We start from the raw sequence: 115,343 nt of genomic DNA, 5'->3' as shown, positions 1-115,343 counted from the left end.
CTGGAGGCCGACCACGGCCAGACCGGCGGCCGTGGGCTGCTGCTGGTGCGGGAGGTCACCAGGGAGTCGGGCGGGGTGTGCGACGTGGAGCACACGGCCAGTGGCGGCAAGGTGATCTGGGCCGCCCTGCCGCTCACACCGAGCATCGTCTAGCCGGTCACCGTGGGAGACGCGTGGGGGAGTCCCCGATGTGCGGACGGGGCCGTCACCAGTCGGCGGACGGGCCCGTCAGCTCCCTGATCGCCGGACGGGCCGCGTCCAGGACGGTCATGAACCATGCCGAGAAGGGGTCCTTCGCGTGCCGCTCCATGAGCTCGGCGGCGGTCACGAACGCCGTGTCCCCGACCTCCTCCGGGTCGGGGTGCGGCGAGGACTGCACCATGCCGACGAAGAGGTGGTTGTACTCCTGCTCCACCAGGCCCGACTCGGGATCCGGGTGGTTGTAGCGGACCGTGCCCGCCTCGGCGAGCAGTGAGGGGGAGACCCCGAGCTCCTCGTACGTGCGCCGGGCGGCCGCCGCGAAGGGCGCCTCGCCGGGGTAGGGGTGACCGCAGCAGGTGTTGGACCAGACCCCGGGGGAGTGGTACTTGCCCAGGGCGCGCCGCTGGAGCAGCAGCCGGCCGTGCTCGTCGAAGAGGAACACGGAGAAGGCCCGGTGCAGCTGCCCGGGTGGCTGATGGGCGGCGAGCTTCTCCGCCGTGCCGATCGTGTTGCCGTCCTCGTCGACCAGTTCGAGCAAGATCGCTTCAACGGTGCCGTTCGACGAACTGTGCGTCGCGGTGGCAGGTGTGATCGGCATACCCATCCTTCGCATCGGTCTTCGAGTCCCAAGTCTGCCGTACGAAACCGGCACTCCCGGCACTTCGTGGCTCCCCGCATGTCCCGCCCCGGGCCCCCGGAGCGGGACCCGCGGCCGACGTACGTCAGTCGCCGGAAGCGGCCGGACACCTGATCGTGCCCGGTGTCGCGGACGAGGAATCGTCCAGGGCAGGGGGCATCAGGTGTTCGGCCGCGCCACCGGATCGGGTGGCGCGGACGGGACCCGTCAGGTGTCGACGGCGACCGGACGCAGGACGTAGCCGACGTAGTCGTACTCCCTCCCGTGCTCGCGCCGCATGGCGATCTCCGCCCGGGCGCCCGCCACGGCCTCGGCCATACCGGGGAGGGTGACGTCGGCCACGTCCGCGTGGGCGGCGAGCGGCTCGTAGTACTCGTCCCAGTCGGACTCCGGCTGCGGATGGACGCCGAGTACCGCGTACCCGGCGTCGAGCGCGGCCCTGGTGTCCTGACCGGTCGTACGCAGCGGCTCGTCCGCCCAGAAGGCGCGGGCCCGGTCGGACGGTGTGTCGGTGGTCCATACACAGTGTGTGAGCACGAGCGCGCCGCCGGGGGCGAGCAGCCGCCGCCAGCCGCGCAGCGCGGTGTCGAAACCGATCAGATAGGCCGAGCCCTCGGCCCAGATCAGGTCGAACGAACCGTCCGGGCAGGGGAGCTCTCCCATGTCCGCGTTGACGGTGCGGATCGACGCGGCGAGGCCGCGGGCCCTGGCGGCCGTGCGCAGTTCGGCGAGGAACGGCTCGTGCAGATCGACGGCCGTCACCTCTGCCGCGGCCTCGGCGGCCAGCAGCAGCGCGGACCGGCCGGGACCGCAGCCCAGGTCGAGCACGCGCGGACGGGCGGGCAGCGGGCCCGCGAGGGAGAGCAGATGCCGGGTGGTCGCGTCGGAGCCGGGGCCCTGCCGGGGCAGCCGGTGACGCAGGGCGAAGAAAGCCTCGTGGAGGGCGTCGCGGTCGGACAACGTGAGAAACCAGACCTTCGGATGCGGGGGCCCGGTCGGGGCCCCGACGGAGAGGCGCTCATCCGAGCCTCTCAATGACACAGTTTCGCCTCGTGCTCAGCGTGCCCGCTCGGCTCCAGCTGGAAGGTGCAGTGCTCCACGTCGAAGTGGTGGCCCAGGCAGCCCTGGAGCTCGTGGAGCATCTTCTCGTGACCGATGGCGTTCAGGACCTCGGAGCTGACGACCACATGGGCCGAGAGGACCGGCATTCCGGATGTGATGGTCCAGGCGTGCAGATCATGGACGTCCTCGACACCGGGCAGCGCCACTATGTGGGCGCGGACCTCCGCCATGTCGACGTCCTTGGGCGCCGCCTCCAGGAGCACGTCGAGCGTCTCGTGGAGCAGTTTCCAGGTGCGCGGGACGATCATGATGCTGATGAGGATCGAGGCGATCGGGTCGGCGGCCTGCCAGCCCGTGGTCATGATCACCACCGCGGAGATGATCACCGCCACCGAACCCAGCGCGTCCGCCACCACCTCCAGGAAGGCGCCGCGCACATTGAGGCTGTCCTTCTGGCCGCGCATCAGCAGGGCGAGCGAGATCGTGTTCGCGACCAGGCCGATCAGGCCGAAGACGACGGTCAGACCGCCCTCGGTGGCGGCGGGTGTCACGAAGCGGTGGATCGCCTCGTACAGGACGTAGCCGCCGACGCCGAGCAGCAGCAGACAGTTGGCGAGCGCGGCGAGGATCTCGGCCCGCGCGTAGCCGAACGTCCGGTTGCCGCTGGGCGGGCGGTTGGCGAAGTGGATCGCGAGCAGTGCCATGCCCAGGCCCAGTGCGTCCGTCGCCATGTGCGCCGCGTCCGCGACGAGCGCGAGCGAGTCGGCCATGATGCCGCCGACGATCTCGACCACCATCACGGTGAGCGTGATCGACAGCGCGACCCGCAGGCTCCCGCGGTACGCGGCCGCCGCCGTGCCGGTCGTGGGCGCGCCGTGCGCGTGCCCGTGATCGTGTCCAGCCCCCATGGAAGCCGCCTCCTGTGCTCTGCCCGGATCACAGTGAACTACGGGCGGGGGGTATCCGGCAACGCGGCACTGAACACCGTTGTCATATGCTCTGACCTGCGGAAATGATCTGCAGGTCAGAGCATGGTCACGATCGTTAATCCCCTGTTGGGGGAGTCAGTGCCGTGTCGGCGGACGGTGCGACAGCCATCCCTGCCACGCCGACTCGACCATCTCGCGCACCCCGCGCCGCGCGCTCCAGTCGAGTTTCCGGGCGGCCAGCTCGGCCGAGGCGACCGCCCGGGGGGCGTCCCCGGGGCGGCGCGCCTCGACGACCGGCTCCCGGGACTCCCCGGTGACCTCCTTGATCAGCGCGAGGAGCTCTCGTACCGAAACCCCTTCCCCGCGGCCGATGTTCACGGTCAGGTCGCCCGTCGCGCCGCCCGTCAGCCGCCGGGCCGCCGCGAGGTGCGCCTCGGCGAGGTCGGCCACGTGGATGTAGTCACGGACGCAGGTGCCGTCCGGCGTCGGATAGTCGTCGCCGAAGATCCGCGGCGCCTCGCCCCGGGTGAGACGGTCGAAGACCATCGGGATCACGTTGAACACACCGGTGTCGGCCAGCTCGGGCGTGGCCGCGCCGGCCACGTTGAAGTAGCGCAGACATACGGTCGCGATGCCGTGCGCCCGGCCCGCCGCCCGCACCAGCCACTCGCCGGTGAGCTTCGTCTCGCCGTACGGGCTCATGGGGGCGCAGGGGGTGGCCTCCGTGATGAGGTCCACATCCGGGTTGCCGTAGACGGCCGCCGAGGAAGAGAAGAGGAACCGCTCGACGCCCGCCCCGGCGACCGCCTCCAGGAGCGTCGCGAGTCCGCCCACGTTCTCCTGGTAATAGCGCGTGGGCTGGGCCACGGACTCGCCCACCTGCTTGCGCGCGGCGAGATGGACCACACCCGTCACCGCGTGCTCCGCGAGGACCCGCTTGAGCAGATCCCCGTCCAGTGACGAGCCCTGCACCAGGGGAATGCTCTCCGGGAGCCGGCCCGGCACCCCGGCGGAGAGGTCGTCCAGGGCGACGACGCGCTCCCCGGCCTCCGCCATCGCCCGGGCCACGTGTGCGCCGATGTATCCGGCCCCGCCTGTGATCAGCCATGTCATGGACGACCACCCTATGCCGGATCTCCCGCCCTGCCCGCTGTGTGCCGCTTCCGGCCGGTCCACACTGGTACATCGTCAATATCGTGAATACCCCGCTCTGCGGGGTGCGGTTTGTGACCCGGCACCCGGATCACCGATGATGATCGCGGCGGAGGCCCTACACAGGTCTGGTTGACCAGCCGTGAACGGGCGGTGAACGCCTGCTTCTCATCATCCGATAGCCTCTGCCGACATGCCGCCCGGTCACCGTGTGGACCTGGGCCTTCCCATCACGCACATGTCCGGCGCGAGGCCGCGCCGGAACCCAGGGAGTGAGTTCGCTGTCGACCGCCATCCTCACCGGCCAGCCGGTCCCCGGATCGTCGCTCGAGGGCGATCTGCGGTCGCTGGGCTTCGACGTGCGGCTCGCCGCCGAGGCCGCTGACGCCGAGACACTGCTGGCCGCCGTACCGGCCGACCAGCGGGTCGCCGTCGTCGACGCCCGTTTCGTGGGGCACCAGCACGCACTGCGCCTGGGTCTCACGGACCCCCGCTTCGCGGCCTCCGCACTGCCCGGGGCCGTATCGGTGCAGCCCGAGGCCCGCCGGGCGCTGACCCGCGCCGTGGCCCGCGAGAGCTCCGCCTCCGGCCCTCTCGCGGTCGCCACCGACAACCTCGCCGAGCGGCTCACCGCCGCCCTCGACGCGGACGGCGTCGCCGTGTACCGCCCCGAGCTCGGCACACTCGTCGCCGTGGTCCCCACCGACCCGCAGCAGCGCAACGAGGCCCGGCAGGCCGTCCTGGCCGTGGACGACGAGGCCGTACGTCTGCGCAGCGCGGTCAAGGCCCGCGACGGCTTCTTCACGACGTACTGCATCAGCCCGTACTCGCGCTACCTCGCCCGCTGGTGCGCCCGCCGCGGCCTGACCCCGAACCAGGTCACCACCGCCTCGCTGCTCACCGCGCTGATCGCCGCGGGCTGCGCCGCCACCGGCACCCGCGCCGGCTACGTCGCAGCGGGCCTGCTGCTCCTGTTCTCCTTCGTCCTGGACTGCACGGACGGGCAGCTGGCCCGCTACTCCCTGCAGTACTCGACGCTCGGCGCCTGGCTGGACGCCACCTTCGACCGCGCCAAGGAGTACGCCTACTACGCGGGCCTCGCCCTGGGAGCCGCCCGCGGCGGCGACGACGTATGGGCGCTCGCGCTCGGCGCGATGATCCTGCAGACCTGCCGGCATGTCGTCGACTTCTCCTTCAACGAGGCGAACCACGACGCCACCGCCAACACCAGCCCCACCGCCGCCCTCTCGGACAAGCTCGACAGCGTCGGCTGGACGGTCTGGGTGCGCCGGATGATAGTTCTGCCCATCGGCGAACGATGGGCGATGATCGCCGTCCTCACGGCCCTGACGACCCCCCGCATCACCTTCTACGCGCTGCTCATCGGCTGCGCCCTCGCGGCGACGTACACCACGGCGGGCCGCGTACTGCGCTCGCTGACCCGCAAGGCACGGCGGACCGACCGCGCGGCGCAGGCGCTGGCGGACCTCGCCGACTCGGGCCCCATCGCCGAGGCTGTGGCCTCGGGACCGGTCCGCAGAGCGAAGGCCCGCGCTTGTTCCGCGCCGCTTTGGGCCGCGCTGGGCACCGTGATCCTGCTGGTCGACGTGTCGTTCCGGCAGTTCGGAAACTGGCAGATGATCGTCGGCGCCCTCGTCTACGCGGCCTGCGCGGGCCGCGCGGTCGCGCGCCCCCTCAAGGGCCCCCTCGACTGGCTCGTGCCACCGCTCTTCCGGGCAGCGGAATACCTCACCGTGCTGATACTTGCCGCTCGCTCGGAGGTGAACGGGGCCTTGCCTGCGGCTTTCGGCCTGGTGGCCGCTGTCGCCTACCATCACTACGACACGGTGTATCGCATCCGCGGCAACGCCGGAGCCCCCCCGCACTGGCTGGTGCGGGCGATCGGCGGGCACGAAGGCAGGACTCTGCTGGTCACCGTCCTGGCCGCGCTGCTCACCGCCGCACAGTTCAAGGCCGCGCTCACGGCGCTCGCCGTGGCCGTGGCACTGCTGGTGCTCGTGGAGAGCATCCGCTTCTGGGTGTCCTCAGGGGCTCCCGCCGTACACGATGAAGGAGAACCCGCATGATCGGCCTCGTGCTGGCGGCCGGCGCCGGACGGCGTCTGCGCCCCTACACCGACAGCCTTCCCAAGGCTCTCGTGCCGGTTGGTCCCGCGGGCATAGAGGACAGCATCACGGTCCTGGACCTGACCCTCGGCAACTTCGCCGAGATCGGTCTGACCGAGGTCGGCATCATCGTCGGCTACCGCAAGGAGGCCGTCTACGACCGCAAGGCCGCCCTTGAGGAGAAGTACGGCCTCAGAATCACCCTCATCGACAACGACAAGGCCGAGGAGTGGAACAACGCCTACTCCCTGTGGTGCGGCCGGGACGCCCTCAAGGACGGCGTGATCCTCGCCAACGGCGACACCGTGCACCCGGTCTGCGTCGAGAAGACGCTGCTGGCCGCCCGCGGCGACGGCAAGAAGATCATCCTCGCCCTCGACACGGTGAAGAAGCTCGCCGACGAGGAGATGAAGGTCGTCGCGCACCCCGACAAGGGCGTCCAGAAGATCACCAAGCTGATGGAGCCCTCCGAGGCCACCGGCGAGTACATCGGTGTCACCCTCATCGAGGGCGGTGCCGCCGCCGACCTGGCCGACGCCCTGAAGACCGTGTGGGAGACGGACCCGCAGCAGTTCTACGAGCACGGCTACCAGGAGCTCGTCAACCGCGGCTTCAAGATCGACGTGGCGCCGATCGGCGAGGTCGAGTGGGTCGAGATCGACAACCACGACGACCTCGCCAAGGGACGGGAGATCGCGTGCCAGTACTGACGAGGCTCATTCCCTCGCCGGTGGTCGTCGACATCCGCCCGGGTGCCCTGGACGACCTGGCGAGCGTGCTCTCCGACGAGCGGATCTCGCACTCCGGGAAGCTGGCCGTCGCGGTGAGCAACGGCTCCGGCGCCAAGCTGCGCGAACGGCTCGCCCCGGCCCTGCCCGGCGCCACCTGGTACGAGGTCGGCGGCGGCACCCTCGACGACGCGATCCGGCTGGCCGGTGCCATAAAGGCCGGGCACTACGACGCGGTCGTGGGCCTGGGCGGCGGCAAGATCATCGACTGCGCGAAGTTCGCCGCGGCGCGGGTCGGGCTGCCGCTGGTCGCGGTGCCCACCAACCTCGCGCACGACGGCCTGTGCTCGCCCGTCGCGACCCTCGACAACGACGCGGGCCGCGGCTCGTACGGTGTGCCGAACCCCATCGCGGTCGTCATCGACCTCGATGTGATCCACGAGGCTCCCGCGCGGTTCGTGCGCTCCGGCATCGGTGACGCCGTCTCCAACATCTCCGCGATCGCGGACTGGGAGCTGGCCCACCGCGTCAACGGCGAGAAGATCGACGGTCTCGCGGCCGCCATGGCACGGCAGGCCGGTGAGGCCGTGCTGCGCCACCCGGGCGGCATCGGCGACAACGGCTTCCTCCAGGTGCTGGCCGAGGCGCTGGTCCTCAGCGGTGTCGCCATGTCGGTGTCCGGCGACTCACGGCCCTCGTCCGGCGCCTGCCACGAGATCAACCACGCCTTCGACCTGCTCTTCCCCAAACGCGCGGCGAGCCACGGCGAGCAGTGCGGCCTGGGCGCGGCCTTCGCGATGTATCTGCGCGGGGCGCACGAGGAGTCGGTGTACATGGCCGAGGTGCTGCACCGGCACGGGCTGCCGGTACTGCCCGAGGAGATCGGCTTCACCGTGGACGAGTTCGTGCGGGTCGTGGAGTTCGCTCCGCAGACCCGGCCCGGGCGCTACACGATCCTCGAACACCTCGACCTGCAAACCCACCAGATCAAGGACATCTACTCCGACTATGCCAAGGCCATCGGTAGCTGAACTCCGCCCCGTCGTTCACCCCGCAGGGGTGAAGGACCGGCGCAGCGGTGAGCACTGGGCGGGACGCCTGTACATGCGAGAGATCTCGCTGCGCTGCGACCGCTACCTGGTGAACACCAGGATCACGCCCAACCAGCTCACGTACCTGATGACCGTCTTCGGCGTGCTCGCGGCCCCGGCCCTGCTGGTGCCGGGGATCGCGGGCGCCGTGCTCGGCGTGGTGATGGTCCAGCTGTACCTGCTGCTGGACTGCGTCGACGGCGAGATCGCGCGCTGGCGGCAGCAGTTCTCGCTCGGCGGGGTCTACCTGGACCGCGTCGGTGCCTATCTGACCGACGCGGCGGTCCTGGTCGGCCTCGGCCTGCGCGCCGCCGACCTGTGGGGCACCGGGCGGATCGACTGGCTGTGGGCCTTCCTCGGCACGCTGGCGGCCCTCGGCGCGATCCTGGTGAAGGCCGAGACCGACCTCGTCGGTGTCGCCCGCCACCAGGGCGGGCTGCCGCCGGTCAAGGAGGCGGCGTCCGAGCCGCGCTCCTCCGGTATGGCGCTGGCCCGCCGGGCCGCCGGGGCGCTCAAGTTCCACCGGCTGATCCTCGGTATCGAGGCATCCCTGCTGATCCTGGTCCTCGCGATCGCGGACCAGATCACGGGCGACCTGTTCTTCACCCGGCTCGGCACCGCCGTACTCGCCGGCATCGCGATTCTGCAGACCGTGCTGCACCTCGTGTCCATCCTCGCCTCCAGCAGGCTGAAGTGAGCGCCCCGATGAAGGTCGGCGCGGTCGTCATCACGATGGGCAACCGCCCCGACGAGCTCCGAGACCTGCTGGACTCCGTCGCCAAGCAGGACGGCGACCGGGTCGAGGTGGTCGTGGTCGGCAACGGCTCGCCCGTCCCGGACGTCCCCGAAGGCATACGCACCGTCGAGCTGCCCGAGAACCTCGGCATCCCCGGCGGCCGCAACGTCGGCATCGAGGCCTTCGGCCCCGGCGGCACCGACGTGGACATCCTGCTCTTCCTCGACGACGACGGTCTCCTCGCGACCCACGACACCGCCGCGCTGTGCCGCGAGGCGTTCGCCGCCGACCCCGAGCTGGGCATCATCAGCTTCCGGATCGCCGACCCGGAGACTGGCGAGACCCAGCGCCGTCACGTACCGCGGCTGCGCGCCTCCGACCCGATGCGCTCCTCCCGTGTCACCACCTTCCTCGGCGGCGCCAACGCGGTCCGTACGAAGGTCTTCGCCGAGGCCGGCGGGCTTCCGGACGCGTTCTTCTACGCCCATGAGGAAACCGACCTGGCATGGCGGGCCCTCGACGCGGGCTGGATGATCGACTACCGGTCCGACATGGTGCTGTACCACCCCACGACCGCCCCTTCGCGGCACGCGGTCTACCACCGCATGGTGGCCCGCAACCGTGTCTGGCTCGCCCGCCGAAATCTTCCCGCACCGCTCGTCCCCGTCTACCTGGGCGTCTGGATGCTCCTGACGCTGGCGCGGCGTCCCTCCGGACCCGCCCTGAAGGCGTGGTTCGGCGGCTTCAAGGAGGGCTGGACCAGTCCGTGCGGTACCCGGCGTCCGATGAGGTGGCGTACGGTGTGGCGGCTGACCCGTCTCGGCCGTCCTCCCGTCATCTGACAAGCACGTTCGTGATCTGACAAGCTCGTTCCCGAGGGCACACGGCCGCACTCCGGCCCGTGCTCCTTGCCCCTGTCCGACCAGGCCGTGCGCATTTCGAAGACGAAAGTTTCCCTTTGTGAGTGAGACAACGCATGACGGAACAGTCGCGGTGAGCGATCGTCCGTCGCCCGACGACGGGCTCTCCGCGACCGCGCTGGCCGCCAAGTACGGGCTGGCCGTCAGCGGTGCCCGGCCCGGACTCGCCGAATACGTTCGTCAGCTGTGGGGGCGGCGGCACTTCATCCTCGCCTTCTCGCAGGCGAAACTGACCGCGCAGTACAGCCAGGCCAAGCTGGGCCAGCTGTGGCAGGTGGCGACCCCGCTGCTGAACGCGGCCGTGTACTACTTCATCTTCGGTCTGATCCTCAAGGCCAGCCGGGGCATGTCGCACGACACCTACATCCCGTTCCTGGTGACCGGTGTCTTCGTCTTCACCTTCACACAGAGCTCGATCATGGCCGGCGTCCGCGCGATCTCCGGCAACCTGGGGCTGGTGCGCGCGCTGCACTTCCCGCGTGCCTCGCTGCCCATCTCCTTCGCGCTCCAGCAGTTGCAGCAGCTGCTCTTCTCGATGCTCGTGCTGTTCGTCGTGGCGATCGGCTTCGGCAGCTACCCGGGCCTGTCCTGGCTGCTGATCGTCCCGATCCTGGTGCTCCAGTTCCTGTTCAACACCGGTCTCGCGCTGATCGTGGCCAGGCTGGGCGCCAAGACGCCGGACCTCGCCCAGCTGATGCCGTTCATCCTGCGTACCTGGATGTACACCTCGGGCGTCATGTTCTCCATCCACACCATGCTCGAAGGCCGGCCGGAGTGGGTCGTCCGCGTGCTCCAGGTGAACCCGGCCGCGGTCTACATGGACCTGATGCGCTTCGCGCTCATCGACGGCTACAGCGCCTCCAACCTGCCACCGCACGTGTGGGCCATCGCCACCTTCTGGGCCGTGGTCTTCGCCGCCGGCGGGTTCGTGTACTTCTGGAAGGCGGAAGAGAGGTACGGCCGTGGCTGACCAGGTGTCCCACATCCCCACCGTCATCGCGGACGAGCTGCACATCGTCTACCGCGTCAACGGCGCGAAGACCGGCAGGGGCAGCGCCACCGCGGCTCTCAGCCGTATCGTCAAGCGGGGCTCCGACGAGACGGCACGCGGCGTGCGCAAGGTGCACGCGGTCAGGGGAGTGTCCTTCACCGCCTACCGCGGCGAGGCCATCGGCCTGATCGGCTCCAACGGCTCCGGCAAGTCCACCCTCCTGCGGGCCATCGCCGGTCTGCTGCCCGCCGAGAGCGGCAAGGTCTTCACCGACGGCCAGCCCTCGCTGCTCGGCGTGAACGCGGCCCTGATGAACGACCTGACGGGCGAGCGGAACGTCATATTGGGCGGGCTCGCGATGGGCATGTCCCGCGAGCAGGTCAAGGAGCGCTACCAGGAGATCGTCGACTTCTCGGGCATCAACGAGAAGGGCGACTTCATCACCCTGCCGATGCGCACCTACTCGTCCGGCATGGCGGCACGTCTGCGCTTCTCCATCGCGGCCGCCAAGGACCACGACGTGCTGATGATCGACGAGGCCCTCGCCACCGGCGACCGGTCCTTCCAGAAGCGCTCCGAGGCCCGCATCCGGGAGCTGCGCAAGAGCGCGGGCACGGTGTTTCTGGTCAGCCACAACAACAAGTCGATCCGCGACACCTGCGACCGCGTGCTCTGGCTGGAACGCGGCGAGCTGCGGATGGACGGTTCGACCGACGAGGTCCTCAAGGAGTACGAGAAGTTCACGGGAAAGTAGCCCGTTTCGCCCAGGGCCCCGCCGGAACGGTTCGGCGGGGCCCTGCGTCTGCAAAGGGAAAGCCAACTCTGGCTGACCTTAGGAATCTTGACACCAATCGGTGTGTTGTTGTGATGTGCAGGACACCCCGACGAACCTCGCTGCGTTGTACAACGTAAGCTGTACCGGTGCTGAATCGCGGCAAGTGGGGCGATAATGCGCGACACCCGGCACTGCGCGCTGCGTGGGCCTCCGGGCGGCGTGTCCGAAATGGGCAGTATTGGGTCGGCAGTGTAGAACGGGAGATGTGACGGCAATGGCTACGGAAACTCTCCAGCTCCGCGATGCGGGTGCCGTCGCCGCGCCGGGTGGCGAGCGGTGACCGAAGCCGGGACGGCCCGCACTGGTGATCCCGAGCGTGGCATCCTCGACAAGGCTGCGGACGAAAACTTCCCCGTGGCGCCCTTTTTCCTGCCCAGGGCCTGGCGCGACGACCTGATGGCCGTGTACGGCTTCGCCCGCCTCGTCGACGACATCGGTGACGGCGACCTCGCCCCCGGGGGTGCGGACGCCCGTCTGCTCGGCGTGTCGCCCGAGCAGGCCGAGGACCGGCTCGCGTTCCTCGACGCCTTCGAGGCCGACCTGCATCGGGTGTTCGACTCGACACCGCACCACCCGCTGCTGCGCCGCCTGCAGCCCACGGTCCGCCGCGCGAGCCTCACCCCCGAGCCCTTCCTCGGTCTGATCGCGGCCAATCGCCAGGACCAGCTGATCAAGCGGTACGAGACCTACGACGATCTGCTGGCCTACTGCGAGCTGTCCGCCAACCCCGTGGGCCGCCTCGTCCTCTCCGTCACCGGCACCTCGACGCCCGAGCGCATCCGCCGCTCCGACGCGGTGTGCACGGCGCTGCAGATCGTCGAGCACCTCCAGGACGTCGCCGAGGACCTCGGCCGCGACCGCATCTACCTGCCCGCCGAGGACATGAAACGCTTCCATGTCCAGGAGGCGGATCTCGCCACGGCCACAGCAGGCGCATCGGTGCGCGCGCTGGTTGCATACGAATCAGAACGCGCGCTCCACCTCCTGAATGAAGGCACCCCCCTCGTGGGTAGCGTCCACGGCAGGCTCAAGCTGCTGCTCGCGGGGTTCGTGGCAGGGGGAAGGGCGGCGATCCGAGCGATCGCCGCCGCCGAATACGACGTACTTCCCGGCCCACCCAAGCCCGGCAAGCTCCAGTTGCTGCGCGAGGTGGGAGTGACTCTGCGAGGAAAGGGGTGATCCGGACCGTGGAGTCGGAACAACACGTGTCCGCACCGGTACTCGCCGCTTACAGCTACTGCGAGGCAGTGACCGGTCAGCAGGCGCGTAATTTCGCGTACGGCATCAGACTTCTGCCGACGCCCAAGCGTCGCGCGATGTCGGCGCTCTACGCGTTCTCACGGCGTGTCGACGACATCGGCGACGGCACGCTGGCACCGGATGTGAAGGCGGCCCGACTTGAGGACACCCGGGCGCTGCTCGCCCGGGTCCGCGAGGGCCGGGTGGACGAGGACGACACCGACCCGGTCGCGGTCGCCCTCAGTCATACCGCCGCATACTTCCCGGTGCCGTTGGACGGTCTGGACGAACTCATCGACGGCGTCCTGATGGACGTACGCGGTGAGACGTACGAGACCTGGGACGACCTGAAGGTGTACTGCCGGTGTGTGGCCGGGGCGATCGGGCGGCTCTCGCTCGGCGTGTTCGGTACGGAACCGGGCGCGCGCGGCGCCGAACGCGCGCCGGAGTATGCCGACACGCTCGGGCTCGCGCTTCAACTCACCAACATCCTGCGGGACGTACGGGAGGACGCCGCGGGCGGACGTACCTATCTGCCCGCCGACGACCTCGCGAAGTTCGGCTGCTCGGCCGGGTTCAACGGGCCGACCCCGCCCGAGGGCTCCGACTTCGCGGGCCTCGTCCACTTCGAAGTGCGACGGGCCCGCACCCTTTTCGCGGAGGGCTACCGGCTGCTGCCCATGCTCGACCGGCGCAGCGGCGCCTGTGTCGCGGCCATGGCGGGCATCTACCGGCGCCTCCTCGACCGGATCGAACGCGAGCCGGAGGCCGTGCTGCGCGGCCGTGTCTCGCTGCCGGGGCGCGAGAAGGCGTACGTCGCGGTGCGGGGACTGTCCGGTCTGGACGCCCGGCACGTCTCGCGCCGTACCGTCAGGAGGCGTACTTGATGGACAATCTGGGCCAAGGTGATGCCGGCGGTGAAAAACGGCAGGCAACCCTCCGGAGCCGGGTGGCGTCCCTGACTGCGATGGCCTGCCGCGCACCGTTCGATCACCGCGGCACGGCCGTAGGGGAGGGTGCACGATGAGTGAGGACACGCAGCCCACGGGGACTTCGGGCCGCCCGGAAGGGGCAGCCGCCGTGGTGGTCGGTGGAGGGCTGGCAGGGATCACCGCCGCGCTCGCGCTGGCCGATGCCGGGGTGCGTGTCACCCTGCTCGAAGGGCGGCCGCGACTCGGTGGGCTCGCCTTCTCCTTCCAGCGCGGCGAGCTCACCGTGGACAACGGTCAGCATGTGTATCTGCGTTGCTGCACCGCCTACCGCTGGTTCCTCGACCGTATCGACGCCGCCTCGCTCGCGCCGCTGCAGGATCGTCTCGACGTGCCCGTTCTCGACGCCGAGGGCAGTCCGGGCCGGCGGCTCGGCAGAATCGGCCGCGACGCACTGCCCGTACCGCTGCATCTGGCGCGCAGCCTGGCGACGTATCAGCATCTGTCGCTGTCCGAGCGCGCCAAGGTCGGCCGTGCCGCGCTGGCGCTCAAGGCGCTCGATCTCCACGATCCGGCGCTCGACGACCAGAACTTCGGCCGTTGGCTCGCCGAGCACGGTCAGTCGGACCGTGCCATCGAGGCACTGTGGGACCTGGTGGGGGTCGCCACCCTCAACGCGGTGGCCGGCGATTCCTCGCTCGGGCTCGCCGCGATGGTGTTCAAGACCGGTCTGCTGTCCGACCCGGGCGCGGCCGACATCGGCTGGGCACGCGTCCCGCTGGGCGAACTGCACGACACCCTGGCCCGCAAGGCGCTCGACTCCGCGGGCGTGCGTACCGAAGTCCGTACACGCGTCACCTCCATCTCCCTTAACGAGAACGGGCGTTGGAGCGTTCAGGTTCCCGGTGAGAGCCTCGACGCCGACACCGTCGTGCTCGCCGTACCCCAGCGCGAGGCCCACGATCTGCTGCCCGAGGGAGCGCTCGACGCCCCCGAACGGCTGCTGGAGATCGGTACCGCGCCGATCCTCAACGTCCATGTCGTCTACGACCGGAAGGTGCTCGCGCGTCCGTTCTTCGCGGCGCTCGGCTCCCCGGTGCAGTGGGTCTTCGACCGCACCGAGGCGTCCGGGCTGCGGGAAGGGCAGTACCTCGCCCTCTCGCAGTCGGCCGCCCAGGACGAGATCGACGAACCCGTCGCCGTCCTGCGCGAGCGCTATCTGCCCGAGCTGGAGAGGCTGCTGCCCGCCGCGCGTGGCGCCGAGGTGAAGGACTTCTTCGTGACCCGGGAGCGCACGGCGACGTTCGCCCCCACCCCAGGCGTCGGGCGGCTGCGGCCCGGCGCCCGCACCAAAGCCCCCGGCCTCTGTCTGGCCGGCGCGTGGACCGCCACCGGGTGGCCCGCGACCATGGAGAGTGCGGTCCGCAGCGGCGTGGGTGCGGCGGGAGCCGCGCTGAGCGCCCTGGGCCGGCCCCGCGACCATCTCCTCGCGTTCGAGGAGGCGGCCTGATGCTCGACGAGCGCGCGGCAGACCCCCGCACCCCCGGTACCGCAACAAGAGGAGAGACTGTGCCCACTGTGCCCCCGGCCGACAAGGCTGCCGACGCGGTGGACGTGACCGCGCTCCTGGAGCGCGGCCGGACCCTGGCCACACCGGTGCTGAAGGCGGCCGTCGACCGCCTGGCGTCACCCATGGACACCGTCGCCGCCTACCACTTCGGCTGGATCGACGCCCAGGGCAACCCCGCGGACGGCGACGGCGGCAAGGCGGTGCGCCCCGCGCTGGCCGTACTGTCCGCGCAGGCCGCCGGTGCCGCACCGGAGGTCGGCGTGCCCGGCGCGGTCGCGGTCGAGCTGGTGCACAACTTCTCCCTGTTGCACGACGACCTGATGGACGGCGACGAACAGCGCCGCCACCGCGACACCGTCTGGAAGGTGCACGGGCCCGCCCAGGCCATCCTCGTCGGCGACGCCCTGTTCGCGCTGGCCAACGAGATCCTCCTCGAACTCGGCACCGCCGAGGCCGGCCGTGCCACCCGCCGCCTCACCACCGCCACCCGCGCCCTGATCGACGGTCAGGCGCAGGACATCTCCTACGAGCACCGCGACCGCGTCAGCGTCGAGGAGTGCCTGGAGATGGAGGGCAACAAGACGGGCGCCCTGCTCGCCTGCGCCTGCTCCATCGGCGCGGTCCTCGGCGGCGCGGACGACCGCACCGCCGACACGCTGGAGAAGTACGGCTACCACCTCGGCCTGGCCTTCCAGGCCGTCGACGACCTCCTCGGCATCTGGGGCGACCCGGAGGCCACCGGCAAGCAGACCTGGAGCGATCTGCGCCAGCGCAAGAAGTCCCTGCCGGTCGTGGCGGCGCTCGCCGCGGGCGGGCCCGCCTCCGAGCGGCTCGGCGAACTGCTCGCCGAGGACGCCAAGGCCAGCGACTTCGAGAACTTCTCCGAGGAGGAGTTCGCCGCGCGCGCCGCGCTCATCGAGGAGGCGGGCGGCCGTGAGTGGACCGCCCAGGAGGCCCGCCGTCAGCACACCATCGCCATCGAAGCCCTGAACGCCGTCGACATGCCCGACCAGGTGCGGGCCCAGCTCGTGGCGCTCGCGGACTTCGTCGTCGTACGGAAGAGATGATCACTATCGGTCGAATACACCTCGCGTAGTCGCCGGCCGGTGCCGCGGGACAACGACGCACCGGCCGACGGCGGACCCAGCAGAGACGTACCACTGCACGAAGGGGAAGCCATGACAGCGACGACCGACGGAAGCACCGGGGCTCTGCCGCCCCGCGCTGCCGCGGCCAGCGAAATCCAGGAACAGACGACTCCCGTGGCGGCCGGGACAGTCGAGACCCGAGACGTCGCCACGCACGCCGTACAGCGCGCCACCGACTTCCTGCTCTCGCTGCAGGACGCGGAGGGCTGGTGGAAGGGCGACCTCGAGACGAACGTCACGATGGACGCCGAGGACCTGCTCCTGCGTCAGTTCCTGGGAATCCGCGACGAACCGACCACACGTGCCGCCGGGCTGTTCATCCGCGGCGAGCAACGTGAGGACGGCACCTGGGCCACCTTCTACGGCGGCCCCGGCGATCTCTCCGCCACCATCGAGGCATACGTCGCCCTGCGCCTGGCGGGGGACCGGCCGGACGAGCCGCACATGGCGAGGGCGGCCGCCTGGATCCGCGAACGGGGCGGTATCGCCTCGGCCCGCGTCTTCACCCGGATCTGGCTCGCCCTGTTCGGCTGGTGGAAGTGGGACGACCTGCCCGAACTCCCGCCGGAACTCATCTACTTCCCGAAGTGGATGCCGCTCAACATCTACGACTTCGGCTGCTGGGCACGGCAGACGATCGTGCCGCTGACCATCGTCTCGGCGAAGCGTCCGGTGCGGCCCGCGCCGTTCCCGCTCGACGAGCTGCACACCGACGCCGACAACCCCAATCCGGTCAAGCCCCTCGCCCCCGCGGCGAGTTGGGACGGGTTCTTCCAGCGTCTGGACAAGGCGCTGCACCAGTACCGCAAGGTCGCCCCGCGCGGGATGCGCAGGGCCGCGATGAGAGCGGCCGGACGCTGGATCATCGAACGGCAGGAGAACGACGGCTGCTGGGGCGGCATTCAGCCGCCCGCGGTGTACTCCGTCATCGCGCTGCACCTGCTCGGCTACGACCTCCAACACCCGGTGCTGCGCGAGGGCCTGGCATCGCTCGACCGTTTCGCCGTGTGGCGCGAGGACGGTGCCCGGATGATCGAGGCCTGTCAGTCGCCCGTCTGGGACACCTGCCTCGCGACCATCGCGCTCGCCGACGCCGGCCTGCCCGCCGACCATCCGCAACTCGTGAAGGCCGCGGACTGGATGCTCGGCGAGGAGATCGTCCGGCCCGGCGACTGGGCGGTGAAGCGCCCTCAACTCCCGCCGGGAGGCTGGGCGTTCGAGTTCCACAACGACAACTATCCCGACATCGACGACACCGCCGAGGTCGCCCTCGCGCTGCGCCGGGTCCGCCACCACGACCCGGAGCGCGTCGACAACGCCATCGGGCGCGGGGTGCGCTGGAACCTCGGTATGCAGTCCAAGGACGGCGGCTGGGGCGCCTTCGACGTCGACAACACCAGCGCCTTCCCCAACCGGCTGCCGTTCTGCGACTTCGGGGAGGTCATCGATCCGCCGTCCGCCGACGTCACCGCCCATGTGGTGGAGATGCTCGCGGTCGAGGGGCTCTCGCACGACCCGCGCACCCGCCGGGGCATCGAGTGGCTGCTGGCCCACCAGGAGCCGAACGGGTCCTGGTTCGGCCGCTGGGGCGTCAACTACGTCTACGGCACGGGGTCGGTGGTGCCCGCGCTGATCGCCGCCGGACTGCCCGCCTCGCACCCGGCGATCCGCCGGGCGGTGGCCTGGCTGGAGACCGTCCAGAACGACGACGGCGGCTGGGGCGAGGATCTGCGCTCCTACCACGACGTGGCCGAGTGGAGCGGCCGCGGCGCCTCGACCGCCTCGCAGACCGGGTGGGCGCTGCTCGCCCTGCTGGCCGCGGGGGAGCGGGACTCCAAGGCCGTCGAGCGCGGGGTGCAATGGCTCGCGGAGACCCAGCTGCCGGACGGCTCCTGGGACGAGCCGTACTTCACCGGCACCGGGTTCCCGTGGGACTTCTCGATCAACTACCACCTCTACCGGCAGGTCTTCCCGCTCACCGCGCTCGGCCGCTATGTCCACGGTGAGCCGAGCTTCGTCCACGGCGAGTCGTTCGCCGAGGTCAAGGGGGGTTGATGAGCACGAAGCCCGGCCCGGCCCCGCTGCTGATCGCCTGCGCGCTCGGCATCGAGCACCTCGCCCTGCGCAGCGGCGACCGCACCGGGGCCGACGGGCCCGTCACCATCCTGCGCACCGGCATGGGGCCCAAGGCCGCCGAGCGCTCGCTCACCCGGGTCCTCGCCGACCCGGCACTGCGCGAGGCCGCCGTCCTGGCCACGGGTTTCTGCGCGGGGCTCGCCCCGGGCATGCACCCCGGTGACCTGGTGGTCGCCGAGGAGACCCGGGACCCGAGCGGCAGCACCCCGTGTGTGGGCACCGATCTGCTCGTCAAGGAACTGGTGCGCGCCGTGCCCGGGCGCACCGTCCACATCGGCCCGCTCACCGGCTCCGACCATGTCGTCCGCGGTCACGAGCGGTCCGATCTGCTCGCGACCGGCGCGATCGCGGTCGACATGGAATCCGCGGCCACGCTCCACAGCGCCGTGCGTGCGGGTGCGCGCCCCGTTGCGGCCGTACGAGTGGTCGTGGACGCTCCAGAACATGAACTCGTCCGAATCGGCACAGTGCGCGGTGGAATATCAGCTTTCCGTGTTCTTCGTGCCATCCTTCCCGCTTTCTTTGAATGGCACCGTTCTTTGTTGCTCCCTCGGAGGTGAGCCAGATGGCTATGCCGCTTCGGCAGACCATGAAGGTCGCTGCGTACCTGTTTGAACAGAAGCTCAGGAAGCGGGAGAAGTTCGCGCTGCTTGTCGAGTTGGAACCGCTCTTCGCGTGCAACCTCGCCTGCGAGGGCTGCGGCAAGATTCAGCACCCGGCGGGTGTGCTCAAGCAGCGCATGCCCGTGGCGCAGGCCGTGGGGGCGGTGCTCGAATCCGGCGCTCCCATGGTGTCCATCGCCGGCGGCGAGCCGCTGATGCACCCGCAGATCGACGAGATCGTGCGGCAGTTGGTGGCCAAGAAGAAGTTCGTCTTCCTGTGCACGAACGCGCTGCTGATGCGCAAGAAGATGGACAAGTTCAAGCCCTCGCCGTACTTCGCGTGGGCCGTCCACATCGACGGGCTGCGTGAGCGGCACGACGAGTCGGTGGCCAAGGAGGGTGTCTTCGACGAGGCCGTGGAGGCGATCAAGGAGGCCAAGCGGCGCGGCTTCCGGGTCACCACCAACTCGACGTTCTTCAACACCGACACCCCGCAGACCGTCATCGAGGTCCTGAACTTCCTCAACGACGACCTGAAGGTGGACGAGATGATGCTCTCGCCCGCCTACGCCTACGAGAAGGCGCCCGACCAGGACCACTTCCTCGGCGTCCAGCAGACCCGGGAGCTGTTCAAGAAGGCCTTCGCGGGCGACAACCGGCGCCGCTGGCGGCTCAACCAGAGCCCGCTCTTCCTGGACTTCCTGGAGGGCAAGGTCGACTTCCCGTGCACCGCGTGGGCGATCCCCAGCTACTCGCTCTTCGGCTGGCAGCGGCCCTGCTATCTGATGAGCGACGGGTACGTGCAGACGTACAAGCAGCTTCTTGAGGAGACCGACTGGGACTCCTACGGCCGCGGCAAGGACGAGCGCTGCGCCAACTGCATGGCGCACTGCGGCTACGAGCCGACCGCGGTCCTGGCCACCCTGGGCTCCCTCAAGGAGTCGCTGCGCGCCGCCCGGGAGACCTTCACGGAAAGCCGCGGGTGACCTCATGACCGCCGTTTCCTTGGGCCTCCCCGAGGTGCCGGTCCGACCGATCGCGGAGCGCCGTGTCTCACGGCAGATCCAGGTCGGACCGGTGGCGGTCGGGGGAGGAGCACCGGTGTCGGTGCAGTCGATGACGACGACACGTACGTCGGACGTCGGCGCCACGCTGCAGCAGATCGCGGAACTCACCGCGTCCGGCTGCCAGATCGTCCGTGTCGCCTGCCCCACGCAGGACGACGCGGACGCCCTCGCGACCATCGCCCGCAAATCGCAGATCCCGGTGATCGCGGACATCCACTTCCAGCCGAAGTACGTCTTCGCGGCCATCGACGCGGGCTGTGCCGCGGTGCGGGTGAACCCCGGCAACATCAAGCAGTTCGACGACAAGGTCCGCGAGATCGCCCGGGCGGCCTCGGACGCCCGTACCCCGATCCGGATCGGGGTCAACGCCGGGTCGCTCGACCGGCGGCTGCTGCAGAAGTACGGCAGGGCCACGCCCGAGGCGCTGGTCGAGTCGGCGCTGTGGGAGGCGTCGCTCTTCGAGGAGCACGGGTTCCGCGACATCAAGATCTCCGTGAAGCACAACGACCCCGTGGTGATGGTCAACGCGTACCGGCAGCTCGCCGCCCAGTGCGACTACCCGCTGCACCTCGGGGTGACGGAGGCCGGCCCGGCGTTCCAGGGGACCATCAAGTCGGCCGTCGCCTTCGGGGCGCTGCTCAGCGAGGGCATCGGCGACACCATCCGGGTGTCGCTCAGCGCACCGCCCGCCGAGGAGGTCAAGGTCGGCCTGCAGATCCTGGAGTCGCTGAACCTGAAGCAGCGGCGGCTGGAGATCGTCTCGTGCCCGTCCTGCGGGCGCGCCCAGGTCGACGTCTACAAGCTGGCCGACGAGGTCACGGCCGGTCTGGAGGGGATGGAGGTCCCGTTGCGCGTCGCGGTCATGGGCTGCGTCGTCAACGGCCCCGGAGAGGCGCGGGAGGCGGACCTGGGGGTCGCCTCCGGCAACGGCAAGGGGCAGATCTTCGTCAAGGGCGAGGTCATCAAGACCGTACCCGAGTCGAAGATCGTGGAGACCCTCATCGAGGAAGCGATGAAGATCGCCGAGCAGATGCAGAACGACGGCGTCGCGTCCGGCGAACCGGCCGTCACCGTGAGTTGATCAGCACGGACCGAGAGGGGGCCCGAGCGTGACGATTCTGGAGAACATCGGGGGACCACGCGACCTGAAGGCGCTGTCCGAGGCGAAAGTCGGTGAACTGGCCGCGGAGATCCGGGAGTTCCTGGTGCACGCGGTGGCCAGGACCGGCGGTCACCTCGGGCCCAATCTGGGGGTGGTGGAACTCTCCATCGCCCTTCACCGGGTCTTCGAGTCGCCCGTCGACCGCATCCTGTGGGACACCGGCCACCAGAGCTATGTGCACAAGTTGTTGACGGGGCGTCAGGATTTCTCCAAGCTGCGCGGCAAGGGCGGCCTGTCCGGCTATCCCTCGCGTGAGGAGTCCGAGCACGACATCATCGAGAACAGCCACGCCTCCACGGCGCTCGGCTGGGCGGACGGACTCGCCAAGGCCCGCCAGGTACAGGGCGAGAAGGGCCATGTCGTCGCGGTCATCGGCGACGGCGCGCTGACCGGCGGCATGGCGTGGGAGGCGCTGAACAACATCGCCGCCGCCAAGGACCGTCCGCTGATCATCGTCGTCAACGACAACGAACGCTCGTACGCGCCGACCATCGGCGGCCTCGCGAACCACCTCGCGACCCTGCGTACGACCGACAGTTACGAGCAGGTCCTCGCCTGGGGCAAGGACGTACTGCTGCGCACACCCGTAGTCGGACACACGATCTACGAGTCGCTGCACGGCGCGAAGAAGGGCTTCAAGGACGCCTTCGCGCCGCAGGGCATGTTCGAGGACCTCGGGCTCAAGTACGTGGGACCGATCGACGGGCACGACATCGGGGCCGTGGAGTCCGCGCTGCGGCGCGCGAAGCGCTTCCACGGGCCGGTGCTGGTGCACTGTCTGACCGAGAAGGGGCGTGGTTACGAGCCCGCCCTCGCGCACGAGGAGGACCACTTCCACACGGTCGGCGTGATGGACCCGCTCACGTGCGAGCCGCTCGCGCCCTCCAACGGACCTTCCTGGACCTCGGTGTTCGGCGAGGAGATCGTCCGGATCGGCGAGGAGCGCGAGGACGTCGTGGCGATCACGGCGGCCATGCTGCACCCGGTGGGGCTCGGGAAGTTCGCCGAGCGGTTCCCCGACCGGGTGTGGGACGTCGGGATCGCCGAACAGCACGCCACGGTGTCCGCGGCCGGGCTCGCCACCGGCGGTCTCCACCCGGTCGTCGCCGTCTACGCGACCTTCCTCAACCGGGCCTTCGACCAGCTCCTCATGGACGTCGCGCTGCACCGCTGCGGTGTGACCTTCGTGCTGGACCGGGCGGGGGTCACCGGCGTCGACGGTGCCTCGCACAACGGCATGTGGGACATGTCGATCCTCCAGGTGGTGCCGGGCCTCAGGATCGCGGCGCCGCGCGATGCCGACCAACTGCGGGCCCAGTTGCGGGAGGCGGTCGCCGTCGACGACGCGCCGACCCTCGTCCGCTTCCCGAAGGAGTCGGCGGGTCCCGCGATTCCCGCGGTCGACCATGTGGGAGGGGTCGACGTCCTGCACCGTTCCGCGCAGACCCCGCAGGTCCTCCTGGTCGCCGTCGGCGTCATGGCGCCCGTCTGCCTCCAGGCCGCCGAGCTGCTGGAGGCCCGTGGCGTCGGCTGCACGGTCGTGGACCCGCGCTGGGTCAAACCCGTCGACCCGGCGCTGCCCGGCCTCGCCGCCGAGCACCGGCTCGTCGCGGTCGTCGAGGACAACAGCCGGGCGGCCGGTGTCGGCGCGGCGGTCGCGCTGGCGCTCGGGGACGCCGAGGTCGACGTGCCCGTACGGCGGTTCGGGATCCCGGAGCAGTTCCTCGCGCATGCCAAGCGCGGGGAGGTGCTGGCCGACATAGGTCTCACGCCCGTGGAGATCGCCGGGCGGATCAGCGCCGGCCTGGCTGTCAAGGACGCGTTGCCGAAGAACGGGCTGTCGAACGGCGCGTTGGCGAACGGCGCGTTGTCGAAGGGCGGGCTGTCGAGGGACGGGCTGTCGAAGGGCGAACCGTCCATGGATGAGTTGTCCAAGGAGAAACAGGAATGACCGACCCTGCTCAGAAGCGGGAGTTCGATCTCGGCGCGCTGCTGGCCGAGCGCGGAGCCGAGCGCTACGAGCTGCACGCCAAGTACCTGAACCACCAGCTCCCGCGCATGCTGCACACCATCGGCTTCGACAAGGTGTACGAGCGGGCCGAGGGCGCGCACTTCTGGGACGCGGACGGCAACGACTACCTGGACATGCTCGCCGGGTTCGGGGTGATGGGCCTGGGCCGCCACCACCCCGTCGTCCGCGGCGCGCTGCACGACGTCCTGGACGCCTCGCTCGCCGACCTCACCCGCTTCGACTGCCAGCCCCTGCCCGGCCTGCTGGCGGAGAAGCTGCTCACCCACAGCCCGCACCTGGACCGGGTGTTCTTCGGCAACAGCGGTACGGAGGCCGTGGAGACCGCGCTGAAGTTCGCCCGGTACGCCACCGGGAAGCCGAGGATCCTCTACTGTTCCCACGCCTTCCACGGGCTGACCACCGGCTCGCTGTCCGTGAACGGCGAGGACGGCTTCCGCGACGGGTTCGCCCCGCTGCTGCCCGACACCGCCGTTCCGCTCGGTGACCTGGGCGCACTGGCGAGGGAGTTGAAGAAGGGCGACGTCGCCGGCCTGATCGTCGAGCCCATCCAGGGCAAGGGCGTGCACGACGCCCCGCCCGGATATCTGCGCGCCGCCCAGGAACTGCTGCACAAGCACAAGGCGCTGCTCATCGCGGACGAGGTGCAGACGGGCCTCGGGCGGACCGGGGACTTCTACGCCTACCAGCACGAGGAGGGCGTCGAACCCGACCTGGTGTGTGTGGCCAAGGCGCTCTCCGGCGGCTATGTGCCGGTCGGCGCGACCCTCGGCAAGGACTGGATCTTCAAGAAGGTCTACTCGTCCATGGACCGGGTCCTGGTCCACTCGGCGAGCTTCGGGTCCAACGCGCAGGCCATGGCGGCGGGCCTCGCCGTGCTCTCCGTGATGGAGAACGAACAGATCGTCGCCAACGCCCGGGCGACGGGGGAGCAGCTGAAGTCCCGGCTCGCGGCACTCGTCGACACGTACGAGCTGCTGAGCGACGTACGGGGCCGGGGCCTGATGATCGGCATCGAGTTCGGGCGGCCCAAGTCGCTGAAGCTGCGCAGCCGCTGGACCATGCTGCAGACCGCCCGCAAGGGCCTGTTCGCGCAGATGGTCGTCGTCCCGCTGCTCCAGCGGCACCGGATCCTCACCCAGGTCTCCGGCGACCACCTGGAGGTGATCAAACTGATTCCGCCGCTGATCATCGGCGAGCGGGACGTGGACCGGTTCGTGGAGGCGTTCACCGCCGTGATGGAGGACGCGCACAACGGTGGCGGCCTGATGTGGGACTTCGGCAAGACACTGGTCAAGCAGGCGGTGGCCAACCGCTAGACCTGAGGCACCACAAGGGGCGGGCCCGCGCCACGGGCCCGCCCGCTCCGTTGACGGGCGACTCGGAGAGTCCGTCGGCGACGGGCGTACGGGGTGTGTCCGCCCGCACGGACGGTGGGGCTCGCAGGGGCGGGCCCCACTCGTGTCGACCGGAGGCCCGTGGGTTTTGCCTCAGAGGCAAGAAATTTGCCCGAGAGGCAATGTTGCGGCTCAATGGAGTGCATGAGCCCTGTCGAGTCGGGGGCGGCCGCCACGCCGCCCGAGCCCGGGACAGCCGAGGCGCTGCCCGTCGTCGCACCGCAGCTGCGTGAGCTGCGCCGCCGTGCCTCGCTGACCCTGGAGGCCGCGGCCCGTGCCGCCGGACTCTCGGCCGCTCACCTCTCCCGGCTGGAGACGGGGCAGCGCCAGCCCTCGCTGCCGATGCTGCTCGCACTCGCTCGTATCTACGGTACGACGGTCTCGGAACTGCTGGGCGAGACCGTGGCCGAACGCAACGCGATCATCCTGGCCGCCGACATGGAGCCGACCAGGGCGGGCGGCTGGACCTACTGGCCGGCAGGTGCCCCGGGCCGCGGGATGCAGGCACTGCGGGTGCACGTCCCGTACGGCTCGCAGGGCGACATCGTGCGCGTCCACCCCGGCGAGGAGTGGCTCTACGTCCTCCAGGGACGGCTGCGGCTGCGTCTCGGGGACACCGCGCAGGTGCTCGCGCCCGGTGACAGCGCGCACTTCGACTCACTGACCCCGCACCGCATCGCGGCCGCCGATCACTCGGGGGCCGAACTCCTCTTCGTACACACCCTGCTGCAGAGCCCCACCGCCGCGCTGTGCCTCGGCCCGGCGGCGGGGCACCCGATCCTGGGAGAGACGCCATGACGCACCCCACGGAACCCGCCCACCCCGCGGATCCCGCACACCCCATGGAAACCGCCGTACCGGCCGTGCCTGCCGTACCCGACACCCGGCGGCGCGCCATGGTGGAGAAGTTCCCCCGCGCCCTGTGGGTGCGGCTCTTCATCTACATCGCGGTCGGCCATCTCTTCGCGGCCTTCATCTACCTGCTGTTCGAGCTGGGCGGACAGAACCAGTAGCCCCCGTCCGTCTCGCCCCCCCGGGGTCAGTCGAGCAGGCGCTCGCGCAGCCGCTCCCGCTGCTCCGGGGTGACCCCGAGGCCCCGCTCCAGGTAGGTGTCCACGCCGCCCCAGGTCTCCTCGATCGTCTCGAAGGCCGCCGTCAGATACTCGGCGCGCGCGTCGAAGAGCGGGCTGAGCAGCTCCATGACCTCGGGGGAGCGGTCCGCTGCCGAGGAGCCGTTGCGGCGGACCTTGTAGCGGCGGTGCTTCGCGTTCGACTCCAGGTAGTCGGCCACGATCGCGTCGCGCTCGACGTCCAGGGCGAGGAGCGTCACGGCTATGGACAGGCCCGCGCGGTCCTTGCCCGCCGCGCAGTGCATCAGCGCGGGCACACTGTCCTCGGCCAGGGCGTACAGCACCTGGGAGTGCTCGGCGGTGCGGTCCTTGACGATCTCGCGGTAGGAACCGATCATCCGGTTCGCCGCCCCGCCGTCACCGAGGTGGGTGCGCAGCTGCTCGATGTCGCCGTCACGGACCATCTTCCAGAACTCGCTGCCGTCGGCCGGGTCCGTCAGCGGAAGGTTCACATTCCGTACACCCGGCAGTTCGACGTCCGGCCCCTCCAGCTTCTGGTCCGCGGCATTGCGGAAGTCGAAGATCGTGTGCAGCCCGAGCGAGGAGAGGAACGCGGCGTCCTCCGCCGTGGCGTGCGCGAGATGACCGCTGCGGAACAGCCGACCGTGGCGCACCCGGCGGCCGTCCACGGTGGGCAGGCCGCCCACGTCTCGGAAGTTGCGCACTCCGGCCAGCTCGGGCTCGGTCGACGGGACCTGCTGCGTCACGGGGGCTCCTCCCATTGGGCCGCCGGCACTGCTCGGCGTCGCTCGCCGGCGGGAATCGCGCTCTCGACGATACGACATGGGTTCCTCAGGCAATGAAGTTGTCCACAGCCGTTGCCTCGCGGATGAGACGCCGTTGATGATGTTGGTGCCTGAGTGTGACTGTTCGAATCTGTGAGGATTTGATGATTGAGACTGGCGGAGATGGTCGTACGTGGCTTCTTTCGGGGTCCACGAGTGGCTACGCACTGCGGCTGACCGAACTCGACGAGCTGCTCCATCTGCACTGGGGCCCACGGATCACGCTCGCCGACGCCGAGTCGCTGGCCGCCCTGCCCGGCCCGCCGTACCGGCCCTTCGAGTCCCGGCTCGACGGGCGCGAGGAGTATCCCGTCGAGGGCGGCCCCCGCTTCGTACGCCCGGCGCTGTCCGTCCGGACGGACGAACGGCGCGGCACCGAATGGCGGTTCGAGGGGTACGAGGCCGACGGTGACGAACTGCGGCTGCGCTTTCTGGACGACGGGCTCGCCGTCACGCTGCACTACCGGATGCGCGGAGACGTCGTCGAGCGCTGGGTGACCCTCGCCAACGAAGCCGACCAAGCCGACGAAGGCGCCTCCCTGGAGCTGCTGCGCGCCGACTCCGCGACCTGGACGCTGCCCGAGCGCGACGGCTGGCGGCTCTCCCAGCTGCACGGCCGGTGGGCGGCCGAGTCCCGGCTTGAGCGGTCCTCCCTCACCTACGGTGAGAAGGTCATCGGCAGCCGCCGCGGGCACACCGGGCACCAGCATCTGCCGTGGGTCGCGCTCGACAGCGGGGCGACCGAGGAGAGCGGCGAGGTGTACGGGTGCGCGCTCGGCTGGTCGGGCTCGTGGCGGATCTGTGTGGCCCAGCTCCCCGACGCGCGCGTGCAGATCTCCGGTGGCGCGGGGTACGACGACTCGGGGCTGCTGCGACTGGAGCCGGGGGAGTCGTTCACCACGCCCGTCTTCGCGGGGCTGTGGAGCGACGGCGGCTTCGGCGGGGCGAGCCGCGCCTGGCACGCCTACCAGCGCGCGTACGTCATCCCGGACGCGGACCAGGACCGGCCGGTGCTGTTCAACTCCTGGGAGGCCACCCACTTCGACATCTCCGAGGAGCAGCAGCGGGAGCTGGCCCGGCGGGCCGCGGCGATGGGTGTCGAGCTGTTCGTGGTCGACGACGGCTGGTTCGGGGAGCGGACCAGCGACCGCGCCGGGCTCGGTGACTGGTCGCCCAACCCGGACCGCTTCCCGCAGGGGCTGAAGCCGCTCGCCGACGACGTGCACGCGCTCGGTATGCAGTTCGGGATCTGGGTCGAACCGGAAATGGTCAACCCGGACAGCGAGCTGTATCGCGCGCACCCCGACTGGGTGCAGTTCCAACCGGGGCGAACCAGGACGGAGTTCCGCAATCAGCTCGTACTGAATCTCGCCCGCCCGGACGTCCAGGAGTATCTGTGGGAGCAGCTCGACGGTCTGCTCTCCGGCGCCCCGATCGACTATGTGAAATGGGACTTCAACCGCTGTTTCACGGACGCCGGTTGGCCGGGTGAGCCGTACCCGCAGAAGCTGTGGGTCGAGCACGTGGAGGCCCTGTACGCGCTGCTGGACCGGCTGCGGGCCGCGCATCCCGGGGTCGCCTTCGAGTCCTGCTCCGGCGGTGGCGGCCGGATCGACCTCGGCATCATGGCGCGTACGGACGAGGTGTGGACCTCCGACAACACCGACCCGCTCGACCGGCTCGCGATCCAGTACGGCTTCAGCCAGGTCCACCCTGCCCGGATCATGTCGGCCTGGGTCACCGACAGCCCGAACGCACAGCTCAATGGGCGTGTCAGCTCGCTGCGTCTCCGGTTTGTGAGCGCCATGGCCGGGGTGCTCGGGGTCGGCGGCGATCTGGCCGAGTGGAGCGAGCAGGAACTCGTCGAGGCGCGGGACTGGGTGAAGCTCTACAAAGAGATCCGGCCGGTCGTGCAGCGCGGCGACCTCTACCGGCTGCGCCCTCCGGAGGGCGGGTCGAGTGCGGTCCAGTACGTCCGCGGTGACGAGACCGTCGTCCTGGCCTGGCTCCAGGCCCAGCATTTCGGTGAGCAGGTCGCCCCGCTCCGGCTGCGTGGCCTCGATCCGGGTGCCGCGTACGAATGCCGCGAAACGGGTGAAGTGCATCGGGGTGCGGTGCTGCTGCACCACGGGCTGCGGACGGGCCTGCGAGGCGACCTCGACGCGGCAGTTATCCGACTGCGTCGCGTGTGACTGTTCTGTCCTGAAACGCAGCCTTCATTCCAACTGGCCCTGGAATGAAGCATCGTGGTTCGGCGTGCGTGAGCAGCGTCATATTCGTGACGATGTGTTGCGGCCGCTCTCGCCCAATCCGCCCGAATTTCAGGGCGGTTGAGGGACGAAAACATCCCCCGTTCACGGAGGGTGACGGGAATTCCGGCCTGGATCAAGAAAGGCACGTACACAGAAAAGCCACATGGTTGGCGATGCGCTCCCATCTCGCCTACGTTCGCCCTCAATCCGGACGGACGCCCAATCCTGCCGCCGCCCGGAATCCGCACACCCACCCGTACCCGGCAGGAGCGGGGGACCCACAGGTAGGACGCCTGTTCCGGTCTCCGGAACGGCTAGGGGTACAGCCGCGTGGCCGCGCGGCCGGGCATCTCCAGCCCGCACCCGACAGCTCACCCCGCAGGCGCCGGAGAGGAATTCGTCATGCCCGCGAAGGGTAAGCACCGCCGTCCCAAGTCCCAGCGTTTCACCCGCTCGATCGCCGTGGCCGGAACCGGTGGTGCCGCGCTCGCGCTGCCGCTGATGGGGGCATCCGGCGCCCACGCCGCCACTCCGGCGACCGCCGTTTCCTCGGCTCCGGAAAAGACCGCGGCGGTATCCGAAAAGACCGCGACGGTTGCGGAAAAGGCAGCGACGATTTCGGAAAAGACCGGGACCGTCACTTCCACCGGCGCGACAAAGACCTATGCGGTAAAGGCCGGCGACTGGCTGGCGAAGATCGCCGACCAGCAGAACGTCGCAGGCGGCTGGCAGCGGCTCTACTCCGACAACCGCCAGGCCATCGGCGGCGACCCGTCGTTGATCCACCCGGGCCTGAAGCTGACGATCGGCGAGAAGGCGGCGTCGACCGGCGGCACCAAGCCGTCGACCCAGTCGCCGACCTCGTCGTCCAAGCGGTCGTCCTCCAAGGCCTCCTCCAAGGCATCCACCCAGTCGGCCACAGGGTCGGCCGGCGTGGCGAGTACGCCCAAGGCCCGGGCCGCCGACAGTTCCGGCTACACCCTGCCGGTCGAGGGCGCCGTCATCGGCACCGGCTACAAGGTGGCCGGCGGCATGTGGTCCAGCGGCTACCACACCGGCGTGGACTTCGTGGTCCCGACCGGCACCACCATCAAGTCCATCGCCGCGGGTACGGTCGTCTCGGCCGGCTGGGGCGGCGCCTACGGCAACCAGGTCGTCATCCGGCACGCCGACGGCAGCTATTCGCAGTACGCCCATATGTCCGCCCTCTCCGTCTCGGCGGGGCAGACCGTGGCCGAGGGGCGGCGGATCGGCCTCTCCGGCGCGACCGGCAACGTCACCGGCCCGCATCTGCACTTCGAGATCCGCACCACGCCGAGCTACGGCTCCGACGTGGACCCCGTCGCGTACCTGCGTTCGCACGGTGTCGCCGTCGGCTGACGCCCGCCGCGCCCCCTAGTGATCATGGAGCGCTCCATAAGCGCTCCATAAGCGCTCCATGATCAGCGCATTGCGGTCTTGTGGCAGCGGGGCGCGCGGTCTCGACACCGTGCGGGAGTGGCTCCACAGTGATCTCTGTAAGCGCTTTCTGCGTCTTCGGAGGTCCCAGTGCCCGACGCCCACGCCGACGCCGCCCGGGGCGGTGGGAACGGGGCCGACGACCCGGCGCCCGCCGCGATCGGCGGGTCGGGCCGAGGTGTTGGCGCGCATGGCGGAGGGCGTGAGCTTCGCCGACGGCGAGCGGGTGTCCGCCGACTCGCCCGCGAACCAGTTCGTTTCGGTGGTCGACGGGTGGACGGTCGCGGAGCCTTCCGGATCCTCTTCCGGGCCTGGGGCCTCAACTGCGCCGACCTGGACCGGCGTTGGACGTACGTCGTCCCGTCCGGCAGTGGCGCCCCCGGCTTCCATCGGATCCGGACCGTCGACGTCGACCAGGGCATCTCCGGTCGACGTACACGGACCACTGCCAGGGCGCCGAGACCCGGCGGGTGCCGAAGCCCGCCGGGCATCACCGCTCCGCCCGTCCTCGCCACCACCCCGCGTACGGAAGGAACCTCATGACCACCCGCAGAGCCTTCACGACCCTGGCCGCCGGTGCCGCCCTGGCGACGCTCGTCCCGGCCGCCGCCGCGAGTGCCTCGCCGCGCCACCGCCGGGGCCGGCTCATCGCCCGCGACGGCTTCCGGCACGGCCTCGGCCAATGGGCCAGCGAACTGCAGGACGGGGGCACGGTCACCGCCTCGCGCGGCGTCCTGGAGATCGACGTGCCGAGCGGCGCGACGGTCTGGTTCAAGAAGCGGCTCGCGGGGCCGTACGTCGTCGAGTACACCGCCACGCCGGTCTCCGAGGGTGGTGTCAACGACCGGGTCTCCGACCTCAACAACTTCTGGAACGCCGTCGACGTACGTTCCCCGGACGACCTCTTCGCCACGCCACGCGGCGGCGCCCTCGCCGAATACGACTACCTGAAGACGTACTACGTCGGGTACGGCGCCAACACCAACACGACGACGCGGCTGCGCCGGTACGTGGGGGAGGCGGGCGTCCGCCCGCTGATCTACGACTACACGCAGCCGCTTCTGACGGCCAACGAGCCCCACCGCGTCCGTATCGTCTCGGACGGCTCGACGGTCCAGTGGTGGAACAACGGGCGACCGGTCTTCGACTACCGCGACCCGGAGCCCTACACGAGCGGGCACTTCGCGTTCCGGACCACCTGGAGTCACTTCCGGATCACGGACTTCCAGGTGTGGCGGCTGTTCAACCACTCCTGAGAGTGCCTTATTCCGGATTAACCGACACTTTACGAGTGGCTTATCTCACCCCCCGTCAACCCTTTCTTACGGTCGCGTAGCTCACATCGAAAGGTGAATCATGGGCCGATGTGGCAGACGATTCGAAGAATGACAACAGATCAGTGATCGGGTCGTACGTGGCGGTGGGGGACAGCTTCACCGAAGGCGTCGGCGATCTCGGGCCCGACGGGGCGTTCGTCGGGTGGGCCGACCGGTTCGCGGTGCTTCTCGCGGACCGACGGCCCGAGGGCGACTTCACCTACACCAACCTCGCCGTACGCGGGAAACTGCTCGACCAGGTCGTCGACGACCAGCTCAGGCGCGCCAAGGAACTCGCGCCCGACCTGGTCTCCTTCTGCGCGGGCGGCAACGACATCATCCGGCCCGGAACCGACCCCGACGAGGTCGCGGAGCGCTTCGAGCGCGCGATTCGCGACGTCACCTCCGCGGTGGGCACCGTCATGGTGACGACCGGCTTCGACACCCGTGGCGTTCCCGTGCTGAAGCATCTGCGCGGCAAGATCGCCACGTACAACGGGCACGTACGGGCCATCGCGGACCGGTACGGCTGTCCGGTGCTCGACCTGTGGTCCCTGAAGACGATTCAGGACCGCCGTGCCTGGGACGGCGACCGCCTGCACCTGTCGCCCGAGGGCCACACCCGGGTCGCGCTGCGCGCCGGCCAGGTCCTCGGTTTTGAAGTCCCCGCCGACCCCGACCAGCCCTGGCCTCCGTTGCCGCCCCGCGGCACGTTGGAGGTCCGGCGCGACGACATCCACTGGGCCCGCGAGTACCTCGTCCCGTGGATCGGGCGGCGCCTGCGCGGGGAGTCCTCCGGCGACCACGTGGCGGCCAAGGGAAGCCTCTCACCGGACGACATCAAGATGCGGATCGAGTCGGTGGCCTGAGCGACGGGTCTGCGACGCGCCGACGTCCCGGCCGCCGGTGCACGACGGCCGCCGGTGCGCGAGGAGTTGGCGGCTCGAAGGGGGCGCGTCGCCCGTCACCGGGCCGCCGGGGAGTGGGCCGGGGCACCGGGAGAGGAGTGCCGGGCAGGTTCGGTGGTTGCTCAGCCGATCCGTCCGGCAGGGCGCGAGGCGCGTGCCTCAGCGCACGGCTGCCGCCAACGCCTCCCGTTCGAGCCCCAGTTCCCGTGCGAGCGCGTCGTCCACCCACTCGTGGGCCCGTGCCCGCGACACCGCTCCCGTGTAGGCGGTCATCTGCACGGCCAGCCCGTCGAGCAGGGCGGTCAACCGGAGGGCGGCCCCCGTGGGGTCGGGGCAGCGGAACTCGCCCCCGGCCACTCCCTCCGCGATGACCTCGGTGATCGCGGCCTTCCACTGCCTGTCGAGGTCGCGGGTGACGTCCCGCAGCGCGGGCTCGCGCAGGGCCGCCCCCCAGCCCTCGATCCACAGCCGCCAGCCCTTGGCCTGGCCGGTCGGCGCGTACCAGCGCACGGCGGCGCGCAGCCGTCGCAGCGCCGACGTACGACGGCCGAGCAGTTTGCGCAGATGGGCGAGGTCGCCCTCGGCCGCGTAGGTGAACGCGGCGGCCACCAGCTTCTCCTTGGTCGAGAAGTGGTACAGCACCAACGCGTTGCTCACCCCGAGGGCCGAGGCCACGTCGGCGATCCGCACCGCCGCCACTCCCCGCGCCTCGATCTGCTCGATGGCGGCCCGCAGCAACTCCCCGCGCCGCTCGGCCACGCTCAACCGCACCCTTGCCACGCGGTTACCCTAATCCCTCGCCGGGGTCGGTAAACCCCTCACCAGGATCAGTCGACGAACTGGTAGTCGATCCGGATGCGGCCGTCCTCCCCCAGGATCAGGAAATCCCGGCCGCCGCCGGTGGCTCGTCCCTCTCCGGTGTGGAAGGACGAATTCGTCGTAGGCACGCGTCACGCGCGCGTGCGGCTCGTCGTGGCCACGGGCCTCCAGGACCGTGGTGGTGAAGCCGAGGCCCACCGCCCGTTCGTGCATCTCCTGGGGCGGCCGCAGGACGTGCAGACCGTCCTCCGCACGGACGGACCCGCGGGCCGGCGGTCAGCGGTACCAGCCGAACCGCTCGGCGATCACCGGCAGCCGGTCGGCGACGATGGCGTGCGCGGCGGCCCGCGGTGTCGTCCCGTCGGCCTCCGAGCGGGCCAGCATCCGGTCGATCAGGTCGCGCATGGAACGCCGGGTGTACGCGAACGCCTCGTCCGCGTCCGCGTCGATGTCGCCGAAGAGCGTCCACCACCACCAGGCGTTCGTGCCGGAGTTGACCACGACGTCCGGCAGAACCACGACCCCGCGCGCGGCCAGCAGTTCCTCCGCCCGGGGCAGTACGGGCATGTTGGCCGCCTCGACGATCCAGCGGGCGGTGATCAGCTCCTGGTTCGTCGTGTCGATCGCGTACGAGACGGCCGCGGGCACCAGCACCTCCGCGTCCGCGGACAGCCAGGCGTCGGCCAAAAGCTCCTGGTCGGCCGGGCGCAGCGCCGCACGGTCGACCGTCCCGTAGGCGTCCCGCGCCGCCAGCAGCGCGTCGACGTCGAGCCCGGCCGGGTTCGCGATCGTGCCCTTGATGTCAGCGACGGCGACGACCCTGAGCCCCGCGCGCGTGAGGAAGCGCGCCGTGGCCCCGCCCATGGTGCCCAGGCCCTGCACGGCCACGCGCGTGCCCTGGTATGCCGTCCCGGCGCGGTCCAGGGCCGCGAGCACGGACTCGGCGACACCGCAGCCGCCGACCAGTTCGTCGAGACCGATCCCGTCCACCTCGACCGCGAAGGCGTCCGCGAGCCGCCGCCGGGCCGTCGTCTCGTCGTCGAGCAGCGGGTACACGGCCTGGATGGACGAGACGAGCCCCGCCTCCTCGGCGGCACGGTCGACCAGGTCCTGGGTGAGCCCGAGGTCCTCGCCGGTGGTCCAGAAACTCTCGATGTACGGGCGCATGGCCCGCAGGTAGCGCACCAGGAGGCCGTACGCCGCCGGGTCCTGGGGATCGCAGTCGATGCCGCCCTTGGCGCCGCCCAGCGGGATGTAGCGGCCCTCGGGGTTGTAGTGCAGGGCCTCCTTCATGGTCATGCCGCGGGCGAGCCCGGCGACCTCGTCCAGGGTGCAGCCGCCGCGCATCCGCAGCCCGCCGCTGGAGACCCCCCGGACGAGCCGGTCGACCACGAGGAAGCCCGGTCTGCCGGTGACGTGGTCGGTCCAGGTGAGCGTCATCAGGGGCGTGTCCGGCGACGCGGTTGGGGGCGTGGTCGCGGGCGTGGTGAGCGGAGCGGTCATGGAGTCTCCTCGGGGACGGTGATCAGGGTGGGACCGGGGGTGTGCAACGCCTCGGTGAGGGCGTGGGCCAGCTCGTCGGGGCGCCTCGCGCGCGTGCCCCGTCCTCCGTAGGCGCGGGCCAGCGCGGGCAGGTCGACCGGTGCGAGGTCCACCGCGGTGGGGCTGTCGCCGCGGGCGGCCATCTCGTCGCGGATCTCTCCGTAGCCGCCGTTGTCGAACACCACGACGGGCAGCGGGAGTCGCAGCTGCGCGGCGGTCGCGAGCTCCTGAACCGTGAACTGGAGGCCGCCGTCCCCGCTCAGCGCCACCACCTGGCGTTGCGGGCAGGCCACCTTGGCGCCGATCGCCGCCGGGAGCGCGTAGCCGAGGGTGCCGAAGCCGGTCGGGTGGAGATAGCGTCCCGCCGGGCCCACCGGGAGATGCGGGAGTGCGCCGTAGTAGCAGCACTGGGCGCTGTCCGAGGTGATGACGGCGTCGTCGGCGAGGACGTCGCGGATCGCGCGCAGGCAGGGGACCCAGCGCGCGTCCCGTCCGGCGGTCTCGGCGTCACGCGCGGCCCGCAGCCCGGCGACCTCGTCGACGCCCACGCGCGGGAGCGGGCCGGTGTCGCCGTCCTGGAGACCCGATTGCGCAAGCAGTTCCTCCAGGGACGCCCGCGCGTCTCCGACGAGCGCGATGTCCGTGGGCGGCCCGGAGTACATCTGGTCCGGATCGACATCGGCCCGGACGAGAGTGCCCCCGAGGGCGGTGGGGGTCGACCAGAAATCGGACTCGGCCAGCTCCGTGCCCACGGCCAGGACGACATCGCGACCCGCCAGCCACTTCTGCACCGACTCAGTGTGCAGCGAGACGCCGAGTGAGAGGGGATGCCGCTCGGGAACGATCCCCTTGCCGTTGGCGGTCGTCACCACGGGAGCGCCCCAGGCTTCCGCGAGGGCGAGACAGGAGGCGGCGGCCCCGCGCGCGCCGCCGCCCAGCACGAGTGCGGGCCGCCGTGCCTCCCGCAGGGCGCGCGCGGCCCGTCGTACGGCCTCGGGGTCCGCCGACGCGGCCGCGGCGGCCGGGGCGAGCCGCACCGGTCCGGCCGCCGCTGCCGCCGTCAGCAGGTCGAGCGGTACCTCGATGTGCGCCGGCCGTGGCCGCCCCGTACGGAAGAGCGTGAACGCGCGCGCCACGGCGGCGCCGATCTCCGCCACCGATGACACCCGGTGGCTGAACGCGGCGACACCCCGCAGCGCCTCGGTCTGGCTGCGCGCCTCGTGCAGCAGCCCGTTCGCCAGCCGGGGATGGCGCAACGGCATGCCCGGCGAGACGACCAGGAGCGGCACGCTGTCCGAGTACGCCTGCCCGACGGCGGCCGCGGCGTTGAGGAGTGCGGGACCGGTGGTCGTGATCACGACACCCGGGCGGCCCGTCACGCGCGCGTACCCGTCGGCGGCGTACCCGGCGCCCTGTTCGTGGCGTGGTGTCGTGTGCCGGACGCCGTACGCGGCCAAGTGCCGGTAGATCTCCAGGTTGTGCGTCCCGGGGATGCCGAACGCGTGCGTCACGTCATGCGCGGCCAGCGCCCGGACGAGTGCCTCGCCGCCGGTGAGAACGCCGGCCTCCATGGTGCCTCCAGAAGCGGTTACTGAATGGCCAGTCAGTATCGGAAGTGGTCACGGACTCTGTCAATTCACTCGACGGACCATCAGTGACGCACCTGCGGCGAGCCGCGCGTGCGGCCCGCCGGACCCGCTCCACGGCAGCCTCAATTCCGTGTCGGCGCCGGGCCGAGCCCGCCTCGGCGCGGCAGCCGCGCTGCCTGCACTCCGCACACGCTCGCGCCAGGCCCGGCGAACAGGGGGAGGCAGCCGTGACCACGCGGACCGCACCGGAGGCCGCGCCGCGCAGCGAAGCCGGGCGTACGGGACCGGTCCTCGCGATCGTCCTGCTCGGCACGTTCATGGCCATCCTCGACGTGGCCGTCGTCAACGTGGCGATTCCGGCGATCCGTTCCGACCTGCACACTTCGTACGGCGGTGTCGAATTCGTCATCTCCGCCTACACCCTCACCCACGCCGCGCTCCTGGTGACCGGCGGGCGCCTCGGCGACGTCTACGGGCGCAAGCGGCTGTTCATCACCGGGCTGCTGGTCTTCTCGGCGGCCTCCGCCCTGTGCGGCGCGGCCCCGGGGGTCGCGATCCTGGTGACGGCCCGCGCGCTCCAGGGCGTTGGCGGCGCGCTGCTCTCCCCTCAGGTCCTCGCCATCATCCAGGTCACCTTCACCGGTGAGCGGCGCGGACGCGCCCTGGGCACGTTCGGAGCCGTCATCGGGATCGCGTCCATCGCGGGCCGGCTCGTCGGCGGCGGCCTGCTCGCCGCCGATGTGTTCGGACTCGGCCGGCGCGCGGTCTTCCTGGTGAACATCCCCGTCGGCCTCTTCGCGGCGCTCGCCGCGTGGCGGGTGCTGTCGGCCGACGAGCCCGCCGAGGACACCCAGCTGGACCGCGCCGGTGTCGGCCTTGCCGCCTTCCTGCTGCTGCTCTGCGTGCCGCTGCTGGAGGGCCGTGACCTGGGCCGGCCCCCTTGGCTGGCCTCTTCGACGACGTCTTCCAGCACTTCCGTGAGCGCCGGCCGCCTCGACTAGGGGCCCGCCGACTACGGCGACTTTCTCGCGTACTACTTCGACCGGTACGGCGAGGACGCCGGCCGGCTCGCCCATCTGCAGCGCGAGGCGCTGGCGTACGGCAAGGGCGCGGTCCCGCACGAGGGACAGCGCACCGAGGTCATCCGGGCCCAGGTGGAGGAGATCGGACGCCGCCGGCGCGACGGCGTGCTCGGCGAGCGGCTCGATCCCGAACTCCTGCGGCTGCTGAGCTTCGCCGCGGCCGGCTGTCCGCGGCTGGTGCCGCAGATCACCCGGATGATGACCGGGCTCGACGCCGACGATCCGGTGTTCCGCGCGCGGTGGGCGGACTTCCCGCGCACGGTGGGCGAGGCGGTGGCGGAGGCGGGGCGCGAGCGGAAAGGGCCCGCCTGGAGCCCGGCCGGCGCCGTGGCCCGGATCCGTGGCCCGGATCCGTGCACCGGGAGCACCCGATCGACACAGGCGTCCGTCGGTGCGCTTCGATCAGTACTTCATGACTTCATGACTTCATGGCGCTGGTCCTCCAGTACTTCATGTACTTCATGGCGCCGGTCCTCCACGGCGCGGAAGAAGAGCGGGCGCTGCGGGGTTACGGGGATACAGGCCGTGGGGGCAACCTCGACGTGTCCGGGTCCGACCTCGCGGTGTGTACCGGGGACGCCGCGCTGTGACACCGTCGACCCGTCGCTGTCAGAGGGGCCGACCATAATGGAAAGCCTGACCGACTCCACTTGGAGGTACCGTGACCGGATTCCGTACGTTGAGCTCCGGGCTCCGCGCGTTGCAGCCCGCCGCCTTCGGCGCGGACCCCGGCGGTGAGCGCATGGAGCGCATCCGTAGATCCCCGAATTTCGCGGACGGTGTCTTCCAGAACCCGGTGAGTGCCCGGACCCGCCCCGACGGCTCCATGCTGGAGTTCGCGAAGATCTTCTTCCGCAAGGAGGAGCGCCTCCATCGCGCCCCGGCGGGCACGGTGCCGGTGCATCCCACCACGCTCGCGGACCTGGCCAAGCCCGCGGCGAGCGGGCTGCGGATGACCTGGATGGGGCACTCCAGTGTGCTCGCCGAGATAGACGGGCACCGTGTGCTGTTCGACCCCGTCTGGGGCGAGCGCTGTTCCCCCTTCAACTTCGTCGGGCCCAAGCGGCTGCACCCGGTGCCCCTGCCGCTGGCCGCGCTCGGCCCGGTCGACGTCGTCGTCATCTCGCACGACCACTACGACCACCTCGACCTGCCCACCATCAAGGCCCTGGCGGACACGGACACGGTCTTCGCGGTGCCGCTCGGAGTCGGCGCGCACCTGGAGCACTGGGGGGTCTCGCCCGACCGGCTGCGCGAGCTGGACTGGAACGAGAGCACCAAGGTCGGCGGCATCTGCCTCACCGCCACACCCGCCCGGCACTTCTGCGGCCGGGGCCTGCGCAACACCCAGCACACGCTGTGGGCGTCCTGGGTGGTGGCGGGCGACGAGCACCGGATCTACCACAGCGGTGACACCGGCTATTTCGAGGGCTTCAAGGACATCGGCGCCGAGCACGGCCCGTTCGACGCCACGATGATCCAGATCGGGGCGTACAGCGAGTTCTGGCCGGACATCCACATGACGCCCGAGGAGGGCATGCGCACCCACCTGGACCTCCAGGGCGGGCGGCCGACCGGCGTGATGCTGCCGATCCACTGGGCCACGTTCAACCTGGCCACCCACCCCTGGGTGGAGCCCGGCGAGGGCTCGATGGCCGCCGCGCACGCGGCGGGCGCGCGCATCGCGCTGCCCCGCCCCGGCCAGCCCTTCGAGCCCACCACCGAGACCGTCCCCGCCGAGCCCTGGTGGCGTGGTGCCGCGGTTCCGCCGCAGGGTGGCTGGCCCGCTGAGCGGAAGACCGAAGTCGATACTCCGAGTGACGCCCTGGGTAAAGCAACGGAGGGCACCGGAGAGCCGGAGACCGTGTCCGCGAGCTGAATTTCCTGAAGATCCGATCGGCGGCGAGGGCCGGGGAGCGAACTGCTCCCCGGCCCTCGCCGTTTGTTCTCGACCGCTTCTGACCAGCTCTGATCGGAACGACGGCTGAAGGGAACGCGTGTCCGGCGGGGTTATCGATCTGTCGTGCGACGCCTCATACCAGAGCGGGACGCTGTCCGGGGGAGTTTGTCAACTGCCCACCGCACATGATGGCTTGGCGACTACTGTCAGTTGCCGTCGGGCGACGCAGGGCCGAATTCTTCGGCTCTCTCGACCGACATCGCGATGGCGCACGCCCCGAGTCGCGCAGACCCGCGGGAGCCCCCGTGGCCCCGACGCACCAGTACGAGGACGCCGATGTCTCACCTCCGCGCACCGGCCGCACGCGAAGACCGCCGTGAGGGCGGGCGGCACGGGCGACCGGCCGCCCGCACCGTCCCCCCACCACCCGAGACCCACCTGCGGCCACAGCTGCTGCGTCTGGCGGTCCTGCCGCCGATCGCGGTGGCCCTCAGCGCCTGTGCGGCCGTGCTGTTCACCGTCCGCTCCACCGGCGCACGCCCCGGCGCCACCCTCTGGGCGGTCCTCGCCGGCGCCGCCGGCGTGGCTCTGGCGGGCATCCTGATCGCTGCCGTGGCCGCCAACCGCGCCGCCAGATCCGTACGGGAACGCGTCGGAGCTCTGCGCCGCGCCAGCGCCCGCACCGAGGCCGACCTGCGCGCCGTCGTCGAGGGCCTGCGCCGGGGCGAGAGCCCGCCTGCGCGCGGGCCGCGCCGCCCGCCCCAGCCGGACGCAGACGAGTTCGAGCTGCTCGCCGCCGACCTCTCCCGCGCGCACGACGGCGCAGTCACCGCCGTCGTGCAGGCGGCGCAACTGTCCAGTCAGGCGGGCAGCGAGCAGAAGGTCGAGGTCTTCGTCAACCTCGCGCGGCGGCTTCAGTCCCTCGTGCACCGCGAGATCTCGATCCTCGACGAGCTGGAGAACGAGATCGAGGACCCGGATCTGCTCAAGGGCCTCTTCCACGTCGACCACCTCGCCACCCGCATCCGTCGGCACGCCGAGAACCTCGCCGTGCTCGGTGGCGCCGTCTCGCGCCGCCAGTGGAGCAACCCCGTCTCCATGACCGAGGTGCTGCGGTCCGCGATCGCCGAGGTCGAGCAGTACTCACGGGTCAAGCTCGTGCCCCCGATCGACGGCACCCTGCGCGGGCACGCCGTCGCCGACGTCATCCACCTGGTGGCCGAACTCGTCGAGAACGCCACGGTGTTCTCGGCCCCGCACACCCAGGTGCTGCTGCGCGCGGGCCTCGTCACCTCCGGGCTCGCCGTCGAGGTCGAGGACCGGGGCCTGGGCATGCCCGTGGGCGAGCAGGACAAGATGAACGCGCTGCTCACCGACCCCGATCAGGTGAATGTCGCGAGCCTCCTCCAGGACGGCCGGATCGGGCTGTTCGTGGTGTCGCAGCTCGCTCGGCGGCACGGCATCCACGTCCGGCTCCAGACCAACATCTACGGCGGTGTGCAGGCCGTACTCGTCGTACCGCAGGCACTGCTGGGCGCGGCGCCGGGCGACCTCGGGGACGTATCGCAGGCGCAGCCCCGGGAGGCGACGGCGGGCGGTCCGCGGCCGACCGCGGGGGCGCAGGCCGTGCCGCCCGCGCCCGTGCCCTCCACGGGCGCGCCGACGTCCTCCGTGCCGCGGCAGCCGCAGCGGGACCCGGCGCCGCCCGCCGCGCCGGTCAGCGGCGGAGCGGCGCCGCTCCCCGTACGCGGCGCCCGCGCGGAGCGGCCCACCCCGGCGGATGCGCTGCCCGGCATCCGCCCCGAGGACCGGCCCGTCGCGGCGCAGAACGCGACCATGCCGCCCACCCCCCGCAACGGCGCGGTCCGCGGAACCATGGGCAAGCCCCAACTGCCCCGGCGACGCGCCCAGGAACACATCGCACCCCAACTGCGCGACGGGCCGACGCCCCGCCAGGACACGGAGTACGTCGTCGGCCACGACCCCGGCCTGATGGCGGCGTTCCAGCGCGGGATCGGGCTCGCGGAGGCCCAGCACGCGGAGGAGCGGCACGGAGGAACACCGCAGCCGGACCAGGCGCACACCGACCCGCTCCATCCGGACCCGCTCCATCCGGACCCGCTCCATCCGGACCCGCTCCATCCGGACCTGCTCCACCCGGAGCCGGGGCACCTCGAAGCGTTGCCGCCGCTGGAAGTGATCCGTGTCGACCAGCCGCCCACGGGCGCACCCCACGGGGACGTACCGCCCCTGGGTGCGGCCCGAACGGCAGTGGACCCCACGGGCATGGCGCACATAGCCGATCCGCACACCGCGCACGCACCCGCCCCGTACGAGGCCCAGGGGACACGCGACAGCGCCCCCGCACCCGGACACGACCTCACGGCCCGGCACGACGGGAGCACACCGGCCGGATGACCACCCCCCTGACCACCCCCACCTCCACCCCCTCCGCTCTCACGGACTTTCGTACCTCAAGGAGTCGATCCACCATGGCGAGCGACGCGCCGACCGCCCATGTATCCGATCTCGACTGGCTGATGAGCGGCCTCGTGCAGCGCGTACCGCACACCACCAGCGCGGTACTCCTCTCCAGCGACGGACTCGTGAAGTCGGTCCACGGCCTCGACCCGGACAGCGCCGACCACATGGCGGCCCTTGCCTCCGGGCTCTACTCGCTCGGCCGCAGCGCGGGCGTGCGCTTCGGAGACGGCGGTGACGTACGCCAGGTCGTCGTCGAACTCGACTCGACCCTGCTGTTCGTCTCCACCGCGGGCTCCGGCACCTGTCTCGCCGTGCTGGCCGGCCGTGAGGCCGACGCGGCGGTCCTCGGCTACGAGATGGCGATGCTGGTCAAGAGCGTCCGCCCGTATCTGATGACCGCGCCCCGGCAGGCCGCCGTGGAACCGTCGGCGATGAGGCCTTGAGCGTGGCCGCGGCCGGCGACGAGCCCTGGCTCGACGACGCGGCCGGACGGCTGGTGCGCCCCTACACGGTCAGCAACGGCCGGACCCGCCCGACCACGGAGCTCGACCTGCTGTCGCAGGTGATGGCCACCGGGGCCACGCCGCTCGGCTACCTCGGCCCCGAGCACAGCCAGGCACTCGAACTGTGCCGGGCACCCGTCTCGGTCGCGGAGATCGCCGCTCATCTGAAGCTGCCCGCGGCGGTCACCAAGGTGCTGCTGTCCGACCTCGTCGACTGCGGAGCGCTGACCACCAAGCCCCCCGAGTTCCACCACAACCCCACTGACCGGTCTCTTCTGGAGGCAGTGCTCGATGGACTACGACGACAGCTCTGATCCCTTTCCCACCGCGTTGAAGATCCTGGTGGCGGGAGGGTTCGGGGTCGGCAAGACGACCTTCGTGGGCGCGGTGAGCGAGATCGCGCCGCTCAGCACGGAGGAGCTGCTCACCACGGTCAGCGCCGCGACCGACAACCTCGAAGGCATCGAGAACAAGGTCGAGACCACCGTGGCCATGGACTTCGGCCGCATCACCCTCGACCCGGAGCATGTGCTGTACCTGTTCGGCACACCCGGGCAGGAGCGGTTCTGGTTCATGTGGGACGAGCTGTCCGAGGGCGCGCTCGGCGCGGTGATCCTCGCCGACACCCGCCGGCTGGAGGACTGCTTCGCCGCCGTCGACTTCTTCGAGCAGCGGGGTCTCGGCTTCATCGTCGCCGTCAACGAGTTCGACGGTGCCTACCGCTACGACCCCGAAGAGGTGCGCGCGGCCATCGACCTCGACCCCCGGATCCCCATCGTGCGCTGCGACGCCCGGATCTCCAGCTCGGGCGTGCAGACCCTGCTCACCCTGGTCCGCCATCTCCTCGCCCACGCCCCGACCCACGCCCCGAGCCGCTGAGCCCGGACCCGACCCACCGTCCCCGCCGCTGAGCCCAGACATGCCCCACCGTCCCCGCCACGGAGCCCACACATGACCCCCGTCCCACACCAGGGAGCCCGTAGATGAGTTACGACCCGCCGCGCCCGGCCGGTCGTCTGCTGCTGACCCCGGAGGACAAGGACGCCCCCGCCCGGGTCCGGCGGCTGCGCCGACTCGGCCTGGGGGAGCGCACGGAACCCGCCTTCGACGCCTTCGCGGACCGGCTCGCCGAGGTCGCCGCGGTGCCGTACTCGATGGTCAACTTCATCGACGAGAACCGGCAGTTCTTCGCGGGCCTGCACACCCCGGACGGCAACGTCTCGGTCTCCCGGCCGCTCCCGGCCGCCCCGGACGGCACCGTCAAGGGCATGGGCCGCTACATGACGCGCGACTACGGATTCTGTCCCCATGTCGTGGTCCGCCGCAGGGCGCTGGTCCTGGAGGACGTCTGCGACTACCCGCGCTTCGCCGGCAACCCGGTCGTCGACGAGATCGGCGTCCGCTCCTATCTGGGCGCCCCGCTGATCGACCGTACGGGCATCGCCCTCGGCACGGTCTGCGTCGTCGACCTGGAGCCGCGCCGGTGGGGGAAAGCGGGCCTGGAGACCATCAAGTCGATGGCGGCGGAGCTGGTCGAGCAGTGGGAGCGCCGGGAGGACACCGGCAGGATCTGACGCCCGCGGGCGGAGGCGTGAAGGAAAGCTGCGGCCGCGCTTAAGAAAACCTCGATGGACCAACGGCGCCCCCGTGCGGCAGATTTCTCCGGGAATTCACCCCTCTCCCCGGTACGGGCGCCTTCGGCGTGCCCCGATCCGGGACCTCACCCACGGGAGCCGCAGCTTGAAGGCGCTGGTCAAGGAGAAGGCGGAGCCCGGGCTCTGGCTCACGGACGTCCCGGAACCGGGGATCGGCCCCGGCGACGTACTGATCAAGGTCCTCAGGACCGGGATCTGCGGCACCGACCTGCACATCCGCAACTGGGACGGCTGGGCGCGGCAGGCCGTCCGCACACCGCTCGTCCTCGGCCACGAGTTCGTCGGCGAGGTCGTCGAGACCGGCCGCGACGTCGCCGACATCAAGGCGGGCGACCGGGTCAGCGGCGAGGGCCACCTGGTGTGCGGCAAGTGCCGCAACTGCCTCGCCGGGCGCCGCCACCTGTGCCGCGCCACGGTCGGCCTCGGCGTCGGCCGCGACGGCGCGTTCGCCGAGTACGTGGCCCTGCCCGCCGCCAACGTGTGGGTGCACCGCGTCCCCGTGGACCTCGACGTCGCCGCGATCTTCGACCCGTTCGGCAACGCCGTGCACACGGCGCTGTCCTTCCCGCTGGTCGGCGAGGACGTCCTGATCACCGGCGCGGGCCCGATCGGTCTGATGGCCGCGGCCGTGGCCCGGCACGCGGGCGCCCGCAACGTCGTCGTCACCGACGTCAGCGAGGAGCGCCTCGAACTCGCCCGCAAGATCGGCGCGAGCCTCGCCCTCAATGTCACGGACGCGACGATCGCCGACGGCCAGCGCCGGCTGGGGCTGCGCGAGGGCTTCGACATCGGCCTGGAGATGTCCGGCCGCCCCGAGGCACTGCGCGACATGATCGCCAATATGACGCACGGCGGCCGGATCGCGATGCTCGGCCTGCCCGCCGAGGAGTTCCCGGTCGACTGGTCCCGGATCGTCACCTCCATGATCACGATCAAGGGCATCTACGGCCGCGAGATGTTCGAGACCTGGTACGCGATGTCCGTCCTCCTCGAAGGCGGTCTCGACCTCGCACCAGTCATCACCGGCCGCTACGACCACCGCGATTACGAGGCGGCCTTCGCGGACGCCGCGAGCGGCCGCGGCGGCAAGGTCATCCTGGACTGGAGCGCGTGAGCGTCCGTACGAGCCCCTCCCCGACCCGCGTAACCCTCTAGGAGCCCCCAGATGTTCGACTCCGTGCGCGACGACCTCCGCGCCACCCTCGACGAGATCCGCGCCGCCGGTCTGCACAAGCCCGAGCGCGTCATCGGCACCCCGCAGTCCGCGACCGTCAGCGTCACCGCGGGCGGCCGCCCCGGCGAGGTCCTCAACTTCTGCGCCAACAACTACCTCGGTCTCGCCGACCACCCCGAGGTCGTCGCCGCCGCCCACGAGGCCCTCGACCGCTGGGGCTACGGCATGGCGTCCGTGCGCTTCATCTGCGGTACGCAGGAGGTGCACAAGGAGCTGGAGGCGCGCCTGTCCGCGTTCCTCGGCCAGGAGGACACGATCCTGTACTCCTCCTGCTTCGACGCCAACGGCGGTGTCTTCGAGACCCTCCTCGGCGCCGAGGACGCGGTCATCTCCGACGCCCTCAACCACGCCTCGATCATCGACGGCATCCGGCTGTCCAAGGCACGCCGCTTCCGGTACGCCAACCGTGACATGGCCGACCTGGAGGCTCAGCTCAAGGACGCGTCCGACGCCCGCCGCCGGCTGATCGTCACCGACGGCGTCTTCTCGATGGACGGCTATGTCGCGCCCCTGAAGGAGATCTGCGACCTCGCCGAGCGCTACGACGCCATGGTCATGGTCGACGACTCGCACGCCGTCGGCTTCGTCGGACCCGGCGGTCGCGGCACCCCCGAGCTGCACGGCGTCATGGACCGCGTCGACATCATCACCGGCACCCTCGGCAAGGCACTCGGCGGCGCCTCCGGCGGCTATGTCGCCGCCCGTGCCGAGATCGTCGCCCTGCTGCGCCAGCGCTCGCGTCCGTACCTCTTCTCGAACACGCTCGCCCCGGTCATCGCGGCGGCCTCCCTGAAGGTCCTGGACCTCCTGGAGTCGGCGGACGACCTGCGCGAGAGGCTTGCCGAGAACACCGCGCTGTTCCGCTCCCGGATGACGGCGGAGGGCTTCGACATCCTCCCCGGCGACCACGCGATCGCCCCCGTCATGATCGGCGACGCGTCCGTCGCCGGGCGCATGGCGGAACTGCTCCTGGAGCGCGGGGTGTATGTGATCGGCTTCTCGTACCCGGTCGTCCCGCAGGGCAAGGCCCGGATCCGGGTCCAGCTGTCCGCCGCGCACTCGACGGACGACGTGAACCGGGCGGTGGACGCGTTCGTGGCCGCCCGCGCGGAGCTCGCGGGCTGACGCACGCCGGTGACCTGAGAGAATCGGTCACATGATCGAAGCGCGGCGGCTCCACATCCTCCGTGCGGTGGCCGACCACCGCACGGTGACGGCGGCGGCCGCCGCGCTCTATCTGACCCCCTCGGCCGTCTCCCAGCAGCTGACCGCGCTGGAGCAGGAGACCGGCCACCGGCTCGTCGAGCGCGGCGCCAAGGGCGTACGGCTGACACCCGCCGGCGAGATCCTGCTCGGCCACACCAACGAGGTCCTGGCCCAACTGGAGCGCGCCGAGGCGGAGTTGGCCGCGTACAGCTCGGGCTCGGCGGGCACGGTCACCGTTGCCTCCTTCGCGACCGGCATCGGCCTGGTCGTGGCCCCCGCACTGGCCCGCCTCGCCCGTACCGCGCCCGGCATCCACGTCCGCGTCCAGGACGCCGAGGGCGACGCCAGCCTGCCGATGGTGCTCGACCGGCAGGTCGACATCGCGGTCGCCGTCGAGTACCGGGGCGCCCCCGACGCGGACGACCCGCGCCTCACCCCCGTACCCCTGTACGCCGAGCCCTTCGACGCGGTCGTCCCGGTCGGCCACCGGCTGGCCGATGCCGCCGAGGTCCCGCTCGCCGAACTGGCGAAGGACCCGTGGATCGGCCCCTACCCCGGCAACCCCTGCCACGATGTGGTCGTCCTGGCCTGCGAGAACGCAGGGTTCCAGCCCCGGCTCGAACACTCCTCGGACGACTTCCGTGCCGTCGTCGCCCTCGCCTCGGCCGACGCGGGCGTCGCTCTGGTGCCCCGCTCGGCCCTGCGCGGCATGGACCTCACGGGGGTGCTCGTGCGCCCGGTCGACGGCGTCGCGCCCACGCGCCGGGTCTTCGCGGCCGTACGCCGGGGTGCGGAGGGGCATCCGCTGATCCGCCCGGTGCTGGAGGCGTTGGCGCAGGCCGCGACGGTGGAGTGACGCTACAGCCGTGAGGTGAGCCGGCGCAGCTCCTTCACGAGCGGCGGCCGGGGGAGCGGGACGGTGCCGATCTCGGGGTGGTGGGGGCGGGCTATGTGCGGATGGACGTGGTCGATCAGCGGTGGGTTGACCAGGGGCGCGGTGACGCGGTCGCCGCACATGTAGGTGGGTTCGAAGTGCTCGCGCACCAGTTGGGTGCGCCAGTGGTCGGCGTCCTGGTACTCGCCGCTGTGGGCGTGTTCCAGGAACAGGCAGTACTCGGCGACCTGGTGGCCGACCCCGGCCGCGAAACGCCACCAGAAACGCGCGCCGTTGCCGTCGCCCGCCACGTGCAGCAGGCACGCGAAGACCAGGGCGCCGGCCTTGTCGGCGTACTGGCTGTCGATGAACCTGCTCAGATGACGGTCGGCGTCCGGTCCGAACAGCACCAGGAGGCTGACGGCGTTCAGGTCCCACCACGCGCGGTCGGCGTCCGGGGCGCGGTCGTCCTCGGGCATGGTCCACACGACCCGGGCGACGGCGGCCTCGGGGGTACGCAGGCGGTGCCGGGCCGCCTGACGGCTGCGCAGGCGGGCTTCGGCGGCCGCGAGGTCGTAGTCGGCGTAACGATCCTGCGTGCGGGCCCCGACCAACAGGTCGTCGACGGTGCGGTGGTCGGACGGCAGGGTGCTCATCAGGGGTTCCTCCCGTCGGAGTGCTCCGGGCAGCGGAGTCTGAGCAGGGTGGCGAGGCGTCTGCGTCCGGTACGGAGCTGGGAGCGGACGGTGGCTTCCTCGTTGCCCATCAGCACGGCGGCTTCGGCGGCCGTGAAACCCATGCCGTAGTAGAGCAGGATCGCGTCGCGCTGACGCTCGCTCAGGGCGCCCACGGCGACGTAGAGGGCGATGGCGTCGGTGAGCATGTCGTACGGATCCTCGGCCGGGTCCGCCAGCGCGGCCTCGAAGGCGGCGGTCTCCAGCAGCTCCGGTCGGCGGCGGCGCCTGCGGTGCATGTCGATGATGCGGCGCTTGAGGATCGTCCAGGCGTATCCCTCCAGGTTCTCCATCCGCAGCATCTGCGGCCAGCGGTCCATGACCTGGTCGAACGTCAGGTCCACGGCCTCCTCCGCGTCGGCGTCGGAGCCGAGCTGCAGATAGGCGTAGCGCATGTAGTCGTGGCGGCGCTGATGGTGAAAACCCCAGTACGCCATCTGCGCGGGGGGATCCCACTGGTCGATGGGTACCACCCGCGGCGCGCCCACCGCCCCGCCGGTCTCCTCGGGGCCGCCGTCGCCGCTCACGGGACGTCCCGTGAGGGCTCGTTGCAACGGGACGGGGCGCGGGTGCCTGCGCCTGCGCCTGCGCCTGTGCCTGTCAGGCCGGTGATGCCGATGCGTACGCCGGCCGTCAGCAGCCGGCGGCAGCCACGGACCATGTCCGGGCCGAACACCCTCAGGGCAAGCGCGATCTCGAACAACCACGCGGCAGCGCTCTGCTGCACGGGGTCCTCCCCTGTACCAGTTCTGTTTCCAGGTGCCGTTTCCCCACCCCGGCACCAGAGGCACCATCCGCCTCCACCCATGAAGCGCTCACGGGGGCGCGAACGTGCAGTCGAGGTTCGAAAAATATTACGGTCAGTGTCGGTCCGATAGCAGCTGGTTCAATCATCGACCATCCTGGGCCGGGGAGCCGGGGAGCCGGGGAGCCGGGGAGCGGGGGAGCCTGGGGTGACTGTCAGTGCCATTGGCTACGGTGCGTCTCATGCCGGATGCCGAAGACGTACGACGTATCGCCCTCTCCCTGCCGGACGCGACGGAGAAGACCGCCTGGAGCATGCCCACCTTCCGGGTCGCCGGGAAGATGTTCGCCACGCTGCCCGAGGAGGAGACGTCCATCGCGGTGCGCTGCCCCAAGGAGGAGCGCGACGAACTCGTCCTGGCGGAGCCCGAGAAGTTCTGGATCGCCGACCACGAGGCGGGTTTCGCCTGGGTCCGGGTCCGGCTCGCGGCCCTGGAGAACAGCGAGGAACTCCGCGACATCCTCGCCGACTCCTGGCGCCAGGCGGCCCCGCCCAGACTGATCGATTCCTACCCGGAGCTGGGGCTTCCGGCGGTCGGCTGAGATTTCACCCGGCGTTGCCGGTGCCCCGTGGCATGATCCGGGGACAGGAGTGCAGATCGGGGCGCCCGAGTCGGCGGGAGAGCTGTGGGGCGGGTGGGGGGCACGGGCGTGTACGAGACGGCACCGGGAGGGAAGCCGCCCCGGACCGGGCCGTCGGGCGGCGGGAGCGCGGAACGCCGGACGTCCGGTGCACCGGACGGGGCGGTCGCGGAGGCCGTTCCGGATGACGTGACCGATGCGACCGATGCGACCGATGTGACCGATGTGGTTGATGCGGCCGTGCCGGATACGCCCGTCGTGGCGACCCCGCCGGACGCGTCGGATGCGTCGGCCGTGGACACCGTGCCGATCTTGGAGACCGCGCCGGACGTGCCCGCGGTGGAGATCGGGTCGGCCGTGAAGACCGCGTCGACCTTCAAGACCGTGTCGGCCGTGGGGGCCGTGCCGGACGGGGTTCGCCGCACCGCGGGGAAGCGGTCCGTCGCGTCTCCCAGCGCCGAGGACGCCAAGGACGCCAAGGACGCCAAGGACGCCAAGGACCGGGTCCACCATGTGCGGCGCCCGGTCGGCGACCGCGGTGCGTCCCCCGGTCCCGGGCCCCGGGGCTCGACGCGCCGGCCCACAGGCCGGTCCGCCCACACGCCCGCGGCTCCGCACCCCCGTGACGTGGCCACGATGACCGGCCTCGGGACCGTCTGGTCGAGGGACTTCGCGCTGTTCTTCGTCGCACGGGCCCTCGCCCGGCTCGGCGACACCATGCTGCCCGTGGCGCTCGCCGCCGGACTGCTCCAGCACGGGTACGGAGCGGGGGCGCTGGGCCTGGCGATGGCCGCGTCGGCCGCCCCCTTCGCCGGGCTGGTGATCTTCGGCGGGGTCATCGCCGACCGGTTCAGCACCCGCAAACTGATGATCGGCGCCGACCTGGTGCGGCTGGTCACCCAGTCCCTCGCCGCCGGGCTCTTCTTCGCCGGCCATGTCGTCCTGTGGCAGATCTGCGTGATCGGCGCCGTCAACGGCGTGGCGGGTGCCGTCTTCCAGCCGGGCGTCGCCAGCACGGTGCCGCGCCTCGCCACCGACGTCCAGGGCGCCAACGGCGCGATCCGGATCGCCGAGTCCGCCGCCCAGCTCGCGGGCCCCGCCCTCGCCGGTCTGCTGGTCGCGTTCTCCTCGGCGGGCGGCGTCTTCGTGGCCCACGCCGCGACGTACGCGCTGAGCGCCCTGTGTCTGCTCCTGCTCCGACTTCCCCCCGCCGCGCCCGGAAGCCAGGCGCACAGCGACGGTTTCAAGGCCGATCTCGCGGTCGGCTGGCGGGAGTTCAGGTCCCGGACCTGGCTGTGGAGCGTCATCGTCGTCTGGTGTGTGTACATGATCTCCATCTGGGGCCCGACCGTCCCCCTGGTGGCGACGGAGGTGGTCCAGCAGCACGGCCCGCGCGCCTACGGCCTGCTCAACTCGGCCCTCGGCGCCGGTACGGTCGTCGGCGGTCTCATCGCGCTGCGGTTGCGTCCCCGGCGTATGCTGCGCGCCGGTTCGATCGCCCTGTTCGCCTTCGTGTTCTTCCCGGCGTCCGTCGGGGCGGGGCTCGGGGTGCCGGCCATGTCCGCCGGAGCGGCGATCGCCGGGGCGGGCATGTCGTTCTGGAGCGTGATGTGGGCGACCAGCGTCCAGACGCAGGTCGCCCCCGACGTCCTCAACCGCATTCACGCGTACGACGTCGCGGGCTCCCTGGCGATGATGCCCGTGGGCCAGGCCCTGGCGGGACCGGCCGCGACGGCCCTCGGCGCGGACCATGTCCTCTTGATCGCCGGCGCGATGAGCCTGGTCGTCTCGACGGCCCTGCTCTGCGTGCCCGCCGTACGCGACCTGGTGCGCGTCGACCCGTCCGCACCCCAGCCCCGTACGGCCGCGGCAGCGCGCGAACCGGCACGCCGGGACGGCCGCTGAGCCGTACGACGGCGGAGCGCTCCGGCCGGTGCGGCCGCTCACCCATGGCCGAGGGCGCCCAGGAAGCCGCCGATCCGCTCCCGCAGGGACCCCGCGTCCAGGCCGTGCGCGGTCAGGTGCTCGTCGACCGTCCCGTACCGGCGCAGCTCACGGCGGCCGACGCCGAGGCCGAGGACGCGGTGGGGTACGTGGGCGAGCGCGTCGCCCGCGGCCGCGCCGGACGTACCGGCCAGATACGGCTCGACGAGGACGACGTCGGTGCCCGCCCCCGCCGTGGCGTGGCGCAGCGTCGCCGCGTCGAAGGGGCGGACGGTGGTCGCGTACAGGACGGTGACGTCGAGCCCCTCCGTGGCGGAGAGGACCGCGTCGAGCATCGGCCCGACGGCGACGACCACCCCGGCGCGCCCTTCGCGGACCGTGCGGAAGCGGGCCCCGTCGACGGGGAGCGCCCACGCGTTGGACTGTGCCGACAAGCGCACGTACACCTTGTCGTCCCCGGCGGCGACCGCGTGCCGCAGCAGGGTCTCCGCCTCGTCCGGGTGGCCCGGGACGTGCACGGTCCAGCCGTCCAGCGTGTCGAGCAGGGCCACGTCGCCGGGTGCCATGTGGGTGAAACCTCCGGCGGGCCAGTCGAAGGACGCGGCCGCGCTCACCAGCACCGCGCCCACGCCCTGGTGGCCGAGGTCGAGCTTGACCTGCTCGAAGGGCCGCTCGACCAGGAAGGAGGCGAAGGTGTGCAGGACGGGCCGCAGCCCGGTCAGTGCCAGGCCGGCGCCCGTCCCGACCAGGAGCTGTTCGCGAATTCCGACGTTGATCACCCGCTCCGGATGCCTGCGCCGGGCCTCCTCGAAGCCGTCCTTGCCGATCTCGGCGAGGACGACCGCGACCCTCGGGTTCTCGCCGAGCAGCCGGGAGACGACGGGGACGAACCGGTCGCGCATGGTTTCCATGGTGTCCATGGGATGTCGTGTCCTTCCAGAGATACGGGTGACGGGGGCGGCGCTGGGGAGGCCGGCCGGCGGGACTCAGGCGGACTTCGGCTCGACCTGGGCGACGACGACGTGCGGGCGGCCCGGGTGGGGTGCGGTGAAGGCGGCGTACAGCGCTTCGTGGTCACGGCCGTCGACGGTCACCGAGGACCAGCCCGCCACCTCGAACCGGGCGGCGATACCGCCGGGCCGGGCGTGGCCGGCGGAGGAGTTGTCGATCACGACGGTGTGCAGCCGGTCGAGACCGGCGGGCCCGGCGTGGGCGATCGCCTCGTGATTGCTGCCCTCGTCCAGCTCCGCGTCGCCGATCAGCACCCACACCCGCGGCTCGTCGAGCCCCTGCGCCCGCAGGCCCAGCGCGGTGCCGACCGCGATCGGCAGCCCGTGGCCCAGTGAACCGCTGCCGATCTCGGCGCCGGGTACCAGGATCCGGTCCGGATGGTGCCCGAGCGGCGAGTCGTAGGAGCCGAACTCCGGCAGCCACTCGACGGGCACGAAGCCCTTGGCCGTCAGCACCGCGTAGTACGCCATCGGCCCGTGCCCCTTGGAGAGCAGGAACCGGTCCCGCTCCGGGTCGTCCATCCGCCCGGGCCCGACCCTGAGCACCCGGTCGTAGAGCACCCACAGCACGTCCATGGTGGACGTCGCCGCCGGTCCGTGCTTCTCGTCACCGGTCATGAGCCCCATCAGGCGGGGCAGGTCCGTGTACGTGTGGAGGCGTTCCGCGGTGGTCGTCATACCGACGATCGTGCAACCTCAACCAAACTTCAGGTCAAGCCTCGAACCACGCCCTGTGTCGACCCCGCATACGCGCCCCACAGACGCGCCCCGTGTCGGCCCCGTATAAACGAGTGCGCGGCCACCGGCCCGAGTGCGGTATTGTTTCCGTGCACGTTCGGTCAGGGGAAATCCCAGGTCAGACGGGCAACGGGACGTGGCGCAGCTTGGTAGCGCACTTGACTGGGGGTCAAGGGGTCGCAGGTTCAAATCCTGTCGTCCCGACCATGCGGAAACGCAGGTCGGAGGCCGTTCTCTCATTTATGGGAGGGCGGCCTTTCGTGCGTTCGGGGGTGTGGCCGGTCGCAGTGTGGTCGCACGCCCGGGCCGGGGTTGGCTCGCCGTGGTGCTGGTGGCGGGTGGTGCGGGGGAGCGGAGCCGACGGAGGGCTTCGCGGAGGCGGTGGATGTGGTCGCGTGGTGGTCGCAGCCACGCCGGTCGGTTAGCGAGCCGGTCAGTGCGTTCTGCGCTGGTGAGGGTGTGGTCGATGGTGTCGACGGCTTGGCGGGCTGCCTGTTGGGTGAGGTGACTGTAGAGGTTCGCGGTGGTCGACAGGGTGGAGTGCCGCAGCGTCTTGGAGACCACGGTGAGCGGAACACCTGCGGTGATCGTGATCGTGGCGGCGAGGTGCCGCAGGTCGTGGACCGTGACCCGGGAGACACCGGCTTCCTCGGACAGCCGGCGGAGCCGGTCGAGCACCAGATGCGGTCCGAGCGGGCTGCCGTCGCGCCGGCAGAAGACGAGCCCGGCGAACGGGTTGTTGGGATCTCCGCGGGTCCGGGGAGCTGATCGTGCCCGATGACGGAGGGCGGCGGCGACGCGGGGTGAGATGGCGACCCAGCCTCTGCTTGACCGGGTCTTTGGCGTGGTGATCACGAGATGGTTGTTGTCGATGGCGGAGAGCGTGCAGCGCACATAGAGCACGCTTTGGTCGAGGTGGACGTCGTCCCAGTGCAGTCCGAGGGCCTCGCCCTTGCGCATCCCGGTGCCGATGAGGACCTTGAACAGATCGGCCATCTCGGGATCGGCTCGGTGGCAGTGGGTGAGGAAGCGGGCGGCCTCCTCCGCGGTCCAGATCCGGCGCTCCGGCGACGGCGGCCGGCGCAGGAGTGGCGGAGAAGCCGGATTGTGCGGGAGGCGATGCTGGCGGACGGCGTCACCGAGCGCGCTGGAGAGGGCGGCGAGACACCGGTAGAGGGTGGTGCGGCCACGGCCGGCGGCGAGCTGGCTGGTGACGAAGGCCGCGATGTGCCGGTGGGCGAGCTGGTCGAGCTTGAGGGTTCCGAACGCCGGGACGAGGTCGTTGCGGACATAGTCGCGGTATCGAGCCATCGTGGTCGGCTTCAGCACGAGCGCCTTTGCCGCCAGCCACGCGTTCAGGTAGTCGGCGACGGTCTGGTTCGGGTCCGCGTCGAAACCGCCGGCCTCACCCTCAAGAAACCGTCGCAATGCCTCTTCGGCCGCATCCTGACTGGCGAAGCCGCCCCGGCGTACCGTCGACCTGCGGTGGTCCGGGGCGGGAACGTCGACGGCGAAGGTCCAGGTCCCGTGGGTGCTGTCGGCGAGCAGATGAGGGCAGCGGGCACCTATCTGGTGACGGTGGGTGTCCCGGCAGCCACAGCGGCGGTAAACACGGCCGCAGCCGACGCTGGTACGCATGGCGATCGCCTCCAGGAGGCGGAGAAGGGCCTGACATCCTCAGCGTGCGACCACACGCGACCACCACGCCTGTCGGAGGCACCCTGATCAGCATGTTTCCCTTGTCCGCGCGCCAATGGCGGCGGCTCGGGAGGGCACGAGTAGATTCTTGGTCTGCTGGTGGTACAGAGGCAGCGCATCGCTGACCAGCGCAAACAGCGCCCGTCGCGGCTTTGGCAGGATTGCTGGCCCGGGAATGGTCCGGATCTTGACCGATGCGGTTCCCTCGGGCTGGGTGGTCGCCCGGCGCCACGCAGCAGTCGGAGCCGAAAAAACAGGGGGTGCCGCCTACTGCATCCGCTCGCACTCTGGTGTGACATAGCCCTTGGCCGATACCGCCCTGTACGCCGAATCCGGCACGCCGCTGGTGTAGAGCGACAATCCGCTCGCCGTGGCCGCGTGCGGTGGTGGCCATTCGTCGTGAGCTGTGACGGTCCCACATGGCACAGGTAGGCAGAACCGTCTTCTGACGTCCACGTGGTCCAGATCGACGCCCTTCGCGTAGGTTTGGCCTTTGTGGTCCGGGTGCGTCGACGGTGTTGGTGACAGCAATGTGACAGGTAAGGCTCCGCCGACCAGGTGCCGCTCATACGGATACGGCGTCTGCGAGCGCATCGAGTGTCCGCCGCGAGCAGCGCTGCTGCTCGGTCACCTGTTGCGAATCGGTCGCGAACGATCGGCCGGTGTCAGATCCACGATGCCCCAAGGGCTGGGACTGAGCATGTTCCCTGTTTCCGGGCGGTGATGGTGCGACGGTTGGGAGGATCAGTGGGTGCTGTCCCGGGTATGGGGTCTGAATCATTACATCTCTGACCGGAGCGTCTGAATTTCGCAGTGTCGGCTGTTGGCCGGGGATGGTGCGTTGTCGGTGCCGGGCTGGCGGGATGTGTCCCGATGGGGGCCTGCCGTTCGTTGTGGCGTCCTCACGATTCTGACCGCCCGACGCGGCCCGGTACCGGCAACGCGACGCGCCGTCGGACCGGAAAGGGGAACGGGCATGTCCAGTTCGACCCTGTCCAGTACGCCGCCTGCTCCGCAGACCCGTCGTCGTCGCCCTGCGGGGGAGGTGGTACTGGGAGATACGCAATCGGGCCAGGAACTGGGAAGCCGTGAGGCGGCCCGGGCGGTCTTCCACCTGGTCAAACAGCTACAGCCAGGACCCCGCTCATAGGGGCTGTGATACGGCGAAGCCCCGCCGGGAACCATCCTGACGGGACCTCTGTGCGGAGCCGTGAGACCACGAGGCCGCGCCGGAGCGCTCCGGCGCGGCCTCGCAGTGAGATCGGCTGCGCTGGCGCGCACGATGCGAAGGGCTCCTGAGCGCCTACGACCAGCCGCCCGAGCGTGATGAACCGGACGAGGAGTAACTCTCCTGGCGAGGTATTCCGGCGGTCACAGCTCCTTCGCGTAGGTGTCCTGGTACGCCGCCCTCCCTCCGAACACGTTGAGGCCGATGTGTCCGCTCATGTACGTCGTGTCCGTCACGTCGATGATCCGCTCACCGTTGAGGAACACCTGGATGCGGTCGCCCTCGGTGAGGATGCGGACGGGGTAGGTCGTGCCGCGGCGGACCAGGGCCGGGACGCGGGCGAGGGCGGCGCCGTCGTCGAAGAAGCCGTTGGCCTTGGCGACCAGGCGGATCACGCGTAGGTCGGGGTCGATGTTGAGGCAGTAGGCATCGGTGCCGTCGGAGGAGGCGCGCCAGAGGAGGGAGAGGGCGCCGCCTGTGTCCGGGTCGGAGCCGCCGAGCCGGACCAGGGTGGTGAGGTCGAAGTCCGCCGCCGTGCGGGACGAGATCGCGTTGGAGTCCTTGTCGAAGCTTCCGGCGCGGCCCGCGCTGTCCGTCGACCAGCGGCCGGCGGGGGTGATCGTCAACTTGCCGAGGTCCGAGCGGAATTCACCGCCGGTCGGGGCGGCCACCAGCGGCTTCACCCGATCCACCAGGCGGAAGGTGCTGTCCAGCTTGTGCACCTTGAGCGAGTCGATGTGCGCGGTGCCGCCCTTGGCGTAGAAGGCCATGCCGCTGGCGTCCGGCGTGGGGAAGATCAGGCTGGTCACGGCGGCCTGTCCGTCCGCGCCGAATGCCTCGACCGAGGACGAGTCGACGTACACGTGCAGGGTCACGCGGCCGTCGGTCGTCTTCATCGGCGCGGTGGTGCGGCCCGTGAAGTACTGCGTGAAGTCGCTCAGGCCCGATGCCGAGCGGTCCACGAACAGTTCCTGCGCCTCGGCGTCGTATCCGACTGTCGTGTGCTCGTCGTCGTCGGTCCGGAGCCGGAAGCCGATCTCCGTGGCGGTGCCAAGGGTGATCTCGGCCTCGATCTCGTAGGCGATGCCCCGGACGCCCTCGAGCGGGTTCGCGGAGTCGGGGCCGACGGCGAGGTTCTTGCGGGTTGTGGTGGACGTGCGCAGCGTGACCAGTTCCGGGACTGGTCGCTGCGCCAGGCGTACGCCGTCGGCGGTGTCCGTGAGGGTCAGTTCGCGGGGAGTGCTCAGCTGGCCGTTCCAGCCGCCGGTCGGGGCGCTGAAGGGGTAGTCCCAGTTGCTCATCCAGCCCAGCCAGACGCGGCGGTCGTCGGGCAGGCCGTAGAAGGACATGGCGGCGTAGTAGTCGCGGCCGGAGTCGGCGCGCAGGACCGTGCCGGCCTTCTGGTCGGGAGTGAAACCGGTGCCGTTCCACTCACCCGTGAAGTACTGGGCGGCCGAGCCGTTCGTGGCGCGTACGGCACCGGTGCTCAGGGTGAGGACCCACTTCACCTTGTCCTTGTCGCCGTCGACCGGCAGTGGGAAGAAGTCGGGGCACTCCCAGACGCCGGGCGTGGCCCAGTCGCCGTAGCCGAAGGAGCTGACCTGGGTCCAGGTGAGGAGGTCGGCGGAGGTGAAGAAGCGGATGTGGTCGCCGCCGGAGACGACCATCAGCCACTGGTCGTGAGCCTCGTCGCGGATGACCTTCGGGTCGCGGAAGGTCCAGCCGGCGTCGGGGCCTCCCGGGTTCTGCACGGCCGGACTCGAGCCGCCGTGCCACTGCCACGAGCGGCCCTTGTCCTTGCTGTAGGCGATGCGCACGCTGGCGTTTCCGCCCGGCTTGTCCGGGTGGTAGCTGGTGTAGTACGCGATCAGGCCCGAGCCGCCGTCGAAGAGGCCGGAGGTGTCGTCGGCGTCGACGATCGCCGAGCCCGACCAGCAGTTGCCGTAGGCGTTCCAGGGCAGGGCGATCGGCAGGGCCTGCCAGTGGACGAGGTCGGTGCTGACCGCGTGCGCCCAGCGGCCCTGGTCCTGGTGGAAGAGGTGGTATTCGCCGTCGTAGTGGACCAGGCCGTTGGGGTCGCTGGTGGAGCCGGTGAGCTGGGAGTAGTGGTACGTGGGGCGGTACGGCTCGGTGAAGTAGTCGGCGGTGCTGCGGATCTCGACATTCTGAAAGTACGACGCCCCGTGCGCGGCCGCGGTGCCGACGGTGGCGCCCGTGGTTCGGGACACGCGGGTCTTGAGCGCCCGTACGCCGTCCAGGTACACCTCGATCGTCCTGCTCGTCGCTCGGGCCTCGACGCGATAGGTGCCGCCGGACGCGATGCGCCGGACCGGGCCGGAGGCGGAGGCGAGGCGGGCGCCGGAAGAGCGGTCCAGCAGGACGACGGCATTGCGGCCGGCTTCCAGGCGGGCTTCGTAGCCGCCGGAGCCGTTCGCGGACGCGCGCAGGACGAGGCCGGCCGAGGAGGAGGGGCCGCCGGGTGTGATGTCGGCTCTCGCCACCAGGTCGCCGTCGGTGAAGGGGGCCGTGCGCAGGCCGTTCTCGCCGCGGATGCCGCGCAGGTCGGGGGTCCAGGTGCCGGAGCGGGCCGTCCAGCCCTGGAGGCCGGTGGCGAGATCGGCCCCGGCGATGTTCTCGAAGGACACCGCTCCGGCCGATGCCGTGACGGCGAGTCGGCCTTTGGTGTGGGTGGAGTCCTGGGCGGTGATGACGGGGCTGTAGCCGTCGGGAGAGAGGAAGTCGGTCTGCCAGTGCACGCGCAGTTCGTCGTGTTCGGCTTCGACGCGCAGGCGGTAGACCGTGTCGGCCTTGATGGTGGTCGCGTAGGTGCCGAGCGTGACGTTGCCGTCGATGCGGTAGAGCCTCAGCGTGCCCTGGTCCGCGTCGACTTGGACGCCGTAACCGCGCGTGGCCGTGGCGTCGGTGCGCACCAGCAGTGAGGCGATGGCGGAGGCGTCGTGCAGGAGCAGGTCGGCCTGGAGCGCGGTGTCGTAGGTCTTGGTCGTGGTGATGGCGCGGGCGGTGGCTTTCTGGGTCGGGGCCGCGCGCCAGCCCAGCGGACTCGCCGTCCAGGTGCCACCGCTCGTGGTCCAGCCGGTGAGGTTGGTGGTGACTGAGGAGAGGGAGGGCGGGCCGAAGGTGACCGTGCCGCCCTGGGCGAGCAGGCCCACCGAGCCGGCGTCGTGGCGGTGGTCCTCGGTGTGGAGGAGCCGCTTGCCGTCGACATGCACCGTCAGCTCGGGTCCGTCGACTGCCACTTCGAGGTCATAGGGTCTTGCGGTCCGCGCGCCCGGCAGCGGCGCGGTGGCGAGTGTGTCGCCGCCGGCCAGGTCGTAGAGCCGTATGCGGGCGCGGCCGGGGTCGAGGGCGACCGCGTATCCGGTCGAGCCGTCCAGGGCTGCCCGGAACACCAACGCGCCTACGGCGGAGGAGGATTGGGCCGTGACGCGGGCCGCGTACGTGCCCTTGGCCGCGAGTTGCTGCTCGGACAGGGCGAGGGCGGGCCCGCGACGGCCGGCGGTCGCCTTCTGGCCGCCGTCGGAGGTGCGGGTCCAGGTGCCGGTGACGGGGATGGGGTCGGGAATCGAGGTGGCGGCGGGCGTCGCTCCGGCGGCGCTCGGGGCGGCCTGTGCTGCGGGGAGGATGCCTCCGAGAGGCAGCAGGGTGGCGGCGGTTCCTCCGGCGATCAGGAGGGTACGGCGGGACACGCTCATGGCAGCTCCTGAGGCGAGCAGGGGAGGGTGGGCCACGGCCCGGGGGGACGTCCACCCCGCGGGCCGTGGCCGTGTGTAAGACCGTCACGGCCACAGCGGCCGGGGTCTGTCGGTGAAGGCCGACGCCATCTGCCAGGCGTCGAACCGCTCCAGGGCCACGTCGCCGTCGGCACCGATGCCGACGCCGACGGCTTCGTCGGGGCGGGTGGGGTAGACGCGGGCGGTCAGGGGCCGCCCGTTCGCGAAGATCTCCAGTGCGGAGTGGTCGACGAGGACGCGCAGGTCCACCCGGCCGTCGGTGCCCAACGGCAGTTCGCCGTACCTGGGTTCGGTGTCGACGGTCGGGTCGAGGCTGCTGGTCTCGCGGTGCAGACGGAGGGTGCCGTTTGTTCCGTCGTGGGCCCTGCTCACCTCCACGACCGTGCGTTCCGCGCCGTCCGGTGTCTCGCGGACCACGAGCCGGGCGGTGGCTCCGGGGGCGAGGCGCAGGGTCGTCTCGATGTCCAGCTGGTCTCCGCGCACGGCGTGCAGCGGGGTGTACGCGTCCGTCAGCGGGCCCGGCGCCCCCTCCACGCGTTCCCGCCGCAGCTCGGTCAGCTCCGGCGCCGGGGCCTGATGCAGGCCGCCGTCCGTGGCGAGCGTGACGACCCTCGGCAGGGACATCACGCCGCACCAGCCGGCCTGCGCGTTCGCCTCGTCCGTCCGTCCCTCCTGGAGCCAGCCGAACATGATGCGGCGGCCGTGCTCGTCGCGAGTGGACTGGGGGGCGTAGAAGTAGCGTCCGCCGTAGTCGAGGCGGTGGAGGGCGGTCGGGGTGAAGGTGTCGCCCTGGTAGCGGCCGGTCCAGGACAGGGGGTGGTGGGTGGTGCCCTCGTCCCAGGCGGAGAAGACCAGCACGTCGGTGCTGCCGGCCTCCTCGTCCTCGCCGAGCCGGAAGAGATCGACGCACTCCCACATCGTGCCGGTCCAGTCGAGCTCGCCCTGGTTCTGCGAGGCGTCGCCGGTCAGCAGGGGGCCGACGTAGCGCCAGCTGCGCAGGTCGTCGGATTCGTACAGGAAGGCCGTTCCGCCGGCGCCCCGGATGCCCGAGCCCACCAGCTGGCGCCACACCCGGCCCTCCCGCCAGACGCAGTGGTCGCGGAAGGCCGTGATGTCGACGCCCTCGGGCGGGGCGGTGATGACCGGGTTGGCCTGGTCTTTGGTCCAGTACCGCAGGTCGGCCGATCCCCTGGCCACGCAGGGGAGTTCGTGGTCTCCGTGCCTGCCCGAGTAGACGAGCGTCGGCACTCCCCCGTCGTCCACCAGGACACCGGACCAACAGCCGTCGCGGTCCGGGCCGTCCGAGCCTGGCACCAGGGCGACTGGCTCATCGGCCCAGTGCACGAGGTCGGTACTGGTGGCGTGGCCCCAGTGGATGCGGTGGTGGGCGGCGGCGAGCGGGTTGTACTGGTAGAAGAGGTGGTAGACGCCGTTCCAGTGACTCAGCCCGTTGGGGTCGTTGAGCCAGCCGCCGGGCGAGGTGAAGTGGAAGCGGGGGCGGTGGGGGTCGCGCAGGGCGCGTTCGGCCAGCCCCTCGGAGGTGTGGCTGCCGGAGGGGAGGGTGAGGTCGTGGGTCATGCGGCGGTGGTCTCCGCTTTCTCGGTGTCGTCGGTGGCCTCGCCGTCCGGCCGGTCGGTGGCCTTCAGGACGCGGCGGGCGATGTCGGAGGCGGGTGCGCGCAGATGGCAGCGCACCCAGTGGGGCTGTCCGTCGTTCTCGCCGACGATGTGGCGGACGGGCTCGGTGCGGCTGCACGCGCCGTCGTCGCCGTAGGGACAGGACGTGGGGTTGAGGATCGCCTCGCGGAGCCTGGCGCGCTCGACGGGGTCGTAGCCGCCGGCCCGTTCGGGGTCGGGTACGGCGGACAGCAGTAGGCGGGTGTAGGGGTGGGCGGGGGCGTCCATCACCGCCAACGCGTCTCCGCCCTCGACGAGTTCGCCGGCGAACATGACCATGGTGGTGTCCGCGAGGTAGCGGGCGGAGCCCAGATCGTGGGTGATGTAGAGCATGGCGATGTTCCGCTCGTCGCGCAGGCGCCGCATCAGGTTGAGCACGCCGACGCGCACGGAGACGTCCAGCATCGACGTCGGTTCGTCGGCAAGGATGAGGCGCGGGTCCACCGCCAACGCGCGAGCGATGGAGACGCGCTGACGCTGGCCGCCGGAGAGTTCGTGCGGGTAGGACTGGAGCATGTCCTCGGTCAGGCCGACCGTTTTTATCAGCTCGCGCAGCGCCTCTGGTGTGGCGGAGTGGCCGTGCAGGACGAGGGCCCGGGTGAGGAAGTGCTCGATGCGGTGGACGGGGTTGAGTGAGCCGAAGGGGTCCTGGAAGACCATCTGGACCTTGCGGCGGTACGCCCGTGATGCCCGGCGCGGCTCGGTGCGCAGGATGTCCTGGCCGTCGAGCAGTACCTGTCCGGCGGAGGGCTGTTCGAGGCGGGCGAGGCAGCGGGCGATGGTGGACTTGCCGCTGCCGGACTCGCCGACCAGGGCGGTGATCCGGCCGGCCGGCAGGTCGAAGGACACGTCGTTGACGGCACGGACGCGGCGCCGGGAGAAGACGGTGCCGACCTGGAAGTCCTTGGTCAGACCGCGTACGGACAGCAGGGGCTGGGTCATCGCGGGGCTCCCTGGGCACTCTGGGCCACCCACCGGCCGGGGGCGATCTCGCGCAGGTCGGGGATGTTCATGGAGCAGTCCGAGCGGTCCTCGGGACAGCGGACGTGGAAGCCGCAGCTGTCGGCGGTGCGCGGGGCGTCGAAGAGGCCGGTGAGCTCTTGGCGCGGGCCGGTCAGCGGCGGGAAGGCGTTCATCAGCGCTTCGGTGTAGGGGTGGAGCGGCCCCGCGAACAGGTCCTTGGCGTCGGCGAGTTCGACGATCCGTCCGCCGTACATCACGCCCATGCGGTCCGACAGCTCGATCATCAGGGACATGTCGTGGGTGATGAAGAGGATGGAGAAGCCCAGCTCCCGCTGGAGGCCGCGGATCTGCGCCATGATCTCCTGCTGCACGACCACGTCGAGCGCGGTGGTCGGCTCGTCCATGATCAGCAGCCGGGGGTGGAGTGCGACGGCCATGGCGATGACCACGCGCTGGCGCATGCCGCCGGAGAGCTGGTGCGGGTACGCCTTCAGCCTTCCCGGGTCGATGCCGACCAGCTGAAGCAGCTCGCCGGCCCGGTCCCGCGCGAGCCGCTTCTTCAGTTTCTCGTGGGTGGTGAAGATGTCGACGATCTGCTCGCCGATGGTCAGGACGGGGTTGAGGGAGTTCATCGCCGACTGGAAGACCATGGCGATCTCCTGCCACCGGAAGGCGCGCAGCTCCCGTGGGGCCAGGGCGAGGACGTCCCTGCCCTGGAAGCGGATGCTGCCGGCGGTGATCTCCGCCGGGGGCTTCAGCAGCCGCATCACGGCGTTGGCGATGGTCGATTTGCCGCAGCCGGACTCCCCGGCGAGGCCGAAGATCTCTCCGGCGCCAATGGAGAAGGAGACGTCGTCGGCGCCCACGACGGTGCGTCCGTCGCTGCGGTATTCGACGCGCAGGCCGCTCACCTCAAGTACGGGTTCCATGGCTCAGCCCCTCCTCTCACGTCGGGCACGGCGGTTGCGCAGCCTCGGGTTGGTGATCTCGTCGATCGCGTAGTTGACCAGCGCGAGCGCGAAGGCGACGAGCGCGATGCACAGTCCGGAGGGGACGAAGGCCCACCACGTGCCGGTCATCAGCGCGCCGTCGTTGCTGGCCCAGTACAGGTTGGTGCCCCAGCTGACGACGCTGCTGTCGCCGAGGCCGAGGAACTCCAGGCCGGCCTGGGCGCCAATGCCGAAGATCACGCAGCCGAGCAGCGTGGTCATCACCACGGACGCCATGTTGGGCAGGATCTCGAGGAACATGATCCGCAGCGGGCGCTCCCCGGTGACGACGGCCGCGGCCACGAAGTCCTTGCCCCGGATCGACTTGGCCTGCGCCCGCAGGACCCGGGCCGAGCCCGCCCAGCCCGTGACGACGAGCACCAGGATCACGGTGGAGGTCCCGGGCGGCAGGAACGCGGCCAGGATGATGAGCAGCGGCAGGCCGGGCAGCAGCAGGAAGACGTTGGTGACCAGGGTCAGCGCGTCGTCCACGATGCGGCCGAAGTACGCGGCGGCGAGGCCGACGACGATGGCGACGCCCGTCGCCACGAGCCCCACGGTGAACCCGACGAAGAGCGAACTGCGCGCACCCCACAGGGTGAGGGCGAGCACATCCTGACCCTTGGCGGTCGTACCGAGCCAGTGTGCGGCCGAGGGGGCCTGGCTGCCCGTGGAGTTGATGAGCGACGGGTCGCCCGGTGCGAGGACGGGTGCGAGCAGGGCCAGCAGCGCGAAGACGGCGAGCAGGATCAGACCGGTCAACGCCTTCTTGCTGTCGATGAGCCGGCGCACCAGTCCGCGTCGGCGGGAGGTGCGTGCGGGGGTGGTCGGCGTGGTGGCCGTCGCGATCTCGATGGCGGTCATGTCGGTAGCCCCCTTCAGCGGACGCGGACGCGCGGGTCGAGGCGGACGTAGACGAGGTCGACGAGGAAGTTCGCGATCAGCACCGCCGCCGTGATCGTCAGGAAGATGCCCTGCATCAGCGGGTAGTCCAGGCCCTGGACGGCCATCAGCAGCTGGTAGCCGATGCCGGGGTAGGCGAACACGACCTCGGTGAGCAGCGCGCCGCCGACGACGAAGCCGAGCGCCATGCCGAAGTTGGTGACGGAGGGGAGCAGCGCGTTGCGGGCGGCGTAGCGGAACATGATCCGCGAGGGGCTGAGCCCCTTCGCCTCGGCCATGGTGATGTAGTCCTCGGCCGCAGTGGCGATCATGGTGTTGCGCATGCCGAGCATCCAGCCGCCGATGGAGACCAGCACGATGGTCAGCGCGGGCAGCACCAGGTGGGTGGCGACGTTGGAGAGGAACTCGCCGTTGAAGCCGGGGGTCAGTCCGACGTCGTAGGCGTGCCGCATGGGGAACCAGCCGAGGCTCACCCCGAACAGGTACAGCGCGCCCATGGCCAGCCAGAAGTAGGGGAACGAGCCGACGAAGATCAGCAGGGGCGGGAAGGCGGAGTCGAGGACGCCGCCGCGCCGCCAGGCGGCGACGATGCCGAGCAGGTTGCCGAGCACGGCCGCGATGACGAGCGCGACGCCACCGAGGAGCAGGGTCCAGCCGATCTGCGAGCCGATCACGTCGGTGACCGGGGTGGGGAAGCGGCTGATGGAGATGCCGAGGTCGCCGGTGAAGACGCTCTTGATGTAGCTGAGGTACTGCTCCCACAGGGGGCGGTGGTCGAGGCCGAAGAGTTTCCGCAACTGGGCTATCTGGTCGGGCTGCATCGTGCCCTGGGCCTGCGCGAACATCCGGGAGACCGGGTCGCCCGGCATGAAGCGCGGGAGCACGAAGTTCAGGGTGAGGGAAGCCCAGAAGGCGAGCAGATAGAACCCCAGGTTGCGCAGGATGAGACGCACGGGTCGTGCTCCTGTCGTAGGGGGTGCGGGGGTGCGGGGGTGCGGTGGGGAGCGGCCGTCCGGGGAGGAGGACGGCCGCCGATCCGTGCGTCAGCTCTTGACGGGCTTCAGCGAGGTGAGCACGAGGATCGTGCTGCCGTTGCGGTTGCCGAGGGTGGCGTACGGGTTCTCTTCGGTGGGCCAGCCGGTGAAGCGGGCGTCCGTGTACGCGCCCCACTCGGGGCCGGTGAACAGCGGGACGACGGGCGCGTCCTTGTTGTACAGCTCCTGCAGGCCGTTCGTCTGCTCGCGCTGCGTCTTCTCGTCCGTGGCGGCGGCGAAGGCGTCGATGAGCTCGTCGGCCTTCTTGTCGCCGAAGCGGTGGTAGTTCTCCGTGGCCTGTTTGCCGACCGGCTGCACCATTTTGGTCGACATCACGCCGCGGTAGTACTCGTACGGGGTGGCGCCGTTGTTGCTCCACACGATGCCGGTGTCGAAGGTGCCGGTGTTGTACGAGGACGAGACCGCCGACCAGTCGGGCGTCTTCACGGTGGCGGTGACGCCGACCTTCGCCAGGTCCTGCTTGATGATGTTGGCGACCGAGATCCAGTCGGAGGAGGCCGAGCCGACGGAGATGTCGAGCGTGAAGTTCTTGCCGTTCTTCAGCTTCCGCTTGCCGCCGCTCTCCTTGTAGCCGGCCGCGTCGAGGGCCTTGGCCGCCGCGTCGGTGTCGTACTTCGTCCAGGTGCAGGAGGCGCCCAGCGACGTGTCACGCCACTTGTCGTAGGTGTGGGCCAGGCCCGTGCAGTCGGCGGGTTCGGCGTAGCCGTTCATCGCGACCTTGGTGATCTGGTCGCGGTCGACGGCCATGCTGAGCGCCTTGCGCACGACCGGGTCGTTGAACGGCGCCTTGGTGGTGTTCAGCTGCCAGTTGATCATGGCGCCGGTGGCCGGGAACCAGTAGTGGTTGTGCTTCTTGTCCTTGGCGACGAAGGACTTCCCGATGTCCGGGATGAACGACTGCGTCCAGTCCACCTCGCCGTTGGTGAAGGCGATGTTGGCGCTGTCGTTGCCGGAGAAGGCGAGCATCTGGATGCCGGCGATCTGCTGCTTGTCCGGCTGCCAGTAGCCGGGGTTCTTGCGCAGCTCGTACGACTGGCTCTGGAACTTCTCGATCTTGGTGTACGGGCCGGTGCCGACCGGGTTCGGGTTGGTGAACTTCGCCGGGTCCTTCACCTTGGACCAGATGTGCTTCGGCAGGATGTAGTGGCCGCTGATCTCGTAGAAGGCGGTCGAGAACGCCTTGTTGAAGGAGAACTTCACCGTGTGGGCGTCGACCGCGGTGACCTTGTCGAGGTAGTCGAAGCCGCCCAGCACCTTCTTCTGGAGCTCGAAGGTGTAGACGACGTCGTCGGCGGTGAGCGCCTGGCCGTCCGACCACTTGACGCCGTCGCGCAGCGTGAAGGTGAGGGACTTGCCGTCCTTGGCCTGCTCCCACTTGGTGGCCAGCCACGGCGTGTCCTTGGCATCCGCCATGCTGTGCACCGCCAGCGGCTCGTAGACCGCCTGCAGGGTCATGGGGGCGGCCTGCGGGGAGAGCGGGTTGAAGTTGCGCGTGAACGTCGCCAGATCCTCGCGCGGGATGGTGAGCAGCTGGTTGCCAGAGGTGTCACCGGCGCCGGCGGCGCCCGAGCCACCCGTACAGGCGGACAGGACCAGGGCTGCGGCGGCGGTCGCGGTGACCGCTCTCAGGGCGGGCCGAAGCCGCCGCGGGGCGATGAAGGGTGCCATAATGGAGACTCTTTTCCTCTCTTCAACACACAGGACGAAGACGGGATGGGATTACTCGGCGGACTGATTCGCAGTCAGACCGACGAGCGTTCGAGCAGCGGGCAGTCGATCGTCACCCGGTGGGTGTCGAGCGGCTGCCCCGCTGCGAGGGCGGCGAGCATGTCGACGCCCTTGGTGCCCATGGCTTCGAAGGGCAGGGCGAGCGTCGTCAGCTTCGGCCGCAGATAGGCGGCGATGAGTTCCTGGTTGTCGAACCCCACCACGGCCACGTCGTGCGGGATGCGCAGTCCACGTTCCTTGATCGCGTCGTACGCGCCCATCGCCATCCGGTCGTTGCCGCAGAACAGGGCGGTCGGCCGATCGGCGGCCGGACGGTCCAGCAGTTCGCAGGCGGCGGTGTAGGCGCCGTCGGCGGTGGCCCAGCCGGGGATGACGAGGGAGGGGTCAGGGGTGATCCCGGCCTCGCGCAGGGCACGTTCGTACCCCTCGCGCCTGCCGATGGCGGCCGGGATCGCCGGGTCGAGGTTGATGAACCCGATGCGGGTGTGACCGGCGTCCAGGAGCCGGCGGGTCGCCTTGTATCCGCCCGATACCTCGTCGGGCAGGATGCACGGCAGCTCTCCTGCCGCGTCGTAGCAGTTCACGAGCACCGTCGGCACCTCGCGGGCGGCCTTCGGCAGGCTGACGGCCCGGTGCCAGGTCGTGGCGTACAGCAGCCCTTCCACGCGGTGCTCCAGCATCTGGTCGAGCGCGGCGGCCTCCTGAGCGGGATCGCCCTCGCTCGCGGCGATCAGCAGGAACCTCCGGTCACCCCAGGCGCGGCTCTGCGCGCCCGTGATCACCTCCGCCGCGAAGGGGCCGGTAACGATCTCGGTGATCAGACCGAACCAGCCGCTGCGGTTGGCGGCCAGCGCGCGCGCCCCGGCGTTGGGCCGGTAGCCGAGCTCGTCGATCGCCTTCAGGATCCGCCGACGGGTCTCGTCAGGGATGGTTGCGCCGGGCTTGTCGTTGAGGACGAAGGAGACCGTGGTCCGCGAGACACCCGCGCGTTGAGCCACATCGCTCATGGTCACGCGCTGCGTCTTGTTGGTGGCCACTTTCAGTCCCCTTCGGTCGATGGAGGTGCGCTGTGGCCCCTCCGGTTTCGCGCTTCAATAACGCGCGTTACTTCAGTGTTGCTGGGAAGTTACGGCCGCCTTATGCGGCATGTCAATACATCGCCGGTAAGGAAGAGGGATGGAAACCGGACGCCTCCTCGGTGTCAGCGACATCGCGCGAGACGGCCAAGGTCACGGCATGGCTGTGACTCACCGGCGAGCGCGCCGAGGGATGCGGCTCAGGGTCGCTCGGCGAACACGTCGATGCGCTCGGGGTCGCGCTCGATGACGGGATCGAGGATCTCGTCGACGCGCTTGACCAACGCGTCATCCAGCGTGACGTCCGCCGCCTTGGCGTTCTCAGCGATCTGCTCGGGGCGGGATGCTCCGACGATGGCCGCGGAGACATTCGTGTTGCGCAGCACCCACGCCAGGCTCAGGGTCGCCAGCGACATGCCTGCTTCGGCAGCGAGCGGAACCAGTTCCTGGACCCGGGCGAGGACCTCGTCGCGCAGCCATCCGGCCACCGCGTCGCTGCCACCGTTCGTGTCGGTGCCACGGGACCCGGACGGCGGTTGCGCTCCCGGCTTGTACTTGCCGGTCAGTACGCCCTGGGCGAGCGGGGACCACACGATCTGGCCGATGCCCAGCTCCTGGCAGACGGGGACGATCTCCGGCTCGATCACACGCCACAGCAGGGAGTACTGCGGCTGGTTGGACACCAGACGGATCTTCAGCTCCCGGGCCAGCTGCGCCGCGGCCCTGATCTCCTGCGGCTTCCACTCCGAGACGCCGATGTAGTGCGCCTTGCCCGAGTGGACGACATCGGCCAGGGCCTCCATCGTCTCTTCGAGTGGAGTGGCGTAGTCGTAGCGGTGAGCCTGGTAGAGGTCCACGTAGTCCGTGCCCAGGCGGCGCAGCGAGCCGTTGATCGACTCCATGATGTGCTTGCGGGACAGGCCGCGGTCGTTCTTGCCCGGGCCGGTGGGGAAGTAGACCTTGGTGCAGATCTCGACACCCTCACGGCGCACGCCCTTGAGGGCGGCGCCCAGTGCCTCCTCCGCCCGGGTCTCCGCGTACACGTCGGCGGTGTCGAAGGTGGTGATGCCGGCGTCGAGAGCGGCGCGTACACAGGCCGTGGCCGCGTCCTGGTCGACCTGCGAGCCATGGGTGACCCAGTTCCCGTAGGCGATGGCGCTGACCAGCATGCCGCTGCCGCCCAGATGGCGATGCTCCATGCTCGGTGTTCCTTTCTGGAGACGTAGGAGACCGTGGCCAGCGAGGTACCCGCACCCTCGCTCATGACCGCACGGCGTGTCTCGCCCGTGGCTACTTCTCGTGTCCTGTAAGCCACAGGAGGCGCGACATGGCCTCTAGTTTCGCGCTTTAATAACGCGCGTTAGTGGTAGGTTGCCAGGAAGTTACGGGCGTTTCGCGCGGCATGTCAATACCTAGGCGTGGGCTGCATTAGGCCACCGTGCGGTGTCCCTTCGCCCGTACGTACGCCCGGGCCGCCTGGCACCGGCCACCAAAGCCCGTGCGCGGACCGTGGCAGCCCCGCGCGCTTCCCCAGAGAGGCAGACCGTCCCATGGCTCGACTCGAGTCCCCCAGCGGTGTCACCGTCCTCGGTGAGTGCGTCGCCGACGCCTTCACCGACCCCGCCCTGTCCGGCCCGAGCGAACTCGCCCTGCGCGCCCTGCCCGGCGGCGGCCCCGCCAACACCGCCGTCGCCCTTGCCCGGCTCGGTACTCCCACGCGCTTCCTCGGGCGGCTCTCCCACGACGTCTTCGGCACGCTCTTCCGCAGCCGCCTCAGCGACTCCGGCGTCGACCTGAGCGGCAGCGTGACCGCCCTCGAGCCCAGCACCCTCGCCGTCGCCACCCTCGACGAGACCGGCCAGGCCACCTACACCTTCCACGCCGACAGCACCGCCGACTGGCAGTGGACCGCCGACGAACTCTCCGCCACCCAACACGACGGCACCGTCTGCCTGCACACCGGCTCCCTGGCACTGATACGCCAACCCGGCGGCAGCCGCATCGAGGACCACCTCGCCAAGGCACACGAGCACGTCACCGTGTCCATCGACCCCAACGTCCGACCCCTGCTCGTACCGCCCTCCGCCTACCGCGAACGGCTCCCACGCTGGTGTGCCCTCGCCGACATCCTCCGCCTCAGCGAGGACGACCTCGCCCTGCTCCTCCCTGGCGCCAGCCCTGAAGAGGCTTGCGACACCTGGCACGCCGCCGGCGCACGCCTCGTCGTCATCACCCTCGGCTCACGCGGCGCGCTCGCTTCCCTCGACGGCCTTCGCGTCACCGTCCCGGCTCCGGCCGTCAACGTCGTCGACACCGTCGGCGCCGGCGACTCCTTCACCGCGGGCCTGCTGCACCGACTCGCCGCACTTGGCCACCTGGGCGGGCGGCTCGACCGGCTGAGCCTCCAAGACGTCACCGAAGCCTGCGCCTTCGCCGCCCGCGTCGCAGCCCTGACCTGTTCCGTCGCCGGTGCGAACCCGCCCCGGGCAGGCGAACCGTCACTGAAGACCGGCATCGAACGGCTACTGCCACATGCCTGAACGCGGCATACCTGCTCCGTTGTATTCGGGCTCATCGCCTTTGAACCGCTCCGGGACGGATGGCAGCCGGGCTGTCGCCCAGGGGTAGGACGCCCATCCCTGATCAAGGACCGGGTTGCGGCCTCCTTCGTGTCCGGTGAGGCATTCGTTGAGAGCCCAGGTGGAGCGCTGGGGGTCTGCCGCCCGTTCCAGGAGCAGTGAGCTGGGCGTGATGTCGGTCAGGGTCACCAGGCGTTCGATCTCCTGGGCACCGACGACCGTGGTCGGAATATCGGGGACGGGCAGGTCCACGTGGGGCAGGTTGGCGTTGGCGATGGGGAACGGCTCAAGGGTGACGATCAGCGCCTGGCGCGGCCGGTCGGCCGGAATGCGGGCGAATGCCGGGTTGCGCTCGTCGATCTGGGCCGAGGTGGTGTTGACCTGTCGGTAGGCGCGAGCCAGTTTGCCGTCGGTCTCTGCCACTCCCTCTTCCAGGCCCAGCCGGGCATTCTCGGTCGGCATCATGGACTTGACCTCCACCAGCAGCACGAGGTCGTCGAGGACGACGATCCAGTCGACGCTGAGCAGCTCGTCGCGCCTGACCCGGTAGGTGATCTCACCGATGACCTCAGCATCCGGCATCAGGCGGAGCTGGCGGCCGACGTACTCCTCGAAGAGATAGCCGGTCTCCCGCAGGAAGCCAGTTCCGAAGTGCTCTCGTCCCGTGTGGTAGATGCCGGCCGGGGTCGCCTTGCGCCAGACCAGCTGCGGTGAGGGACACAGCAGGCCGGGGCCGAAGCCAGTGACCGCCGGCCGGCCGAGCAGCGGGTTGTACGTGAAGCGCCGCAGCTGGGCCGCTTTGCCACCGGCCAACCTCGCCAGGTTGTCCACGGTCTTCTTCTCGGCTGCTTTGACGGACGCCACGTCGGTGGCGAAGTGCCGTTCGATGACGCTCAGGACCGTCTCCCGGCTGACCGTCCGGTTGAACCTCTCCCCGTCCGGGCCGTCGAAGATCGCGGGGTCGAACCGCCCGGCGTCGAAGAGCGCACATCCCCAGAGCAGTTGGGCGGTGCCGACGTAGTCGGGCAGCGGACAGCCGAACACCTCGGTGTCCCAGCCCGGGACCACGCAGCGGGGTTGCCGGCGTTCGGGGAACGGGGTGTGCAGGTACAGCGCCGCGGTACGGGCGAGACTGTTGAACTCCGGGGCCTGCCAGGCTCCCTGCTCGCCTCCCAGGCGCATCATGAAGTCCCGGAGGCGGATGGTGGGTTCGTCCGTCCCGTGCAGGGTGGGTTCCTTCAGACTGGAGTACGCCGTCAGGATCTCCAGCAGGTCACGCTCGGTGGCTTCGGACCGCTGGTACTCGGTGCCGTAGGCCAGGCAGACGCGGGCTGCGTCAGCCAGAGCCCAGGGCGTGTATTTCATCGACGGGCTTTTCAGCCAGGGCTGTGGATGCTCAGGTGAGCCGTAGCAGGCCGCCGCCGCGGCGATCAACGGCAGCAATGAGCTGGGACGATGGCGTCGGATGCGCTGGCGGTATTCGGCCTCGGTCACCAGCCGGTCGTACAGGTACGCAGCCATCCCGCCATGATCCTCGCCGCGAAGGGATTCTTCGACGGGTTTCTCCTCACTCGGCTATGTATGTCAACCGGGCCCACCTGTCGGCGCTCCGCGCCTGTCGACACGTGGACCAGTCTGCTGCACCCCGGGGTGGGAGTGACGTCGTAGATCACGGAGTTGGGTCGTCACTCAGGCCCCTACGAGGGCGACGTCGGCCATCGGCAGGAATACGGGGGCGAAGGCGGCCGGATGGGAACCGGAGCTGGCCGTCCTCGTCATGTTGCCGCTGCCGAGGGGGCGAAGGCCGTGCCGGGCGCGGCGAGCAGGACGACGTAGGGGAGGGCGTTGGAGATCTGGAAGGCCGCGCATTTGGCGCCGGCCTCCTGCGTGGTGGAGAGCCGGAGGACCAGCAGGCTGGTGGAGGTGATCAATAGGCCCGTCCGGAAGGAGCCGAGTATCCAGGCGACGGCGATGGTCCAGTTGGTCACGCTCGTCAGAAGCACGCTGGGCGCGGTTGCGGTCACCGCAGCGACCGGCGTCTTCCCAGGAGCATCAGCCGCTCCCGGTACGGTCGGTGACCGCACTGATATGCCCATGCACCAGACCCCTCAAGCCGGGTAGCGTCGTAAGGCATGACCGACATCGATGTTCAGTCCGAGCCCGCTGAGGAGGCGGCCGCCGCCCAAGATGGCTCGCGGCCCTCTCTGGTGGACTGGCAGGGGCAGCTTTTGGCGTCTCCGGGCTATCGGGCTTTGGCGCTCCAGGACCGCGTCAAGCGGATGGGATATGTGTTCCAGGGAAACGTCGCGCAGTACCAGCCCCTTGTGGCAGGACTGCAGAACCCGGCGGTCTCCGGGCCGATACTCGATGTCCGTAACCCCGGAGCGCACGACGATCTTCTTTCCGAAGCCGAACGACTTCTGCATAACGTGCTGACGGCGATGAGCACGCGTGTCGATCAGCAACGACGTTTCATGACGCAGTACTTCGCGGACGACACAGCCCTAACGAATGACTACCGGGAAAAGCTCACCTCGGTGTTCAAAACCGACGTGCAGGCGAACTTCCTCAAGGGGTTGCGCAACTACATCACCCATTCCCAGCTCCCCGTGTCGAAGAGCAAGCAGACGATGGGCCCCGCTTCCTTCGCGATCACCTTCACGCTGCCCGGCGAGTCTCTCCTCCGGGCTGGCGTGTGGAACGGTGACCAGCGAGCCTGGATCGCCGCTCAGGGGGAGGCCGTTGTCATCGTCGACGTGGTCGACTCCTATGCCCGAAAGGCGGGAGAGTTCGACAAGTGGTTGTTCGATCGGATCGGCCTCAAATGTAGGGCCGACATCGATGCCTACCTTCGTGAGAGAGCGGAGTTCGATCGCGAGGTCGAGCGGCTCTTTGGAGTGTAGAGGGCGGGGCGCATCGAGCGAAGGAGAGAGGTCTCTGACGTTCTCCACGCCCGGAGCTTGAGGCAGCGCCGCCTCGCATGAGGTACTCGGCCCGCGTGCCTCGAAAACCTGGCCGCTCAGATCGCCCAGCTTGAACAGACTGGGCCCACTGGTGTGGCCGCCGGGCCTCCGCCGGGTGCCCCTGCTCCGGCGCCGAGGCCCTCGTCGGCCTGATGGCCGGCGAACGGGGTGTAAGCCCACGGTGCCGGCGGTGCGGACACGGGCGGAGCCGTCGGGGCGATCGGGGGCGCGGGCGCAGAGGGCGCCGGTTCCGGCGACGCCGGCTGATCCCGTCGCTCGCCGTGGCTCATGGGCGGTGCTGCCGTGCTGGGGCGGTCACTTCGCTTCGATGGCACCGAGGACTCGGGCTGGTCCGACCGAGGCGTGCTGTGCCGCAGCAGGCGCAGAGCCGGTCACCGTCATCGCGGACAGGTATGCCGCAAGAAGGGCAGGGCATGTGGCTCCAGAGCACGGCAGGATCACGGACGAGGTGTGGAGATGATCCACACGTTCGGTGAAACAGTCAACTAACTGCCGCCTATGGATAACGGCTGGTCAGGTTGCTCTTTGGGGCCGGTCACCCTCCCTCCGGGATCATGTTCCCGCCTCAACTACTTGCGTGATATACACATGCATCGCAAGTTCTTCACCTTCTTGCTCGCCGGAGAGGTCTGATGACGGGAGATGGGCAAGCGACCCACGCGGGGACGTGGGTGCGCTTAGTCGTCACCAGCGGTGCCGCCTGACCGCTCCTTGGCGGTTGGCGCCGCTGTGGTGGGTGCACCGGCACCACGTCTGAGGGCCCGTACTGCCCGCGACAGCAGCCTTGGCGGGTTGGACGCCGCCGAATCGACATGAACAGTGGCGGACTGAGCGCTACAGCCTGTCGGCGGGCAGTCGGCGATCGGCGAATCTGCCGGCGTTCGCGATACGCGAGCGCGGCCGAGGAAGCTCAGCTGTTCACGACCGGTCGAACCGACGGTCCACGGGCGGGCAGAGCGCCGGGCCGCACCGCGACGGCGCGCGTGGGTGTGGAGCGGCGAGTCATCGCGTTCGCGATAGCCCACCGGTGACCGCCTGTCACCAATCGCCCTTTCGGCAATCTCACATTTCATCCCTTGGAGGACTTCAGTGGCAATCCGTAAAAGCATGGAAGAGGTGCTTGTCGTCGCCGGAGAACGCGACGAGTGGCTGACCCGGTGTGCCAAGGGCCTCATGGCGGCAGGGTTCAAGGATGTGCAGACGGGGATGGTCCTCGGACAGGTGGCCGGCACCTACCGAAAGTATCCGACCTGGGGCGAGCTCGTGATCACCGTGGTGCCGGCGGCCCAGGCCGGACACACGCAACTGACGCTGCGCTCGACTGCGCACGTGGACAACATCTTTGCCTTGTTCTCCAGCCCCAACAAGAAGATCCTCTCGGTGGCCAAGGGCAGCTTCGCGTGAGCGCGGCGTCCTCATGGCAGGCCCCGACGAGACTCTGCTCCGCTTGTGGGACCCTCACGCAGACGGCGAAGGCGTTCTGCCCCGAGTGCGGAACCACCTACGGCGAGCCGGGCGGAGGAAGTTCGGCGAGCCTGGTGTGGGCCGCCTTCGCCTGCGCGGCGGTCTCGGTCCTGTTCTTCCCCATAGTCCTGGGACCCGCGGCGATCGCCCTGTCAGCCGTTGCCCTGCACAGGAAGGAACCGCACGCGGCCCTCGCCCTGTGCCTCTCGATCGTTGGCATGACAGCGGGATTCATTCTCGGGGCCCTGGCCTATGGCGGCTAGAACGCCATCCGTCCGACCGGCTACGGCCTCGGCCCCCCTGCCGGGGCATCCACCAAAGCGCGCGCCGCGGAAGTGGACGGCGTCGACCCCTGCGCCGCACACGACGTCGGGCCTACGACGACATCAACATAACGACGACATCGGACAGACGACGACGTCAACCTCGGATTGCACCCGGCCGGGAAGGCCGCCCACGCATTGCATCCGAGACGCCGCGCCACTGTCGTTCGAACTGAGGGAACATGGCTCGCTCTGACAACCGCAGTGACTCGGCGCTGGGATGCGCCGTCCTGCTCGGCCTCGCTGCCGCGGGCTTGGCCTGCTGGCTGGTGTGGACTGCCGTCATGTGGGTGCTCGCCGAGTGGCGATGGGCGTGGTTCGCCGGCTACATGCTCGTAGTTCCCGCCCTCGCCATCGCGATCGTGCGCCTCTGGGGTGAACAGCGGCCCTTCGTACCGTCCCGTCACCTTGAGGCGTGGATGACCGCAGTCCTCACCGCGGTGGCCGCAGCAGCCCCGGTCGTCGTCCTTGCGAAGGGATGGGGAACGGGGACCGTAGCGCTGCTGCTCGCCGTGGGCAGCGGGTCCGCGGTCGCGTACACCGCACATAACCGCGGAAGGTCGGAAGGGGACGCAAAGCTCCACGCGGCGGATGATGAGGACCTGCCGTCGGCCGCGGCGACGTTCCGCACGGAGTGAGGGCCGAAAACAAAACAGCAGTCATCCTCACACCCGTCCGAACTTCCGGCCCGGTGACTCCGATCGCCGTGATCCCACGTACACAACTGGAGCCCGAGCATCTTGCACGCGCCCTTCCTTTCCCCCCGCCGTATCCGACGCCTGGGAACTTTGCTCACCATGACATGTGTGAGCGCCGTGGTCATTGCCCTCGCCAAGGCACCTGACGGAGGAGGTGCGGCAACGCATGCGTCGGCTGTGCCCGCCTCCACCCCTACGCCTTCGGCGGCCCCGCACGCCTCACCGAGCCATTCCACCCGCCCACTTCCTCAGGTGTCCGCCACCTGCACGGGCAGGGCCAAGAACATGTACTTCACCGCCGCCGGGGGAAGCATCACCGACCCGTCAACGCCGCCCCCCGGCTACCTCCGCATCAAGAAGGCGAGCGTGGTCCGCAACGGCCATGGGGTGACCGTGAGCTACACCCTCGCCGCCGATCCGCCCCAGCCCGGTTCCGGTATCTCCGATGCGCAGTACTTCACCTGGCTGGGAGACGGAACGAACGACATGGACGAGCCCGCTGTCAGCCTGACGTGGCTGGACTCCAAGTGGAACGTGACCGTGGACGGAACAAATGACGTCCTGGGCGGAACCGTCGATGTCCAGCCGATCGTCCATGGACACACCGTCTCCGTCCACCTGCCACTGCGGATCGCCACCTCATCCGGCTACGTGGCTGACCTGTCGACGTTCACGCACGCCGGCTGGTCGACCGAAGGCAAGGACCCCACGGGTTTCGGTACCTGGATGGACGGCTGCCCGACCAGCGGCGAGGCAGCCGGAAACCCGGGTGACTGGGAGGTGAAACTGCGCTGAGCCCGATGGCAAGCTGGGGACGGTGCGCCGGGCGGGTGTGGAGGGCACCGGCACCTTCGGAGCGGGCCTGTCCCGCTACCTGCTGGCTCAGCACGTCCAGGTGTACGAAGTGAACCGGCCCGACCGCTCGGCCCGCCGTCTGCTCGGGAAGTCGGACCCGCTCGATGCGCAGGCTGCTGCGCGGGCCGTGCTCAGCGGTCGCGCCCGGGCCCGGGCCAAAACCGGCGACAGTCCGGTGCATAGCGCCCGGATGTTCAAACTCGCCAAGGACTCCGCGGTCAAGGCTCGCACCCAGGCGATCAACCAGCTCAAGGCCGTCCGGGTCATAGCGGACTCGGCCCTACGGGAGCGGTTGTCCAGCCTGGGTAACCGCGAGCTGTTCCGCGCCTGCGCGCGCCTCAGCCCGTGCGATGGCGAAGACGGCGGGGGCGATGAGGGCGCCGTGGCCCAGGCCACCCGCATCGCCCTGAGCCTTGCTGGCCCAGCGCATACGAGCAACTCACCGGGCAGATCGATGAACTGAATCAGCACCCGACCCGGCTCTGATCACCATGGGAGACAATCCGGAGCGGCTGACCACCGAGGCGTCCTTCGCCGCCCTGTGCGGAGTCAGTCCCATTGAGTGGTGTGCATCGTGAAGTCGCAGGTCACGGGTCTGGTGTGAATGGCGAGTTGGGTACTCGTGCCGGTCGGCGGCCGATGACCATGGCGTAGATCGTCGGGCAGGTCCGGCTCCGGCGGGATGCCGGGTTCGGCTGCGCCCACGACAGGCCCCCGCCTACGATCCGTCAGCAGGTCGGCACACCGTGAGAACGCGGGAGGGCGCGGGGATGCAGGAGCGGCAGTGGATCACCGCCCGCCGGAGCGAACTGGACGCCCTCGCCGAGGAGTTGGCCAAGCAGCTTCAGGAGGTCCAGGTCGAGCGGGACGAACTGGCGATCGCGGAGCGGGTGTTGAACCGCCTGGCCGAGCAGGTCCAGGCCGATGCCGAGGCTGTCGCTCCGGTATCGGCGAAGGTGGCCGGGCGGGCAGTCCTGCTCATCCCGCACCGCAGCGACGCGGCCGACGAGGGCGCGCTGCCCGGCGACTACCGCAAGATCCTGTCGATCGTGCGGGAGGCCGACGGCCCGGTGCAGGTCAGGGCGGTCGGCGAGCGGCTGGGCCTGGACGCCTCGGTGCGCGGCAAGCTGGAACCTTTGCGGGCGAAGATGACCAAGCTCGCCGACCGCGGCTGGCTGCACAAGCGGGGCGACGGCCGGTTCACGGCACGCCCGTAGTCACGCGCGGTGCGCCCGTAACTGACGGGCCCCCAACGGCAGTTGAGTTTGTGTGACGAAAAACAACAGTTCCGTCGAGGGCCCTGACGGCCTTGTCTACACCGCCCGCCTGCCGCTGTCGAGCGCCACCCTGAACCATCTCGCCGACCTGATACGCGGCCACCTCAAGAAGATCGGCTCGCGGTGGCGCGTCCTGCCCGCCGGGAAGATCGCCACCATCGTGCTGGCAGTGCTGCGCTGTGACCAGCGGCCCGGCGACCTGGCCGGCGGCAACGGAGTACACCGCACCACCGTGACCCGATGGGTGAGGGAGGTCGTCGGCCTGCTCGCCGCCCGCGCCCCACGCCTGGACCGGGCCCTGAAGAAGATCACCCGAATGGGCGGCGGCATCGTACTGCTGGACGGATCGGTGATCCGCACCCGGCGCAGAACCGGGAAGGAAAACCGGAAGAACTACTCCGGCAAGAACAAATGCCACGGCCTGCTCGTGATCGCCCTCACTGACGACCGGGGCCGACTGCTGTGGATCTCGGCGGCCCGCCCCGGGCGCACCTCGGAGATCACCGCCTGCCGGCACGACAAGCTCACCCAGAAACTGCGGGAAGCCGGGCTCGGCGCCATCGCCGACCTGGGATTCGTCGGCCTCGACGACGGCGGCCCCGACGCCGACCCGGCGGTGATCACCGGCTACAAGGCCGCCCGGAACCGGCCCCTGACCCGAGGCCAGAAGCTGTCCAACACGGCACTGGCGGCCGTCCGGGCACCCGTCGAGCACGGCTTCGCCCACCTCAAGAACTGGCGCATCCTCGGCAAGGTACGCACCGACCCCTCCTGGGCGACCGCCCTGGTCCGGGCCCTGCTGGTCCTCACGAACCGCGAAGTCGCCCGATGACCGACGATCTTCACCAAAGTCACCTGCCGGCGACCAGCACGAGCATCCCGATGCCCACGCACACCAGCCCCGTGACCAGCAACTTCAGCTTGCACACCTCTCATTGAGTACTCCTCGGGCCGCCGGACCTCGCGTCGGCTCACCCACGGCGGCGACCGGCAGGCCAACGCCGCCCTGCACCGCATCGTGTTCACCCGGCTGCGCCACGACCCGCGCACCCAGGCGTACTACGAACGCCGCACCCAGGAGGGCAAGACCCGACGTCACCGCACAGAGTTTCGTCGGGGCCAACGCGCCGTGGCGTTGGCCCTCGTCATAGGGGCAGTGGTGAGACGACGACGCCCCGCTGGAGATGCTCCGGCGGGGCCTCGTCGCGCAGAGGGCTACGAGGTCGTGTGGCACCTGGCGGCACCGTTGTACTCCGGATCTCCGCTTTCGAGCACGCGCAGCAAGGATGCCGTGACCACACGTGTCGTACGGCCGATGCGTAGCACGCGGCATGGGAACTCCCCGCGGCGTACCAGGTCGTAGCCCTTCGCCCGCGAGAATCCCAATGCCTTCGAAGCGTCCTCCACGCTCCCCGTTCCGTCCCAGGTGGCGCGGATGCGCGTAGGGCTGTATCGGGTGCCGTGCACCTCATTTATCTGTCCGTGCAATTCGGATTCTCCAATATTTAGGACGCTGCTGCTTGCGTGCAGCCGATGAGGTTTGAAACTGCCGAAAACGTGCGGCGTCGATGCCTGAGGCGAGTCAGTGGGCCAAGGTGACCTTGAGCTCCCACGGCACTTGGAGCTGTGCAGCGCAGAGCGCTGACTGAAGCGTGACGCGTGGCATTGATGGCCGTCTTGGGGATCCCTTTCGACGTACGGGCAGATAGTGGCGGTGGACCATCAATGATCCGCGGGATCGCCGGTTTGGCTACGCAGTACGAGTGAATGAACCGATGGTTTCGTTCGGGGCCGGGTGCCAGATCTTTACGCTTTCTCTATGGATCCGGGGGCTGCGGGGGAGGCCCCGCGGGCGGGGGAGCGGTGGAAAGGCGCACCTGATGTCGGGGTTGGGGAAGTCGCCGGACGTGCTCAGGCTCCGGGCGGGCCGCCGCCATAGGACCTGGGCGCGGACCTGGGGCGCGGTCGGCGTGGCAGGTCTCGTGGGAATAGTGCTGACGTTCGGCGGGTCGTGGGCCGCCGGTAGCGGGGCGGCGCGGGCGGCGGCTTTCGGGCCGTCCGCCGGTTGCTGGGGGTTGGCGGCCTCCCTGATGCTCCGCGCGAGGGGAACGAGCGGACGGGTGCAGACGCGTCTGCTGCTGTTGGGGGGTTCCGCGGTAGCCGGAGGTGTGTACCGGGGAGCGGTCACCGTGCTGTCTGCTCAGCCTCCGGCTTCGGGAGGGGACGGGCGATCGTTGCTGGGTTCTGTGGTGGTCACCAGCGTGACGCTGACGGTCGGCCTGGGGGCGGCCGGTTTGGTGGTCGCGGCCGATGCCGGTACAGGTCGGCATGTGTTGCTGCGGCGCGTGCTCGACGGGGTCGTCACGACCGGGGTCGTGTTCATGACGGGATGGGTACTGCTGCGGGCGGCCGGTGACGGTTGGCGGCTGGGGACGGGGATGGTCGGTGTTCTGTGGGCCGCGGAGGTCGTGTTCCTCAGTTTTCTGTTCGCCCTGCGCCGTCTCGTACGGAGCGACCAGAGAGTCACCTTGTGGGTCGGGTTCGCCGGGGTGTCCCTCATGCTGATCGGCGACACCCTGCGACTGTGGGCGGTCGGCCCGCACGGCCCCAAGGTGATGTCCTGTCAGCTGGTCGACGCCTGCGTTACCGCGGGACTGCTGGTGGTCGCTGTCGGCCCTTGGGTGCCCGGTGGGGCGAGCGTCTTGGGCGCTGCTCAACCGAGGTTGCGATGGGGGATGGAGGGTGCGGCGGCGTTCATTCCCCTGACAGTCTGCACGGCCATGGCGCTGGGATATGTGCTGGCTCCGCCTTCCCGCGACCCGGTGCCGCTGTTGGTCGGCGGAACGGCACTGCTGAGCCTCTGGGCTCGCCAGAGGTTCCTGCCGAGGGAGAACTCCAGAAGCGACGACTGAGTCCTCGTGCGGCTGCCCTCCCCGTCAGAGGTCGAGCACCAGCCGGGGGCCGCAGGAACGCGAGACGCAGATCAGCATGGTGTTGTCCGAGGCCCGCTCGTCCTCGTCGAGAGTTGAGTCCCGGTGGTCCGACGTACCGTCCAGCACGTCCGTCTCGCAGGTGCCGCAGGTGCCTTCCCGGCAGGAGAACAGCACCGGGACACCCGCCTCCTTCACCACTTCGAGCACCGATCGGTCCGGCGGCACGGTGAGCTTGTACCCCGACCGGGCGAGCACCACGTCGAAGGCGCCCGCCGGAGCAGCCTCGGCGGTTGGCCGGACCTGGGCGAACCGCTCGATGTCCTGGGTTACCAGCGGTCCAGCCGACGCAACTCTCCTGCGCGGCCCCAAGCAGCGGCTCCGGGCCGCAGGCGTGCACCATCATGCCAACGCGGGGCGAGACAATGAAGGAGGCGAGGTCCAGCAGGCCGCACGCGTCCTGCGGCCGGATCCGCGCACGGTCCCCGTAGCGCTCCAGGCAGTCCAGAAACGCCATGGAGCCGCGGGTGCGGCCGCCGTCAGCCGGTTGTCGTCCTGCTTGGGTATGCCGGAGCGGTAGAGGAGCGCGCAGACGATCAGTTCCGCGGCGAAGGAGCCGGCCGACCCCCAGTAGGCGGTGGAGTAGCTCTCCAGCATCGCCTTCGCCTGTATCGCCCCATGCACACTCGTTGTCCCGGCGGTGATCCGTCCGGCAGCTGCTGGTCTACAGCAGGCAGATACCCACGCTGTCACCACTGCCCTGGGGACCATTTGGGGACCACACGGTGCTCGCGACCCTGAACAGCACGCTCGGGGACGCACGTCCTGCACCCTAGTTATGCCTGATATGTACAGGTAGTTCCTATGGCCTTCTGGGGGTCAAGGGGTCGCAGGTTCAAATCCTGTCGTATCGACTTTACGAAGTCGCAGGTCAGGGGCCGTTTCAGAGGAGATCTTAAACGGCCCCTTGATCATTCTTGGGGACCAGTTGGGGACCAGTTGGGGACCAGCGCACTTGACTGGGCTGAAGCGCACCTTGACCCAGTCAAAGTGCGCCATACGGTCCGTGACGTGTGCACCTTCCGTCCTTCGGAGGCCGACGCTCGCACGGCCGCGTCCATCCAATGATCGTTCCGGGTAGTAGTCCGTGATCGTGCCTATGGTCCGGGTATCAGACCAACGACAGGTGCCGCGGCGCCGTCGTGGTGGCAGGAAGCACGAGGGGGCGGGCGTCCCAGGTGGTGCGGTGTAGCCGTCACGGCCGTGTATGGGCCGTGCAGCACGATGGGCCACGCGTGGGGCGGATCAGGCGGCAGCCTCCTCCCGCTCGACCAGGACGCCGTTCTCGAAGCGGGCGCCCGCACGGACCAGGGGCACCAGGTGGGCGCCGGTGATGGCCCGCCAGCGGGCCTGGGCGGACTCGACCAGCTTGAACACCATCGCGAGAGCGGCGGCCGGGCTGCCGGCACCGCGGGTGACCTTGGTGCGGAGCCTGACCGTGGAGAACGTCGACTCGATCGGGTTCGTGCGCAGGTGGATCCAGTGCTCGGCCGGGAAGCCGTAGAACGCCAGCAGCTCCTCCTGGTCGTCGGTGATCTTTGCGACGGTCTTGGGCCACTTCGCACCACAGGTCTTCGCGAACGCCTCGATCGCCTTCTCGGCGTGCGCGCGGTCCTCGGCGTTGTAGATCTCCTGCATCGCCTTCGTCGCGCCCGGCTGAGCGGACTTCGGAAAGCAGTTCGTGACATTGCGGGCTTTGTGTACCCAGCGTCGCTGATGCCGGGCCGTCGGGAACACCTCGGCCAGCGCCTTCCACAGCCCCATCGCGCTGTCCCCGACCACCAGCTCGGGATCGCGCATGCCCCGACGGCGGCAGTCGCGCAGCAGGTCGGCCCACGACTCGGTGGACTCGTGCAAACCCTCGGCCAGCGCGATCAGCTCCTTGGTGCCGTCCAGCCGGACCCCGAGCAGGACCAGCACGCACTAGCTAGTGCGCCTGCCCGAGCCGGACCTTGGGGTGCACCCCGTCGGCCCACACGTACACGTAGTCGCGGTCCGACAGGTCCCGGTCGCAGAAGGCGGCGTGGTCGTCCTGCCACTGTTTCGTCAGCCGGGTCACCGTCGCCGCGGACAGCCCAGCTGTGCCGCCGAGGAACTGCTCCAGCGCCGGAACGAAGTCCCCGGACGACAGGCCGTGCAGATACAGCAGCGGCAGCACCTCGGAGATCTTCGGCGACTTGCGGCACCATGGCGGCAGGATCCTGGAGGAGAACGTCTTGCGCTCTCCGGACTCCTCATCGATACGGCGGTCATTCACCCGCGGCGCCTTCACCTCCACCGGCCCGGCTGCGGTGACCACGGTCCGCGGCTGGTGGTAGCCGTTGCGGACCACCAGGCGGCGGCCGGCCCTGTCCGTCTCGGCCGCCAACTCGGCTATGTACTGGTTGACTTCGGCCTCCAGCGCGGCGGCGAGCATCCGCCGGGCGCCCTCACGCACAATCTCGTCGATCAGGGAGCCGGACTCGGTGGAGCCGTCGGCGTTCACTACGCCGAGCACGGGCGTGCCTTCCCGACCCGCGCTGCGAACGCGGGCCTACTCGGTGACCATCAGGATCATTCGGGAAGGTACGCCCTCCGCGTCCCTCCCAAGGGCTGATCCACAGGTCTTGAGCATTGCTCCCGCCATGTTCCGGCGGGGCTTCTGCACAGCGATCGTATGTCCGACGGAGCCCTGCGCCCGTGGGGGTGCTCCTCGGGCGGGCCTGATCCGTCACGGTCCTGGCTTCGAGGTGAATACGGACGCTCCCCTATCGCCTTCTGGTGTACCTCTGCGGTGGCGCAGCGCCCACAACGCGATGGGAGCTCCCGCCCCGACCAGCGCTGACGCCAAACACAGACCTGCCTGGTAGCCGGAGAGAAAGGCATCCGAGTCATCGGCCCCGGCGGCGGCTGCGGCATGTTCCACGAACGACACGATGGCGCCCACCAGGCCGATCCCGATGACCCCGGACGCCTCGCGGGCGGCGCTGAACAATCCGGCCGCGATTCCGGAAAGGTGATCGGGTGAGGATTCCAAAGCGCGGGTGGTCAGAGGAACGGCCAGCGCGGAGCCGAAGCCGATGGCCGAAAGTCCGGGAACAATATGGACAAGACTCCCTCCGGAGCTGCCCAGCGCGACCATCAGCAACCCCAGGCCGACCATGAGCAGACCCGCAGCGGAGATCCGGCCGTCTCCCCAGCGGCGCGCCATACGCGCGATGAAAGGGGTGGTGACGATCAGGGAAAAGGCCACGGGAATGAATGTCAGCCCGGCTGGTGTCGGGGCGAGGCCGAGGCCGTTCTGCAGAAACTGGGACGTGAAGAAATAGACTCCGCTCACGCTCAGACCCCATAGTAGTTGAGTAATGATTCCGCCGACGAAAGGGCGTTGCCGGAAGAGGAGCCGCAGCACGGTGTTCCGGCGCGATGTCAGTTCGTAGGAAAGACGGACGGCCGATGCGGCGACGATGCCCACTGACGTGGCGACGGGAATGCTGCCGAAACCCTGTTCAGGCCCTTCGATCAGGCAGTAGGCGAGGGCCGCCAGCGAGCAACAGGCCAACGCGACGACGCGGAGCGAGAGCGTGGCCGAGGGCGTGGACGCGGCACGGGGCGAGAGCCCGGGCCGGGGGACGAGGAAGCCGACGAGGAGACTCGCGCAGCCCAGTGGCGTGTTCATGGCGAACACGGACTCCCAGCCCAGGTGCTGTGTCATGACACCGGAGACCACTGGGCCGCAGGCCAGCGCGGAAGCCAACGCGGCGGTGGTGGCGCTGAAGGCCGCATTGCGTGCGCGAGGCGGCAGATCGTGCGACAGGACCGCCAGTGAGGCCGGCAGGATCAGCGCCGCGCCCGCTCCCTGCAGCGCCCGGCAGGCGATCAGCGCCATCCCCGAGGGTGCCGCACTGCACCCGACCGATGCGACGGTGAAGAGGGCGACACCGAGCGACAGCGTCGCACGCCGCCCGACGGTGTCGGCCAGATGCCCGCCCAGCAGCAGAAGGCTGGCGAGAGTGAGAGGGTAAATGGCCGCCACCCATTTGAGGTCGGCCTCGCTCAATGCGAGTTCGGCCTGGATCTGAGGCAGTGCCACATTGACGGCGGTGTTGTCCAGGGCCGTCATGAAGGACGGCAGCAGCACAGCCACGAGGATGGCTAGGACACGCAGTCGGCTCACGGTACCTGCCTTGAGCAGCGCGGACGGTGGTAAGGGGCCGCCACGTTCTGCGCGCCCTTTCTCCGTACTCTGCCCCGTGGGCATGGAAGGCGCGACTTCCGGACACCCTGATTACGGTATCCGGTGTGCTGCCGGAAAACACCGCTCGGTTTCCGTACGCCGACCGGGCAGGGATCTCGGCGTGGCGCTGCATTCTTGGTACGTCTCCGTGTTTGGCTGATCGCTCACCACTGCCACTATCCATTGGGAATCGGTGATGGACGGCGACGGCTGTCATCAATTCGCCTGACAGGTTGACGGCTGAGGAGTCCCGTTGCCTGTCGAGAACGAAGGTTCGGTGACTTAGTGCTGAAAACCATGAAAGACACGATCAGTCATCATCTCGCCCGGGCCTCGGCGCAGACCCCCGATGGAAAAGCGTTCACTTTCGTGGACTTCAGCACCGATCGCGACGGAGCCTCCAGCTGTCTGACGTGGCGCCAACTGGAGAAGCGGGTACGTACCCTCGCGGCGGTCCTGCGTCACGGCGGCGCGGCCGGCGAGCGGGTGGCCGTCGTGGGTCCGCAGAACCTGGACTACGTCGTCGGCTTCCTCGCGGCCACGTGTGCCGGTGCGATCGCCGTTCCCCTTTTCCCCCCGGCTCTGCCGGGCCATGCGGAGAAACTGGCCGCCGCGCTCGCCGACGCCGACCCGGTGCTCGCCCTCACCAGTCCCGACTCGCTTCAGGCCGCGGAGAAGTTCTGCGCCAACCAGGACGGCCTCCGCGTGCGGGTGGTCACCGAGGAGGACCTGCTTTCGGGTTGGGCGGCAAGGGCCGAACCGACGGTCGGTGAGGCCCCTCATCCGCGCCCCGAGGACTGTGCCTACCTGCAGTACACCTCGGGCTCCACCCGCATGCCGTCCGGTGTGGAGATCACCCACGCCAACGTCTGCGCCAACGCACGCCAGGCGCTGAAGGCGTACGACATCCGAGCCGGGCGCAACTGCACCGTCGGCTGGCTTCCGCTGTACCACGACATGGGGCTCGTGCTGGCGATCGTGGTTCCTGTCGTCGGCCACGTCCACTCCGTGCTCATGGATCCGCTGGCCTTCGTGCAACAGCCCGTCCGATGGCTGCGGCTGCTCAGCGAATACCCGGGAGCGCTCACCGCCGCCCCCAACTTCGCGTACGACTACTGTGCGCGCCGCGTCACCGACGAGGAGCGCGCGAAGCTGTCGCTGGGAACGGTCGCCGCCATGGTCAACGGCAGTGAACCCATCGCCGAGCAGACGCTCCAGCGGTTCCAGCAGGCCTTCGCCCCGGTCGGCGCGGTCCCCACGGCGATGCGCCCGTCCTACGGGCTGGCCGAGGCGACTGTGTTCGTTTCCGCCTCACCGGCCGGTGAGGAACCGACCGTCACCTCCTTCGACCGTGACGCGCTGGCGGCCGGCACCGCCCGGCTGGCCGAGGGCACCGAGGGACAGGCCGTGACCCGCCTGGTCGGCTGCGGACGGCCCACCGACCAGGAGGCCGCCATCGTCGACCCGGCCGGCCTCGTCCGGCTGGAGGACGGGCGCGTGGGCGAGATCTGGCTGCGCGGCCCCAACGTCGGACGCGGCTACTGGGGACGCCCGGAACAGAGCGAGGCCACCTTCCGCGCCACCCTCCACGGCGACAACCCGGGCGAGGGGACGCATCACTGGTTGCGCACGGGAGACCTTGGTCTGTGGCACGACAAGCACCTCTACATCACCGGTCGCATCAAGGATCTCGTGATCATCGACGGGACCAATCACTATCCGCAGGACATCGAGCACACCGTCGAGAACGCCCACCCGGCGATCCGCCGCCATCACACCGCGGCGTTCTCCGTCCCCACTGATGACGGAGAACGCCTGGTCGTCGTCGCCGAGCACGCCCGTGACCTCGCGGAACCCCACAGGGTCCGGGACGAGGCGACACGCGCCGTACGCGTGGCGGTGTCCGCCGGTCACGCCATCGCGGTGCACGACTTCGTCCTCGCCCAGCCCGGCACCGTACCCCACACCACCAGCGGGAAGGTCGCCCGCGGCGCCTGCCGTGAGCGCTACCTCCGGGGTGCCTGGACCTCCGACACCCACGTACAGAGGGAGACCGACAACGTATGAACCAGCCAGGCGGACACCAGGAGCCGGTCGAGGACAACGCCCAGGCCACCACCTCCACCACGGACGGCCGCTCCGGATCGGGCCTTGCCGACCTGCGGAACGCACTGGTGCAGTTAGTCGCGGACATCAGCGGCATCTCGCCGGAACAACTCGACGACGACCGACCTCTGGCGGAGTACGGCCTCACCTCCCGCGACGCCGTCGGACTGACTGGCGAACTGGAGAAGATGCTCGACCGATCGCTGTCCGCCACGCTGCTGTGGGAGCACCCCACCATCGGACAACTCGTCGCCACCCTGACGAAGGCCGACCAGGCCGATGCCGCGCAGTCGGAACGGCAGCCCCGTGCGCCCGACGAGGCGGCCACCACCGCCCGCACCGACGACGGTGCCATCGCCGTCGTCGGCATCGGCTGCCGTCTGCCCGGCAACGTACACGGGCCGGACGCGTTCTGGGAGCAGCTCACGGCGGGAACGGACGCGGTCGGCCAGGTGCCCGAAGAACGCTGGCCGAACTTCTCCGGCACAGCGCCCGACGTCACCGCCCTGATGGAATCCACCACACTGTGGGGCGCCTTTCTCGACGACATCGAGGGATTCGACGCCAAGTTCTTCGGCATCACGCCCCACGAGGCCGAAGTCATGGATCCGCAGCAACGGCTGGTGCTCGAAGTCATCTGCGAGGCGCTGGACCATGCGGGCGTACCCGCCCACGCCCTGCAGTCCACCCCCACCGGCGTCTTCGTCGGCCTGAGCGCCCTCGAGTACGGGCATCTGACCACCTCGGATCCCGCGCGACTGACCCCGTGGACCAGCACCGGAGCCGCCGGCAGTATCGTCGCCAACCGCGTGTCCTATCTGCTCGACCTCCGCGGCCCCAGCATCACCACCGACACGGCCTGTTCGTCGTCCCTCGTGGCCGTGCACCTGGCCTGCCGCAGCCTGCGCAGCCGGGAGTGCGACACGGCACTGGCCGCAGGAGTCAACCTGCTCCTGTCCCCAGCGGTCACGGCCTCGCTCGAACAGGCCGGCATCCTGGCCGCGGACGGCAGGTGCAAACCCTTCGACGCCGCGGCGGACGGGATCACCCGTGGTGAGGGCTGCGGCGTCGTCGTGCTCAAGCGGCTTGCCGACGCCCGGCGCGACGGCGACAGGGTGCTCGCTGTCATCAGGGGCACCGCCGTGAACCAGGACGGCCGGTCGGCGGGCCTCATGGCACCCAACCCGGCGGCGCAGGAAGCGCTGCTGCGCGACGCCCTGCGCGACGCACGCATCGACGCGGCCGCCGTCGACTACGTCGAGGCGCACGGGACGGGCACCCTGCTGGGGGACCCCATCGAGGCGACTGCCCTCGGAGCGGTCGTCGGACGTGGCAGGCAGCCCGACCGGCCACTGCTGATCGGATCGGTCAAGAGCAATCTGGGTCACCTCGAAGGCGCGGCCGGCATCATCGGCCTGATCAAGACCGCGCTGGCCCTGCATCACGGCCGTATCCCGGTCAGCCTGCACTTCAAGAGCCCCAACCCCCACATCGACTTCACCGAGCTGGGCCTGCGCGTGGTCACCGAACCGACCGCATGGCCCACCTCCGGGGACCGTCCGGGGTGCGCCGGTGTGTCCGCCTTCGGCTTCGGTGGTACGAACGCCCATGCCGTACTCGAGCAGGCGCCGCCGACCGCTGCGAATCCCGCGCAGCCTACGCGGGCCGAGGACGAAGAGGCCGACCACCCGCACATCCTGGTGGTGTCCGCCCGTTCCTCGGGCAGGCTCGCCGACGTGGCCGCGAGCCTGTCGCGATGGGTGGCCGCCGACGACGCGCCCGCCCTCACCGACATCGCCCACACGCTCGCCTCGCACCGCCGTGGCCCGTCCTGCGCCGCCGTCGTCGCGCGGACCCGCTCCGAGGCGGCTGCCGGGCTGGCCGCGCTGGCCCGGGGGGAGACGGTTCCCGGCGTGGTCGCCGCGTGCACCGACGCACGAGCGGCGCAGTCGTTCACAGCGCGCCGACCGGTCTTCGTTTTCTCCGGTTACGGCTCACAGTGGGAGGGCATGGGGCGGCGCCTACTGACCGACGACGCCCTCTTCGCCGCCCAGGTGTCCGCGCTCGATGCGAACTTCCTCGCGGAGACCGGCTCGTCACTGACCGACATGCTCATGTCCGATTCCGCCCGGACAGTGGACCGGATCCAGCCGCTTCTCTTCGGACTCCAGCTGGCTCTGGCGCGGACCATGCAGGCCTACGGCGTGGAACCCGCCGCCGTCATCGGCCACTCGATGGGCGAGGTCACAGCCGCCGTGTTCGCCGGCGCTCTCGACGACCGCGACGGACTGCGCGTCATCGCCCGCCGATCGGCCCACCTCGCCACCCTCGAAGCCGAACACACCGGCGCGATGGCCGCGGTGGAGCTTCCCGTAGAGTCCCGGACGGCCATCCTCAGCCGCTTTCCCGGTGTCGAGGTCGCCGTCCAGTCCTCGCCCCAACGCTGCACGGTGGCCGGACCGGCCCAAGCGGTGCGCGACGTGGTGGACGAGCTGACCGAGCAGGGCCGGCTCGCCCGGCTGCTCGAGACTGGCGGAGCCGTACACTCAGCCTTGGTCGATCCCATCCTGACGCCACTGCGCGAAGATCTTGTCGACTTGCGCCCGCACACACCCACCACACCCTGGTACAGCACAGTCCTCGATGATCCCCGCGCAGGCACGGCAGCCGATGCGAGCTACTGGTGCGCCAACGTCCGCCGCTCGGTGCGCCTGCAACAGGCGGTGACAGCGGCAGCCGAGGACGGCCACACCCTGTTCCTGGAGATCTCGCCCCACCCCATCGTCGTCGTCCCGCTCGCGGAGAGCCTCGATGCCACCCCGGCGGGGGATCAGGCGCTGGTCGTCCCGACCCTGCACAAGAACACCGACGACACCGTCCAGGTACGGGCCGCGCTGGCCAGGCTGCACTTCGCCGGCGTCACGCTGAATCCCGGGCTGTGGCCCGCTGGTGCGCGCACCGCACTGCCCACACCCGCGTGGCGGCACGAACGGTTCTGGTTCCCCCGCCCCGCCCAATCGACCGAAACCGGCGGTCATCCCCTGCTGGGCAGACGCACCGACGACCCGAGGACCGGCGCCGTGCTGTGGCAGGGAGACGTCGGCACGCTGCGGCACGGCACCCGCAGCACGGTCCACGGCAGAGCGGTGCTGACCCTCGTCGAGGCCGCGGAGCTGATGATCGAAGCCGGCCTGGACCTGTGGGCCCGGGAGGGCGTCACCCACCTCGGCATCGAGGACCTGCAGATCCATCAGTGGCTCGCCATCTCCAGCAGCACCCCCCTGACCGCGGTGTGGGAACCGGCCTCCGGCACCCACGGAACCATCACCCTCCACGCCTGCGGCGCCGGCACCACTTGGCGCTGCTACGCCTCGGCCCGCGTCACCCGCGACCCGGAACCCCAGGGCGAGCACGACCCCGAGTCGGAACCGGCGCCCGCCCTCGTCCGGCACATCGTCCCCGAGGACACCCGGCCCCCCCACCGGTCGTCCTACGCACATGTCCTGACCGCCATGCTGGAGGCGCAGAGCGCTGCGGACACACCACCGGGCAGCGACCGCACCGTCCAGGCCGCCGCACACACCGTCCCGGTCGGCGTACGGTCCCTGCACATCAAGGGTCCGGGCGTCCTCGACACCGGCTATGACATCTGCTGCACGCCCGTCGACAGCGTCGGCCCTGCGGACGCAGGCGTCGACCAGTGGCACGTCTCCGCCCGGGGCGCCACCAGCGAGATCGTCGCCCGGTTCGTTCAGCTGCGGCCCGTCGAGCGGCGTGCAGTGCCCCGGTCCCTCGAGACGTGCACTTACGACATCCAGTGGGAGAAGTCCACCGTTCCCCTGCCATCGAGCCGTCTGCAGCGTGCCCTGCTCGTCAGCGACGAACCGGACGCCGCGGGCGGCGCCACGGCCTCGCTCGTGGCGGCCCTGGAAGCCGGCGGTGTTGACGTCACGCCGACCGATGCCCGGGACGACGCCTGCGACGCCGTACTCGACGCCTGGCTGGAGGCCCCGCAGGACGGCCCGAGTGCCGTAGTCCTGTTCCTCCAGCAGCACGAACGCGACGACGACATGCGGCCACTGCACACGGCGGCACGGTTGGCGCGCCGCCTGGCCGGCGCCACGCACCGGCAACCGCCGCGCCTGTGGATGGCCACCGTGCTGGCACAGGCGACAGGGTCCGGGGAACCCGGGACGCCGTATCTCGCCTGCTTGCGTGGACTCGTCCGGGTCCTCGCGCTCGAACACCCTCATCTGCGGGCCTCGCTGGTGGACATCGACGAACAGCCCGGCGCGGTCGACGACCTCGCCCGCGAACTCCTCGCGGGCGGCGACGCGGACGAGATCGCCTGGAGGTCCGGCACACGTCTGACCGCCCATCTCGCCCGGGCCGACCTCAGCGCACAGCGCAACGACAACGTGGCCTTCACCCGTCCCGACGGTGCGTACATCATCACCGGGGGCCTGACCGGACTGGGCCTGGCGACAGCGGGCCGACTCGCCGAGCAGGGTGCCGGGCGCATCGTCCTCAACGGACGCCGTACCCCGGGACCCGAGGCCCAGGCCGTCCTGGCCGAGCTGCAGGACCGGGGAACCTCCGTCGCCGTGGTCCAAGGGGACATCGCGGACCCAGACGTGTCCACGAACCTGGTGCGTGCCGCCCTCGCCGAGGGCCACAGCCTGCGCGGCATCGCGCACTGTGCCGGCGTCCTGCACGACCGCGTGATCACCGACCTCGAACCGGCGGACATCGACACGGTGCTGCGGCCGAAGGCCGTCGGAGCCCGGAACCTTGAGGCGGTCATCGCCGACCACGATCTGGACTGGTGGGTGATCTACAGCTCCGCCGCGGCACTTCTCGGCTCACCCGGACAGTCCGCCTACGCGGCCGCCAACGCCTGGCTCGACGCCGTGGCCCACCACCGCAGAGCCAGCGGCCTGCCCGCGAGCTCCATCGCCTGGGGCCCCTGGGAGAACGTCGGCATGGCGGCCGGAAACCCGGTGCTGGCCCTGGAACCCATCCAGATGAGCGAGGGAATGGACGTCCTGCAGGCACTCGTCACCCTCAATCGCGCGCACGTAGGCGTCGTCCACCTCGACACGGACCGTGTGCTGGGGGCGTTCCCCGGCCTGTCCGCCATCCCCTTCTTCTCCGATGTCCTTGGGGACGGTTCACCCGGCGCCGAAGACTGGGTCGGCCCCCACGGCATCGCGGCTCTCGGCAGCTCCGCCGCAGACATGGTGTACGCACGCGTGGTCAGAAGAACGGCAGCCATCATGGGGTTCATGGCCGCCGAACTCAGCGAGACGATCCCGCTGACCGAACTGGGCCTGGACTCCCTGGTGGCGGTGCGCATCCGCAACGCGTTCCGCCAGGACTTCGGCATCGACCTGCCCGCGCCCTGGCTGCTGCGTGGCGCCAGCCTGCGTGAACTCGGCCGCGCGGTGCTTGAACAACTCGGTCTCGACGCCACGGAGCCGACGGCCGGTTCCCAGCCGATGGAGCCCGACGACACACGACAGGCCGAGCCGTCCACACCCACGCTGCCGAGCTTCCTCGCCCCCAGGGACGCCGCGGAGCGGCTGGTTGCGAGCGCCTGGGCCGAAGTCCTGCAGCAAGGGTCCAAGGACATCCGGGAGGACTTCACCACCGCCGGCGGGGACCAGGCTGCCGCCGTGGCCCTGGCGGACGCCATTCACCGGCGCCTCGGCGACGACACCGAGTTGAGCCTGACGGCCGACGCCATCCTCGCCCCGCGCACCGTCACAGCCGTCGCCGAACTGATCCGGCCGGTCGTCAACCGAACCGGCCGGTCGGCACTCACCACCCTGCGCCCCCCACTCGCCGGGTCGGAGCGGCCTCCGCTGTTCACCTTCCACCCCGCCGGCGGCCCGACCTCGGTCTACCTGCCCCTGATGGGGCTGTTGCCGGCCGAACAGCCTGTGTACGGCCTGGAACGCGTCGACGAGCTGAGCACCATGGAGGAGAAGGCGGCCCACTACCGCGCGCTCATCCGTGACATCCAGCCGGAAGGGCCCTACCACCTGCTCGGCTGGTCCTTCGGAGGGTGTCTCGCCTACGAAGTGGCTCGTCAACTGAGGCAAGAAGGACAGGGCATCGGGTTCCTCGGACTGATCGACACCGTCCTGCCCCCCGCCCTGCCGCAACCGGAATCACGGGAGTTCCTGCTCGAGCGTTTCGGTCGTTTCGCCGAGTACATCGAGAAGACGTACGGGCACCGCCTTGACCTGCCCTACGAGGAGCTGGCGGCCACCCCGGACGATCAGCAGATCGACGTGATCATGCGTCTGGTCGCCGACGCCGGCGTCGACATGAGCCCAGGGATCATGGAGCACCAACGGACCTCGTACGTCGATGCCCGCGTCGGCGAACGGTATGTCCCCCGTCCCCAGGAGGACCACGTAGTCCTCTACCGGGCCAAGCAACCGCAGCAGCTCACCACCGCTCTGGACCCGCGCTACCTCCGGCAGGACGCCGACCTCGGATGGGCGCCCCTGTGTCAGACCCTCGAGATCGTCCCCGTCGAGGGCGACCACCTGTCCGTCATCGACCCCCCTCACGTCCAGACCATCGCGCAGCACGTCACCCGCGCCATGGGGTGGCCCACGCAGTGATCGGCGCACCGCGCCTGTTCCGTGGGGCTCACCTGCGGAACAGGCGCAACCGCTCCTCACCCACCCGAGTACGGGCCTGCGAGTCGGTGACGCCGAGCCCGGTACGCGGAGCCAGACACAGCACACCGGCCTTGCCGATGCGCTGATGGCCTGGAAGTCCGTGCGGCCGCCCCGGCCTGTGCCGGCGGATACGTCGTCGGCAGGGCGGGAACCACGCTGCCCATCGTGATGAGCCGGTCGGCCTCACACCGCTCGTGAAGGTTCGCACCGTGACCGCCGATGCTCCGCTTCAGCCGCATGCACCGGTACCGGTTGTTCGTAGGTGTGCTGGTAGCCGGTACTGGATCCGGAGGTGACGACCGTCCCGCCTCGCCCGGCCAGGAACACGGACACCGTGAAGGTCTTCATGCCGACGTGCTCGAACACGACGTGCGGGTCCTCGCCGACCGTCTCGTGGTGGGGAAGGTCGTGCCGGGCCTCCCATCTCCCGGCCTTCCCTGTTTCCTTGAGGAACCGGAAGGTCGGCAACGGCTCGAACACGGCCGTCAGACCGTGTTGCAGTTGACCGCAGTCGCCATCACGGCGATCAGCCTCTTCCGGAGCGAACTCGGGCATCGGCACGTCCCCGACGATCAGGGACTTACGTATGTCCTCGTCCTCGACGCCCTCGAACATGTCGACGTCGCAGGCGCGCTGGGAGGCTGCCGTGAAGTGGTCCGGAACAGGGAGCGACTCGAGCCCCGCTGCGTCTGCACGCGCGATGCACGGCCGTTTCAAGATTTTTGCAGGGGTGCGGTGGTGTGTGAGCGTGTGCGGGAGGGAAGCGCACACTGCAGGTGTGGCCCGCCCCGCCGGACCTGCCGTCTCCCCACCGAGCAGGTGTACCCGTGTGAACGATACGTCCACGATCTCACCGGCCGGTTCCACAGTGCGGTCGCGGTCTTCGGCGTCACCAGCCTGACCTCCGCCCGCGCCGGTGCCCGCCACGTCGTCCGGCTGTGCGCTGGGCGGTGGGCCTTTGAAGTCCTGCGCTTCGTCAGGGACACGCTCTATGACGAGGACGCCTCTCGCGTCCGTACCGGCTCGCCCCGACCCAAGCGCGATGGCCTCACCGCGCAACCCCGCCATCGGCGCACACCGCCTCGCCGGCCGCACCGCGATCACTGAAGCCGCCACCCGCTGGGCCGGCCGATCCACGGACCGCCCCTTTACCGTCCTCGGACTGCCACATGGATCTTGAAATGGCGTGACCCGCGATGATTGCTACGGAAGGGGCGATGTCATTTCGGCTTCAATGTGGCTCACGGCTCACGACTGCTTTCCACGAGAGCCGCTGAACCTGCTGCCCTGCAAACGCTGCTCGGCTGTACGGGCTACTGCCCTCCGTTGAACGGAGTGTCTGCTGGTGATGACCAACGCATTTCGTCATGCTCCCGGCTGTGTGGGTCACTTTTCTGAAGTACGCGAGAACGAATCTGGTGTGCCTCTGGCTCGCCGCCGTTCTCCTCTCGACCGAGGCGCATGCGGCTGAGCGGAGACCGGACGGCACGCCAGAGCCTCACCACGCAGAGGCTCGTGTCACTGCCGTGAAAACCATCGACGACCGGATGCGCGATCTCACAGTCAGTTCTCCGGCGATGGGAATGTCCATCCCGGTCCGCGTCATTCTTCCCGCGAGCTGGAGTAAAAAGCCGAGAGCCACCTTTCCGGTTCTTTACATGCTCCATGGCGGCAACGACGACTACACGTCCTGGACACGCGAGACGGATGTGGAAGCGTTGGCGAAGAAATCCGACGTGCTCATCGTCATGCCGGACGCCGGAAAGGCCGGCTACTACAGTGACTGGTTCGCCGGTACTCCCCGCTGGGAAACCTTTCACACCGACGAACTCGTGCGGCTCATGGAGAAGAAGTACCGTGCGGGCCGCTCACGAGCCATCGTGGGAGTGTCCATGGGAGGCTTCGGCGCACTCAACTACGCGGCGCACCACCGGGGGATGTTCCGTTACGTGGCCTCAATGAGTTCTTACGTGGATCTGAATGACTCTGTCGTGCGCCTGGAACTCTCATTCGGTACCGGGAGGGAGGGCATCGACATCAAAGAAGTGTGGGGCGACCCGGTGAAGAACGCCGGAGTCTGGCGAGCCCACAATCCCGTTGCCATGCCGCGTTCCTTCCGCGGAACGCACGTCCATCTGTCCGCGGGCAGCAGCGAGCTCGGACCGTTGGACACGGGACGCCCACCCGGTGTGCTGCTGGTGAGCATGCTGGCCGAGGCACCACTGTCGCAGCAGATCAAGAGATTCGCGTGGTCGCTCCGCTCGGCGGGTGTCGACGTCACGACGCATGTGTACACGCCGGGGACGCATTCCTGGCCGTACTGGCAGAACGAGTTGCACGGCATCTGGCCGACAGCCATGAAGTCACTCGGGTAGCGGTCTCATGCGAACAGTGGTGATCTTCGCCGCGGGATCCCGCGGCGACGTCCAGCCTTGCCTGGCGCTGGGGCGAGCGCTGCTCCGTCGGGGCGACACGGTAAGGATCCTGGCCAGCGTCCGCTATCGGCGTCTGATCGCCGAGGCGGGCCTGGACCTCCATCCCCTTCCGGTCGACCCCGCGGAGATCATCGAGTCCGCCGAGGGGCAGGAACTCCTCGCCGGACGACGGAACCCGGTGGCGTTCATCCGCCGTATGGACCGGGTCCTGCGACCCTGCATCATGCCGATGCTGGAGGAGACGCAGGTCGGTGCGAAGGGAGCCGACCTGGTTCTGGCACCAACCCTCTGCTTCCTCGGCGTTCACCTGAGCCAGTACCTCCAAGTCCCGCACGCCGTCATTCACTTCCAGCCGAGCCAGCCCACGAAGGCCTTTCCGCACCCGTTCGCACCGGCTGCCCGGATGCTGGGAGGCGTGGGCAACCGGCTCAGTTTCGGTGCGGTCGACCTCGGGTCCTGGATGGTGTTCCGGCGGTTCGTCAACACATGGCGCCGGGAGAGCCTCGGCCTCCCGGAGCTCTCCCTGTCGGCCCCCTTCCGGCAGGTTCGCCAAGCCCCCGTGCTGTGTGCGTTCAGCCCCACGGTCGTGCCGCGGCCGTCCGACTGGGGACCGAACGTCCACGTCACCGGCTTCTGGCACCACGACCAGCCGCTGTGGAAACCCTCACGGCGACTGCTTGCCTTCCTGGCCGCCGGCCCCCCGCCCGTCTACGTCGGATTCGGCAGCATGAAGACCGGCGACCCCGAGGCGACCGACGCCCTCGTACGGACGGCCCTGCGGCGGGCGAACCTGCGCGGAGTGCTGCCAGGGGACCCCGCCACCAGCGAGGACGACATCCTCGTGGTCGGCGACACCCCCCACGACTGGCTGTTTCCCCGGATGGCCGCTGTCGTCCACCACGGCGGGGCAGGCACGACGGCCTCGGTACTGCGCGCCGGAAGACCCTCCCTGGTCTGCCCGTTCTTCGGGGACCAGCCCTACTGGGCCGCACGGGTGCACGAGCTCGGCGCTGGGCCCGAGCCCCTGCCGGTCCGTGAGCTCACCGTTGCCGCCCTCGCCCAGCGCCTGCAGGCCCTCACCCGGCACGCTTCCTACGCCGAGGCCGCGCGCCGGCTCGGCCGGGCCCTGGAAGCCGAGGACGGCACCGCCCGGGCCTGTCAGGTCCTGGACCAGTACGGTGTCGGCCCTGGGTGATCACGGGTGATCAAGACGTCCTCGAACGCTTCCGTTGCCGGGCCCAGAGCGACTGCTGGGTCAGTAGTGTCAGGGGGCCGGCCAGGCTGATGTCCAGGAGGTTCAGCAAGAGCTGTTTTGAGGGGCGTAGGGCCTGGTGGGCGGCGCCGTGGATTTTGGGGTCACGAATCGCCGCGCTCGGGGACCTGCCGCGTCCAGGCCGGCCGGGAACGGTGGATGAGGTGGCGGTGCTGGTGGCGACGCTGGCCGGGAACGGTCGGCCGCCGGCCCGTCTGGGGGTGACGCACTGGTCGTCTGTACGGCACCCGTGCCCAGGCCGCCCGACGCGGTCAGCTGAAGAACGGGTCGTGCACGAGGTGAACCCAGCCGCCGTCCGGCTGGCGTCGGAGGATCTCGGTGCCAGGAAACCCGGCGTCAGCCCCCACCAATGGCTCCTGACCGCCCGCATCAACCGCACGCGAGAACTCCTGGAGACCGCCGACCTCCAGGTGGAACAGATCGCCACCCGGTGCGGCCTCGGCAGCGGCGCCAACATGCGCGCCCGCTTCCGTGACGCCCTCGGCACCACGCCCACGGCCCTATCGCCGCACCTTCCAGCACCAGGCCGCCTGACGGCGAAGGCCGCACTGCGCGGTCACGGAGTCCGTCGACCCAGGCGCGCGTCCGCCCCGGCAGTGTCCAGGGCAGGAAGATCGCCTCACGGTAGGGCGTCGAGAAGGCTCGTGGCCCGTACGGCTCGAACGGGCATGATCGCGCAGCTCGGCCCTGGGCGGCAGTCCGGGCAAGGTCGGCGGCAACCCTCACCGGCCACTGGTCCACCACCGAAGGCTCCAGCGCGTCTTCTACACCTCCGCGCTGGTCAGCGTCCGCTACGACCCGAGCTCGCGGAAGTTCTACGACCGCAAACGCGCAGGAGGGAAGAAACGTGTCCAAGCCGAGCTCACCCTTGCCCGTCGGCGCGTCAACGTCCTGTGGGCCCTGATCCGTGACCGAAGGTGCTACGAAGTGGCGCCCCCGTGGCTGCGACCGCTTGACAACAGCATCAGGAAGCGAAGGTGCGGCGATAGCTCGATGGGCTGGTCCTGGTCATCGCGGTGAAGTGGATTCGCAATGACTCCGCGGAGCCGAAGCCGCATCGGTGGGCGATGTCGTCGATGCCGAGGCGAGTGGTCTCCAGGAGTTCGCGCGCGCGGGCTACGCGTTGCATGGCCACCCAGTTCATGACGCTCGTTCCGGTCACGGCCCGGAATCTGCGGCGCAGGGTTCGTGTGCTCATGTGGCTGTGCCGGCTGACCGACTCCAGGGTGAGCGGCTCGTCGAGGTGTTCCAGGATCCAGGTGATCACGTCGGTGATCTCGGAGTCGCCGCCGGGCGGGACGTGCTCGATGAACTGGGCCTGTCCTCCTTCGCGGTGGGGCGGGCTGACCAGGAAGCGGGCCATCGTGTTCGCGGCGGCCTGACCATGGTCGAGCCGCAGGAGATGCAGGCACAGGTCGGTTCCGGCGAGGACACCCGCGGAGGTGAAGACGCCGCTGTCCTCGACGTAGAGCTCCGCTTCGCGGACCTTGACCGACGGGTGGCGGTCTCGCAGCAGGCCGGCCCAGCGCCAGTGGGTGGTGGCGCTGCGGCCGTCCAGAACCCCGGCCGCGGCCAGGGCGAAGGCGCCCGTGCAGATCGACACCATCCGGCTGCCCCGGTTGTATGCGTCACGCAGCCGTTCGACCAGCTCGGCGTCCGGAGACTCGGTGGGGTCTTGTACTCCGGCGACGATCACGGTGTCCGCCGTGTCCAGCCGGTCGAGCGGCTCGACCTCGCGGGGCACCAGCGAGTTCTCCGCGGGAACCGCACTCACCAAGGTCAGCTCGTAGGGGGCGCTGCCGGGCCAGCAGGCGGTGACCCAGTCCGGCCAGCGGCCGAACACCTGCTGGGGAACGGCTACGTCCAACAGGACGTAGCCCGGCTGCACCACCACTGCGACCTTGGCCGGATCTTTGGGATTAATGTCCATCTGGCCATCGTACGGTGACCTCGGTCTTCCTAGGCTGGTCGCATCACGCCGATCGCGATAAATGAGGAGATGCGCAACATGTACGTAGTCGTCGAGACGTGGACACCGAAGCCCGCGTTCTTCGCCGCAGACGAGAAGGCGCGGAACGACCTGTTCACAGGGATTCAGGAAGCCATGAAGCAGCTCGCGGACATCGGCTTCGTGACGCTCGGCTGGGGCAGGGTGGAACCGGCCGCGCATTCCGCGTCCTATGAGTGGTTTGCGGTCTGGCAGGCCCCTTCGAGGGAAGTGGCAGACCTGTTCCTGAGCGGTGTCGAGAGCTCCGGCTGGTACACCTACTTCGAGCAGACCAACGTCGTGGGTGAGCTGCGGCCGGCCGATGCGGTCATCGCCGAGCACCTGGCACTGGAGGCTGAGGTCAAGTGAGCGTGCTCGAGAATCTGCCGGAGGAGATCGGAGGCTGGCCGCGTACGGCCGCTACGGAGGCCGCTGTCGCCTTCACTGCCGAGCACTCCCCGGAATGGCTGCTCAACCACACTGTCCGCAGTTACTTCTATGCTCGTAGTATCGCCGCCGCAAGGAAGCTCGTTGCCGGGGTGGACTACGACGACGAGACGCTCTTTCTCGCCACGGTGCTGCACGACATCGGCCTGACCGACGCGGGGCAGGGTCCGAACCGGTTCGAGGTGGACGGTGCGTTCCGGGCCGCTCGATTCGCCCGGGAGCACGGGCTGTCCGATGTCGCCGCCGACCAGATCTGGGATGCGGTGGCGCTGCACACCTCGCCGGGGATCGCGCCCCACAAGCATCTGCTCGGCGCTCTCGCGCATTTCGGTATCGGTGCCGACATGTTCGCTTTCGGTGTCGAGGAGGTGGACCGGGCGGTACTGGACGCGGCGCACGAGGCGTTTCCGTACCTGGATCTGCGGAACAAGATCCATGCGCAGGTGGTCCATCAGATCGACGAGCAGCCGTCCAAGTGGGCGCCGGTGTCGTTCGTCGACATCGTGTACCGCAAGCACCGGCCGGACAATCCGTTCCCCGGGCTGGACGAGCTGGACGCCGCCCCGGTGCGTCCGGAGTAACGACGTCTCGCGGCGGCTGCGGTCGCGCATACCGTGGCCGTTTGCCGGCGGGCAGCTGTGACGAAGAAGACGTGGAGCCGGGCACCCCGTGTGCCTGGCTCCGCGCCTGTGTTGACCCGGCATCACGTCCCGGGCCTTTGAGCGTCGGCATCCCGGCTTCAAGGAAAGCCAGGGCGGTCGCAATGCGGGGACCGATGTCGTCGGAAGCGGCGCCGAGTTCTTCGGCGAGGGCTTTCACGGCTGCGTCGAGGGTGGCGGTCATGCGGCAGGCGCGCAGTTCGCGGTTGGCCGCGAACATGCGGTGTTCGAACCTGTTGGTCTCGTCGTCCTGTCCTTCGGTCCGTAGCCATCGGCCCAGGATTTCCATGGCTGTGTCGTGGGGGTCGCGGTCGCGCAGCCGGGCGGTCGGCTGGCCCATCGATTCGATGAAGCGGCTGAGCGCGATGTCTTGTTCGAAGCGGAAGCACAGGGGGACCGTGCGGGGGGCGACCTCGGCCGCTCCCGCGATGTCGGCGACCGTGGTGGCGCGGCGGCCGCGTTCGCTTCGCCCCCCCGCCGGTGCCGAGACGGAGGCCGACTTCCTCGAGGTGCGCCGTCCGGGTGTAGATGCCTACCCGACGCTGCTGCTGCATACCGCCCACGGCGCCGACCGCCCGGGCGGCCCGGTCGCTGCGGCCGACGCGCTCACCCATGCCCTGGACCAGCACGTGGCCGCCACCACGGCCGCCTGAAGCCACCCCCTCAGCACTTTGTGAACGAAAGCGCGCCCATGTCTGCCCTGACCCAGAACGTCCACGCCGCCGGTGACACCGGTCTGAACAATGCGTCCGTCCCGATCACGGGCGAGCGCGACGCGCCGCTCCTGGGCGACTATCAGTTCGCACTCGCCGAGCAGCACCAGATCCTTGCGTTCATCATCGACAGCGGCAAGAAGCCGACCACCGCGGCGGGCACGACCGCCGACCCGGATTACCGTCTGAAAGAAGCGATGTTCGAGCGGCGTCCCGATCCGGGCCTGCTGGTGTTTCCGGACCTGGGCACCAGGGTCGCCATCGGCGTGATGGCCAGGGGCTGACCGTGTCCACGATTGCCTCTGTACCTGCGCGGCGGACTACTGGTGCCACCGCCTGGGGGGCGATGGTCGCGGAGTTCGTCCTTACGGGCGGTCTCCTGTTCGTCGTGGTGACCGCTGTCCGCTGGGTGACGGCATCGCCACTCAGCCGGGCCCTGCCAAAACCGCATCTGCAGCTTGCGGTCGTGGCGGTGATGGTCGGCGCGGCGCTCGCGGGGGCGCTGTCCTCACCATGGGGCCGTTATTCCGGCGGACATCTCAACCCGGCGGTGACCCTCGGCCTGTGGCTGACCGGTGCCTTCCCCGGCCGCCGGGTTCCGGCGTACTTCGCTGCCCAGCTCACCGGTTCCGTGGCGGGTACCGGCCTGGCCCGCCTCGTGTGGGGCCCGGTCATCGGGGACCGGATGGCCTACGCCGCGGTCGAACCCGCTCCTTCCTGCTCGCCGACCCTGCTGTTCACCGCCGAAGCCGTGTCTACCGCCGCTGTCCTCACCGTCACGCTGCTGCTGATGTCCCGTCGCGCGTGGACGCGCTGGATCCCGCTGGCTCGCCCCGCCGCCACCGCTGTGGTCATGATTGTCCTCGGCACCCTCACTGGCGGATCCGCCAATCCCGCCCGCCAGTTCGGCCCCGTTCTGTGGGCCCACCGGCCGGGTGACTGGTCACATCTGTGGCTCTATCTGGTGGCACCCCTTGCAGGCGCGGCCCTCACCGGTGGGGTCGCCCGGTACCAGGCATATTGCCCAGTCCATCCTCCGAAGAGCGACGGCGGACGGTCGCGCGAGAGGCGATCGGAGAGTGGCCGTTGAGCTGATGGAAGAACTTGCTGAAGTTCGGTGGCGCTGGTGAAGCCAAGCTGCGCCGCGAGTTGGGAGGCCGGCGGGTCGCCGTGTACCAGGAGACCGAAGGAAGCTCGTCGCCGGTGTGGTCAGCCGCAGCTGCGATCATTGGTGGATGGCTGGTATGGGAAGCCCGGATGTTGTCGACGTCAGCTATGACAATCCGGACCAACCCCGGCTGGGGCTGGAGGTTTTGTCCTTCGCGACGCTGCGTGAGCGGCTCTTGCCGTCTGTCGCGGCGGCGCCCAGTCGTCCGGACTTCCATCAGCTGACCCTGGTCACCCGCGGCGAGGGTACCGCGTTGATCGACTTTGTGGCTTACCCGTGCGCTCCGGGGACTCTGCTGCATTTGCGTCCTGGTCAGGTGCAGCGTTTCCCTGCGGATCCTCAGGGGGGCATTGCGGATCTCGATGCGACCTTGGTGGTGTTCACGCCTGCCTTCCCGCCGCCGGTGCCTGCCAGTGCAGCCGTCATCGACGAGGGGCTCAGTCCTGCCGCTTTCTCACTGTCCGCGGTGGAGTACCGGGCCATGTCGGTGGCGGTGGCTGAGATAGCGGCGGAATACGCCACGCTGGCCGAGCGGGACGCTTCGCAGGCGGAACTCACTGTGGAGCTGCTGCGGCAGCTTCTTGCTGCGCTGCTGGTGCGCGTTGCCCGGCTGCCGCATCCTGGTGAATGGAATCCTGCGGCGGGGGGCGAGGTGTTCCGGGTCTTCCGTGGCGAGCTGGAACGCGCGTTCGCCACGAGGCGCCGTGCTGCCGAGTATGCCGCGCACCTCGGTTACTCACCGCGGACGCTTACGCGAGCCTGTCTGGCCGCTACGGGCCGTACCGCGAAGGATCTCATCGACGACCGTGTCGCCCTGGAAGCCAAGCGGTTGCTGGTACATACCGGCCTTCCTGTCGCGTCCGTCGGGCGCATGCTGGGCTTCACGGAACCCACCAACTTCGGGAAGTTCTTCGAGCGGACGGTGGGTGCCACTCCCGGGGCATTCCGCGCCACGCAGCGCTGACGGCCCCACCCGCTGAGACAGCCAGGGGCATCTGGGCCGTGGGGCGGAGACTGCGCCGAGCCCGGGCTCTCCGAGGCGCACGCCTTGAGTGGATCGGCGAGTCCATTTTCGACCATGGCGCGTCTCTTGCATACCTCGCTTGCGCCGCTCGTATCGCGCATTGTTTAAGCAAGCAGCCAGCGCGTTATCCGCTTCCGGTCAAGCCTCTGATTGCCTGGTGAGGCCGGGAAGAAGGGAGAAAACAACCATGCCGTACGCAGACGTCAATGGTGCCCGCCTCTACTACGAGGACAGTGGTGGCGAGGGCCCGGTCGTGGTCCTCAGCCACGGCAACCTCATGGACCGTGACATGTGGGTGCATCAGATCCAGGTCCTGGCCGGGGACTTTCGGGTCGTCGTGTGGGACGAGCGGCTGCACGGCCGGACCGAGGACGACGGTAAGACCTACACCTACTGGGATTCGGCCGCCGACTTGATCGGGCTGCTGGATCACCTCGGCGTGCGGCAGGCGGCGCTGGTGGGGCATTCGCAGGGCGGCTTTCTGTCGATGCGGGCCGCTTTGCTGGCGCCTGAGCGGGTCAAGGCCCTGGTGCTGATCGACACGACGTCGGTCTCCTGGCCGCTCGAGGCGCTGGCGCAGATGCGTGGTGTGTCGGAGGGATTCCGCGCCGCGGGGCCGGAGGCAGTGGCCCCGGTATTGCTGGGGATGCTGCTGGGACAGCCCGCGATCCACGATCAGTGGCTGGCGAAGTGGAGGGCACAGCCGCGTGAACGGCTCGCCGACGCGGTGCAGGTACTGATGGGGGTTGACGACATCACCGGCCGGCTCGGTGAGATCACGGTGCCGGCCTTGGTCGTCCATGGCGACGCGGACCAGCCGATCCCGTACCCGTTGGGCCAGGCACTGGCCGGGAAGATCCACGGTGCCCAGGAGCTGGTCACCGTGACCGGGGCCGGACACACGCCGAACCTCACTCATCCCGACCCCGTCAACCCGGTGTTGGCCGGCTTCCTTCGCCGGTATGCCTGACGGTCCCACACCCCCATGCGGGGAACCTGCGGCGGCGGTCAGCACGGCGCTGCTGCCCGCGGAGCATCCTGGCGGACCTTCACACGCGGGTCTCAGCACCCGCCATTTCAACGATCTGCACACCATCCAATTCTGAGAGGAACGACCATGCCGACTCCCATTACCGACCCGGCGCAGCTCCCCCCGGCCTTCGAGAAGGCCATGAACTCCGGGAATCTTGACGAGGTCCTGAGCCTGCTCGCGCCCGGTGCGGTCATGCGTACCGTCACCGGTGAGACCGTCACAGGTCAGACGCTGCGCGACTACACGGCTGGGTCGATCGCCGGTAACGCCCAGCTGTCCAACGGCCCGTCGCGCGTGGTGGCCGGCGACGACATCGCGTTGATCAGCGAGGAGTGGACCCTCGAGACCACCGGTCCTGACGGCAACCGGAAGAAGGCCACCGGCACCACTGCCAATGTCGCCCGTCGTGGTCAGGACGGCACCTGGCGCATGGCCATTCTCAACCCCCTCGGTACCGCCGCCTGAGCGTCCGTGGGTGGCCGGGCTCCCCGGTGCCCGGCCACCCCCTCGGCAACCGGCGCCCGTCCCTGGTCTTCGTCCACCACGGGGGTGGCTCGCACCACTGAGGTGCCCCGAGGTTTCCGGACAGAGACCCAATAGGATCTCTGTTCAAAGGAAACGAGGTAACTGTGGCACCACCCAGCAAGTACTCACCGGAGTTCCGCGAGGAAGCCGTCCAGGTCGCGCTGAGGTCGAGTAAGACCGTCACCGAGGTTGCTCGGGAGCTCGGCCTCAATTCGGAAACCCTTCGCGGCTGGGTGAAGAAGCATCAGATGCAGCAGGAGCCTTCGGCTGATGCGGAACTGACCGTAAATGAGCGCGCACGCCTGAAGGAACTTGAACGGCGGAACCGCGAGCTGGAGATGGAAAACAGTTTCCTGAAAAAAGCCGCAGCGTACTTCGCGAAGGATCACCGATAAGTGACAAGTTCGAGTTCATCGATCAGACGAGACTCGACACAGCGGAGTACGCATTCCCTGTAGATTTCATGTGCACCAAGCTCGACGTCTCCCGCTCCGGCTACTACGAATGGCGCAACAGGCCGGAATCCGCCACGGCTGTCCGTCGGGAAGAACTCAAGGTCATTATCGAGAAGATATTCGAGGACTCCGACAGCACCTACGGCTACCGGCGCGTGCACGCGCAGCTGCGCCGCTGGGACGTGCAGGCCGGGCTGGAGCTCGTCCGCCAGGTCATGCGGGAGCTGGGCCTGGTGCCCTGCCAGCCCAAGCCCAAGCGTTTCAGCCTGACCAAGGCCGACATGCCGTTCCCCGTGCCCGACTTGGTCGGCCGCAACTTCACCGCAGAACGGCCAGGAGAAAAGATGGTCGGGGATATCACCTATATCCCTACCGGCGAAGGCTGGCTCTATCTGGCGACCGTCATCGACTGCTGCACAAAAGAAGTCATCGGGTACGCCATGGACGACCACTACCAAACGCCACTCATATCCCGAGCCATCAAGAACGCTGCGCGCAACCGAAAGCTCGCCAAGAAGGCCATATTCCACTCCGATCGAGGCAGCAACTACATGTCCGCCGAGTATGGCAAGACTCTCGACCAGCTCAACCTCCGGCGCTCCGCCCGCCGGACCGGAATCTGCTACGACAACGCCATGGCTGAGTCTTTTTTCTGGGCCCTGAAGAACGAGCGGGTGAGTCGAATCACGTATAGCACGCGGGAGGAAGCCCGACAGGACATCACGAGGTACATTGAATTTTGGTACAATCGCATGCGACTTCACTCGGCAATCGGATACTTGACGCCACGTGAGGCATATCTCGAGCATCGCAACATGCGGCTCGCAGCGTAGATTTCAGGCGCACGGCAGCTGTCCGGAAAACGCGCGGCCCCTCAGTTGAGTCCACCCCCGCCTGGCCGGACGCTGCGTTGTTCATCGCCGAAGCCGTGTCCTGCGCGGCGATCCTCGGCGTCACCCTGCTGCTGATGCGAACCGGCCCGCCGGTAGGCGGCCTCTCTGGGCCTCTGTCTCTTGGCGCCGCTCGCGGGAGCGGCCCTCACCGCCCAGGTCGCCTGGCGTCGGGCGCTTCGCTCCCGCCATTCTCCGAGGAGCGTCCGCGGACGGTCACGCGGAAGGAGATCGGAGACTGGCCGGTGCGCTGGTGGAAGAACTTGCTGAAGTTGGTGGCGCTGGTGAAGCCCAGTTGCGCCGCGACACGGGCGGCTGATTGATCGCCGTGCGCCAGGAGGCGCTTGGCTTCCAGGACGACCCGCCGATCGATGAACTCCTTCGCCCCCACCCCGGCTTCGGTCAGCGCGGCCCTGGAGAGGGTGCGCGGTGAGTAGCCCAGGGCCCGGGCGTAGTCCTCCAGGCGGCGGGTGCGGGTGAAGTTGCGTTCGACCGCGTCACGGAAGTGGAGGAATGTCTCCCCTGGGTCCGGTGCCGGGCTGCCGACGGGCGCGGTGCGCTGCGAAAGGCGCAGCACGAGGACTGCCAGCAGGTGGCGCAACACCGCCACGTGCGCTTCCAGGGAGATGCCACGCAACGCCTGGAACTCCAGCGCCAGATGGTCCACGGCCATCTCCAGCGCGTGACGGTCCTCGGGACCGGGAACCTGGAGCGCGGGGGCGTACGGATCGTCCATCCGTGCTGCGGCCACGGTGGCCGGATCCAGGAAGTCGCCCTCGAAGAGAACCAGGGTGCCCTCCGCGTCGTCCAGAACACTCCACTGCTGCACCTGACCAGGTCGGGTCCAGAGCCAGGAGCCCTGCTCGAGGGCGTAGCCGGTGAAGTCCACCGTGTGCCACAACGAGCCGCTGGAGAGGGTGATCAAGTGGTGGAACGTGGGTCGTTGCGGTGCCTGCAGCCGTCCTTCGCCCATGTGGACGGCGGCCCGCTCCCGCAGGTCGGCCAGAGAGATGATTTCGATGCCGGCAGGTGTGCCGACGGCGGGAGCGAAGCCGATGTCCGCGATCTCGCGCGATGTGCCCTGTCGTTTTCTCACCGTCACCAGTAGCCACCATCACGCAGGGAACCTGGCCGATGCCAGCGTAACCGGAGTAGCCGGCACACCCAAGTGTCGGATTTTGACCATGATCTGTCAGCCTCCTACCTGGTTCACCTGCGAGGGCGCCAATAAGTTGAATTTCGAAGCTTTCATTTTCAAGCGTAGGAGGTACTTGTGACTTCGCCCATCGTGTCCATCGCCTATCACTCCGGCTACGGCCACACCGCCGTCATTGCCGAGGCTGTCCAGCGTGGCGCCAAGGAGGCCGGCGCCGTCGTGAACCTGATCGCCGTCGGTGAGATCACCGACGCCCAGTGGAGGCAGCTGGACGCCTCGGATGCGATCATCTTTGGTTCCCCCACCTACATGGGAACCGCTGCCACCGCTTTCCACGGCTTCGCGGAGGCCAGCTCCGAGCGTTGGTTCGGGCAGGCTTGGAAGGACAAGCTGGCGGCCGGATTCACCAACTCGGCTTCCAAGGCGGGCGACAAGCAGTCGACTCTCCAGTACTTCGCGACGCTGGCGTCGCAGCACGGTATGCACTGGATCGCGCTCGGCCTGCCGGGTGGCTGGAACTCGTCCAAGGGGAGCGAGAACGATCTCAACAGGCTGGGCTTCTTCCTGGGTGCCGCCGCTCAGTCCAACGCGGATCAAGGGACCGAAGGGGTGACGGCCAGCGACATTGCCACCGCCGAGGCGCTGGGGCGTCGCGTCGCGGATGCCGCCGCCACGTGGGTGGCCGGCCGCGCCGCACGCGCCGCCTGATCGCGGGCCCTTCGCCCCGGCCCCTCTCTGTCAGCCTTGGGTGAGACATCCCGTTCTGCGGGGTTAGCCTGAGAGGGCACGACAGGAGAACCGTCCCTTATGCCCAGCACAGAGCCCGTCGGGTCCGACCCGGCGCCGAGGCCGAAGCGCCGCACTTTCACCTCGGAGTACAAACTGCGGATCGTCGCCGAGTACGACGCCGCGCCCAGGAACGAGAAGGGTGCGGTCCTGCGCCGGGAACGGCTCTACCACTCGCATGTCAAGGAGTGGCGGACCGCCCGGGATGCCGGGGCCATGGAAAACCTGGTCGACCGCCGGACCAGCCCGGCCCGCGCGAAGAAGTCTGCCGCGGAGGTGGAGAACGAGAAGCTGCGGCAGCAGGTGGAGCGGTTGCAGAAGGACCTGGCCCGGAACAAGGCCGCGCTCGAGGTGATGGGAAAAGCTTCCGCGCTCTTGGACATGATCTCCGAGAGCGCGGACTGAAGCCTGCCGCCGCCCCTGTCGTGGACGAAGCGTTCACCAGCGTCGAGGCTCAGCTGGGCGTCACAGCCGCCTGCCGGCTGACCGGCCGCTCCCGCGCCACGCACTACCGCCGGCTCCGGCCCCCGCCGCCACGCAGAGCACGTGCCCCGCAGGTGCAGCCGTCGGCCCTGACGGCCGAAGAGCGGGCTGCGGTCCTGGAGTTGATGAACGGCGACGAGTACGCCGAGCTGGCGCCCGCACAGATCTGGGCCCGCGAGCTGGATGCCGGGCGCTATCACTGCTCCGTCTCGACGATGTACCGGATCCTGCGCGAGCAGGATCAGTCCGGGGAGCGCCGACGGCAGGCCACCCATCCCGCCAAGGCGGTGCCCGAGCTGGTCGCCACAGGGCCCTCGCAGGTGTTCACCTGGGACATCACCAAGGCAGCCGGACCGGTCAAGGGCGTCTGGTATCACGCCTACGTGATCATCGACATCTTCAGTCGATACATCGTCGGGCACACCGTCGAGCGGGCCGAATCGGCGGTGCGGGCCGAGGAGTTGATCCGCGAGACCATCGCCCGCAACGGCATCGTGCCTCAGACCGTGCACGCCGACCGCGGCACCTCGATGACGTCGAAGAAGGTCTCCCAGCTGCTGATCGATCTGGGCGTGACGCGGTCGCACTCGCGGCCGAAGGTCTCCAACGACAACCCCTACAGCGAGGCCCAGTTCAAGACCACGAAGTACATGTCGGACTACCCCGAACGGTTCGATTCGCTGGCCCACGCCCGCGAGTGGTTCGACGCGTTCATCGCGTATTACAACCACGAGCACCGGCACTCGGGCATCGGCTGGCACACCCCCGCCTCCGTCCACTTCGGAACCGCCGAGGAGGTCCGCGACCAGCGCGCGGTCACCCTCGCCGAGGCATACACCCACCACCCCGAACGCTTCGGCCGCCGCCCCCGACCACCCGAGATACCCCAGACGGCCTGGATCAACGACCCGGCCAAGCGCAGGAAACCCGCACCACAAACCTCATAGCGTCACGACCGTCTCACTGGACTTGAAATCTTCCGGGCTGCCGGGTTTCCGTACGGCGCCGGGGCGGGCGGCAGATCCTTGGCTGGGCTGTCGATAATGCGAGTCGACGGGGTCTCCAGTACAGCGGGGCCGACGGCTGGTCCACGCTCACCGGCAGCCCCGCCCCCCTGCCAGGCGACGGCCTGGCTGCCCACCACGAGGACCTCCTCCACCGCATCGGACACGGCGAGGGCATCACGCCTACCCCTCCGTACACGGGATCACTGCCAGGATTGTTCGGCTGTCGAAGCCTCGTGCGCGGCCCGCCGCAGGAGGACGATGAGCTGTGGATGCCTGGCGCGCAAGTCGTCCGGCAGCCGTCGATGCGGAGAGGGTTGTGATCACGGTGCCGTCCGTTGTGCAGACGGGTGCCACCAGGCAGGCCAGTTCTTCCTGCGCCTGTCGGCGGTCACGTATTTCGGCTCTGGCGGGGATCTTGTGATGTCACCTGCCTGACCTGGGTATCTACCGGGTGTGCGGTTCGGGGGTTTGGAGCGGTTGCTGCCGCATTCAGTGCGGGGCTGTGGATCTTGTCGCGCTGCCGGGCTGCACCCATGACCTGACCGCGGCCCGCGCCCACCGCATCATCCAGATCTGCGAGCGGCAGGACGTACTCGTCCTGGCCGGCGGCGCCTACCAGGGCGTCGGCCCGGGGCATCACCGGCCTCGAATGACCACCCGACCGGTGGACTCACTCCGCCCCAGCGCATCGTTAACCGGGCGCTGGGGGCCTTCGTCAAAGGCGTGCGCAGCTTTTCGGGGGAGAGAGGGATCGTTTGGCATGACGCGGTAGGCGACCATGTGGGGCGTTCCTGTCCTGAAGGGCAGGCGGCCTGCGGCGTCGTAGCCGACGAGTGCGCCCCAGGCGAAGATGTCGCCCTCGGGTCAGCGGTACCTCTGCGGCAGAGCTATGGCCGCGGGTGGGGACCAGTTGGGGACCACACGGTGTGCGCGACCGTGCACGAAGGAGCCCGCTGCACATATCGTGCGTCCTCATTAAGCCTGCTATATCCAGAAAATGCCCTTGGCTCCCACTCCTGGGGGTCAAGGGGTCGCAGGTTCAAATCCTGTCGTCCCGACAGTTTTCACCAGCGGGTTTGCCGACATCGGCAGGCCCGCTGGTTTGGTTTGTACGACAGGTGACGGCGGCGAGTCCGCCACCGGACTGCTGGGCCGGCGGGCTCATGGGCTACACGCCCGGGACCACGGGGCAACCGAAAGGTGTGGGGTCGGCACTGTCGGATCTCGCCCCCCCGAGGCCATCGTCGATGGCTGCTTCGCCCTCGTCGGAGGTTGTGGGATCACCTCGCGGGACGGCACGCACCTCGTCTGCTTGCCCTGGAACCCGCCTGCACGGGCTGCGCGCTTACGGTTTCACCGGACGCGCCCTGCGGTACGCGGTCTGCGACTCGGACCCGAGCGTCGTGCGGTGAGCCCCCGCGGCACACGGGACCGGCCCGCCGCTTCGTGCCCGTGGCCGACGGAGCGGGCGACGGGGAGCGGTCGGAACCGGTGCCGTGTGGTGAACGCCGGGGGGCGCGGGGTCAGGCCGCCTGACCGACCTCGGCCTCGTCGAGGCGCTTGCTCCTGGGGATCAGGAGAACGAGCATCGCGCCCAGGGCACAGCATCCGACGACCAGCCAGAGCCCGTTGGTGAAGCCGGTGTCGAGGTAGAACTGGGTGCCCTTGAGGATCTTGCCGTGCTGCGCCATCACGACGAAGGCCAGCTGGGAAACGACTATTTGTGCGACGCCCTGACCGAGGGTCTGGACACCGTTGGCCAGCGCCTGTTGCTCGGGTGTGACGACTTCGATGATCATGATGGGTACGACGGCGACGACCATGCCCGTGCCCAGCCCCGCGATCAGACCCATCTCCACGATCTGTGCGGCGCTGTGGTGCAGATGGGTCCCGATGCCGTAGCCGAGGACCGTGAGCGCCGAGCCGGTGCCCAGGAGGATCCGCGCGTCCACCCGGCGGACGAGCAGACCGGTGCCGACGGCCGCAACGATGATCATGACGCTGATCGGGCTGGTGACCACGGCGTTCCGGGTCCCGGACCAGCCCAGGCCCTCGGAGATGGTGGGGATCCTGGGCATCAGCACCAGCATCTGCATCACCACGCCCACGGCGCTCAGTGAGCCGGCCGCCACGGACGTGGCCAGCAGGACGGTCCACACCGGACGACGCCGTGTCATGGCCGACGGGAACAGTGGTTCGGCGACCCGGCGCTCGACGACTACGAAGGCGACCAGCGTGATCAGCGCCCCGGCGACGTAGGCGGCGAACTTGCCGCTGCCCCAGCCCCAGTGCGATCCCTCGCCGACGGCGTAGACGATCGCCGTGATCCCACCGCCGAGAAGGAGTCCGCCGATCCAGTCCATCCGACCGCCCGCCTCGCGGACCGGGCTCTCGGGCACGAAGGCGGCCACCAGCACGAAGCTCACGGCGGTGCTGATGGCCATGAACCACAGCACGCCGCGGAATCCGTAGCTGTCCAGCAGCCAGCCGGACAGGAACGGCCCGCCGAAGGCGACGAGGCCGACTCCGCCGGCGAGGACCCCGCTGGCGAGTCCTACCCAGCGGCGGGGGAACACGTCGCGGGTGATCGCGTAGGCGATCGGGGCGGTGGCCGCGTAGACGCCCGCGATGCCGCGCCCGATCAGCAGGGTGCGGTAGTCGGTGGCGAAGGCGGCGACCAGGTCGCCGACGAAGCCGAGACCGGTGGCGACGAGCAGGACGCGCTTCTTGCCGAAGAGAGCCGCGGCCTTGACCGCGAAAGGCAGAAAGAAGGTCCCGGTCAGCAGGGTCATCAGGGTGAACCAGGCGATATCGGTGGTCCGGAAGTGAATCGCGACATCGGCCTGCGCGATGCCGGACAACGCGGCGACGAGCGCGACCAGTTGGACGGTCCACACGAGCGCGACGACGACGAGCACGTTGCCTGTGGTGGAGCGGGAGCTCTCGCGGGTCGGCGGGGGAGGGGTGTCTGTCTGGGACATGGGCGGCCTTCCATGGGTGAGCGGTGGTCCGGGGGTGGCTCTGGTTCATGCGGCGTGGGGGGACGTCCGGCGCGGGACCGGCTGCTGCTGGTCATCACGTCGGCTTGAGCGCCCGTCGGTCCGGGAAGAGCGGGGCCTGGAGGCAGTGCGTGGCGATCACAGACGTCGGCATACGTGCCTCCCGTTTGCGGCGCCGGTGCGGCTGACCGGTAAAATAGACCTAACGGTCGGTACAAACAATGGGGTGCGCAGAAAAAGGGGTTCGGGCGCTGAGAAGTGCCGGGCTGCGGCTCCCGCCGACGCTACGACCAGCGCATTCGTCCCAGCGCTGATGTGCGACACCCGCGTCGAGGAATTCGGACCGGAGCCGGACGGTCGTACGCACCGATGCTCAGACGGAGGTGGGCGGGCCGAGCGACAGGTCCGTCGCATCGCTCCGGCCATGACGCCCACCCCGGCGGCTTTGCGAGAGCAACGAGGGCGGGCCCGGGAGCGGGCTCGGGCCCGACAGTTCTTCCGTCGGCTCAAGAGTGAGGGCGAAGACGCGGACGCATGGGGCGCGGCGCCGTACCTGCCGCACGGGCGCGCCGATCCTGGGAAGTGAGGAAGTGAGGAAGTGAGGAAGTGAGGAAGTGAGGAAGTGAGGAAGTGAGGAAGTGAGGAAGTGAGGAAGGCGGACGAGTTCGGAAGCTGCCCGCCGTCCGGCCCACGCCGTACCCGACGAGGCCGACGACGAGGCCACCCTCGGAGCCCTCGCCGCACACCCGCCGGGCGCCGGGCCGCCGGGAGCGGCAGCGGCGTCATCGTCCGCCTGCGCGGGGCGGACATATCGGCGGTGGCACTTCGGCGACGGCCGAAACGCCGAGGCCCGGAAGGCCGGACGCCCGGTCGAAGCGCACACCTGTACGGCAGGCCGCCGGCCCAGGAAAACGCTTGGACTCCGCGGGCGCCGTCGCGGGACACTGCGATTCCTGGCCTGCCCGTACTCGCACGTTGGTGTCGCCGTGAGCTGCGCGGGGCCCCGTCGTCATGCCAGGGCTGTCGGAGAACGACCCGAGGGGGCACTCACTCGAACCGAAGCTCCGCACGGTCAATGAGGCAACGGTAGCTCCCCGGAGCAGGACATGGCGAACTGCCGTACGACACAACAGGGTTGGAATGGGATCGCCTGAATCGCGCGAGGTCTCGCCGGGCAGGGGCTCGGTGCTCCTCGCACTTCGTTATTACGGACGGGAGTTGGCCCGGCTCCGGCGGCTGGCGGCGCCCGCGATGCTGTTGCCGGCGCTGGGCAACATCGGCATCAACTACATCGCGCCGCTCATCGTCGCGAAGCTCGTCGGCCGCATCGCCGAGGACGACGGCATCACCGTCGGCTCGACGATGCCGTACGTCCTGGGCTTCGCCGGCGTGCTGCTGCTCGCGGAGGTGTTGTGGCGCTTCGGCCTGCACTGCCTGAACCGCCTTGACGCGCACGGCATCGAGGACCTGTACGTGATCGGTATGGACGAGCTGTTCGCCAAGGACGCCGCGTTCTTCCACGACAACTTCGCCGGTTCGCTGACCAAACGGGTCCTGAGCTTCGCCTCCCGCTTCGAGGAGTTCGTCGACACGCTGACGTTCCAGGTCGTGGGCAGCTTCGTACCCTTGGTGTTCGGGTCGGTGGTGCTGTGGCGCTACGAACCGCTGCTCGTCGTCGGGCTCTTGGCGATGATCGCGCTGACGGCGCTGTGCGTGATGCCCCTCATCCGTCGCCGCCAGGCGCTCGTCGATCAGCGCGAGGAGGCGATCGCCCGGGTGTCGGGCCATGTCGCCGACAGCCTGATGAACATG

Annotated in this window: 99 protein-coding genes, 2 tRNA genes, 6 pseudogenes and 1 riboswitch (2 of these 108 only partly in view); of the genes and pseudogenes, 73 read left to right on the top strand and 34 right to left on the bottom strand. The window is 69.7% G+C overall.

Translation table 11 applies throughout. From position 1 onward, the window contains the following. A protein-coding gene (locus RV986_RS07870; RefSeq protein WP_475924213.1) for an ATP-binding protein crosses the window boundary here: on the top strand, positions 1-153 show its 3' end. The gene continues 354 nt to the left of window position 1, outside the view; the window shows 153 of its 507 coding nt (coding positions 355-507); its start codon lies off the left edge, out of view; its stop codon occupies positions 151-153. Positions 154-205: 52 nt separating this feature from the next. Here RV986_RS07870 and idi read toward each other — a convergent pair whose 3' ends face one another. The 4 genes and pseudogenes from idi to galE form a co-directional block, all read right to left on the bottom strand. After that, positions 206-799 carry an isopentenyl-diphosphate Delta-isomerase gene (gene idi / locus RV986_RS07865; protein WP_475916692.1) on the bottom strand — a complete coding sequence of 198 codons (594 nt, stop codon included), beginning with the start codon at positions 797-799 and terminating at the stop codon, positions 206-208. Between the two features lie 264 nt (positions 800-1,063). Continuing rightward, positions 1,064-1,798, bottom strand: a pseudogene (locus RV986_RS07860) (class I SAM-dependent methyltransferase); the annotation flags it as partial. A gap of 71 nt (positions 1,799-1,869) precedes the next feature. Then, positions 1,870-2,808 carry a cation diffusion facilitator family transporter gene (locus tag RV986_RS07855; RefSeq protein WP_475916691.1) on the bottom strand — a complete coding sequence of 313 codons (939 nt, stop codon included), beginning with the start codon at positions 2,806-2,808 and terminating at the stop codon, positions 1,870-1,872. A gap of 156 nt (positions 2,809-2,964) precedes the next feature. Further along, the gene (gene galE / locus RV986_RS07850) at positions 2,965-3,942 is read right to left on the bottom strand and encodes a UDP-glucose 4-epimerase GalE (RefSeq protein ID WP_475916690.1); all 978 of its coding nucleotides are present in this window, start codon (positions 3,940-3,942) and stop codon (positions 2,965-2,967) included. 320 nt (positions 3,943-4,262) lie between these two features. Here galE and RV986_RS07845 point away from each other — a divergent pair, with 320 nt between their 5' ends. From RV986_RS07845 to RV986_RS07750, 20 genes are all read left to right on the top strand, one after another. Continuing rightward, positions 4,263-6,068, top strand: coding sequence for a DUF5941 domain-containing protein (locus RV986_RS07845; protein WP_475924212.1), 1,806 nt, complete (start codon positions 4,263-4,265; stop codon positions 6,066-6,068). After that, positions 6,065-6,817 (top strand): phosphocholine cytidylyltransferase family protein, encoded by a 753-nt coding sequence (locus RV986_RS07840; protein ID WP_475916689.1) that lies wholly within the window; start codon positions 6,065-6,067, stop codon positions 6,815-6,817. Before RV986_RS07845 ends, RV986_RS07840 begins: the two co-directional genes overlap by 4 nt. Beyond that, positions 6,805-7,866 carry an iron-containing alcohol dehydrogenase family protein gene (locus tag RV986_RS07835; protein ID WP_475916688.1) on the top strand — a complete coding sequence of 354 codons (1,062 nt, stop codon included), beginning with the start codon at positions 6,805-6,807 and terminating at the stop codon, positions 7,864-7,866. Before RV986_RS07840 ends, RV986_RS07835 begins: the two co-directional genes overlap by 13 nt. Next, positions 7,844-8,623 (top strand): CDP-alcohol phosphatidyltransferase family protein, encoded by a 780-nt coding sequence (locus tag RV986_RS07830; RefSeq protein ID WP_475916687.1) that lies wholly within the window; start codon positions 7,844-7,846, stop codon positions 8,621-8,623. The genes RV986_RS07835 and RV986_RS07830 overlap by 23 nt, the downstream gene beginning before the upstream one ends. An 8-nt stretch (positions 8,624-8,631) precedes the next feature. Further along, complete coding sequence (locus RV986_RS07825) at positions 8,632-9,504, top strand: glycosyltransferase family 2 protein (RefSeq protein WP_475924211.1); 873 nt, start codon at positions 8,632-8,634, stop codon at positions 9,502-9,504. A gap of 118 nt (positions 9,505-9,622) precedes the next feature. Next, complete coding sequence (locus RV986_RS07820; RefSeq protein ID WP_475916686.1) at positions 9,623-10,552, top strand: ABC transporter permease; 930 nt, start codon at positions 9,623-9,625, stop codon at positions 10,550-10,552. Next, complete coding sequence (locus RV986_RS07815; protein WP_475916685.1) at positions 10,545-11,327, top strand: ABC transporter ATP-binding protein; 783 nt, start codon at positions 10,545-10,547, stop codon at positions 11,325-11,327. Before RV986_RS07820 ends, RV986_RS07815 begins: the two co-directional genes overlap by 8 nt. A gap of 357 nt (positions 11,328-11,684) precedes the next feature. Then, complete coding sequence (gene hpnC, locus RV986_RS07810; RefSeq protein WP_475916684.1) at positions 11,685-12,587, top strand: squalene synthase HpnC; 903 nt, start codon at positions 11,685-11,687, stop codon at positions 12,585-12,587. Further along, a complete protein-coding gene (hpnD, locus tag RV986_RS07805) occupies positions 12,584-13,534 on the top strand; it encodes a presqualene diphosphate synthase HpnD (RefSeq protein ID WP_475916683.1) in 951 nt (316 codons plus the stop codon). The genes hpnC and hpnD overlap by 4 nt, the downstream gene beginning before the upstream one ends. After that, positions 13,534-13,674 carry a DUF6380 family protein gene (locus RV986_RS07800; RefSeq protein WP_475916682.1) on the top strand — a complete coding sequence of 47 codons (141 nt, stop codon included), beginning with the start codon at positions 13,534-13,536 and terminating at the stop codon, positions 13,672-13,674. The genes hpnD and RV986_RS07800 overlap by 1 nt, the downstream gene beginning before the upstream one ends. Further along, positions 13,671-15,086, top strand: a complete 1,416-nt coding sequence (gene hpnE, locus RV986_RS07795) for a hydroxysqualene dehydroxylase HpnE (protein ID WP_475916681.1) — start codon at positions 13,671-13,673, stop codon at positions 15,084-15,086. Before RV986_RS07800 ends, hpnE begins: the two co-directional genes overlap by 4 nt. After that, positions 15,086-16,213: a polyprenyl synthetase family protein gene (locus RV986_RS07790; RefSeq protein ID WP_475916680.1), complete on the top strand. Its 1,128-nt coding sequence runs from the start codon at positions 15,086-15,088 to the stop codon at positions 16,211-16,213. The genes hpnE and RV986_RS07790 overlap by 1 nt, the downstream gene beginning before the upstream one ends. A 111-nt stretch (positions 16,214-16,324) precedes the next feature. Beyond that, the gene (shc, locus tag RV986_RS07785; RefSeq protein WP_475916679.1) at positions 16,325-18,349 is read left to right on the top strand and encodes a squalene--hopene cyclase; all 2,025 of its coding nucleotides are present in this window, start codon (positions 16,325-16,327) and stop codon (positions 18,347-18,349) included. After that, entirely contained in the window at positions 18,349-18,990 is a 642-nt protein-coding gene (locus RV986_RS07780; RefSeq protein WP_475916678.1) for a phosphorylase family protein, read from the top strand. Before shc ends, RV986_RS07780 begins: the two co-directional genes overlap by 1 nt. Positions 18,991-18,995: 5 nt before the next feature. Beyond that, a complete protein-coding gene (hpnH, locus tag RV986_RS07775) occupies positions 18,996-20,018 on the top strand; it encodes an adenosyl-hopene transferase HpnH (RefSeq protein ID WP_475916677.1) in 1,023 nt (340 codons plus the stop codon). Positions 20,019-20,022: 4 nt separating this feature from the next. Continuing rightward, positions 20,023-21,180 (top strand): flavodoxin-dependent (E)-4-hydroxy-3-methylbut-2-enyl-diphosphate synthase, encoded by a 1,158-nt coding sequence (gene ispG, locus RV986_RS07770; RefSeq protein WP_475916676.1) that lies wholly within the window; start codon positions 20,023-20,025, stop codon positions 21,178-21,180. Positions 21,181-21,208: 28 nt separating this feature from the next. Then, positions 21,209-23,212, top strand: coding sequence for a 1-deoxy-D-xylulose-5-phosphate synthase (dxs, locus tag RV986_RS07765; protein ID WP_475916675.1), 2,004 nt, complete (start codon positions 21,209-21,211; stop codon positions 23,210-23,212). Then, entirely contained in the window at positions 23,209-24,609 is a 1,401-nt protein-coding gene (locus RV986_RS07760; RefSeq protein WP_475916674.1) for an aspartate aminotransferase family protein, read from the top strand. The genes dxs and RV986_RS07760 overlap by 4 nt, the downstream gene beginning before the upstream one ends. Positions 24,610-24,831: 222 nt before the next feature. Next, positions 24,832-25,485, top strand: a complete 654-nt coding sequence (locus RV986_RS07755; protein WP_475916673.1) for a helix-turn-helix domain-containing protein — start codon at positions 24,832-24,834, stop codon at positions 25,483-25,485. 98 nt (positions 25,486-25,583) lie between these two features. After that, on the top strand, positions 25,584-25,700 hold the full coding sequence (locus RV986_RS07750; protein ID WP_054232722.1) for a DUF6126 family protein: 117 nt from the start codon (positions 25,584-25,586) through the stop codon (positions 25,698-25,700). A 26-nt stretch (positions 25,701-25,726) separates the two neighbouring features. Here the strand turns inward: RV986_RS07750 and RV986_RS07745 are convergent, their stop codons facing one another. Further along, positions 25,727-26,524, bottom strand: coding sequence for a tyrosine-protein phosphatase (locus tag RV986_RS07745; protein ID WP_475916672.1), 798 nt, complete (start codon positions 26,522-26,524; stop codon positions 25,727-25,729). A gap of 182 nt (positions 26,525-26,706) precedes the next feature. On the opposite strand from RV986_RS07745, the gene RV986_RS07740 reads away from it, so the two are divergent. From RV986_RS07740 to RV986_RS07720, 5 genes are all read left to right on the top strand, one after another. Further along, complete coding sequence (locus tag RV986_RS07740; RefSeq protein WP_475916671.1) at positions 26,707-28,794, top strand: alpha-galactosidase; 2,088 nt, start codon at positions 26,707-26,709, stop codon at positions 28,792-28,794. Between the two features lie 301 nt (positions 28,795-29,095). Beyond that, a riboswitch (cyclic di-AMP (ydaO/yuaA leader) is annotated at positions 29,096-29,252 on the top strand. 4 nt (positions 29,253-29,256) lie between these two features. Beyond that, positions 29,257-30,234, top strand: coding sequence for a M23 family metallopeptidase (locus RV986_RS07735; protein ID WP_475916670.1), 978 nt, complete (start codon positions 29,257-29,259; stop codon positions 30,232-30,234). Between the two features lie 351 nt (positions 30,235-30,585). Continuing rightward, the gene (locus tag RV986_RS07730; RefSeq protein ID WP_475916669.1) at positions 30,586-30,855 is read left to right on the top strand and encodes a hypothetical protein; all 270 of its coding nucleotides are present in this window, start codon (positions 30,586-30,588) and stop codon (positions 30,853-30,855) included. Then, positions 30,852-31,568: a DUF6250 domain-containing protein gene (locus tag RV986_RS07725; RefSeq protein ID WP_475916668.1), complete on the top strand. Its 717-nt coding sequence runs from the start codon at positions 30,852-30,854 to the stop codon at positions 31,566-31,568. Before RV986_RS07730 ends, RV986_RS07725 begins: the two co-directional genes overlap by 4 nt. 143 nt (positions 31,569-31,711) lie before the next feature. Further along, positions 31,712-32,497 (top strand): SGNH/GDSL hydrolase family protein, encoded by a 786-nt coding sequence (locus RV986_RS07720; protein WP_475916667.1) that lies wholly within the window; start codon positions 31,712-31,714, stop codon positions 32,495-32,497. 198 nt (positions 32,498-32,695) lie between these two features. Here the strand turns inward: RV986_RS07720 and RV986_RS07715 are convergent, their stop codons facing one another. The 3 genes from RV986_RS07715 to RV986_RS07705 form a co-directional block, all read right to left on the bottom strand. After that, entirely contained in the window at positions 32,696-33,316 is a 621-nt protein-coding gene (locus RV986_RS07715) for a TetR/AcrR family transcriptional regulator (RefSeq protein ID WP_475916666.1), read from the bottom strand. A 315-nt stretch (positions 33,317-33,631) separates the two neighbouring features. Beyond that, a complete protein-coding gene (locus RV986_RS07710; protein WP_475916665.1) occupies positions 33,632-34,858 on the bottom strand; it encodes a Glu/Leu/Phe/Val dehydrogenase dimerization domain-containing protein in 1,227 nt (408 codons plus the stop codon). Then, positions 34,855-36,468 carry a 5-guanidino-2-oxopentanoate decarboxylase gene (locus RV986_RS07705; protein WP_475916664.1) on the bottom strand — a complete coding sequence of 538 codons (1,614 nt, stop codon included), beginning with the start codon at positions 36,466-36,468 and terminating at the stop codon, positions 34,855-34,857. The genes RV986_RS07710 and RV986_RS07705 overlap by 4 nt, the downstream gene beginning before the upstream one ends. Positions 36,469-36,713: 245 nt before the next feature. On the opposite strand from RV986_RS07705, the gene RV986_RS07700 reads away from it, so the two are divergent. From RV986_RS07700 to RV986_RS07650, 11 genes are all read left to right on the top strand, one after another. Next, entirely contained in the window at positions 36,714-37,487 is a 774-nt protein-coding gene (locus tag RV986_RS07700) for an MFS transporter (protein WP_475916663.1), read from the top strand. A 509-nt stretch (positions 37,488-37,996) separates the two neighbouring features. Beyond that, positions 37,997-38,158 carry a hypothetical protein gene (locus tag RV986_RS07695; RefSeq protein ID WP_475916662.1) on the top strand — a complete coding sequence of 54 codons (162 nt, stop codon included), beginning with the start codon at positions 37,997-37,999 and terminating at the stop codon, positions 38,156-38,158. 71 nt (positions 38,159-38,229) lie between these two features. Continuing rightward, the gene (locus RV986_RS07690; protein ID WP_475916661.1) at positions 38,230-39,447 is read left to right on the top strand and encodes an MBL fold metallo-hydrolase; all 1,218 of its coding nucleotides are present in this window, start codon (positions 38,230-38,232) and stop codon (positions 39,445-39,447) included. A gap of 357 nt (positions 39,448-39,804) precedes the next feature. Next, a complete protein-coding gene (locus RV986_RS07685; RefSeq protein ID WP_475916660.1) occupies positions 39,805-41,886 on the top strand; it encodes a sensor histidine kinase in 2,082 nt (693 codons plus the stop codon). 74 nt (positions 41,887-41,960) lie between these two features. Further along, positions 41,961-42,395 (top strand): roadblock/LC7 domain-containing protein, encoded by a 435-nt coding sequence (locus RV986_RS07680; protein WP_475916659.1) that lies wholly within the window; start codon positions 41,961-41,963, stop codon positions 42,393-42,395. A 2-nt stretch (positions 42,396-42,397) separates the two neighbouring features. Beyond that, positions 42,398-42,769 (top strand): DUF742 domain-containing protein, encoded by a 372-nt coding sequence (locus RV986_RS07675; RefSeq protein ID WP_475924210.1) that lies wholly within the window; start codon positions 42,398-42,400, stop codon positions 42,767-42,769. Then, positions 42,747-43,334, top strand: coding sequence for a GTP-binding protein (locus tag RV986_RS07670; protein WP_475916658.1), 588 nt, complete (start codon positions 42,747-42,749; stop codon positions 43,332-43,334). The genes RV986_RS07675 and RV986_RS07670 overlap by 23 nt, the downstream gene beginning before the upstream one ends. 104 nt (positions 43,335-43,438) lie before the next feature. Further along, positions 43,439-44,029, top strand: coding sequence for a GAF domain-containing protein (locus RV986_RS07665; protein WP_475916657.1), 591 nt, complete (start codon positions 43,439-43,441; stop codon positions 44,027-44,029). 166 nt (positions 44,030-44,195) lie between these two features. Next, on the top strand, positions 44,196-45,224 hold the full coding sequence (gene tdh / locus RV986_RS07660; RefSeq protein ID WP_475916656.1) for an L-threonine 3-dehydrogenase: 1,029 nt from the start codon (positions 44,196-44,198) through the stop codon (positions 45,222-45,224). 51 nt (positions 45,225-45,275) lie between these two features. Next, entirely contained in the window at positions 45,276-46,469 is a 1,194-nt protein-coding gene (locus RV986_RS07655; RefSeq protein WP_475916655.1) for a glycine C-acetyltransferase, read from the top strand. Positions 46,470-46,500: 31 nt separating this feature from the next. After that, positions 46,501-47,406: a LysR family transcriptional regulator gene (locus tag RV986_RS07650; RefSeq protein WP_475916654.1), complete on the top strand. Its 906-nt coding sequence runs from the start codon at positions 46,501-46,503 to the stop codon at positions 47,404-47,406. Positions 47,407-47,408: 2 nt separating this feature from the next. Here RV986_RS07650 and RV986_RS07645 read toward each other — a convergent pair whose 3' ends face one another. The 3 genes from RV986_RS07645 to RV986_RS07635 are packed head-to-tail and all read right to left on the bottom strand — an operon-like array spanning position 47,409 to position 48,885. After that, positions 47,409-48,080, bottom strand: a complete 672-nt coding sequence (locus RV986_RS07645) for a hypothetical protein (RefSeq protein WP_475916653.1) — start codon at positions 48,078-48,080, stop codon at positions 47,409-47,411. After that, positions 48,080-48,685, bottom strand: a complete 606-nt coding sequence (locus tag RV986_RS07640) for an RNA polymerase sigma factor (protein ID WP_475916652.1) — start codon at positions 48,683-48,685, stop codon at positions 48,080-48,082. Before RV986_RS07640 ends, RV986_RS07645 begins: the two co-directional genes overlap by 1 nt. Next, complete coding sequence (locus RV986_RS07635; RefSeq protein WP_475916651.1) at positions 48,682-48,885, bottom strand: hypothetical protein; 204 nt, start codon at positions 48,883-48,885, stop codon at positions 48,682-48,684. Before RV986_RS07635 ends, RV986_RS07640 begins: the two co-directional genes overlap by 4 nt. Before the next feature lie 260 nt (positions 48,886-49,145). On the opposite strand from RV986_RS07635, the gene RV986_RS07630 reads away from it, so the two are divergent. Both RV986_RS07630 and RV986_RS07625 read left to right on the top strand, forming a co-directional pair. Further along, on the top strand, positions 49,146-49,505 hold the full coding sequence (locus RV986_RS07630) for an MmcQ/YjbR family DNA-binding protein (protein WP_475916650.1): 360 nt from the start codon (positions 49,146-49,148) through the stop codon (positions 49,503-49,505). A gap of 675 nt (positions 49,506-50,180) precedes the next feature. Beyond that, positions 50,181-51,449, top strand: a complete 1,269-nt coding sequence (locus RV986_RS07625; RefSeq protein WP_475924209.1) for an MFS transporter — start codon at positions 50,181-50,183, stop codon at positions 51,447-51,449. 38 nt (positions 51,450-51,487) lie between these two features. Here RV986_RS07625 and RV986_RS07620 read toward each other — a convergent pair whose 3' ends face one another. Together RV986_RS07620 and RV986_RS07615 are read right to left on the bottom strand one after the other, a co-directional pair. After that, positions 51,488-52,399 (bottom strand): transketolase family protein, encoded by a 912-nt coding sequence (locus RV986_RS07620; protein WP_475924208.1) that lies wholly within the window; start codon positions 52,397-52,399, stop codon positions 51,488-51,490. Between the two features lie 75 nt (positions 52,400-52,474). Beyond that, on the bottom strand, positions 52,475-53,176 hold the full coding sequence (locus RV986_RS07615; RefSeq protein WP_475916649.1) for a thiamine pyrophosphate-dependent enzyme: 702 nt from the start codon (positions 53,174-53,176) through the stop codon (positions 52,475-52,477). A 190-nt stretch (positions 53,177-53,366) separates the two neighbouring features. Between RV986_RS07615 and RV986_RS07610 the strand changes: the two genes are divergently transcribed. After that, positions 53,367-53,443: transfer RNA gene (locus tag RV986_RS07610), tRNA-Pro, on the top strand. Between the two features lie 33 nt (positions 53,444-53,476). Here RV986_RS07610 and RV986_RS07605 read toward each other — a convergent pair. The 10 genes from RV986_RS07605 to RV986_RS07560 form a co-directional block, all read right to left on the bottom strand. Continuing rightward, complete coding sequence (locus RV986_RS07605; RefSeq protein ID WP_475916648.1) at positions 53,477-54,874, bottom strand: tyrosine-type recombinase/integrase; 1,398 nt, start codon at positions 54,872-54,874, stop codon at positions 53,477-53,479. A gap of 1,431 nt (positions 54,875-56,305) precedes the next feature. Next, on the bottom strand, positions 56,306-59,875 hold the full coding sequence (locus RV986_RS07600) for a glycoside hydrolase family 32 protein (protein ID WP_475916647.1): 3,570 nt from the start codon (positions 59,873-59,875) through the stop codon (positions 56,306-56,308). A gap of 84 nt (positions 59,876-59,959) precedes the next feature. Beyond that, positions 59,960-61,492 (bottom strand): glycoside hydrolase family 32 protein, encoded by a 1,533-nt coding sequence (locus RV986_RS07595; RefSeq protein WP_475916646.1) that lies wholly within the window; start codon positions 61,490-61,492, stop codon positions 59,960-59,962. Next, the gene (locus RV986_RS07590) at positions 61,489-62,532 is read right to left on the bottom strand and encodes an ATP-binding cassette domain-containing protein (protein ID WP_475916645.1); all 1,044 of its coding nucleotides are present in this window, start codon (positions 62,530-62,532) and stop codon (positions 61,489-61,491) included. The genes RV986_RS07595 and RV986_RS07590 overlap by 4 nt, the downstream gene beginning before the upstream one ends. Then, the gene (locus tag RV986_RS07585; RefSeq protein ID WP_475916644.1) at positions 62,529-63,482 is read right to left on the bottom strand and encodes an ABC transporter ATP-binding protein; all 954 of its coding nucleotides are present in this window, start codon (positions 63,480-63,482) and stop codon (positions 62,529-62,531) included. The genes RV986_RS07590 and RV986_RS07585 overlap by 4 nt, the downstream gene beginning before the upstream one ends. 3 nt (positions 63,483-63,485) lie before the next feature. Then, positions 63,486-64,406 (bottom strand): ABC transporter permease, encoded by a 921-nt coding sequence (locus RV986_RS07580; RefSeq protein ID WP_475916643.1) that lies wholly within the window; start codon positions 64,404-64,406, stop codon positions 63,486-63,488. A gap of 14 nt (positions 64,407-64,420) precedes the next feature. Continuing rightward, on the bottom strand, positions 64,421-65,398 hold the full coding sequence (locus RV986_RS07575; protein ID WP_393076285.1) for an ABC transporter permease: 978 nt from the start codon (positions 65,396-65,398) through the stop codon (positions 64,421-64,423). Between the two features lie 90 nt (positions 65,399-65,488). Continuing rightward, positions 65,489-67,168: an ABC transporter substrate-binding protein gene (locus RV986_RS07570; protein ID WP_475916642.1), complete on the bottom strand. Its 1,680-nt coding sequence runs from the start codon at positions 67,166-67,168 to the stop codon at positions 65,489-65,491. Positions 67,169-67,242: 74 nt separating this feature from the next. Beyond that, the gene (locus tag RV986_RS07565; RefSeq protein WP_475916641.1) at positions 67,243-68,265 is read right to left on the bottom strand and encodes a LacI family DNA-binding transcriptional regulator; all 1,023 of its coding nucleotides are present in this window, start codon (positions 68,263-68,265) and stop codon (positions 67,243-67,245) included. A 239-nt stretch (positions 68,266-68,504) separates the two neighbouring features. After that, positions 68,505-69,503, bottom strand: coding sequence for an aldo/keto reductase family protein (locus RV986_RS07560; RefSeq protein WP_475916640.1), 999 nt, complete (start codon positions 69,501-69,503; stop codon positions 68,505-68,507). A 351-nt stretch (positions 69,504-69,854) separates the two neighbouring features. Here RV986_RS07560 and RV986_RS07555 point away from each other — a divergent pair, with 351 nt between their 5' ends. Further along, positions 69,855-70,844 carry a carbohydrate kinase family protein gene (locus RV986_RS07555; protein ID WP_475916639.1) on the top strand — a complete coding sequence of 330 codons (990 nt, stop codon included), beginning with the start codon at positions 69,855-69,857 and terminating at the stop codon, positions 70,842-70,844. On the opposite strand, the gene RV986_RS07550 is transcribed toward RV986_RS07555, so the two are convergent. Beyond that, on the bottom strand, positions 70,827-72,404 hold the full coding sequence (locus RV986_RS07550; RefSeq protein ID WP_475916638.1) for a hypothetical protein: 1,578 nt from the start codon (positions 72,402-72,404) through the stop codon (positions 70,827-70,829). The genes RV986_RS07555 and RV986_RS07550 overlap by 18 nt on opposite strands. Before the next feature lie 254 nt (positions 72,405-72,658). Next, a complete protein-coding gene (locus RV986_RS07545; RefSeq protein WP_475916637.1) occupies positions 72,659-72,907 on the bottom strand; it encodes a hypothetical protein in 249 nt (82 codons plus the stop codon). A 108-nt stretch (positions 72,908-73,015) separates the two neighbouring features. On the opposite strand from RV986_RS07545, the gene RV986_RS07540 reads away from it, so the two are divergent. The 9 genes and pseudogenes from RV986_RS07540 to RV986_RS07500 form a co-directional block, all read left to right on the top strand. Further along, positions 73,016-73,786, top strand: a complete 771-nt coding sequence (locus RV986_RS07540; protein WP_475916636.1) for a hypothetical protein — start codon at positions 73,016-73,018, stop codon at positions 73,784-73,786. A gap of 1,188 nt (positions 73,787-74,974) precedes the next feature. Then, complete coding sequence (locus tag RV986_RS07535) at positions 74,975-75,271, top strand: hypothetical protein (RefSeq protein ID WP_351835767.1); 297 nt, start codon at positions 74,975-74,977, stop codon at positions 75,269-75,271. Then, on the top strand, positions 75,268-75,594 hold the full coding sequence (locus RV986_RS07530) for a hypothetical protein (protein ID WP_328478810.1): 327 nt from the start codon (positions 75,268-75,270) through the stop codon (positions 75,592-75,594). Before RV986_RS07535 ends, RV986_RS07530 begins: the two co-directional genes overlap by 4 nt. Positions 75,595-75,836: 242 nt before the next feature. After that, the gene (locus tag RV986_RS07525) at positions 75,837-76,292 is read left to right on the top strand and encodes a hypothetical protein (protein ID WP_475916635.1); all 456 of its coding nucleotides are present in this window, start codon (positions 75,837-75,839) and stop codon (positions 76,290-76,292) included. Positions 76,293-76,604: 312 nt separating this feature from the next. Continuing rightward, complete coding sequence (locus tag RV986_RS07520) at positions 76,605-77,147, top strand: hypothetical protein (RefSeq protein ID WP_351835759.1); 543 nt, start codon at positions 76,605-76,607, stop codon at positions 77,145-77,147. A gap of 37 nt (positions 77,148-77,184) precedes the next feature. Beyond that, positions 77,185-77,670 carry an IS110 family transposase gene (locus RV986_RS07515; RefSeq protein ID WP_475916634.1) on the top strand — a complete coding sequence of 162 codons (486 nt, stop codon included), beginning with the start codon at positions 77,185-77,187 and terminating at the stop codon, positions 77,668-77,670. A gap of 307 nt (positions 77,671-77,977) precedes the next feature. After that, positions 77,978-78,424 (top strand): hypothetical protein, encoded by a 447-nt coding sequence (locus RV986_RS07510; protein WP_475924197.1) that lies wholly within the window; start codon positions 77,978-77,980, stop codon positions 78,422-78,424. A 52-nt stretch (positions 78,425-78,476) separates the two neighbouring features. After that, a complete protein-coding gene (locus RV986_RS07505) occupies positions 78,477-79,316 on the top strand; it encodes a transposase family protein (protein WP_475916468.1) in 840 nt (279 codons plus the stop codon). A 102-nt stretch (positions 79,317-79,418) separates the two neighbouring features. Beyond that, positions 79,419-79,538 (top strand): annotated as a pseudogene (locus RV986_RS07500) (transposase); the annotation flags it as partial. A 161-nt stretch (positions 79,539-79,699) separates the two neighbouring features. Here the strand turns inward: RV986_RS07500 and RV986_RS07495 are convergent. Further along, positions 79,700-79,891, bottom strand: coding sequence for a helix-turn-helix transcriptional regulator (locus RV986_RS07495; protein ID WP_475924207.1), 192 nt, complete (start codon positions 79,889-79,891; stop codon positions 79,700-79,702). An 827-nt stretch (positions 79,892-80,718) separates the two neighbouring features. Between RV986_RS07495 and RV986_RS07490 the strand changes: the two genes are divergently transcribed. Beyond that, entirely contained in the window at positions 80,719-81,396 is a 678-nt protein-coding gene (locus RV986_RS07490) for a hypothetical protein (RefSeq protein ID WP_475916633.1), read from the top strand. 24 nt (positions 81,397-81,420) lie between these two features. On the opposite strand, the gene RV986_RS07485 is transcribed toward RV986_RS07490, so the two are convergent. Together RV986_RS07485 and RV986_RS07480 are read right to left on the bottom strand one after the other, a co-directional pair. After that, a complete protein-coding gene (locus RV986_RS07485; protein WP_475916632.1) occupies positions 81,421-81,786 on the bottom strand; it encodes a 2Fe-2S iron-sulfur cluster-binding protein in 366 nt (121 codons plus the stop codon). A gap of 30 nt (positions 81,787-81,816) precedes the next feature. Further along, complete coding sequence (locus RV986_RS07480) at positions 81,817-82,098, bottom strand: hypothetical protein (protein WP_475916631.1); 282 nt, start codon at positions 82,096-82,098, stop codon at positions 81,817-81,819. A 159-nt stretch (positions 82,099-82,257) separates the two neighbouring features. On the opposite strand from RV986_RS07480, the gene RV986_RS07475 reads away from it, so the two are divergent. After that, positions 82,258-82,328, top strand: a tRNA-Pro gene (locus RV986_RS07475). A 391-nt stretch (positions 82,329-82,719) separates the two neighbouring features. On the opposite strand, the pseudogene RV986_RS07470 reads toward RV986_RS07475, so the two are convergent. Together RV986_RS07470 and RV986_RS07465 are read right to left on the bottom strand one after the other, a co-directional pair. After that, a pseudogene (locus RV986_RS07470) lies at positions 82,720-83,971 on the bottom strand (IS256 family transposase). 213 nt (positions 83,972-84,184) lie between these two features. Beyond that, positions 84,185-85,594, bottom strand: a complete 1,410-nt coding sequence (locus RV986_RS07465; protein WP_475916630.1) for an MFS transporter — start codon at positions 85,592-85,594, stop codon at positions 84,185-84,187. 393 nt (positions 85,595-85,987) lie between these two features. Between RV986_RS07465 and RV986_RS07460 the strand changes: the two genes are divergently transcribed. Beyond that, complete coding sequence (locus tag RV986_RS07460) at positions 85,988-87,757, top strand: fatty acyl-AMP ligase (RefSeq protein WP_475916629.1); 1,770 nt, start codon at positions 85,988-85,990, stop codon at positions 87,755-87,757. Beyond that, positions 87,754-94,431, top strand: a complete 6,678-nt coding sequence (locus tag RV986_RS07455) for an SDR family NAD(P)-dependent oxidoreductase (RefSeq protein WP_475916628.1) — start codon at positions 87,754-87,756, stop codon at positions 94,429-94,431. The genes RV986_RS07460 and RV986_RS07455 overlap by 4 nt, the downstream gene beginning before the upstream one ends. A gap of 243 nt (positions 94,432-94,674) precedes the next feature. On the opposite strand, the gene RV986_RS07450 is transcribed toward RV986_RS07455, so the two are convergent. Next, complete coding sequence (locus RV986_RS07450) at positions 94,675-95,418, bottom strand: hypothetical protein (RefSeq protein WP_475916627.1); 744 nt, start codon at positions 95,416-95,418, stop codon at positions 94,675-94,677. A 599-nt stretch (positions 95,419-96,017) separates the two neighbouring features. On the opposite strand from RV986_RS07450, the gene RV986_RS07445 reads away from it, so the two are divergent. The 4 genes and pseudogenes from RV986_RS07445 to RV986_RS07430 all read left to right on the top strand — a co-directional run. Continuing rightward, a complete protein-coding gene (locus RV986_RS07445; protein WP_475916626.1) occupies positions 96,018-96,866 on the top strand; it encodes an alpha/beta hydrolase in 849 nt (282 codons plus the stop codon). Positions 96,867-96,873: 7 nt separating this feature from the next. Next, positions 96,874-98,121, top strand: coding sequence for a glycosyltransferase (locus tag RV986_RS07440; protein WP_475916625.1), 1,248 nt, complete (start codon positions 96,874-96,876; stop codon positions 98,119-98,121). Between the two features lie 89 nt (positions 98,122-98,210). Continuing rightward, a pseudogene (locus RV986_RS07435) lies at positions 98,211-98,639 on the top strand (hypothetical protein); the annotation flags it as partial. A gap of 262 nt (positions 98,640-98,901) precedes the next feature. Beyond that, positions 98,902-99,138: pseudogene (locus RV986_RS07430) on the top strand (IS110 family transposase); the annotation flags it as partial. Positions 99,139-99,163: 25 nt separating this feature from the next. Here RV986_RS07430 and RV986_RS07425 read toward each other — a convergent pair. Beyond that, the gene (locus tag RV986_RS07425) at positions 99,164-100,129 is read right to left on the bottom strand and encodes a GlxA family transcriptional regulator (protein WP_475916624.1); all 966 of its coding nucleotides are present in this window, start codon (positions 100,127-100,129) and stop codon (positions 99,164-99,166) included. A 78-nt stretch (positions 100,130-100,207) separates the two neighbouring features. Between RV986_RS07425 and RV986_RS07420 the strand changes: the two genes are divergently transcribed. The 10 genes from RV986_RS07420 (at position 100,208) to RV986_RS07375 (ending at position 107,043) form a co-directional block, all read left to right on the top strand. Next, on the top strand, positions 100,208-100,555 hold the full coding sequence (locus RV986_RS07420; protein WP_475916623.1) for a DUF6616 family protein: 348 nt from the start codon (positions 100,208-100,210) through the stop codon (positions 100,553-100,555). Beyond that, entirely contained in the window at positions 100,552-101,214 is a 663-nt protein-coding gene (locus tag RV986_RS07415) for an HD domain-containing protein (protein WP_475916622.1), read from the top strand. The genes RV986_RS07420 and RV986_RS07415 overlap by 4 nt, the downstream gene beginning before the upstream one ends. 476 nt (positions 101,215-101,690) lie before the next feature. Next, the gene (locus RV986_RS07410) at positions 101,691-101,945 is read left to right on the top strand and encodes a hypothetical protein (RefSeq protein ID WP_475916621.1); all 255 of its coding nucleotides are present in this window, start codon (positions 101,691-101,693) and stop codon (positions 101,943-101,945) included. A 20-nt stretch (positions 101,946-101,965) separates the two neighbouring features. Further along, positions 101,966-102,289: a hypothetical protein gene (locus tag RV986_RS07405; protein WP_475916620.1), complete on the top strand. Its 324-nt coding sequence runs from the start codon at positions 101,966-101,968 to the stop codon at positions 102,287-102,289. A 2-nt stretch (positions 102,290-102,291) separates the two neighbouring features. Then, a complete protein-coding gene (locus RV986_RS07400; protein ID WP_475916619.1) occupies positions 102,292-103,095 on the top strand; it encodes an MIP/aquaporin family protein in 804 nt (267 codons plus the stop codon). A gap of 145 nt (positions 103,096-103,240) precedes the next feature. Next, positions 103,241-104,137, top strand: a complete 897-nt coding sequence (locus RV986_RS07395; protein WP_475916618.1) for an AraC family transcriptional regulator — start codon at positions 103,241-103,243, stop codon at positions 104,135-104,137. Between the two features lie 247 nt (positions 104,138-104,384). Next, positions 104,385-105,167, top strand: a complete 783-nt coding sequence (locus tag RV986_RS07390; RefSeq protein WP_475924206.1) for an alpha/beta fold hydrolase — start codon at positions 104,385-104,387, stop codon at positions 105,165-105,167. A 147-nt stretch (positions 105,168-105,314) separates the two neighbouring features. Next, positions 105,315-105,695 (top strand): YybH family protein, encoded by a 381-nt coding sequence (locus RV986_RS07385; protein WP_475916617.1) that lies wholly within the window; start codon positions 105,315-105,317, stop codon positions 105,693-105,695. Positions 105,696-105,859: 164 nt separating this feature from the next. Then, positions 105,860-106,150 (top strand): transposase, encoded by a 291-nt coding sequence (locus tag RV986_RS07380; protein ID WP_475916616.1) that lies wholly within the window; start codon positions 105,860-105,862, stop codon positions 106,148-106,150. After that, the gene (locus RV986_RS07375; RefSeq protein ID WP_475924205.1) at positions 106,147-107,043 is read left to right on the top strand and encodes an IS3 family transposase; all 897 of its coding nucleotides are present in this window, start codon (positions 106,147-106,149) and stop codon (positions 107,041-107,043) included. The genes RV986_RS07380 and RV986_RS07375 overlap by 4 nt, the downstream gene beginning before the upstream one ends. Before the next feature lie 205 nt (positions 107,044-107,248). Here the strand turns inward: RV986_RS07375 and RV986_RS07370 are convergent, their stop codons facing one another. Next, positions 107,249-108,202, bottom strand: coding sequence for a helix-turn-helix transcriptional regulator (locus RV986_RS07370; RefSeq protein ID WP_475916615.1), 954 nt, complete (start codon positions 108,200-108,202; stop codon positions 107,249-107,251). A gap of 171 nt (positions 108,203-108,373) precedes the next feature. On the opposite strand from RV986_RS07370, the gene RV986_RS07365 reads away from it, so the two are divergent. The 4 genes and pseudogenes from RV986_RS07365 to RV986_RS07350 form a co-directional block, all read left to right on the top strand. Next, positions 108,374-108,964 carry a flavodoxin family protein gene (locus RV986_RS07365; protein ID WP_089107565.1) on the top strand — a complete coding sequence of 197 codons (591 nt, stop codon included), beginning with the start codon at positions 108,374-108,376 and terminating at the stop codon, positions 108,962-108,964. A 99-nt stretch (positions 108,965-109,063) separates the two neighbouring features. Continuing rightward, positions 109,064-109,447, top strand: a complete 384-nt coding sequence (locus tag RV986_RS07360) for a transposase (protein ID WP_475916209.1) — start codon at positions 109,064-109,066, stop codon at positions 109,445-109,447. 20 nt (positions 109,448-109,467) lie between these two features. Then, on the top strand, positions 109,468-110,472 hold the full coding sequence (locus RV986_RS07355; protein WP_475916208.1) for an IS3 family transposase: 1,005 nt from the start codon (positions 109,468-109,470) through the stop codon (positions 110,470-110,472). Between the two features lie 574 nt (positions 110,473-111,046). Then, positions 111,047-111,160 (top strand): annotated as a pseudogene (locus tag RV986_RS07350) (IS5/IS1182 family transposase); the annotation flags it as partial. 895 nt (positions 111,161-112,055) lie between these two features. On the opposite strand, the gene RV986_RS07345 reads toward RV986_RS07350, so the two are convergent. Further along, complete coding sequence (locus RV986_RS07345) at positions 112,056-113,513, bottom strand: MFS transporter (protein ID WP_475916614.1); 1,458 nt, start codon at positions 113,511-113,513, stop codon at positions 112,056-112,058. Between the two features lie 1,158 nt (positions 113,514-114,671). Between RV986_RS07345 and RV986_RS07340 the strand changes: the two genes are divergently transcribed. Further along, positions 114,672-115,343: the start of an ABC transporter ATP-binding protein gene (locus RV986_RS07340; RefSeq protein ID WP_475916613.1), read on the top strand. Its footprint extends 1,143 nt past the window's final position; only the first 672 of its 1,815 coding nucleotides appear in the window; it begins with the start codon at positions 114,672-114,674; its stop codon lies beyond the right edge, outside the window.

The organism is Streptomyces sp. RLA012, assembly GCF_056270325.1.
The sequence above is the reverse complement of the archived record's forward strand: the minus strand, read 5'-3'. Positions and strand labels throughout refer to the sequence as shown.

Excerpts from the sequence above, each read along its gene's own strand:
- RV986_RS07615 (WP_475916649.1), bottom strand. The coding sequence starts at position 53,176 with ATGACGACCACCGCGGAACGCCTCCACACGTACACGGACCTGCCCCGC.
- RV986_RS07455 (WP_475916628.1), top strand. The coding sequence starts at position 87,754 with ATGAACCAGCCAGGCGGACACCAGGAGCCGGTCGAGGACAACGCCCAG.
- RV986_RS07750 (WP_054232722.1), top strand. The coding sequence starts at position 25,584 with ATGGTGGAGAAGTTCCCCCGCGCCCTGTGGGTGCGGCTCTTCATCTAC.
- RV986_RS07800 (WP_475916682.1), top strand. The coding sequence starts at position 13,534 with ATGGACAATCTGGGCCAAGGTGATGCCGGCGGTGAAAAACGGCAGGCA.
- RV986_RS07535 (WP_351835767.1), top strand. The coding sequence starts at position 74,975 with ATGGAAGAGGTGCTTGTCGTCGCCGGAGAACGCGACGAGTGGCTGACC.
- RV986_RS07420 (WP_475916623.1), top strand. The coding sequence starts at position 100,208 with ATGTACGTAGTCGTCGAGACGTGGACACCGAAGCCCGCGTTCTTCGCC.
- RV986_RS07460 (WP_475916629.1), top strand. The coding sequence starts at position 85,988 with ATGAAAGACACGATCAGTCATCATCTCGCCCGGGCCTCGGCGCAGACC.
- RV986_RS07685 (WP_475916660.1), top strand. The coding sequence starts at position 39,805 with ATGTCTCACCTCCGCGCACCGGCCGCACGCGAAGACCGCCGTGAGGGC.
- hpnE (WP_475916681.1), top strand. The coding sequence starts at position 13,671 with ATGAGTGAGGACACGCAGCCCACGGGGACTTCGGGCCGCCCGGAAGGG.
- RV986_RS07390 (WP_475924206.1), top strand. The coding sequence starts at position 104,385 with ATGCCGTACGCAGACGTCAATGGTGCCCGCCTCTACTACGAGGACAGT.
- galE (WP_475916690.1), bottom strand. The coding sequence starts at position 3,942 with ATGACATGGCTGATCACAGGCGGGGCCGGATACATCGGCGCACACGTG.
- RV986_RS07585 (WP_475916644.1), bottom strand. The coding sequence starts at position 63,482 with ATGGAACCCGTACTTGAGGTGAGCGGCCTGCGCGTCGAATACCGCAGC.
- RV986_RS07760 (WP_475916674.1), top strand. The coding sequence starts at position 23,209 with ATGACCGACCCTGCTCAGAAGCGGGAGTTCGATCTCGGCGCGCTGCTG.
- RV986_RS07625 (WP_475924209.1), top strand. The coding sequence starts at position 50,181 with ATGACCGGCCTCGGGACCGTCTGGTCGAGGGACTTCGCGCTGTTCTTC.
- RV986_RS07580 (WP_475916643.1), bottom strand. The coding sequence starts at position 64,406 with ATGACCGCCATCGAGATCGCGACGGCCACCACGCCGACCACCCCCGCA.
- RV986_RS07440 (WP_475916625.1), top strand. The coding sequence starts at position 96,874 with ATGCGAACAGTGGTGATCTTCGCCGCGGGATCCCGCGGCGACGTCCAG.
- RV986_RS07555 (WP_475916639.1), top strand. The coding sequence starts at position 69,855 with ATGGCTCGACTCGAGTCCCCCAGCGGTGTCACCGTCCTCGGTGAGTGC.
- RV986_RS07735 (WP_475916670.1), top strand. The coding sequence starts at position 29,257 with ATGCCCGCGAAGGGTAAGCACCGCCGTCCCAAGTCCCAGCGTTTCACC.
- RV986_RS07840 (WP_475916689.1), top strand. The coding sequence starts at position 6,065 with ATGATCGGCCTCGTGCTGGCGGCCGGCGCCGGACGGCGTCTGCGCCCC.
- RV986_RS07595 (WP_475916646.1), bottom strand. The coding sequence starts at position 61,492 with ATGACCCACGACCTCACCCTCCCCTCCGGCAGCCACACCTCCGAGGGG.
- RV986_RS07670 (WP_475916658.1), top strand. The coding sequence starts at position 42,747 with ATGGACTACGACGACAGCTCTGATCCCTTTCCCACCGCGTTGAAGATC.
- RV986_RS07655 (WP_475916655.1), top strand. The coding sequence starts at position 45,276 with ATGTTCGACTCCGTGCGCGACGACCTCCGCGCCACCCTCGACGAGATC.
- RV986_RS07645 (WP_475916653.1), bottom strand. The coding sequence starts at position 48,080 with ATGAGCACCCTGCCGTCCGACCACCGCACCGTCGACGACCTGTTGGTC.
- RV986_RS07345 (WP_475916614.1), bottom strand. The coding sequence starts at position 113,513 with ATGTCCCAGACAGACACCCCTCCCCCGCCGACCCGCGAGAGCTCCCGC.
- RV986_RS07600 (WP_475916647.1), bottom strand. The coding sequence starts at position 59,875 with ATGAGCGTGTCCCGCCGTACCCTCCTGATCGCCGGAGGAACCGCCGCC.
- RV986_RS07385 (WP_475916617.1), top strand. The coding sequence starts at position 105,315 with ATGCCGACTCCCATTACCGACCCGGCGCAGCTCCCCCCGGCCTTCGAG.
- RV986_RS07740 (WP_475916671.1), top strand. The coding sequence starts at position 26,707 with ATGATTGAGACTGGCGGAGATGGTCGTACGTGGCTTCTTTCGGGGTCC.
- RV986_RS07620 (WP_475924208.1), bottom strand. The coding sequence starts at position 52,399 with ATGGAAACCATGCGCGACCGGTTCGTCCCCGTCGTCTCCCGGCTGCTC.
- RV986_RS07830 (WP_475916687.1), top strand. The coding sequence starts at position 7,844 with ATGCCAAGGCCATCGGTAGCTGAACTCCGCCCCGTCGTTCACCCCGCA.
- RV986_RS07710 (WP_475916665.1), bottom strand. The coding sequence starts at position 34,858 with ATGACCGCTCCGCTCACCACGCCCGCGACCACGCCCCCAACCGCGTCG.
- ispG (WP_475916676.1), top strand. The coding sequence starts at position 20,023 with ATGACCGCCGTTTCCTTGGGCCTCCCCGAGGTGCCGGTCCGACCGATC.
- RV986_RS07695 (WP_475916662.1), top strand. The coding sequence starts at position 37,997 with ATGGCGCTGGTCCTCCAGTACTTCATGTACTTCATGGCGCCGGTCCTC.
- RV986_RS07680 (WP_475916659.1), top strand. The coding sequence starts at position 41,961 with ATGGCGAGCGACGCGCCGACCGCCCATGTATCCGATCTCGACTGGCTG.
- RV986_RS07360 (WP_475916209.1), top strand. The coding sequence starts at position 109,064 with ATGCCCAGCACAGAGCCCGTCGGGTCCGACCCGGCGCCGAGGCCGAAG.
- RV986_RS07665 (WP_475916657.1), top strand. The coding sequence starts at position 43,439 with ATGAGTTACGACCCGCCGCGCCCGGCCGGTCGTCTGCTGCTGACCCCG.
- hpnH (WP_475916677.1), top strand. The coding sequence starts at position 18,996 with ATGGCTATGCCGCTTCGGCAGACCATGAAGGTCGCTGCGTACCTGTTT.
- RV986_RS07825 (WP_475924211.1), top strand. The coding sequence starts at position 8,632 with ATGAAGGTCGGCGCGGTCGTCATCACGATGGGCAACCGCCCCGACGAG.
- RV986_RS07650 (WP_475916654.1), top strand. The coding sequence starts at position 46,501 with ATGATCGAAGCGCGGCGGCTCCACATCCTCCGTGCGGTGGCCGACCAC.
- RV986_RS07525 (WP_475916635.1), top strand. The coding sequence starts at position 75,837 with ATGGCTCGCTCTGACAACCGCAGTGACTCGGCGCTGGGATGCGCCGTC.
- RV986_RS07705 (WP_475916664.1), bottom strand. The coding sequence starts at position 36,468 with ATGGAGGCCGGCGTTCTCACCGGCGGCGAGGCACTCGTCCGGGCGCTG.
- shc (WP_475916679.1), top strand. The coding sequence starts at position 16,325 with ATGACAGCGACGACCGACGGAAGCACCGGGGCTCTGCCGCCCCGCGCT.
- idi (WP_475916692.1), bottom strand. The coding sequence starts at position 799 with ATGCCGATCACACCTGCCACCGCGACGCACAGTTCGTCGAACGGCACC.
- RV986_RS07425 (WP_475916624.1), bottom strand. The coding sequence starts at position 100,129 with ATGGACATTAATCCCAAAGATCCGGCCAAGGTCGCAGTGGTGGTGCAG.
- RV986_RS07790 (WP_475916680.1), top strand. The coding sequence starts at position 15,086 with ATGCTCGACGAGCGCGCGGCAGACCCCCGCACCCCCGGTACCGCAACA.
- RV986_RS07550 (WP_475916638.1), bottom strand. The coding sequence starts at position 72,404 with ATGGCTGCGTACCTGTACGACCGGCTGGTGACCGAGGCCGAATACCGC.
- RV986_RS07605 (WP_475916648.1), bottom strand. The coding sequence starts at position 54,874 with ATGCGTACCAGCGTCGGCTGCGGCCGTGTTTACCGCCGCTGTGGCTGC.
- RV986_RS07755 (WP_475916673.1), top strand. The coding sequence starts at position 24,832 with ATGAGCCCTGTCGAGTCGGGGGCGGCCGCCACGCCGCCCGAGCCCGGG.
- RV986_RS07590 (WP_475916645.1), bottom strand. The coding sequence starts at position 62,532 with ATGACCCAGCCCCTGCTGTCCGTACGCGGTCTGACCAAGGACTTCCAG.
- RV986_RS07855 (WP_475916691.1), bottom strand. The coding sequence starts at position 2,808 with ATGGGGGCTGGACACGATCACGGGCACGCGCACGGCGCGCCCACGACC.
- RV986_RS07570 (WP_475916642.1), bottom strand. The coding sequence starts at position 67,168 with ATGGCACCCTTCATCGCCCCGCGGCGGCTTCGGCCCGCCCTGAGAGCG.
- RV986_RS07540 (WP_475916636.1), top strand. The coding sequence starts at position 73,016 with ATGACCGACATCGATGTTCAGTCCGAGCCCGCTGAGGAGGCGGCCGCC.
- RV986_RS07780 (WP_475916678.1), top strand. The coding sequence starts at position 18,349 with ATGAGCACGAAGCCCGGCCCGGCCCCGCTGCTGATCGCCTGCGCGCTC.
- RV986_RS07725 (WP_475916668.1), top strand. The coding sequence starts at position 30,852 with ATGACCACCCGCAGAGCCTTCACGACCCTGGCCGCCGGTGCCGCCCTG.
- RV986_RS07510 (WP_475924197.1), top strand. The coding sequence starts at position 77,978 with ATGCAGGAGCGGCAGTGGATCACCGCCCGCCGGAGCGAACTGGACGCC.
- RV986_RS07560 (WP_475916640.1), bottom strand. The coding sequence starts at position 69,503 with ATGGAGCATCGCCATCTGGGCGGCAGCGGCATGCTGGTCAGCGCCATC.
- RV986_RS07630 (WP_475916650.1), top strand. The coding sequence starts at position 49,146 with ATGCCGGATGCCGAAGACGTACGACGTATCGCCCTCTCCCTGCCGGAC.
- RV986_RS07395 (WP_475916618.1), top strand. The coding sequence starts at position 103,241 with ATGGCTGGTATGGGAAGCCCGGATGTTGTCGACGTCAGCTATGACAAT.